Below are 115,343 nucleotides of genomic sequence, written 5' to 3'. Positions count from 1 at the left end.
AGCGTGCCTGAAGGTATAGAGTACAAAAAAATTAAGTGGGACGGCTCGCTGTGCGGTTTGCCGAAAAGATTAAAATTCAAATAACAATCAAAATTGGGACTGGTCTTCAGCCTGTCCCCATGAAGCCGAATAATCAAACAAAGCGAATAACCTCATGACAGAACAACAAAATCAACAACAGCAACGCTACGAGGACGAAATAGATCTCAAAGAGCTATTTATAGCATTGTGGAAAGGTAAATGGATAATCATCGCGGTTACGTTTGTATTTGCCGTTGGCTCCGTTATGTACGCAATCAACCAGCCTAATATTTATCGTTCTGAAGCCCTATTGGCTCCAGTTGAGGATAGTGGTGGTATGAATATTCCTGGTCAGCTTGGTGGGTTAGCTGCTTTGGCTGGGGTCAATCTTGGTGGTAGCGGTGGCGGGAAAGTAGCGCTTGCACTTGAAGTTTTAAAATCAAGGGAGTTTCTTGGTAGGTTTATCGAAAAGTACGACCTCAAAGCACCAATTATGGCAGCTGAAAATTGGAACCGTGGGAATAACACTCTTGTTTTTGATGGAGAAGTTTATAACCCAGAAACAAACGAATGGGTTCGTGAAGCTCCTGCTGGTAGACAAAAGGAACCTTCTTTAATCGAAGTCTATGAAGAGCTTTCAAAGTTATTATCGGTGAGTCAAGACACACAAACTGGAATGGTGAAAATTAGCATAGAGCACTATTCCCCTTACCTCGCTAAAAATTGGGTGGAGCTCTTGGTAAATGAAATAAATGAGGAAATGCGAAATCGTGAAATGACTGAGGCTTCGAATAGCATTCAATATTTGGAATCTCAACTTTCAGCAACGAATCTAGCTGAGGCTCAATCGATGCTTTTCTCATTGATTGAAGAGCAAACCAAAACATTGATGTTAGCTAATGTCCGTCCTGAGTACATTCTGAGAACACTCGATCCTGCTATTGTTCCGGAGTTGAAAGCTAAGCCTTCGCGAGCGTTTATCTGTATTTTAGGTATAATGCTCGGGGGCATGCTTTCCTGTTTGTATGTTCTCATTAGATATTTCCAGAAAAAAGATTAATAACCAATGAAAGTATTAAGTGTATTTGGTACGCGTCCCGAAGCGATTAAGATGGCACCTTTGGTAAAGGAACTTACCGCCGACTCACGCTTCGATGCTCGTGTATGTGTAACTGCGCAGCACCGAGAGATGTTAGATCAAGTTCTTGAGTTATTTGAGATAGAACCCGACTACGATTTAGATATCATGAGTCCTGGTCAGAACTTGACGCAGGTGACAACTAGAATTCTTGAAGGGCTCGATAAAGTCCTTGACGATTTTGCACCTGATGTAGTTCTTGTTCACGGGGACACTGCAACCACACTCTCTGCTTCTCTTGCCGCCTTTTATAAACAAGTAAAAGTAGGACATGTTGAGGCAGGACTAAGAACTGGAAACATATATAGCCCATGGCCGGAAGAGGGAAATCGTAAGCTGGCAGGAGCTTTGGCAAATTTTCATTTCGCGCCTACAGAAACATCCAAGAGGAACTTGCTTGATGAAAAGGTGCCAGAAGCCAACGTAGTCGTCACAGGCAACACTGTTATTGACGCTTTATTTCTTGTTAGAGATAAAATTGAGAAAGATTTAGACATTAAAGCTCAATTAACATCTACTTATTCGTTTTTGGATGATGCAAAAAAAACTATCCTTGTGACGGGCCACAGAAGAGAAAGCTTCGGTTGTGGCTTTGAGAGAATTTGTCAAGCATTACGAGAAATTGCAATTGAACACGACAATCTTCAAATTGTTTACCCAGTGCATTTAAACCCTAGAGTTCAGGAGCCAGTTAACAGACTCTTGAGTGGATTAGATAATGTGCACTTAATCGAGCCACAGGATTATCTCCCATTTATTTACCTTATGAACCGTGCGGACATTATTTTAACTGATTCAGGTGGGATACAAGAAGAAGCTCCCTCAGTAGGTAAGCCTGTTTTAGTCATGAGAGACTCTACTGAAAGGCCTGAAGCCGTTGAGGCTGGCACAGTTAAATTGGTAGGTACAAGCGTCGAGAAAATAACATTTGAAGTTAGAAGCCTTCTTTTATCAAAAGAGTCTTATGACAGAATGAGTCGAGCGCACAATCCATACGGGGATGGGAATGCCTGTTCTAGAATTTTAGATTTTTTAGCGAAGGCTAAGTAAAATATGAATTTTGAGAAAGTAAGTGTTATCGGGCTGGGATATATAGGTTTACCGACAGCGGCAGTGTTCGCTTCTCATGGACTGACCGTGGTAGGAATTGACGTAAACGAAAAGGCCGTAAACACGATTAATGAAGGAAAAATACACATTGTGGAGCCGGATTTAGATTCGGCAGTGTTTAATGCTGTAAAAAAAGGAACGCTTAAGGCGTCGCTTACCCCTGAGCCTGCGGATGCTTTTATCTTTGCAGTGCCCACCCCCTTTAAAGGCGGTAATCACCAACCTGATTTAAGTTATATTCAATCTGCAAGTGAAGCGATTGCACCTGTGCTTGAAAAAGGTAATCTCGTTATTTTAGAGTCGACGTCACCTGTGGGAGCCACCGAACAAATGGCCGAGTGGTTAGCGAAAGCTCGACCTGATCTGACTTTTCCACAATCACATGGCGAAGACTCCGATATTAGAATTGCACACTGTCCTGAACGCGTATTGCCTGGTCACGTGATGAGAGAATTAATTGAAAATGATCGAGTCGTAGGAGGTATGACCCCTAAATGCTCTCAATTCTCGGTCGCGCTATACAAAACCTTTGTGAAAGGTGAGTGTGTTGTAACAAATGCACGTACAGCGGAGATGGCAAAGCTTACTGAGAATAGCTTCAGAGACGTCAACATTGCATTTGCAAACGAACTATCAATTATTTGCGATGAACTGAGTATCGACGTTTGGGAGTTAATAGCGCTCGCTAATCGCCACCCTAGAGTAAACATATTGCAACCTGGTCCTGGTGTTGGTGGTCATTGTATCGCAGTAGACCCTTGGTTTATCGTGAGTAAGACGCCAGAGCGAGCTCGCTTAATTAGAACTGCTCGTGAAGTGAATGACAGCAAGCCTGATTGGGTAATCGAAAAAGTCAAAATTGCAATGACGGACTTTTTACAAGCCAACCCAGACAAAAACATTAAAGATGTAGTAATCGCTTGCTACGGAATTTCTTTCAAGCCTGACATTGATGATTTGAGAGAAAGTCCAGCCCTTAATATTTGTGAAAAGGTTTCTGAAGCTCATTCGGGGAGAGTTTTGATTGTGGAACCAAATATAACTGATCTTCCAAGCTCACTTGAGAAATGCGAGTTAGTTGATTATAGCGTTGCTCAATCAACAGCAAATATTCATCTATTATTGGTTGACCATAGGGAATTTAAGAGCAGTGAACAACCACATGAGGGGCTCGCTATTGATACAAAAGGTATTTGGGGTAAAGAATGAACAATGTACTGGAACTAATCGGTAGAGAATCCACTTTATTTGAGGAAGATATAGAGAGCAGTGAGCGTGAACTAACCCAAATCGTTGGCCAGTCATCGTTTCTGGTTCTTGGTGGTGCTGGTTCAATAGGTCAAGCAGTCACGAAAGAAATATTCAAACGTAACCCGCGTAAACTTCATGTTGTTGATATTAGCGAAAACAATATGGTGGAGCTTGTTAGGGATATTAGAAGTTCGCTTGGTTATATCAATGGGGACTTTAAAACATTTGCACTGGACATAGGATCTGTCGAATACGATGCGTTCATCAATGCTGACGGAAAATATGACTACGTATTAAACTTGTCTGCACTGAAGCATGTTCGGAGTGAAAAGGATCCGTTCACTTTAATGCGAATGATAGATGTGAATGTTTTTAATACTGACAAAACCATTGGGCAAGCAATTGAGAAAGGAACAAAAAAATATTTCTGCGTTTCAACTGATAAAGCTGCGAACCCAGTCAATATGATGGGAGCATCTAAGAGAATTATGGAAATGTTTCTTATGCGTAGAAGTGAGGAAATAGAGATATCTACTGCTCGTTTTGCGAATGTCGCATTTTCAGATGGTTCTCTTTTACATGGTTTTAATCAACGGATTCAGAAGCGCCAACCAATTGTCGCGCCGAACGATATCAAGCGCTATTTTGTCACTCCCCAGGAATCTGGTGAACTGTGTTTAATGTCATGCATATTCGGTGAGAACAGAGATATTTTCTTTCCTAAATTAAGCGAGGCCCTTCATCTGATTACCTTCGCTGAAATTGCTACAAAATACGTCCAGCAATTAGGATATGAACCATATCTTTGTACAGATGAAAATGAAGCTCGAGAACTAGTTAAAACTCTTCCAGAGGAAGGTAAATGGCCTTGTTTATTTACTTCCAGTGATACAACTGGTGAAAAGGACTTTGAGGAGTTTTTCACTGAAAAAGAGGTTCTTGATATGGTGCGCTTTAATAATCTCGGAGTGATCAAGAACGATGCCGTGTACGAATCTGAGCTTCTTGAGTTTTTTGAATGTGAAATCACTGAGTTGAAAATGCAGCGAGCATGGCTAAAAGACGATTTAGTGAAGCTATTTCACAGAATGATTCCGGAATTTGGTCACAAAGAAACGGGGAAATACCTTGATAGTAAGATGTAAGGTCTAACATGACGGAACGATTGATAGAATTCATACGCGATTTATACAAAACAAAAGAGTTCATTCCTCTTCATGCGCCCACGTTTGCTGGAAATGAAATGAGGTATGTGAGTGACACGATTGAAAGTACTTTTGTTTCTAGCGTTGGTAAGTATGTCGATGACTTCGAAAGAAAGATTGAATCTTTTACGGGCTCACCAAAAGCAGTCGCTATAGTTAACGGAACCGCAGCATTGCATACATCCCTATATATGGCGGGTGTTAAGTCTGGGGATTATGTTATTACACAAGCACTCACGTTTGTCGCTACATGCAATGCGCTTCATCATATGGGTGCGGAACCGATTTTTGTGGATGTTTCTAAAGTAAGCTTGTCACTATGTCCAAAAGCTCTGGATGAGTTTTTAACAGAGAATGCTATTCGCGATGAAGATGGTTGTTTTTTCAAGTCTGATCGCAGACGAATAAGCGCTGTTGTTCCAATGCACACCTTTGGTCACCCGGCAGAGTTAGATGAGCTTGTAGTAGTCTGTGATAAATGGAATATCACATTAGTGGAAGATGCAGCAGAGAGTCTGGGCTCTTTCTATAAAGGAAAGCACACGGGGACGATTGGAGATTTCGGTGCATTGTCATTCAATGGTAACAAGATTATTACTACCGGTGGCGGGGGTATGGTTCTTTGTAAGGACTTGGAGCAAGGAAAAAGAACAAAACATGTGACGACTACTGCTAAGGTTCCGCATCCATACGAGTTCCTCCATGACGAACCTGGATTTAATTATAGGTTGCCTAATTTGAATGCGGCACTAGGGTGCGCGCAGATGGAGAGATTAGAGTTATTTTTGGCTGAAAAAAGAGCACTTGCTCAACATTATAAAGAGTTCTTTGCAGACGGGAATTACCACTTCGTTGAAGAGCCAAGTTATGGAGTTTCAAATTATTGGCTGAATGCCATAGTTTGTGAGAGTGAAGAAGAACGTGATAATTTACTTCTCAATACCAACGAACAAGGGGTAATGACTCGTCCAATATGGAAGCTCATGCATCGACTTCCTATGTTCGCTAGTGCGCATACTGACGACCTGATTAACTCGCTATATTTTGAACAGAGACTAGTGAATTTGCCAAGCTCACCTAGAGGGTTTGTATGAGAAAAATAGCTGTTTTTACAGGAACCAGAGCTGAATATGGCCTGTTATACTGGATCATGAGAGAGATACAAGAATCTATTTCGTTAGAACTTCAACTGTATGTAGGGGGTATGCATCTGTCTCAAGAGTTTGGATATACAATCGACCAAATCAGACTGGATGGTTTTAGTATAACCGAAGAACTGAATTTTTTGTTATCGTCTGACACTCCAGTAGGTGTGGCTAAGTCCATGGCTCTGGCAACTATTAACGCGAGCGAAGTACTCGAACGGCACAAGCCGGATGTACTCGTTGTTTTAGGTGATAGATTTGAAGCCTTAGCTGTAGCTCAGGCGGCTATGCTGTCTCGTATTCCAATAGCACATATTCATGGTGGTGAAACCACTGAAGGGCTTATTGATGAAGCTGTTCGTCATTCTTTGACTAAAATGGCACATCTTCACTTTGCAGCAACTGAAACTTATCGAAAGCGAATAATTCAACTAGGGGAACAACCTAGGCGAGTATTTAATGTCGGTGCACCTGGAATCGATAACATTGTCAAGATGAACCTTTTGGATGTTGATGACTTATCCAGTTCATTAGATTTTGACTTGACAAAAGACTACTTTATGGTTACCTACCATCCGGTAACTCTAGCCGATGACGGAGAGTCCCAAGCTCTTGCTAATTTATTGGAATGCTTGACACTATTCCCCGATTATAAATGTGTGATTTCATACCCGAACGCTGATCCAAATGGTCGCCGCATTATTTCCATGCTTGAGAGGTTTCGGGATGAGAACTCCGATAGAGTCTATTTAGCGCGGTCGCTTGGGCAACTGAGATATTTGAGCTTGTTGAAAGGATGTAGTGCAGTAATTGGAAATTCATCTAGCGGATTAATTGAGGCTCCCACTTTTAACGTCCCCACGGTTGATATAGGGGAAAGGCAAGCAGGTCGGATTGCTGGTAAAACTGTGATCAAATGTGAAGAAGATAGAGAGTCAATTTCTACAGCTATAAAACTTGCACTTTCAAAGGAGTTTATTGAGGAGTGTAAGTTACAAAGCAACCCTTATGGGGGGGGAGGGAGTTCGAGTTCTATTGTCCATGTGCTTGCGAATGAGAATCTCGATGGGATTCTTCAAAAGAAATTCTATGATTTGGGGAATGATGCATGAAACAGGTTGGTTTCATAGGCTGTGTTGAATCTAGTTGGCTGGCACTTTCTACATTAATGGCGATGGACGGTATTGAAGTTGTTGCTGTCGTAACAAGAAGTAACTCCTCATTTAATGCAGATTTCAAAGATTTGACTCCTATTTGCCGGTCAAACAATATCCCTTTTATTTGTGTTGATGAAAGCGATCAATCTCCGGAGACCTTTTTGAAGCGATTTGAACTTGATTTGATTTATTGTATTGGGTGGAGTGAAATCTTAAGGTCTTCTATATTGAATCTTCCTAAGGATGGCGTTATCGGCTTTCATCCAGCGAAACTCCCAAGGAATCGTGGTCGCCACCCGATAATATGGGCATTAGCTCTTGGGCTTAAAGAAACCGCGTCGACTTTTTTTCTTATGGATGAAGGTGCTGACTCGGGGCCTATTATTAATCAAAGAAATATAGTAATAGAAGATAAGGACTGCGCTGGAAGCCTGTATAAAAAAATTCTTAACATCTCGCAACGACAGATAGCAGAACTTACAGAGGAATATCTGAACACTTCTCAGTTCTCTGTAATAAAGCAAGATTCATCGGTTGCAAACTATTGGCGTAAGCGTTCAAGGACAGATGGAATTATTGACTGGCGGATGCCAGCTAAAGCAATTCACGATCTGATAAGAGCGTTAGCAGCACCTTACCCGAATGCAGAATTTATTTTTAAAGAGACCTACGTAAAAGTTTCAAAAAGTTGGTTGGAGAATAAGCCTGCGCCAAGAAACATAGAGCCCGGTAAGGTGGTAGAACATAATAGCGATAGAATCCTTATAAAATGTGGTGGTGAATCCAGTATTTGGATAAGAGTTAATGAAGCCTCTCCAGTGCCGAAAGTTGGAGAATATTTATGAAAAAATTATTGGTCGTTGCTCCTCATGCCGATGATGAAACACTTGGCTGCGGAGGCACATTGCTTAAGTATGCCTCTATGGGGTATGAATTGCATTGGCTTATAGTCACTCAGGTAAAAGAAGAGTTTGGATTTTCGAAGGATAGGGTGAAGACCCGAAGAGATGAAATTAATAAGATATCGGTGCAGTATCCCTTTTCATCAGTGCATGAGCTAGGATATGAACCTGCAGGGCTAGATAAAGTGACTATGGGGCACCTAATTACCTCAATCTCAAATATAATAAAGGAACTAGAGCCCGAACAGGTGTTGACCGCATATCGAAATGATGCCCATAGTGATCATGAAATCGTATACGATGCGGTGATGTCGGCAACGAAGTCATTCCGATATCCTTTTGTGAAACGGATATTAGCTTATGAAACAATCTCGGAAACAGATTTTGGTATGAAACCAGAAGATGGTGGATTTAAACCGAATGTGTTTGTCGATATTAGTGAGCATATCAACAAGAAACTTGAGATTCTTACAATTTTTGAATCGGAGATAGCGGATTTTCCGTTTCCAAGAAGTTTGATTGCCTTAGAATCTCTTGCTCGCGTGCGAGGTGCGCAATCGAATAGCCTTGCGGCGGAAGCTTTCATGCTGATTAAGGAAATTATATGAAAACATTAATAATCGCTGAAGCGGGAGTAAACCATAACGGCCAAGAGGATCTTGCGTTTAGGCTCGTTGATAAAGCTTTTGAGGCGGGCGCTGACATAGTTAAGTTTCAAACATTTAAAGCTGCTAATATAGCTACCGCACAAGCCTCTCAGGCCAGTTATCAAACCGCGAATACAGGTAAGAAAGAGTCCCAGCTCGAAATGCTCAAGCGATTAGAATTGAGTTACGATGCTCATCATAAGTTGATCAAATATTGTAATGAATTGGGTATTGAATTCCTATCTACTGCATTTGACAGTGAGAGCCTTTCTTTTTTGGTAGATGTACTGGGCCTTAAACGCTTAAAAATACCTTCAGGTGAAATCACTAACGCTCCACTAGTTTTGGAACACGCGAGAACAGGTTGCGATTTAATTGTTTCAACTGGTATGGCTACTTTGGCTGACATTGAAGCCGTGCTTGGGGTTATAGCTTTCGGCTACACAGCCAAGAGGGACACTAACCCATCAATAGATGCTTTTCGAGCAGCTTATTTTTCCGATGAGGGTAAAGCAGCACTTAGACAAAAAGTTACCATATTACATTGTACCTCAGAATATCCAGCACCATTGAATGATATTAATCTTCGGGGGATGGATACTATCGGCGCCGCTTTTGGTTTGACGGTTGGTTACTCTGATCATAGTGAAGGTATCGTTGTTCCCCTAGCTGCAGTGGCTCGAGGAGCTAGATTAATTGAAAAGCACTTCACCGTGGATAAGAATCTAGAAGGACCAGACCATAGAGCGTCACTTGACCCTGAAGAACTCAAGTCGATGGTGCAAGGTGTTCGGGCTGTAGAGCTAGCTTTAGGTGATGGTATCAAAGGACCAAGGCCTTCAGAAATCATCAATATGAACTCCGTAAGAAAAAGTATTGTCGCGAGTCAGGATATACGTGCTGGTGAATTATTCTCTGCACAAAATATCTTGATAAAAAGGCCAGGTAACGGTATGAGCCCATATGACTACTGGACAATTCAGGAAAAGCAAGCTTCAACCGATTATAAGTCTGGGGAGTTGATTAGTGAGTAAACCTGTATTAGTGCTTGGAGCAGGGGGGCATGCTACCGTATTGATAGATATCCTTCGACAGCTTGATAAGACTATTTTGGGTGTAGTTGCAAGAGATAAACCTGAAGCAAAAACAGTATTTGAAGGTATCCCTTGCTACGAATCGGATGATGCAGTGCTTGGTTTTGATAAAGAACAAATCTACCTTGTTAATGCTATTGGTTCGATGCCAGGTAATTCGTTGAGAAAAAAAATACAGCAGCACTTTCGTCAGCATGGCTATCGGTTTCTAACGGTTGTATCTCCTAAAGCAATGGTATCTGAATTTGCTCGTCTTGAAGAGGGGGCGCAAGTCATACACGGTGCAATTGTAAATGCTCATAGTCTTATTGGTGAAGGTACGATTGTTAATTCCGGAGCGATCATCGAACATGATTGTATGATTGGTAGGTACAACCATATAGCTCCGGGTGCTGTATTATGTGGTGGTGTAGTATCTGGAAATAACGTACACATAGGAACTGGAGCAAGTGTTATTCAATCAACATTAATTGGTGAGAACGTTATGGTCGGAGCCGGGTCAACTGTTGTTTCGGACTTATCCGATAATTCAAAGCATTATGTTGCTAAGCCATTTATTTGTTGAGGCAATATTGTTATGAGTTATAACTGGAAAAATATTTTGGTAGCACCTGAGGCTACAGTGCGTGAAGCTATGGATGTTATGGATTCAGAGGCCTTACGTTTAGTGCTGGTGACAGACGATAATTTAAACCTTCTCGGTGTGATTACTGATGGAGATATTAGGCGCGGTATACTAAAGAATTTGTCCTTGGAAGAGCAAGTATCAACAGTAATGCACAGAAAGCCCTTAACCGTTGCTCCTGGTACAAGCCGTAGAGAAACTGTGAAGATGATGCAAGAGCACAGCATTCTCGCGATTCCTATTGTTGAACGAGGTAGAGTTATAGGTCTTGAGACATGGCAACATAGAAATCTTCAAACGCATTATCAAAATCCTGTTTTCTTGATGGCTGGTGGTTTTGGCACAAGGTTGAGGCCTTTAACAGACAACTGCCCGAAGCCCCTGCTCAAAGTCGGTGAAAAGCCTATACTTGAAATTGTATTAGAAAGCTTTATTAAAGCTGGTTTTATTAATTTCTATATTTCAACCCACTATATGCCAGAAAAAATAAGAGAGTACTTTCAGGATGGCAGTAAATGGCGTATCAACATAACCTATGTGCATGAAGACGAACCTCTTGGTACCGGCGGGGCGTTAGGCTTACTTCCAGACGATATAGTCGATTTGCCAATGATTCTCATGAACGGAGACGTCTTAACAAACGTCGATTTTGAGAAATTACTAGAATTTCATAATAGCCATAATTCCTGCGCGACAATGTGTGTTCGAGAGTATGAATATCAAGTGCCTTTTGGTGTTATTAGTGGAGAGGGTAATCAGGTTACGTCAATGATTGAGAAGCCGATCCAGCGCCACTTTGTAAATGCAGGAATCTATGTTGTCAGTCCAAAGTTGAGAAAATCTGTAAAGGAAAATCAGCGACTTGATATGCCAACTTTGCTTGAACAAGCTATAAAGAGAAATGACAAGGTATTAATGTTTCCGATTCATGAATATTGGTTGGATATTGGTCGTGTAGAAGATTATAAACGTGCGCAAATCGATATCTTGAGTTTAGATCTTTGAAAGCGTAATTTTTGTTAGCAAAAAATCAAATCGCTGGCTTTTGGAACTCATTTAACATGAAGATTATTGCAATCATACCTGCGAGAGCTGGTTCAAAGCGTTTACCAGGTAAGAATACAAAAGTATTGGCTGGCAAACCTCTTATCAACTGGACTATAGATGCTGCGCTAGAGAGCAAATGCTGCGAATCTATTATTGTTTCAACTGATGATGAGGGAATTGCAGATATCGCTAAGAAAGCAGGAGCCTCGGTACCTTTCTTGAGGCCTGCTAATCTAGCATCAGACACAGCGACAAGTGTTGATGTGGTGTTACATGCAGTTAAATATTATGAGTCTATAAATGGAACGGTAGATGGTGTAATGCTACTACAACCAACGTCACCTTTCAGAACGCCACATTCTATCTGTGCTGCTGTAAATCTTTTTGCTAAACATAAAGGTAAAAAATCGGTAATCAGTGTCAGTAAAGCTGCAAGCAACCCATCTTGGTGTTTTTATTGTGAAGAAGATACTATGGTTCCCCTGATGGGGTGGGAGCACATAAATAAACGGTCACAGGACTATAACCAAGCCTGGGAGTTAAACGGATCAATATATATTTTAGCGCCAGAGAGTTTAAAAAGAGACCGCGCGTTTGTGACTGAAAGTAGCATTCCATTTTTTCAGTTGAGAAGTTCTGAGGCGATTGATATCGACACAGCAGAGGACTGGGCGTTAGCTGAGTATTTTATATCTGGGTAAAGCTGTTTTCTATTTGAATACGGCTAGTTTTCAGTGTATCTAACATGTATCTGCATGCCTGTTGCGGTAGACGAAAGTCGAACACCACTTCAGGTTGCAGGTATTACCTCTAAAGCACAAGTGTTCAATGACAATAAAATAATATCGGGTGTAAAGTGAAAACGTCTAACTTGGGCGGCGAGCTCTGTATAGGAGCAATCTTATAGCTGCGCATAAAAATCTCATGCTATTAAAGAGCATGAGAAGTGCCGCGTAATTGAACGTAAAGTTCAGAGGCCTAACACAACAGGTTGTTGTCAGCATTAATTGTTGGCGTCAATAACGACTATGATCAGCGTTCGCGACTAAATTAGTTAGACGCATGACAATGCCTGCTTCGTATCAGAGGAAAATCCCTTGCAACTGGAAGTTTGGTTTTATTAGCTTATAAAAGTGAGAATCGAAAAGGCAACTTTTGAGACTAAATTCTATCGGGCATGAATTTAGAGGTTTAGAATCCGAGTGGATGCCAACGGTTAACTATCACGAGCTAAACTAAGCGATCTACTGCTAACGAATTCGAGCATTCTTACTTTTAAAAGTTCATAAGTAATCCGTGTGTTTTATTTTTCCAGCGTAAAGGTAGTGTATTTTGAATGTCTTCTTATTTTCAATCTTTAAGTATTTGGAAATAATAATTTTAGGATTATCTAATTTAATCCTTGCTGAAACTTTGGGGCCTGCTCAGTTAGGTCAATTAATGCCAGTAATAATATTTATAACCTATTCAAATTATACTGTTTTCGGGGCTCCACAGTTAATTTTGAAGTACTGGTCCAGAAAGAAATCACCTAAAACACAAGCTAGTTTGATGAGTGCTTCTGTTAAACTTTTAGTTTTTGGTTCAGTTGGAACATGGCTTCTCGCGTTAATAGTAATAGAAAGTAGTTACATCTTGAAAGTCACCTTAGTTAGTATCCTCACTTTTTTCGCCAGCTACTTATCTGCCAAGCTTCGGGTTGAATATAGGTTGTTACCAGTAAACTTAGCGCATGTACTTACCTCATTTACTTTGCTTTTGCTAATATACCTGTTTGTTACTGACATAGAATCATATCTCGTCAGCTTACTTGTAGCAAAAGCAGTCATGCTGCTTATTTACGTTTATTTCGATTTCTCATTTTTTATATCTTCGCTGAAGCAACTTTTCAAAAAGCTACATTTAAAATTATTTATGGCGTATCTAATTTCTGCTGTATTGATGACCCTAAATGGACTCATTATCTCCTTGATACTTGTTATGGACCGTTTGGTGATACAGTCTTGGCGGGTTTCGGAAGAAATCTTGGGTGTTTACCAACTAGCTGATACCATATCCATGTTTGGCTACTTACTGCTTACAACTGTATTCTTTTACTTTTATCCTTTTATTCTACAGAAGGTTAGAGAGAGTAAAGCGTTTAGAAGCAAATATCTGTGTATAGTTATTTTATTATCTTGCAGCCCTCTTTTCGTCTATTGGCCTTTAAATTGGGTGACCGGTTCTCTAGAAGGGCGATTATTTTCAACCTTTCAAGGTGTTTGGAGTGTAGCCTTGGCCGTATCACTGTTAAAAATATCTATATTCTCTTATTCTGTTCTCATGACTTTTTTTGTTGCGATTTCATCCAGATCTAAAATAATAGGTTGGTCATTGACAACTTTCATTGTACTTACTTGTATTGGTATTATATTCAATAAGGATTTGAGTAGTTCATATTTTTGGCTTCCCATTACATTTTGTTTTGCTATATCAACATTAACCGCGTCGGTAGCTTATTTTGAGTTTAGAAAAGAAAGTTTTATATATAGACTTTAAGAAAAAGTACATTAAAAATACAAACCTGGCTGTAGGAATGTATCAAAGGGAAAGTTGTGTAGATGTCAGCTCAATAAGCGTTTCCGAGGAGTTGGTGGTGGATTTTGATACTCACTTTTCTAATTGGGTTAAACATCAGGACAAAGAAATACAGTCAAAGCTTTTTGCATCAAAGAATCAATTTTACACATCAGTAGCCGAACCCCTCTTTAAATGGCTAAGTGCGATTGAGTTAGCTATTGAAAAGTTTGAACCTGATTTTATTGACTTTGGGGAAATATACTTTCATCAACTTATATTTACATACGAAGCGGAGGGGGAAGTTAATCGTAAATTTTTCTACAAGAGTAATTATTACTTACCCGTCATTTTACTAAATTACTTTAAATCCAAAAATATCAAGGCTGTAGTTACATTCACAAAGAAATCTTCATTTATGCCGTTCCTTTCCTTCTATATAAGAAATTTATCACTACTCGGATATGGTTTCTTTAAGGGCGTGGTTAGAAAATTGTATAGGAGCTCCGGTACTAATAAGTTCGGTTTGGATCTGCCTGATAAAAATAAAATAGGTTTGCTGGTAAGAAATAAAATACAAGTTCAATTTGCCCAAAAAATCTCAACTCTCAGGCCAGAAAGCTTTGAGTTTTTGTCTTATGAACAAATTGGGAGTCGTTCAAGTTGTTCGAATAATTTGCGAGAGCAGGAACTGATGCATGTGAATTTAAACAATCAATTGAGTATGTATGACTTGGCATCAGAATATATAAAAGGCTTGCTATCATTGTTTAGACCAAATGGCGTCAAAGATAACACGCATATATCTGTTATGAATGGATCATTAAAGTTTCCTATGTATTATGGCGCTAAAGAAATAATTGTGCGGGCGGTTGATATGGAATTGCTTTATAAGTCGCTTTCGTTATGTAGAGGAATGAAAATGGTCTCTTTTGATATGCTTACACCGCATGCGCATTATGTCAAAAAAGCATTAGGAGAGCGTAATATAACCCAAATACAGACCACTTTGATGCTTGGAAAGCCAGAGCCTGACTTTGTGGTAGGGAAGAATTTTCTGCTTACGGATAAGATATCGTATGAGGGCGTGAGTACATTTAACCAAAGGTTTTCTAGTAAGTTGCGTTATTTAGAAACCCCTAAACATTTGAACGTCTCAAAGAAAATTGAATTTAATGATAAAGTGCACCGTATCGTTTACTTTACTCAACCTATGGAGCAGGACGTTGAGAAATCTTTATTGAATTCTCTACAAAATATTTGTGAATCAAAAGGAATCGCGCTTATCATTAAAGTTCACCCAAGGCAATCCTCTGAATGTTACATGTCTTTTAATAAAGCCATAATTACAAGCGAATGTATTGACCTCAAAGATTTTGACTTAGCAATTACACGATGGTCATCGATTGCCATTGATTGCTGGTTGGCTAGGTTGCCGATCGTGTTTATTAGGAGTACAGGTTACTCACGGATTATCGAAGCAGATTTTCTACCCAAAGGGTACACAGGTGATCTCCGGTCTATTAACGCCTTAGAGGAGCATATATTAAATAGGTATACTAGTTTCGTGAAAGACTATATAAGGTTTCTTAAAGAGATTGAAAAGCCGATTGATAAAACGTATGCGTTTGAATTGATAGAGAAAAGCTTTTAATGGTTAGGAGGCTATATTTCAGGTTGTATCTGGCGTTAGTTCCTTTCCTTTCCGTAATTGGAATCCCACTCTCAGCCTTTAGGATAGTAGATGGCCTGGCTTTTCTTTCATATTTTTTAATGGCTAGCTTGTTGCTAGATATTGTTCTAGTTTTACTTTATTTAAAAAGAGTTTCGGTAAAGACTGTATACATTGCGGTTTTACTCTTAATCCCCCCCCTGATCATAGGGCTTTTATTCAATGATATATCTCGACGCCAATTAACAGACTTTTTATTACCCTTGCTGTTTTTTTTAAAAATTGTAATATTTCGGCACTACTTCTACACAAACAATATCAGCAAATTCTTAATAGATTATACAAGAATTACCGTAATAGGCGCTCTTTTTTTAGCTCCGCTAGTGTATATCATATTTAATCTATTCGGAGGCACTAGAATATCTATTTTAGCGCCTCTAGAGGTTGGTGCCGCTTTTTTCTTATTTCGAAACCCAGCTCTTTTCATTTTAATACTTGGGTTGGTAATTTTTTATGGTAAGCGTGCTCAGCTTGTCGCTATTTTGACTTCGGTTCTATTATCGATGAACCTCTTAAAAGGGCGTCAGCGGGCACTTTTATTTCTTTCCTTACCAATCGTTTTTAGCTTGGGTTTGACATTCGCTTTAACTAACCCAGACAACATCTCGGTTAAACGGATCACTAACTCAGTCGACTTAGTTGTTGAGGGCGACTATTCGAGATTAAGTTCAGGCAGGTTCGATGAAATTAATGCAATCATGGGCGAAATGAGTTTTTTAGATTATATCTTCGGAAAGGGAAATGGTTATGTATATGAGCTGCGAGATCCTCAAGGAGAAACTCTCAAAGTAGCAAACTCTCACTTCACACCCTTAGCTTTGTTGTCGAAATATGGTGTGTTTTTTACGGTCTTTTTCTATCTTTATATATTTAAAGCCATTACAGGGGTTAGAAAGGCAGCGAATAAACATCGAAAAATTTTATACGTTTCTACTCTCATTTTTATTTTTCAGTCATTTTTTTCATACGCAATTTTTGTTCTACCGATTATTCCAGTTTTAATAGGTGGTTTAGTTTCATATAAAGTTAATAGGGGTGTTTATTAATGTGCGGTATTGCGGGAGTAATAGCTAATTCTGAAGAGCGAGTTAGAGAGTTTCTTTCAGCATCAGAGAGAGCTCAATTGCATAGAGGACCGGATAGCCAAGGGAGTGTGGTGTTCTCAGCAAACACAAATTTTTTAGGATTAAATCACCAGAGGCTGTCAATTCTCGATCTATCTAAGGATGGAAATCAGCCAATGTACAACGCCAAGAAGGATGGTTGCATTGCATACAATGGTGAGGTTTATAATTATAAAGAGATAGCGTCAAGTCTGGATTCGTTTAAAGCTAAAACTCAAACTGATACAGAGATAATTTTAGAAGCTATAGGAAAGTGGGGAATTACCGCAGCCTTAAGTATGTTTAATGGTATGTGGGCATTTGCTTATTATGATCTTGAAAACAAGAAGCTATATCTTGCAAGAGATAGGATGGGAATAAAGCCTCTATATTACTTCTATGATGAGAGTACAAACAACTTATATTTCTCATCAGAGGTGAAAGCCATCACCAGTTCTGTTAAGAAAAAATTCACTTTAAATTACCAAGCAATCGGTGAATATTTGTCTCAATCTCTTCAAGATACTAACAATAATAGTTTTTTCAAAGAAATTATAGCTGTACCCGCAGGAAGCTACATTGAAGTGGACTTGAGCGATGGAAAATTTAACTTAAATGTAAAGAGCTATTGGGAATTGGATGAAGCCTGCGAAAGAGGCTCTAATATATCAGAGTCAGAAATACGTAGTCTCTTTCTGGACTCAGTAAGACTGAGGATGAGAAGTGACGTGCCCGTGGGAGTTACACTGTCAGGAGGAATTGATTCATCACTGATAGCATCTGCCATGAAAGAAGAACTAGGGCCTGATAGTAGCCAAAAGCTTAACATTCTGTCAGTGGTTTCTCCTAGTAGTTTGCAAGATGAGTCGTATTTTATAGATAAAATGGCGAGCTATCTTAATACCGATGTTCATAAAGTAGAATTGGACTGGGAAAAATACGACAAACTAGAGTTGATAAAAAAAGTCACCTGGCATAATGATTCGCCACTTGGCTCATTTTCGAACGTCGCTCATTATCTAATGATGGAGAAGGCTAATGAACTTGGTATTAAAGTAATCCTCAGTGGTCAAGGAGCGGACGAAATCCTGTGCGGATACAAGAAGTATTTAGCGTTTTATTTTCAATTTTTGATTAGAGAAAGGCACTACATTAAAGCTGCCCGTGTACTTTTATCTTTCTTGAGGAATAAAAGTATTATAAATCAATTCAATTTCCTTGAGAGTAAACGTTATCTTCCGAGCTTTTTTAGAAAGAAGGAGCGTAGTCTTCTAGGAACAGCTCTATTAGAGAATTATAAAGCGGTAGATTTAAGCCTTAAGGCGGATCAAAGTGTGAATAAAAGGCAAGTTGAAGACATTAAGAAATTCTCAGTGCCTTTTTTGACTCATTATGAAGATCGAATGTCGATGGCATTTTCAAGAGAAATTCGTTTGCCTTTTCTCGACTATAGACTCGTTGAGGTATTCGTTTCCATGGAGATATCCAAGAAGATTCGGGATGGATGGACAAAATACATACTGAGACGCACTTTTCAATCAATGTTGCCTTCGGCAATCGCGTGGCGTAAAGACAAACAGGGGTTTGTTAGCCCACAGGAGCGTTGGCTAAAAGAAGAGTTACGCTCAACTGTTCTTGATACTTTCTCTGAAAGCGCCCTTATATTTAAGTTAAAACTAGTCAATAGGAACGAATTACTTAATGCCTATGAGTCCTTTTGTAGTCAAAAGGCCGAGAAAGGTACTGTTTGGTACAGGGATGTCTTTGCTCCTTTTGCATTAGAGCTATGGTTGCAAATGAATGAAGAATCTATAAAGGTCGTTTAGATAATGTTTTTGCAAAAGCTTAGGGTTGTTCGCCTAATCGGAGTTGTGAGTGTTGTTCGTTTTGTTTTATACAGAGCTTTACTCAAATTAGGAGTGTTTAAGCTGCTCACTCCAATGAGGGAAACAAGTTTAAGAACAAGCTTAAAAATAGAAGCTATATCCGGTTGCCCTCGCTCTATTCCAAGTAATTCTAAGGTAATTGAAGTCGCAGAAGAGCTGACTAATGGTTTTTTTAGACAATTTGGCTGGAGAAAAATTAGAGTAAAAAAGGAGTCCGTTGAGCTCGCTGTAAACGGAAAAAACTATGAGAGACATTGGTCGGACGTTAATCTCAGTGAGCTTGAAGATGTTAAACTAGTCTGGGATATCTCTAGGTTTTCTTGGGTGCCAACCTTGTCCTCTGCTTACTTAATGACAGGGGATTTGAAGTATTTGCGGACAATGCAAAACTGGTTATCCGATTGGACAAAAAACAACCCGGTAAATGCTGGGTTAAATTGGGTTTGTGGGCAAGAAGTTTCCATAAGACTCCTGAATTATTTAACTGGGGTTACAGCGTTAACGCATTCTTTTTTCGATATAGAAGAAGTAGAGGAGTTCGTCTTAACCCACTGCAGAAGAGTAAGGCCTACTATCCTCTATTCGATTAGCCAAGACAATAATCATGCCGTGACCGAAGCTGCTGCTCTATTTATCGGTGGAGTTTGGTTGAGGCAATTCGGGCAGAATCGCAAAGTAAAAATTGAGGGTTGTAGACTTCAAGAGAAAGGAAGAAAGATACTTGAGGAAAGAATAAACAGATTAGTACTTTCTGACGGTGGCTTTGCCATGTACTCTGTTACTTATCATCGAGTTGTTTTAAATACACTGTCTCTGGTTGAAATATGGAGGAAACATTTTAGCTTAAATTCTTTTTCTCTCGGTTATCAGGAAAAATGTAAAGTCGCAACCAGATGGTTAGCGTGCGTTGTTGACAAAGAAAGCGGGGATGCTCCTAATCTTGGTGCAAATGATGGATCAAACCCTTTTGTTATTGAACAGTTAGAGTATAGAGACTTCAGGCCATCTATACGATTGGCTGGAATACTTTTTCTTAAGGAGAATCTCTTTCCATCGGCTATTGAAGGTGAAATTCTACTCGAACTATTCAAAATAAAAAATAGGTTGTCATCGGAATGCAGATTTTCACAGTATGCTGGAGATTTACCTGCTAGCGGATTGTTTGTAGCTCGAAAGGAATTAAAAGACTCAAAAATAGCTACATGTTTCTTGAAGTACCCTGTTTATGAATACAGACCTGCCCAATGTGACGCGCTTCACCTAGACTTCTGGGTTAATGGAGAGAATCTGCTGAGAGACGGGGGGACTTTTAGTTATAATGCCAAAGGAGATTTAGGACGAAAACTTGGAAGCGTTGAGTCTCACAACACTGCACAGTTCGATTATCATGATCAAATGCCCAGAATTAGCAAGTTTTTATTAGGGAACTGGCTAAGGTGTGGCGAGAAAAAGGTAGTTTCTACTAGCAATGGATTTGAGACATTTTCTGTCAGTTACCTCGATAGGTTCGGCTGTAAGCACCATCGGTGCGTAGAATTTAATGAAAGTCACCTAGTTATATCAGATCATCTAAGCGGTTTCTCGTCCAGAGCTGTATTACGCTTTAGACTACCTATGGGTAATTGGAGTTTAAGAGAAAATATTGTTAAAAATGATAAATTCAAATTTATATTTACCTCTAATGTTGAAATAACCAGAATTTCTCTTCTGGAAGATTTAGAATCTCGTTATTACTTCCAGATTGACAACATAATCGTGATTGAAGTGGAAATTAGAGAACAAGGGTTTGTTCGGACAAAGGTAGTGTTTGAGTTATGAGAGTTTTATATTTCCACCAACATTTTTCTACCCCGAAGGGGGCTGCGGGTATTCGCTCTTACCAGATGGCAAGGCGGTTAATTGATAGAGGCCATCAAGTGACTATGGTTTGTGGTAGTTACTCAGGAGGTCAGACAGGCCTGAGTTCGGACTTTGTCGGTGGCAAACGTTCGGGCAAAGTTGACGGTATTGACGTTATAGAATTTGACTTAGCATATGCAAATAGTGATGGTTTCGTAAAGCGGGCGGCTCTTTTTTTTAAGTTTGCTATGAAGAGTATAGGTATAGCATTAAGACACGACTATGACGTGTTATTCGCTACTTCTACACCTTTAACGGCTGGTATACCCGGTGTTTTTGCTCGTTGGCTTCGCGGTAAACCATTTGTGTTTGAAGTGCGTGATTTGTGGCCTGAGTTACCGAAAGCCATGGGGGTCATTACAAACCCAGTGGTGCTGTTTGCGATGTCGTGTTTAGAGTGGTTGTCTTATCGCTCCGCGCATCGTTGTATTGCCCTCGCTCCCGGTATCGCCAATGGTATCGCCAAGCGTGGCGTAAGCGAGATTAAAATTAGTACTATTCCAAATGGCTGCGATTTGTCGATCTTTGAAGATTATGGGCAATCATGGAGACCAAAGGGAGTTCGAAGCGACGATTTAATGGCGGTATTTGCAGGAACGCATGGTATCGCCAATGGGCTAGATGCTGCAATAGACGCAGCAGCTGAGTTAAAAAAGCGCGAACGTAATGATATCAAGCTCGTTTTAATAGGTCAGGGAAAATTAAAGTCTGCGTTACAGAAAAGGGCTAAGCGGCTGGAACTTGATAATGTGATCTTTCATAACTCCGTGCCCAAGAAAAAGTTAGCAGGTTTAATGGCAAGTACAGACTTGGGAATGCAGCTACTAGCTAATGTGCCCGCATTTTATGACGGAACCTCACCAAATAAATTCTTCGATTATATTGCGTCCGGGGTCCCGGTTTTAAATAACTATCCGGGTTGGTTGGCTGCATATATTAAAAATGAGCAATGCGGTTTTACTGTTGAACCGGGCAATCCGTCAGCTTTTGCAGATAGTCTGGAAGTTGCAGCAAATGACCGATTGCTTTTAAAGGAAATGGGAGGACGCGCCAAGCACCTCGCGAAAACTCAGTTTAATCGTGAAATATTGGCAGATGAGTGGGTGAGCTGGGTATTAGGAGTAAAAAAGTGAAAAGAGCTTTCGATATAATCATCGCGGTCATAGCTCTGATACTTCTAGCACCGGTCATACTATTAGTCGCGTTACTTATTCGGTTAAAATTGGGTTCACCAGTACTTTTCAAACAAACCCGCCCAGGTTTGAATGGTGAGCTCTTCAGAATGCTGAAGTTCCGTTCTATGCTTGATGCCAATGATAAAGCGGGTGTTCCTTTACCAGATAAGCAACGACTGACCGGTTTTGGTAACTTACTAAGGTCGACGAGCTTAGATGAACTTCCGGGGCTTATAAATGTTCTCAAGGGAGACATGAGTTTAGTGGGACCAAGGCCTTTATTAGTTGAATATTTGCCTTTATATACGCCGGAGCAATATAGTCGTCATGAGGTTAGACCGGGTATAACAGGCTGGGCGCAAGTCAACGGTAGAAACACCTTAAGTTGGGAAGAAAAATTCGAGTTGGATATTTGGTACGTAGAAAACCAAAGTTTTTGGCTTGATATCAAAATTTTGTTTCTAACTTTAAAAAAGGTCTTTTTGAGAGAGGGGGTTTCCGCCGAAGGTGAGGCGACTATGCCCAAGTTTAAAGGGTCTAAAAAGTGACTAAAAAATTGGCAATCGTTGGAGCAAGTGGTCATGGCAGAGTTATAGCGGATATTGCAGAAATTCTTGGTAATTGGAGTGACATCCTCTTTTACGACGATAAATTTGGAAGTCCAGATTTTAATTTCGAATACAAAGTTTCAGGTACATCCGCAAATTTAATTGACTTACTTAAGGAAGACCCCTCAAGTATGGAGGTCGCGTTAGGGATTGGTGATAACTCTACCAGAATTAAGTTCTATAGAACTTTTAAAAACCACGATGTGTCTATGCCGGTTCTTATGCATCCTCGCGCCGTTGTATCTAAAAAAGTTGTGCTGGGACAGGGTACAGTGGTGATGGCAGGGGCTATCATAAACCCCGGAACAACAGTGGGCGACGCATGCATTGTGAACTCTTGTGCTGTTGTAGAGCATGATTGCCAAATCGGTACTGGCGCGCACCTAAGCCCTAACGCGACTTTATGTGGCGGTGTGGCAATTGGCGAGGGCGCATGGATTGGTGCTAGTTCTGTCGTTATACAATGTACAAGTGTAGGAAGAAACGCAGTAATAGGCGCAGGCTCAACTGCTATCAAATGTGTAGAAGAGAATACCACTTTAGTGGGTTCTCCTGCTCGTATGGTCAAAGCTCGATAGATTTAATCTTTATAGTAGGAAGCAATGTTAAATACTTCATTTTCACCGTGGCCAAGTTTTTCCGAAGAAGAAGGGGATGCTGTAAAGCGTGTACTTTTGTCTAACAGAGTCAATTACTGGACGGGACAGGAATGTAGAGAATTTGAGAAAGAGTTTGCTCTTTGGTCGGGCGCTAAGCATGCTGTTGCTCTGGGCAACGGGACACTTGCTTTAGATCTTGCGCTGAGGGCTCTTCAAGTTTCTGAGGGTGATGAAGTGATTGTTACCCCACGCACGTTTTTGGCTTCTGTCTCTTCAGTAGTCACAGCAGGCGCTACACCAGTATTTGCAGACGTTGACTTAAATTCACAGAATATTGAAGCGCATACTATCGAAAAATGTATTACAAAAAAAACCAAAGCTGTCATTGTCGTCCACCTCGCAGGGATGCCTGCGGATATGGATCCGATCATGGAGTTATCGGAAAAACACGGTTTTTATGTGATAGAGGATTGTGCCCAAGCTCATGGTGCAAAGTATAAAGGTCGCTCGGTCGGCTCTATTGGACATGTGGGCGCCTGGAGTTTCTGCCAAGATAAAATTATGACCACCGGTGGTGAAGGTGGCATGGTAACAACTAACGACGAAGAGCTTTGGCGAAAAATGTGGTCGTACAAAGATCATGGCAAAAGTTACTCAGCTGTGTACGAAAAAGAGCACCCCCCGGGATTTCGTTGGTTGCATGAGAGCTTCGGAACTAATTGGCGCATGACAGAAATGCAAGCTGCTATCGGCCGTATTCAATTGAGACGAATGGCCGAGTGGACGCAGCAAAGACAAGCGAACGCCAAGCAACTAGAAAGCAAGTTAGCCGAATTTGATTTGGTAAGACGAGTAAAAGTTCAGGACTTTATTGAACATGCGGAGTACAAACATTACTTTTTTATTAAACCTGAGATGCTAGCTGACGGATGGTTCAGAGATCGAATTGTTGAAGAAATAGTTCAGCGTGGCGTGCCATGTTTCCAAGGAAGCTGTTCTGAAGTGTATTTAGAAAAGGCGTTCGACGATACAGGCTATCGGCCCGCTGAAAGATTAAAGAATGCTCGGGAGCTGGGAGAAACAAGTGTTATGATGTTAGTTCACCCAACTTTAACGCAAAGTGAAATGAAAAAAGCTTGTAATACTTTGGCAGAAGTTCTGTCATTAGCTCAACGTTAAATTGTTTAACACAACTGCCAAATCAGAATGAAATAGATGATTAAAGCTTTAACTACATTACCTCGAGAACTGAAAAGGATCGTTGCTGTGTCCATTGATATTTGGGCACTTACGTTCTCTTATGTGTTCGCTTTGAGTGTAAGGTATGAAACTTTCTATATCCCCTCGGGTAACGAACTTTATGCTCTGGGGTTAGCAATTCCGGTTTCGCTTTTGTTGTTTGTTAAGTTTGGATTATACAGAGCTATTGTTCGGTATTTGGCACTATCTGCCTTGCTAGTCATAACATTAGGAGTGCTTACTTCAGCGTTGGTATTGGAAGCTGCTATTTGGGTATTAGGCACAAACATACCATTTAGCGTTGTAATTAATTACGGGCTAATGTCGCTGGTTTTAGTCGGTGGATTGCGTTTATTGATGCGTGCGATGTATGAACAGCGAGTGAGCCGAGAAAAAGAGCCTGTCATTATCTATGGCGCGGGCTCTGCTGGCAGGCAGCTTGCTCAAGCATTGACTAACGGTTCTGAATTTCATCCCACATGTTTTGTCGACGACGACTCAACGCTCCATGGCTCTAGCATGATGGGCCTTAGAGTTCGTAATCCAGATAAAATGCAGCATTGGATAAACAGGTACAAAGCCAAACATGTACTTTTAGCTTGTCCAAGTGCCACACGTTCACGCAGAAAAGAAATTTTGGAGCAACTTGAATCATACCGTATCACTGTTCAGTCCATTCCTGGCATGTCTGAAATGGTTAACGGGCAAATGAAAATTGACGAACTTCAAGACGTTCGTATTGAAGACTTGCTAGGTAGAGACCCTGTTCCACCGAACAGAAAGTTATTAGACTTAGACATAAGAGACAAAGTAGTCATGGTAACAGGAGCCGGAGGTTCTATCGGCTCCGAACTATCCCGGCAAATTCTGCAAACACAGCCTAAGGTTCTTATTTTGTTTGAAATGGCAGAATTTAATCTTTATGCCATTGAGCGTGAGTTAGTAAGTATTAACTCTTGTGAAGAGCTGGGTGTTAAAATTGTACCCATGTTGGGCTCAGTTTGTAACCGAGAGCGGTTAACTAGCCTTATGACCAATTATCAGGTCGACACGGTTTATCATGCTGCCGCATACAAGCACGTTCCTCTGGTTGAGTTTAATGTAGAAGAAGGGGTTCGTAATAATATTTTAGGTACTCTATGTACCGCTGAAGCAGCGTTAAAGTCTGGAGTCAGTAACTTTGTGTTGATTTCTACGGACAAAGCCGTACGCCCTACAAACGTTATGGGCGCAACAAAACGTTTTGCTGAACTAGTATTGCAAGGGCTTGCTAAACGACAAGAAGCGGAAGGTACTCCGCGTATGCGTATTTCTATGGTTCGCTTCGGGAATGTGCTCGGTTCTTCAGGATCGGTTGTTCCGCTGTTCCGTAAACAAATAGAAGCGGGTGGGCCTGTTACCGTTACAGATCCTGAGATTACACGATATTTTATGACTATTCCTGAAGCTGCTCAGCTTGTGATCCAAGCGGGTGCTATGGGAAGCCTTCATGCTAAAAAGACAAATGATGCGGGTGGAAATGTGTACGTGCTCGATATGGGCGAGCCGGTTAAAATAGATCATTTAGCTCGGAAGTTAATAAGACTCATGGGACTAGAAGTGAAGAATCTGGAAAACCCCCATGGAGATATCGAGATTCATTACAGTGGTTTAAGGCCTGGCGAGAAGCTTTATGAAGAACTACTTATTGGAGATGAAGTAGTGCCGACAGATCATGAGAGAATTATGGGCGCCAAAGAGTTAGCTTTAAGTTGGCTCGAAGTTTCCAACTTTATAGAAGAATTACAAAGAAAACTCGTAGAACAAGACACTCAAGGAATTCACGAACTATTAGTTAGGGCCCCCCTAGCATTTGAGCCGGTTACAGGGGTTAGTGATTTGCTTTGGAACGTAAACGGCAATGACAACACAAGCATTGTCGAGAACATAAAGAAAAAGGGAGTAGATGCACGTGGTATTGCGTAAATTTATCACTTGGGGCGTAGCCTTAAGTATTAGCCTAGTAGGTCTGGGTATGTTGAGTCAGAATGCTGAAGCTCAGCAAATTACCCAAGCGCAAATAGAGCAGTTCCGCCAATTGCCGCGAGCTCAACAAGAGGCCTTAGCTCGCCAGTACGGCATCGACTTAAGTATGCTTGAGGGGCAAGCTGGTTCAAACACTGAAGCAAGACAAGATCCAGCGACAGTTGAGGCTAGAGAGCTTTCAGACACTCAGTCAGACTACGAAGGCGAACGTACTGGCTCTAGAACAGATAGAGAAAGGGAAACAGAAGCTGAAGTTAAGCCTTTTGGATATAACGTTTTTGCTGGACGCCCCACGACGTTTGCTCCCGTAAACAATGCCCCAGTGCCAGGTAGCTACAGGTTGGGGGTAGGTGACACGGTTATGGTGCAGCTTTACGGTCAAGAATCGATAAGCCACAGCCTTGTCGTGGATCGTGAAGGCCGTATCACAATCCCTCGTTTAGGTCCGCTTACGGTGGCTGGCTTAAGTTACAACGAACTTAAAGAGCTAGTGCGCAATCAAGTGAGTACGCGCATGATTGGTATGCAGGCTGCAGTTTCTATGGGCGAGCTTCGTTCAATGCAAATTTTTGTATTAGGTGAGGCATATCAACCGGGCGCATATACAGTAAGTTCGTTAACTACCATTAGCCAAGCTCTGTTTGCTAGTGGTGGTGTTACGGAAATTGCCTCGTTGCGTGATATTCGTTTAATGCGCGCTGGTGAGATGGTCACAGGGTTTGACTTGTATGATCTGCTCATTCGTGGCGATGCTTCAAAAGACAGGATTTTACAGCCTGGTGACGCTGTGTTTATACCTGCTCGAGGCCCAATGGTGAAAATCTCGGGTGAGGTTGTTCGCCCTGCTATTTATGAACTTACCGGAAATGAAAGCTTAGACGATGTCATTCAGCTGGCTGGTGGCCTTTTACCTTCTGCATATCCAGATGCTGTGCAGCTGCATAGAGCAGACAGAGGCCAGCGTTCTCTAAGAACCTTGGATGTCTCCTCGCAAAGCGCTTTGTCTTTAGCTATGCAAGGTGGCGATGAAATTCGTGTGCCAAGAATATCTGAAGTTATCGATAACTCTGTTTCTATTGTCGGCGCAGCAACAAGAACAGGAAGCTATGAGTGGCGTTCTGGCATAAAAATAAGTGATTTTGTGAAAAGTCCAACGCAGGACTTGCAAGCAGACGCGGATTTAAATTACGGCCTAGTCATTCGTGAAGATCAGCAAACTCGTGAAATGACCGTTTTGCAGTTCGACGTAGCATCTGCTTTACGTGGAGATATGGAGCACGACTTGAGATTGCAACCGCGTGACCAAGTGATGTTCTTCAGCCGATTTGAGAAAGAGTATCGTCGAGCTTTAGCAGGGTATGGTCAATACGCTTCTAATCCGGAGGAAGTACGTCCAGTAGAGGATGGTGAGGAAGCCGAACAAAGGCACGAACAGCAGTTTGAGCAAGACTCTGAAGCGCAACCTATACGCACCGTACGAGAATCAGAATACACACCAAATTCGCGGACACGATTACTTCGTTCAGTGCTTGCTAGACTTAGTTCACAAGAATCCTCAGACGCTAGTGCATTATTTGTTCGAATCAGTGGTGAAGCTCGTTTCCCAGGGAATTATCCGCTAGTAGAAAACGGAAGCGTCGCTGACCTAATTGCCGCCGCGGGCGGACTGAAAGAATCAGCTTATTTGGCGCGAGCGGAGATTACCCGAACACTGATTGATGGCGGTAATGCTATGACAGATTACCTTTCGTTTAACTTGCTAGATGCAATTACAGGTGTGGAAAGAGTCGATATTCGAGCGCGTGATCACTTAAGCGTATTTAGAATTCCAGAGTGGCAAGACACTGTGCAGGTAGAGCTTACTGGTGAAGTTATGTTCCCTGGCTCTTATTCGGTTCGTAGAGGCGAAACGCTTATTGACGTCGTTGAACGCGCGGGAGGCCTTACTCAACATGCTTACCCTCCGGGGGCTGTATTTACTCGTGAGGAAGTTAAAGAGCAAGAACGTCAACGAGTAGCTCAACTGGCAAGGAATTTGCGCCAAGAATTGGCTAGTATCTCGTTAACCGAAGGGAGTCGAGTCGGGAACTATGAAGAACTCAACAGCTTACTTTCTGACTTACAGGGCACTGAGCCTGTAGGGCGAATGGTTGTTAATTTAGAGAGTATTTTGGCGGGCGATAGAGCACAAGACCTGACACTTCGAGACGGTGACTCGCTTTATATTCCTAACCAACTTAATACGGTTTCGATTATTGGTGAAGTACAGATGCCCACCACATATCGTTACGAGCAACGTTATTCTGTGAGTGACTACTTAGCGCGTAGTGGCGGTACGAAGCGTAGAGCAGACGAAGAGCGTATGTTTATTATTCGCGCGAATGGTGAAATTGAACCTTATCATCAACAGCGGGGGTGGTTTGCTAGCTCTGGACGTATGCAATTAGAGCCAGGCGACACAATTGTAGTGCCTCTAGACTCGACTTATCGCGAGCCTACACAAGTATGGGCCACAAGTACTCAGATTATATACCAGTTAGCGGTGGCGGCAGCTGCGATAGCAAGGTTGTAAGCAAGGGTGCACTGTTCAACTCTAATAAGAACCCTAGTTTTCGTTCTGGCGCTTTTTTGCGCCAGGACAGTTTTCGCGTCTCCGTTTATCGAAGCAGGCGACACGCACTTAAGAAGTAGTATTCAGATGCTTGCCGACGGTGGTTACATTAAAGGACCTGTGAATTCATTTCCTTTAGGTTGGGCGTCTGTTGCGAGGGATATACGGTTAATCAAACCTTCTGAGTTGTCATCAGCACAATATGAGGCCTATTTAAGGGTCGTTTCTGCGCTTGAATACAACAAAGGTGCTGGTTATACAGCTGTTCGTATCCATGGGGAAACAGACTACGCCGAGGCTGTAGGCTACAGCGACGCGCGCTACGAGCAGGGGCAACTTTCGCTTATACGCGAAGTAAACCGTGGCGGTATTGTGGCTCGAGTGAACACTAACTTACGATTCGACCCCGAAAGCTCAGATGATAAATTAACCATGGATGGAAGTTATTTAGGTTACGTATTTGGCAACTGGGGGGTAACCGTGGATCAGTTACCTATGTGGTGGGGTCCTGGGCAAGATCAAGCGCTAGTATTTTCTTCTAATGCAAGACCTATTCAAGCCATTCGAGCTACGCGGTTAGATAATGCCCCTATTGACTTGCCGGTTCTGCGGAACTTAGGTTGGTGGCATACCACAGCATTTTTCGGCAATAGCCAAGAAACAGAAACGTTAGGGCGCTACAGCATTGCAGGTATTCGTATTTCAAATAGCCTATTTGACGGCTTTGAGATGGGCTTAGGATATACAGGTCAATGGGGCGGTAGAACAGGGCGGGATGAGTCAAGTTCTGATGCGTTTACTGATTTTCTCACATTTAAGAGCTCTAGTGCGGTACGTAATAGATTTGCAAGTATAGACTTCCGTTGGTCGCCATGGGGTTATGGTGGAGTTTATGGCGAGTACGTACTTTCACAGAAAGGGCGTAGAGACACAGGTCACTTAATTGGTTTTGATTTCAAATTCGCCGGCGGATCTCTTAGTAGCGGAGCAATGAGCGACGTGTTTTTTGAAATCTCAAATGTGGATGTGATTTACGACGACCCAGACGACCCTAATGGTCATACACGCTTCAACCGGAATTTGGGTGGAGCTATGGGGCAAGACGCGAAAGGATTCGTTTTTGGTTATAATCGGTATACTTCTACGGGCAATGGGATAGAAGTGCGGGTCCGTTTGTTCGAGTTGGGTAAGGATAACGAAGAAGTTCGAACTCATTACATAGAGCCTCAGGTAGGCAATGCTGCAAACCATAGCGAATTAGAAGTTGAGCGTGCAATGATTGATATTACCTATCAACACCCGTTTAAAGCTAGCTTGCTGCGTGTAGGCGTGCAAGGTTGGCAAGATACGCTATTAAACACGATGCCGTCTCAACGCAGCATAACGGATATTAATGTAGACTCAGGTATTTCTCTGCATGCTAGCTGGGAATGGCGTTGGTAGGTCAAGAATATAGGTTGGATTAATGAACCATCTTAAAGCATTAGAAAGCGAATCTATTCAAATATTCCGAGAAGTAGCGGCAGAGTTCGAGAATCCCGTAATGCTTTACTCTGTGGGTAAAGATTCCTCGGTACTACTTCATTTGGCGCGCAAAGCGTTTTATCCGGGTAAGATTCCATTTCCTTTAATGCATGTAAACACCACGTGGAAGTTCCGTGAAATGATCGAGTTTCGCGATCGCATGGCGGATGAAATGGGGTTTGAGCTATTAGAACATATAAACCCGGAAGGCTTGGAAGCCGGCATCGGCCCTTTTTCTCATGGTTCTGCCAAGCATACGGATGTAATGAAAACTCAAGCGCTAAAACAAGCATTGAATAAGTACAAGTTTGATGCGGCTTTTGGTGGTGCACGCCGAGACGAAGAAAAGTCTCGCGCGAAAGAGCGCGTGTATTCGTTTCGTGACCAAAATCACCGTTGGGATCCGAAAAATCAGCGCCCTGAGCTTTGGAATATCTATAACGGTAAGGTAGATAAAGGCGAAAGCATTCGCGTATTTCCACTCTCAAACTGGACGGAACTCGATATTTGGCAATACATCTACATGGAAAATATTCAAATTCCGGACCTGTACTTTGCTAAAGAGCGCCCTGTAGTTGAGCGTGACGGTACTTTAATCATGGTAGACGACGAGCGTATGCCGCTAGAGAAAGGTGAAAAGCCTGAAATGCGTATGGTGCGATTCCGTACCTTGGGCTGCTATCCATTAACAGGCGCGGTTGAGTCGGACGCGGCAACATTACCTGAAATCATACAAGAAATGCTTTTAACTAAAACATCTGAGCGCCAAGGGCGTGTAATCGACCGTGATAGTGCGGGTTCGATGGAAAAGAAAAAAATGGAGGGCTACTTTTAGTAGTATTTTGATATGAGTCATGCCTCTCCTTTAATTGAACAAGATATTTTAGCCTACTTAAAGCAACACGAAGAAAAGGAACTACTGCGCTTCATTACCTGCGGCTCAGTCGATGACGGGAAGAGTACACTTATCGGCCGTTTGCTACACGACAGCAAAATGATTTTTGAAGACCAGCTTGCGGCGATTACCGAAGACTCTAAAAAGTCGGGAACGCAAGGTGATGAAGTGGATCTGGCATTGTTAGTTGACGGATTACAGTCTGAGCGTGAACAGGGTATTACCATTGATGTCGCCTATCGCTACTTTTCTACCGACAAACGTAAGTTTATTATTGCCGATACTCCAGGCCATGAGCAGTACACGCGAAACATGGCAACAGGTGCTTCTACGTGTGACCTAGCGATTATTCTTGTAGACGCGCGTCATGGTGTGCAAGTTCAAACTCGTCGCCATAGCTTTATTTGCTCATTATTGGGTATAAAGCATGTGATTGTAGCCGTAAATAAAATGGATTTAGTCGATTTTTCCAAAGAACGGTATAAAGAAATTCAAGACGAGTACCTAAAGCTTGCCGGCTCACTTGAAATTCCAGATATTCGTTTTGCACCTATTTCTGCACTGAAAGGCGACAACGTCGTTAACAAGAGTGACCAGCTAAGCTGGTTCCGTGGTTCGACGCTTATGGAGTACCTCGAAAATATTGAAGTTACTTCTGACGCTGAAAACCATGATTTTCGTTTCCCAGTACAGTTAGTTTCTCGTCCGAACTCAGACTTCCGAGGTTTCCAAGGTACGATTGCCTCGGGGAGCATTGCTGTTGGCGATACCATTCGTGTATTACCTTCAGGAACTATTTCTACCGTGAAGTCGATCGTTACTTTTGATGGTGAGTTACAAGAAGCTCAAGCACCTATGGCGGTCACGTTAACGCTTAATGACGAAGTAGACGTTTCTCGCGGTAATATGATTGTGCGTAAAGACGAGCTTCCGCATGTGTCTTCACGTATGCGTGCGAAATTGGTTTGGATGCATGAAAAAGCGTTAGAGCCGCATCGTGAATATTATGTGAAGTTCACTTGTAAGTTAACTACCGGCAAGGTCGAAAAGCTTCATCATCGAATCGATGTGAATACGTTGGAAGAAGTCGAAGCAGGTAAACTTGAACTTAATGAGATCGGATTGGTTGACCTTCAAGTGACTGAGCCTGTTGCATTCGACGCATACCAAGCCAACAAGCAAACTGGCGCGTTTATTATTATCGACCGACTGTCCAATGTGACCGTGGGTGCTGGCATGATTGACTCAGCCTTAAAAGAGTCTGAAGCTGTTGACGCCAAGCATGAATACAGCGAGTTCGAAGTAGAGCTGAACCAACTCATCCGCAAACACTTCCCTCACTGGGGCGCTAAGGATTTGTTGTCGTAGCCAAATGGTTACGACAACGCGGGTCTGACCCCCTTTTGGAAGAAAGCTGATGATCTCGAATTCAATATCGAAGGATAGCAATGGAGACAAACAATGATTCTGCTTGTCTGCCTCATCCTAACCACAATAGCCCTACTGATTAAATATCAGCAAAAAGCCCCAGCTATTTTTGGTGGAGGAATGCTAGTCACGGTACTAGCTGGTTGGGTTTCACCTGAAACCATGCTGAAAAATGCAGCGAATCCCGGCTTAGCAACACTAGTGCTGTTAATTCTAATTTCCTTCGCTTTGGAAAAAACGAGCCTTTTAAGAAAAGTCTCGAGCTATCTGTTTAGTAAATCAACCACAGGCAGTATTTGGCGAACTATGGGTTTTTCGGCTTTAGCGTCGTCGGTTTTAAACAATACCGCAGTGGTTGCAGCTTTGCTAAATGCTGTTCGCTCTAACAAGTATGTGCCTTCTTCTAAGTTACTGATCCCTCTTTCTTATGCTGCCATCATGGGCGGTACAGTCACGTTAATTGGTACATCGACAAATCTTATCGTGAATTCGATGTACACCGACAAAGGGTATGCGGGCTTCGCGTTCTTTGATTTCACACTCGTTGGACTAGGCGTCACTGTGACGGGGTTAATTGCATTATTTGTGATGACCTATTTTTTACCTGATGAACACGAGAAGGAATCACCGGTGTCTTCTTATTTTGTAGAAGCTCGTGTGTCTCAAAACTCGCCTTTGATCGGTAAAACGGTTCAAGAAGCGGGTATACGTCATTTAGATGAATTATTTCTAGCGGAAATCATTCGAAAGCGAGAAATCATACGACCTGTTGCAAGGTACGACGTATTGCAAGCAGGCGACAAATTGATTTTTTCGGGAAATGTAACCAAGGTCATGGCGTTAAAACAATTCCCTGGACTTACGTTATTTGCAGAAGACAATGGTTTAACCACCCATCAATTAACTGAAGTAATTATTAAGGAAGACTCCGTATTGGTGGGGAAAACACTTAAGAGTACCGGTTTTCGCGCTCGATTTGACGCGGCGGTGGTAGCGGTTCGAAGAGACGGGGGGCGAGTTACAGGAAAGTTAGGTGAAACCTTTCTTCAGCCAGGTGACTTTTTGCTTCTCGCTACCGGCCCTGACTTTGCATCACGTCACAACATTTCCAAGAACTTTTTCGTATTAAGTGGGGTAAACCCTGACTCGATGCTTAGCGGCTGGCGCGAGCGTGTAACCCTTTGGGGCTTCGTCGCCATGATAGCCGGCACAGTTGTTACAGGCTCTTCTTTGTTCTTAGGTGCGTTATTGCTGCTTGCTGTACTTCTGTTTGCTGGATGCTTAAATAGCAACGAGATTAAACGGCGTTTTCCGGTTGAAATCTGGCTCATCGTAACTAGTGCGTTGTGTATAGCTTCAGCCATGCAATCAACAGGGCTTTCATTGGCGATAGGTGATTTTGCTAAAGATGTACTTTCGGGCCACGCACCTTTCGTGACCTTTGCGGGTGTGTTTTTAATGACTTACTTGCTTACAGAGCTAATCACGAATAACGCTGCCGCGGCACTCATGTTTCCCATTGCATACAGTTTGGCGCAGGGTTTAGGTATTGATCCTTTTCCGATGGTGATGGGTGTTGCATTTGCTGCATCCGCGAGCTTTTTAACGCCCTATGGTTATCAAACAAACTTGATGGTGTTCAACGCGAGCACATATCGCTTAAAGCACTTTTTACAAACAGGAACACCGGTTGCTTTAACTTATATTGGTAGCTGTTTAATTCTGATTCCGATGGTTTTTCCGTTGGATGTATCGTAGGGCCAGCGGATATAGGGGACTGTCTTCAGACCGTCCCCAAATGCTTGAAACAGCAAAGATTCAAAGAAAAGGGACAGGCTGAAGCCAGTCCCTGCGCTTAAAAGACCGCACAGCGGTCCGTACGAGTAGAGTAGATTCCGGATTGAAAGGAACAAAATGAAAGAAAACATAGTTTGGCACAACACCTCTGTTTCACATGACGACAGAGTTCAACTTAATGGCCACAGACCTGCTTTGCTCTGGTACACGGGCTTAAGCGGCTCTGGTAAGTCGACCATCGCGAACGCGGTTGACCGTAAGTTATTTGAAAAAGGTTGCCACACTTATCTTTTAGACGGCGATAATGTGCGCCATGGCTTGAATAAAGATTTGGGCTTTGACGACGATTCTCGTGTTGAAAATATTCGCCGTATTACCGAAGTAGCTAAGCTTTTTACCGATGCAGGTTTAATTGTAGGCACTGCTTTTATTTCTCCGTTTATTGCAGACAGAGAACAAGCTAGAGAAATAGCAGGTACTCACTTTGTTGAAGTGTTTGTGGACACACCGCTAGAAGTTTGTGAGCAGCGCGACCCGAAAGGTTTGTATAAAAAAGCTCGAGCTGGTGATATTCCACATTTCACGGGGATATCTTCTCCATATGAAGCGCCGGAGAATCCCGAAGTTCATTTAAAAACAGATGAAATGAGCGTGGAAGAAGCTGCCGATCAGGTTGTTTCTTATTTGGTCCAGAAAGGGATTATTGGCTAAAATGAACTACATAGACGTATTTAACGGCGATGCTGACGGAATTTGCTCCTTGTTGCAATTACGCAAGGTTAACCCTGTGCCGCGTGATCAACAAACGCTGATTACGGGTGTAAAACGCGACAATGCGCTGATTAAACAAATTTCTCCTGAACTGGCAAAAGGCTCAACGGTTCATGCGTTAGATATCTCTTTTGATAAAAACACAGGTGCGTTAAAAGCCATTTTAGACGATGTAGACACACTATTTTATTGTGACCACCACCGCGCAAATACGCTATTCGAACACGAGCGTATGATGAGTATCATCGATCCTGCACCTACCCAATGCACTGGTTTACTGATGAGCCATCACTTGGGTGGTATGGAGCATTTATGGGCTATTACAGCTGCATTTGGAGATAGCCTTGATGCTGTAGCTTATCGCGAAGCCGACGAATTTGGTTTGAACCGGGAAAATACAGAGCAGCTAAAAGAGCTAGGTGTGCTTTTGAATTACAACGGTTATGGCGCGACTTTAGAAGATCTCCACTATGCACCAGCAGATTTATATGAGCTTTTATATGCCTATGACTCTCCATTTGATGTAATTAATGACAGCGACTCGCCGTTTGCAAAACTAAAAGCAGGCTTTGCTGCAGATATGGTATTGGCAGACAGTGCGACCACACTTTCTAGTTCACCAGAGCTTATTGCGGTGCAGTTAGAGCAAGAAGCATGGTCGCGGCGTATCAGCGGAACCTTGGGTAATCAGTTGGCGCATGAAAAGCCAAACCGTGCTGTGGTTATTTTAACGCCAAATGCCGACGGGAAAACTTATACCGTGAGCTTGCGAGCACCGAAGAATAATCTACAAGGAGCCGGCGAAATATGCGCGCGCTATCCTTCTGGCGGCGGCCGTGCTGGTGCAGCAGGTATCAATGCACTTGAAAGCGACCTTGTGGAGTCTTTTTTACACTCCGTGGTTGAATATTACAGTTAGTCACAAACGTTGAGTTTGTGACAACGCGGGACAGAGCTAGCGAAGCTAACTCTGTCCCCTTACCAAGGCTAGCTAGATTAGCAAATAGATACAAAAAACTTGAAGTGCCTGGTTATTCCTAGCACACTTGTCTCCGATTAGAATTTATAAGAAAAAGAAGCTTCTTCATGATGAAACCTCGTTCCAAATTTCCAATAGTTAAAGCTGCAGTGGTAGGCGCTAGCGCGTTATTACTCGGAGCTTGTTCCTCGGTTTTTTACGATGCGAGAAAAACCATTGAGTATGCATTTGAGGAACGCCCAGACGTTTCCTTTACTCAAGAAGAACTTGAGCAAATGCCCTACACCGTTTTCTATGGTCAAATCGAGGGCCAACAGCGTACCGCAGTGATTCTTGGATTTGCTGATTGGACTAACGAAATTCCTCGTTTAAGTTGGGTTTCGGGAGGTCGTCAGTCACTTTCTACTGAATATGCTCGCATTATTAGCACTTCTGGCCTGGATCGCGATTTAGTCGCAATGTCGGACATTTCGGATGATCCATTACGTTGCTTAGTACGCGATTCTAATAACTGCACAACGCAGTGGATTCGCCAAATAGACATGGAAGGTGACGGTGACTCTCGTGGTGTTACTTCGGGAACAGAAACAATTATCTCAGACTTCACGGTGTATGGGCCAGAAACCTTGATGTTACCCATGGGAGAAGAGAAGCAAGTTTACCGTGTGGAAGAAGAAGGACGCTTTGTTTTTGCGCGTCAGGACTTTAACAATACGTTTTGGATTGAACCCGACGGTCATGTGGTGAAAAGTAAACAAGTAATGATGCCGAATACATTCGCAATTGAATTAACGCAAGTGAAGTGGGTAGGGCGTGATGGTAACTAAGATGATGGAAAAGATATTCGCCGTACTTTTAACTTGTGTTGCATTGACGTCTTATGCGCAAGAAAACGCTGATGAGTACACCACAGTCAAAGTGATTGTAAACGACAACATTACCATGGAGTTCAGCCGCGATGTTCGCTTAGATGTGGTTTTGAACACCGCATTAGACCAGTGGGAACGTGAGCTAGGATTAGAGCCGTTAGACATTTATTGGCCGAATGCTCGTTTATCGATGCTCGCTGGCGGACGAAGTGAACACACAGAGTTAGAAGCAAAAAGAGATGAAGTGTTAGCTGAACTAGGAACGCTTACCTCTTACTTCTTAGACAGAAATGACCGTGAACGTGCTGCGCAAGTAGCTTCGTTACGTGAGCAGTTAAGCTCGATGTTAGTTGCGTGGCAGCCTTTTGGCACGCCAGAGCTGGGTGCTAGTCGTTTGTTTATTGAAAACAACCCACGTTTAGCACCGGGTATTTATCACCTTACGCTACCAGAGCGTGAACCCTATTTTTATGTGTACGGATTAACGAAAAGTTACGGTAAGCAACGTATTTATTCACAGCAAACTGTGCGCGGTTATTTGTTCGGCCATGAAGAAAACGACGTGTTGTGGCCTGATGCTGATATGAGCTATGCCTACCATGTGCATCCTGCCGAACAGCCTAAAGAAGTTCCATGGGCGGTATATAACGCAGAAGCTGTGCACCTTATGCCGGGTGATATTCTCTTCTTAGGGTTTGAAGAGAGTAACTTGCCTTCTCGCTACGAGGGTATTAATGCGCAAATAGCCGAACTTTATAAACATTTTTGGCATGACCCTTCCGCACAGTTTATGGACAATCGCGTAGAAGCCACCGTGGAAGGTCGAATTCCGGACGTATTCCATTGGGAACGTTTAGATATGGAACCTACACGCTCTAACTATGGCGTGATTGGCCTTATGCAGACACCTACAGCACGTATGGCTGAGATGGGTGAAGCTGCGTTTAATTACACGGATATGGAAGAATACCGTCGATATAACTTTACTTTACAGGTGTTGCCTTGGTTGGAAGCCGGCGGCTTTTACACACAAATCCCCAACCGATTATATAGTGGTTCTGAAGGTTTTAGTGGACGAAATGTTCTTACGGATAAAGGCTTTAATGTTAAATTTCGCCTGTGGGAAGAAAGCGAATATATTCCTGAAATTTCGTTAGGAATGCGTGATTTTGCAGGAACAGGATTATTTAGTGATGAATATATTGCTGCAAGTAAGCGTTGGGGACCGTTAGACTTTACTTTGGGAATTGGCTTTGGTCGCTTGGGCACTAGCGACAACTTTATTAACCCTTTCTGTGAAGTTTCGGATAGTTACTGTGATAGAACATCTGGATTAAGCGGAAGTGGCGGTATCCCTGAACTTGATAGTTGGTTCACCGGCCCTGCGGCAATTTTCGGAGGTGTGGAGTATCAAACACCATTCCCGGGACTACGCGTAAAACTTGAGTATGAAGGTAATGACTATTCAAGAGATCGTTCAGGTGTAGACATGACACCGAGCTCTCCGGTGAATATCGGTCTGAATTACCGAGTCACTGATTACTTCGATATCCAGTTCGGCGTTGAGCGCGGAGATATTTTCTCGATTGGCTTTACGCTGAGAACCAACTTGAATACGTTGAGCCAGGTTAAAATTACTCCAGACAGGGTGGAAGCAATAGAATCACCCCGCGCCCGAAGCCTCGATGATGTCCGTTGGAATTACGTTTCTAGAATGACTGAAGCCCAATTTGCCTTCAGTGGTATGCGGGTCATGACAGACTCTGTAAACGGAGAAGAGATTGTTAGAGCTTATGTAAATCCGCTTCGCACACGAGATAGTGATGAGGCAGTCGAACGTGCTTCGAGAGTTTTCTTAAACGAATTACCAGAGTCAGTGGACACTTATGAGTTTGTTCAACAAGAGTCTTTGATGCCCGTTCTGACTACAAGGGTTCCCGTAGAGGATTTCCGCGCTTATGTTCAGAATGAGGTGCCCGACAGAAGCCCTAGTGATGTTTCTGAGGTCTTTGAGCGTGACGAGCCCGTTATGCGACCTGGAGATGATGACGAGCGTTGGGTTTATGGTGGCCCGTATAGCTTTAAGCCCACGTTCGGATTTGCTCCGTTCCTAGATCAAGATTTTGGCTCACCTGAAACATTCCAGTTTTACCAACTTGGTGTAAATGTTTTCGGAAGTACCTGGCTAGACGAGCAAACATTTGTTAATGGGCAGATAGGTATTAATGTGGTCAATAATTTCCACAAGTACAATTTTACGGTCGATGCCTTTGATGACCTGCCACTGCCGCGTGTAAGAACTTATGTTCGGGAATACATGCTGAATGATGTGTGGCTCAATTCCATGCAGATTACTCGTATGCATCAATTCAGCGAGTCTTTCTACGGCATGGCTTATGCTGGTATTTTTGAACGTATGTATGGTGGGGTTGGCGGTGAGGTTATGTGGCGCCCTCTCGATTCGCGTTTAGCCGTTGGTTTAGATGTTAACTGGGTGAAGCAAAGAGACTTTAATGGTGCCTTTGGCTTTAGAGATTACTCAACAACAACCGGCTTTTTGACGGGGTATTATCAAATGCCTTGGCTTGAAGACACTATGTTGCAAGTTGGTGCGGGGAGATTTTTGGCGGGTGATACAGGCGCAGCAATTCAACTTCAGAAAAGGTTCGATAGCGGTGTAATTGTTGGGGCTTTTGCGAACCTGACGAACGTTTCATCTGAAGAGTATGGTGAAGGTTCTTTCACTAAAGGTGTATTTATTAGTATACCTTTCGACCTTATTAGTGTTTTACCGTCTAGAGAGCGAGTGAATGCGAACTGGATACCGCTTTCCAGAGACGGAGGACAACAATTGCAGAGAAGTACAGCATTGTATCCGCTGACAGATATTCGCGCACCGTACTTTCAGCGTTAGTAAAGATTTTCCTTGATTTTTCAGTGGGAAAAGCCGATAGTAAAAGGTACTTGGTCAGGATAAACCGAGTATTGAGCTCAAGATAGCTTTAGCGGGCTATCACTTTAGATGTTTCGAAACTAAGGAATAATTTATGAAGAAATCAATTTTAGCGTTTGCTGTTGCTGCAACGATGGGCATGGCGCCTGCGTTCGGTCAATTAAGCACTCAGGGCACAATGGGCACATTTGAGGGTGTTCGAGTTGCTAGTGGACAAATCATTAGTAACCTTCCTCAATTATCTGGTTTGACGCTTACTGGTTTGGCTGCGTCTGCAACTGGCGTGTTTACCATTATGCTAGACAGTGCTGGTAACGCGCAGATTGTGAATCAAGAGTGTGAAGATCCTGAGTTGGAGTTTCCGGATTGCGATCCAGGCACAGACCCAACAACTACTACAACGGTTACAGCAACAACTCCTGTAACAGTTACAGTAACAGGCACAACTACAGTAACTACTACGGTAACTGTAACTAGTAACTAATTTGTTGTTTGTTCAGAAAGTTAAAAACCGCGCTACGGCGCGGTTTTTTTATGCTCGAATATAAACCAAATTTTTCTTGCTCTTTTTCTAAAAAGGCGCATATTTATGACTGCTCTTACTCAGTCAACAGGCCTGAGTATTGGGCTCAATCCTGTTTTAGCAGCCTGTCACATTATGTTTTGAGGCAAGGTGATTTTTATGAAGAAATTAATTTTAGGATTGGCTGTTGCTGCTACTGTGGGTACTTCTCCCTTGTTAGCTCAAACAGGAGGTCAGGGAACAATTGAAGGCACTATTTCTCGCGAAGGGACATTTTTTGATAATGTACGTTTTAATGCGGGTCAAATTATTAGTAACGTACCTAAACTGTCGGGATTAACCATTACAGGTATTGGTGCCGCGAGCACTGGTTTCTTCACCATTCTTTTAGACAGTGCCGGAAATGCATCAGTTTATACGCTAGAGGTTTGTGAAGACCCTCAGTACGAGTTTCCATTGTGCGAGCCGGGAACTGATCCTACGGTAACGACAACAACAACCGTGACAGTTTCGGTTACAAACACGATAACGGGTACTACTACGGTGACTACGACTAGTAATTAGTTTGTGCGCTTGAAAAGGCGAAGTGTTGGGGGGCTGACTTCAGTCTGACCCCATGTGTTTGAATTGGTGTTAGATGTTCGATATGTGGGGACGGGCTGAAGCCAGTCCCCTAACTCAAAACGAATCAACGAGAAACCTTAAACTGCCGTACAAGTTCTTGTAGCTTTTCAGCTAACGTTGCGAGCGATTCGCTAGCCTCTGAAGACTGGCTTACGGTTTCTGCGGTTTGGTTGGCTACGTCGGCTACGGCGTGAATGTTTTCCGTAATCTCTTTCGTTGCTGCGGTTTGTTCCTCTGTTGCGGTGGCAATTTGATGCACCATGTCGTTAATAACGGAAGCCGCTTCGTTAATTTTTCTTAATGATTCGCCGGCGCTGTTGGCTTTCTGGCTAGAGCCTTCCACTTTAACCTGACTTCTTTCCATGGCGTCTACCGAGCGCGTAGCTGCGCTTTGTAGTTTGTGGACCACGTCTTGAATTTGCTTGGTGCTGTCTTGTGTGCGGCTGGCTAACGTTCTTACCTCGTCAGCAACTACAGAGAAGCCACGGCCTGACTCACCGGCGCGTGCGGCTTCAATAGCTGCGTTCAGCGCAAGTAGGTTGGTTTGGTCGGCAATATTTTCGATAACGGTAAGTACTTCGCCGATTTGGTCGCTGTCGCGTTTAAGTTCATCGATGATTTCGCCGGTAGTTTTGATTTCACTATTTAAGTCTTGAACACTTTCAATGGTTTCGTCGACGGCTTTTTGTCCGGCGTTAGACTCTTCTGTGGCGTTGGTCGCGCCAGTTGCTGCTTCTTGGGCGTTGCGTGCAACTTCTTCTGCGGTGCTACTCATTTCGTTAACTGCGGTAGCTGCATAGTTGAGTTGGTCGTTCTGGCGTTGAATGCCGGCTTCTGTTGATTCGCTGATGCTGGAAAGCTCGGTAGCAGAAGAGGCAACCTGTTGTGAGTAGTTGCTTATGTCGGTAATAACTTGTCGTAGCTGAACTTGCATTTTGGCGATAGCGGCTAACAAGCTGTCTTCGGCAACGCCTCTTAAGTCGATGTCTTGGGTTAAGTCGCCGCTTGCGACTACGTTGACAATACGCCGCGCTTCGTTGGGGTCGCCACCGAGTACGCCGTTCACGTTGCGAGTAATGGCGAAACATATCGCGACACTAATACCACTTATGACTAAAACTAAGATGAGTAGGGTCCAGAACATTCGCGTTACAGGTGCTAGTGCTTCACTGTATGGTTTTTCAATCACCAACCCCCAGCCCAGCATGTCGATGTAGTTGTAAATACCGACTACTTTTTCGTCGGCTGCGTTTTGGTAAATGTCCATACCTGAGTTGCCGCGTGCTATGGCGTCGGCAGCCGTGGTTTGGAACGTCGCTTCTGCATTGCGTTCTGAACGCGACGGTGTGATGGCTTTACGGTCACCACCCATCAAGAAGATGTCTGGGTTTCCGACAACGCTGATTTGTTGTACTTGACGCGTGATGTTGTCGAGCATTACCGCAGCGCGGAACACGGCGACAATGCGGCCATTGTTACGAATGGGAATAGCGACGTTACTAATGCGGTTGCCGGTAGCGCGTGACACTAGCGGGTTAGAGAAAGTGTCATTTCCGCCCATCGCGCTTTGGAACCAGCTGCGGTCGGCTACTTGAAAGCTACTTGCCTGGTTTGGCGGAACATATACAGCACTGCCATTTTCGTATTTCACGCCAACAAGGCCTACGCCATCGGTGCTAATAATGTAAATACTGTCGTAAAACCCTTGGGCTTCCGCCAGTGATGTAAGTATGCCACCTAAGCTGTCGATATCTATGTTCCGAGTTTCTTCTAAACTTGCGAGCATGCGTACTTCGTCTTGCCGTGCTGTAAGCCATGTTACAAATGAATTCGTGGCAGTTTGGCCAGCGGATTCCAGTCGGTTTTCAATAGCACTGGTGGTGGCAGCCCTATACTGCACGTAAACCAGCGTAGATACGGCTAAAACCGACGCAATAACGAGTGCTAGTATCATGGTGGTTAGGCGGCCTTTGAAGCCAATGCTTTGCCAGAAGTTCTGCATGCGAGTATTCCTTAAAGGACAGGTTATGACACAAATATTATCGGTAGGTGCGCTTATAGTTTTAGTTCTAAATTCTAGGTTAGGCAAGTAGTTAGAGGCGTTAACATGCTATAGTAGCTGGGAGTTCTGGCGCTAGGTATTTAATATGTCGATGAAAAATTTGATAGAAACTAAACTAAAGGCACAGTTTGAGCCGGATTTTCTTAGTGTTGAAGACGAAAGTTACATGCATGCTTCCGGGCCTGATGCTGAGTCGCACTTTAAGGCCGTGATTGTAAGTACAGAATTTGAAGGAAAGCGACTTGTGGCCAGACACCAAGCTGTAAATACGGTTTTAGCCGATGAATTAGCTGGGTCTGTGCACGCGCTTGGGCTTCATACTTATACACCTGAAGAGTGGCGGGCTCGGCAAGAGTCTGCTCGGCAGTCGCCTAATTGTTTAGGTGGCGGTGCGAAAGGTTAGTACGTCATCTGATCTGTTTGTTGGGGCGTTCTCGGTTAGAATGCTTGCAATTTATAAAACTAAATAGCGAATAAGTAGGGAATTATGGTTATTAAGCCTCGCATACGTGGATTTATTTGTACTAACGCGCACCCAGTTGGATGTGCTGTAAATGTTCAAGAGCAAATTGATTTCGTGAAGAAGCAGCCACAAGTAGACATGCCGAAGCGTGTTTTAGTGATCGGTTGCTCTACGGGTTATGGCTTGGCCTCTCGAATAGTTGCTGGTTTTGGCGGCGGCGCACAAACTCTTGGTGTGTGCTTTGAAAAAGAGCCGACTGAACGCAAGACTGGTACTGCGGGTTGGTACAACACATCTGCTTTTCATGAGAAAGCTTCCGCAGCGGGTTTATATGCCGAGACACTTAACGGCGATGCGTTTTCTGATGAGCTAAAAGAAGAAACGATTGCCAAGATTAAAGCTGATTTAGGCCAGGTAGATTTGGTGGTATACAGCTTGGCATCTCCTAAGCGTAAAGACCCTGAGTCTGGTGAATTGTATAGCTCTACATTGAAGCCCGTAGGCGACACGTACACGACAAAAACCTATGACACCGACAAAGATTTAGTGCACGACGTAACGCTTGAGCCTGCGAACCAAGACGAAATCGACCAGACTGTGAAAGTGATGGGCGGTGAAGACTGGGAACGTTGGATTAAAGCTCTTTCGGAAGCTGGAGTGTTGGCGCAAAATTGTCAGACTACAGCTTACACCTACATTGGTAAGCAGTTGACCTGGCCGATTTATGGACATGCAACCATTGGCAAAGCGAAAGAAGACTTAGACCGCGCAGCAGCAGCGCTTCGTGCCGACTATCAAGAGCTTGGTTTAAACGCTTATGTTTCTTCGCTGAAAGCTGTGGTTACCCAAGCTAGCTCGGCAATTCCTGTGATGCCTTTATATATTTCATTGATGTACCGCGTGATGAAAGAAGCTGGTACTCATGAAGGTTGTATTGAGCAAGTGTATCGCTTATTTACCGAAGGGTTATATGTTGGCTCGCCTGAACTTGATGAAGCAGGGCGCTTGCGTATGGACGGTTTGGAAACCAACGACGAAACCCAAGCCGTAATTCAAGGTTTGTGGGACCAAGTTACGCAAGACAACTTCCATGAACTGGCTGACTACCAAGGCTACCACGCCGATTTTCTGCGCCTATTCGGCTTCGGCATCGACAGCGTTGACTATGATGCAGATGTAGACCCAGTTGCCAGCTGGTAAATCAGAATTAGGGTTTAAGGCAATAGATTAAAACGGGGTCAGAGCACCAAGTGCTCTGACCCCGTTTTGTTTTCACCGATAGTCCCATATGACAAGCGATTGCGCTTATTTGGGTAAATTTCTTACTTTTGTAGTTTTGCTGTGGTTTCGGGCTGTAAACCTTGTGTGGCTTAACGTTCGCTTAAATCAAAGATGGGGTCAGAGCACTTTGTGCTCTGACCCCATCTTTACAATTTCTAAACACGCTATAGACTGGTCTAATTCGCACACATAAGTGCGTGCAAAAACAAAAAGCTGAGTAACAACTTCCTCGTATTGTGGTTGAGATGAAGGTGAGACTCTCAAAACAATACAATTAGGAAGCTCCAATGAAATTCGCCCTTCGTGTTGCTACGGTTATTCTTCTCGTTAGTTCGTTTTTAAATCCATCTTTTGCTCAAAGCAGTGACGTCATTGGTGATCGGTATCTTGCTATTGAAAGTGGCTCGGTCATTCGTGACTTGGTTACGGGCCTTGAGTGGCAACGTTGTAGTTATAATCGAGTATGGGATGGAAGTACGTGCACAGGATTACCTTCAACGCACTCTTTTGCAGGTGCGGCAGGTTTAGTCGCTGATGGTGGCTTTGCGTTGCCGACTAAAGAGCAGTTAAGAACATTAGTTTACTGCTCAAACACTGGCGAGTACGATTCTAACGGTGACGACGCTGAATGTGGCGTATTTGGAACTTATCTTGAGCCAACCATTGATACGGTGGCTTTTCCCACAACCGCTTCTGACTTTTATTGGACCTCTAATGAGGGGGCATCAGCGACGGATGGGGTTTATGTTTACTTCAGCAACGGGCAAGTATCTGAAACAGAGAAGAGTACGGAACTCGCTGCACGCTTAGTTCGCCAGGGTACGTTTGTTCCAACAGAATTAACAGTAACTACAGACGGTGGTGGTACAGGAACGATTATGAGTAGCCCTGCTGGTATTAACTGTGGCTCTACTTGTAGTTACAACTTCAACCAATATTTAACGGTAACGCTTACGGCAACAGCTGATGCAGGTTCAGAGTTTGTCGGGTGGCTGGGGTGTGACAATACAACCGAAAACTCCTGTGAAGTAATGGTTTCAGATGCAACCACAGTAACCGCAACGTTTGATGTTGCTGCGGGCGGTGGTGATCCTAGTGACGGTGGTAGTGGCGACGGAACTATGAGCGACCGTTACATGGTTGTAGGTGATGGCAGCATAATTCGTGATACAGAAACTAACCTAGAATGGCAACGCTGTAGTGTGGGGCAAACTTGGAGTGGAAGCACGTGTACCGGAGAACCTTCCATTTATGTCTACGCAGACGCGTTGGATTTAACCGCGGATGGCGGGTTTGTGCTCCCAACACAGGCACAACTTAGAACACTTGTTTATTGCTCGAACACTGCTTCATTCGATTCGAATGGTACAAACGATCCATGCGGCGAGCCGGAAACATTTGTTTCGCCCGCCATCGACAGTGCAGCATTTCCAGCGATTGCTCTATTTAACTTCTACTGGACCGCTACACCGGGAGACTTTGAGGGTGAAGCTTATATCGTAGATTTCTCTTCGGGTCTTTCAGCACCTGACTTTGACTTTTTTGAGCAAGCAGTTCGTTTGGTTCGTGAGGCTGTAGCGCAAAGCTATACGCTGACCATCACTGAGCCACAGAACGGGACAGTTACGAGTTCGCCAGAAATTAACTGTGGCGAGGTTTGTGAGGCAACTTACCCAGAAGGAACTGAGGTTACGCTTACCGCGACTCCTGATGATGGCTATGTTTTTGATAGTTGGACTGGGTGCACATCTGAAACGACCAGATGTACTGTAATGATGGACGCTGCGAAGACCGTTGCAGCTAATTTTAGATTGTTCATACCAACTTCAGAAGGTTACATAATTGACGGGCGCTACGAAGTTCAGAGCGACCCAAGTCTTGTTTTGGACACCGTGACTAACCTTATTTGGAAGCGTTGTACTTATGGGCAGGAATGGGTAAATGGACGGTGCACAGAGGCGGCGACGAGTGTTAATGATTGGAATGACGCTATTCTTCTTCCCGATGATGATAGTGATTTCGGGTTGCCTACTCGAGATCAATTAAGAACGATTATCTATTGCTCGAATACGGGTGAATACAACTTGAATGGAACTGCCAATGGTTGTGATGATTTTTCTTCTACTTATGACCGACCGACTATCAATTTAACTGCGTTCCCCGGAACAGCAACAGATGTATATGGAGCTTATTGGACATCAAGCACGGCGTCTGCGGGTGACGTCTATGCCGTGTATTTCAATTTCGGCAATATAGCTCAAACATCAGTCGTGCACAGTGAGCCTGCATATGTCCGTTTGGTGCGCGAGGCTGTACCGCAAAGCTATACGCTGAACATCACTGAGCCACAGAACGGGACAGTTACGAGTTCGCCAGAAATTAACTGTGGCGAGGTTTGTGAGGCAACTTACCCAGAAGGAACTGAGGTTACGCTTACCGCGACTCCTGATGATGGCTATGTTTTTGATAGTTGGACTGGGTGCACATCTGAAACGACCAGCTGTACTGTAATGATGGACGCTGCTAAGACCGTTGCAGCTAATTTCGCTGTTGCTGCACCACAGTATACGCTGGACCTAAATATCATTGGTGAGGGTTCTGTAAGAATCATTCCTGGAGTTATTGTTTGTGACACTAGTTGCGAAGTGGAATTTGACGAAGCTATATGGGTCACTTTAATAGCAACTACCGGTGGTGAAAGTATTACAATCAAGGGGTGGAGCGGCTGTGACAATTCGGTTCAGGATAGTTGTTCGGTAAGGATTGATCAAGCGAGAACAGTTACTGTTGAGTTCGGTATGTTCGTTCCAGTTTTGCCTGATTCAGAAATAGACGACCGTTACGTGGTTCAGGACGATCCAAGTCTTGTGTTAGATACTGTCAATAATCTTATTTGGCAACGCTGCGCTGTGGGACAGGTATGGAACAATGCGGCTTGTGAGGGATCTGCTACTCTGTTTAGTTGGAGCGCTGCACAAACGCTGACAAGACCTGGGAACTTTCGCGCACCCACCATTGATGAATTACGTTCGATAGTATTCTGTTCTAATCGGGAAATTGGCAGCCAATATGAACAGAATGAAGACAAAAGAACTTGTGGAGCTACTGGCGAGTACGAGAGCCCTACAATTAATGGTCAAGCATTTCCAGATACGTTACCTAGAGCCTATTGGTCGTCTACACCATATTCTGGTAGGGCTGATGAAAGAGCTTGGGCTATTCATTTTGAAGCCGGTTTTGTTACTGACTATGATTATGCAGGTAGATCCGAACCCGTTAGATTAGTGAAAGTGATCGAGCCAACAACATATAACCTTTCCATTAATAAAAATGGGACAGGAACCGGTGTTATTTCTAGTAGTCCGGGCTCTATCATCTGTGGTCAGGTGTGTACTGAGGACTTTGTGGCGGGTACGACGGTATCGTTAACGGTTGGAGATGATCCTAGCATTGTTACTACTTGGACCGGCTGTGACTCGGTCTCTGCATTGGGTGTGTGTACAGTAACTGTGGATGAAGATAAATCGGTGGCGGCACAATTGGATATTAGGATGTTTACCGTTGAATTCTTGGACATTGACGGCAACCGAATTGGAGATATTCAAAGTGTTCCTTATGGGGGCGATGCAGTTCCACCGGACGCTCCTGAAGTTCAAGGGAAAGTTTTTGCTGGTTGGGTAGGCGGCTCTTTTGAAAATGTTACAGAGAGTGTGACGTTAACTGCTCGGTATGATGACTTGCCTCCGACAGGAGAAAATTTAGACTTCAGTAATGTTGACGGTGGTGAATCGTTGCTGATTGAGCCTGATATTGCCAATCGCACAGATACGACAACCTTGAAATTAATATCTGAACCTGGGCTAGGCACCTTAAGTGACAGTGCTAGAGGGTGGACCTATCAAGTTAATGGACGTGAAATGGGAACGGATAGTTTCACATACGCTGTAACTGATGGAGATTATCAGTCTGCAACTTATACGGTGGGTATTGAAGTAATTTGGGGAACTCGTAATCCTATAGCTGTCGCAGATACATATACACCACCCTACAGTGACACGAATCAATACGTCTTAAATGTCACAGAAAATGACTTTCATTCAGGGGCTGAAGTTAGTGTGAATGCAGTGGGAACTCCACAATATGTTACGCGCTCAGATTCCGGCTCTGCTTTTATTGCGACGGTTCCAGCCAACTTCTCTGGTCGGTTCGAGTTTGATTACAGACTCGTAGATGAAAATGGGGCCTCTGAAGAACCTGCAAAAGTTGTTGTGACTATTGAAAGTCCTCCAGAACCTCAAGGACCTGTATTTAGCGATTCATCATTGGAAAGAGTTAGAATTAACGCGACTGGACTCAATACCTCAATATCATCAATACCGGTTCCCGAGGCTTCGGATGCGCAAGGGAATTCTGTTGTTGTGTCTGGACCAACTGGAACTAGAGAGCCCGGGCTACACTACATTCAGTGGCGAGCTATCGACGATGAAGGTTTAGAGACAACAGCTACTCAGGAACTTTGGATTGATCCTATAATATCTATAAGCGCGCCGACGATTCGGTTCTATGGCAACGTTGCAAACGTTGGCGTTTCGCTTAATGGTACTTCACCTGATTACCCTTTAGTGGTTCCCTACACTTTATATGAAGGTGATCTTACTGCTGGACCGACTGATGAGGTGGTCATTGTAAATAATGGTCAGGTCACTCTAGAGGATGAACAAGAAGCTGGCGAAAGCGAGCAACAGGTGTCTCCACGAATCGGTGAATACACGGTAATTCTGGATAATGAGGCAGGTTTAAATATCTCTTCTTCCCATTCAGTTGCGAATTTAATTTACGAAACTGACTACTTGGATGTTCAACTCGAAGCTTACCAAAATAATCAGTTAATTACTGAAATAGATCCTGAGGGTGGTCTAGTTGAAATTAGAGTGATCATTCATGCATTTCCAGAATCTTTGGTGTATAGGGAAAAACACACTTTTAGAACTTATGGGCCTAATCTAATCGATGAATCTCCGAGATTTCTGAAAACTAATATTAGGGTGGATTTTAGCGATGAAGAGCGTATTTACAGGTTTGACCCTCGTGATTATAACCAAGGAACGAGATTCAAATTTAAGACAAGGCTTCGTTATATACGGCCTAACAAGACTTCTCCTGCAGCTAGTGACACGCTTGTACTTATCATGAGCGCGGGCAGCTCTGTAGGTGAGTCAATGTATTCTGCTGGGTCAGCCAATGGAGAACGTAACTCGAGAAATCTGAGCTCTGAGCGCAACACTTCATTTGATGTTGATACGGACAGGGACGGTATACCTGATAATATTGAGGGCGCTGGCGATAGTGACGGTGATTTCATTCCAGACTTCCTAGACAGTATTTCTCGAGTCAATCTATTACAAATGGAATTATTTAGTGAGCAATTACTACTTCTGGAAGCAGAGCCATGGGTAACCCTTAGTGTCGGTGAAACCGCGTTCACTGCAGTAGAAAATTATAGCGGTGCGATAGTCGACCAGGCCTTTGCTGAGACCATGATGGCTCAAGAGAACGAGTTCAGCTTTGTATCTCCCATAATTGATTTTGAAGCATCATCAGAGCTCGGTGAAAGTAATCTGAATATTGTTGTTCCGCAATTGAATTCTATTCCCGCGGAGGCTGTGTACAGATTGTATGTAAATGAAAGCTGGGTTTCGTTCTTACAAGATGAGAATAACAGTGTTGCATCAGCCTCAACTACAGTTGGTGTATGCCCTCCACCTAGAAGTGCTTTGTGGCAACCAGGTTTAAATGAAGGGCATGTTTGTATTCAAGTGACGCTTGAAGATGGAGGCCTTAATGACTCCGACGGCGAGTTTGATGGTGAGATAGCGATAACGGGAGCAGTAGCAGTACCAAACACGGGCAACAATGCACCAGAAGTTGAAGACATCGATGTGACTTTGAAATGGAACATTGGCCATGACATCGAGGTGCTTGATTATGCATCGGATGTGGACGGTGATGCGCTTTACATTATTGCAGCGAGTGCGCAGTTTGGTAGCGCGACGGTTGTAGATGGTCAGTTTATCCATTACGAGCCTCCTCAGAACTTTGGTGGCACTACAACGATTACTTACAGTGTGAGTGATGGTGCTGGTGGTGTCGGTACGGGTGTCATCAATGTAGTGGTGCGCTCGAACCTGTTACCTGAGGTGGCTGATGACGCGGTTGTGTCAGACGATAGAAGCGTGATTGATATCGACGTTCTAGCAAATGACTACGACCCAGAAAATGACGTATTAACTGTAGTTTCTGCTTCAGCGCAGCAAGGCACTGTTGAGATTATTGATGGTCAACTGATTCGTTATACGCCGGTAGTTGGCTTCGGCGGTACGGATGTTGTGAGTTACACAGTTGAAGACCCACAAGGTGGTTCCGCTTCTGGTGAAGTAAGTATTTCACTGAGTGTTGTGGAGACTATCGAGATTACGGGTAAATCTTCTGGAGGCTCGATGTCGCCGATGTTCTTGGCGTTGTTCGCGTTGCTTATGGTGTGGCGATTCACGTCGCTGCGCCATGTGCGAAATGCAGGGCGTTTTATGGGTGTTGCCGTTGTAGGTTTGCTTGTTTTGATGGCGCAACCGGTTGTTGCTCATGAGCATGGTGATTATCAAATTGAACTTGGGGCTGGCATCAGCGACGTTGATGTTAGCCGTTCAGGCATTGAGCAAGCATTACCTGCTGGCGCGACTATTCAGCGTTACCGTAGTCGGAACGATGCCGTTATGGTGGAGTTCACGCATAGCTTCGCTGATTCATGGCGCTTAGCGGTGGGTTATGTTGACTTGGGTAGTGCGCATTTAAACCTACGCGTAGACACCACAACGCCTTCTGAATCTTTTGCTGAGCTTGAAGGCTTATTGGCCATTCGTGGTGCTGGTTACACTGTGGGCGTGCAACACGATGTTCCAGTATTTGAACGCTTGAAGCTTGGTGTTGACGCCGGACTCTATGCTTGGGACGGAGAGCGCAGTAGCTTTTCTACTTGGGGCGACAGCGCGAATACATCCGTTTCAGGTTACGACCCATATTACGGTGTTTCCGCCGCGTACGCTTTTTCAGAGCAAACCGGTGTACGCCTCCGCTGGCGCAGTTATCAGCTAGAGGATGTCGTAGATACATTGACCTTTAGCATCTACTACCGGTTTTAAACCCTAAAATGGGGTCAGAGCACCTGGTGCTCTGACCCCCTCTTAATCTGGCGTTATGCCTATCTCACCTGGCTTTATGCCCAAAGCCCTTAATTTCTCCTGACAAATGGTGTCAGCGAAGAGCTCTTGGTACTTTTGCCTTCTTTCATTATCAACGTTGTCTAACTCTAAGTATTTTTGATGTGGCGTTATAAGTTTTGATTTAAAACCAAGTGCGTTGCTTTTATAACTTGTCCACTCATATTCTTCCGGCGTATTTACAATTCCTGCAGCAACGGGATTACGTTCGATATATCGGTATAAAGTAAGTAGGTAAAGATCTGAATATACGGGGAAAGATTTAAACCTTCCCTCCCAAAGAGTTCCTGTTCGCCCATATTTAGTATTGAAGTACCTGACATATCTTGTCCCTAGAAACTGCATCATTTTGCTTACAGCAGAGTTTTTCTGTGGCGTACATAGCAAGTGAACATGGTTATTCATCAGTGCCCATGCATGAATAGAAACATCATATTTTTCTTTGTATTTCCTCAACCAATTTATATAAGTCGCAAAATCCATACTTTCTAGGAAACATTTCGTTTTGTTGTTGCCGCGTTGAATTACATGTAACGGTATACCGATATCCGATTGGCGGGGCTTTCTGGCCATAGGTTCACCTCCTTGTAGCCAGATAAAAATAGCTGAAGTAAATAGAGCGTGAAGGGATGAAGAACCACTTCCGAAATAACCAACTAAAATGGGGTCAGAGCACTTAGTGCTCTGACCCCAAAGTGCTCTGACCCCATTTTGGGGTTTTGGCTAGACGCTCTGTGTAAAAAACTGCTAAACTATTGCCGCGTAAAGTACAGGGTTATTACTGTTGCGTAACGAATTTTGAGCTTTCAATCTTCCCTAAATTGAGTAGTGCAAACGCGTATGATTACGATAAAGAAAGGATTGGACATCCCTATTGCGGGTGCTCCACAGCAAATTATCGAGGATGGTGCTGCCATCAAGACCGTTGCCGTGCTAGGTGAAGAGTATGTGGGAATGCGCCCGACTATGCATGTCCAGGTTGAAGACCAGGTCAAAAAAGGTCAGGTTCTTTTTGAAGATAAGAAGAATCCGGGTGTTAAATTCACTGCTCCTGCCGCTGGTAAGGTCATCGAAGTTAACCGAGGCAAACGTCGTGTTTTGCAGTCAGTTGTTATTGAAATTAACGGTGACGAGCAAGTAACGTTTGAGAAGTACAGCGCAGACAAGCTTTTACAGCTTTCGCGTGAGAATGTTCAACAAAACCTAGTTGACTCAGGTTTGTGGACAGCATTCCGTACTCGCCCATATTCTCGCTCTCCAGAATTGGACAGCACTCCGAAAGCCATTTTCGTTAACGCGATGGACACCAATCCATTGGCGGGCGACCCAGTTCTGGCGATTAAAGAAAACGAAGAAGCATTCCAAAACGGTTTGAAAGTAATCAGCCGTTTAACGGAAGGTAAGCTTTACGTTTGTAGCACGCCAGAAGCTGACTTGAATTTCGATAGCGCGCCAGTAACGCACGAAACCTTCACGGGTGTACACCCAGCAGGTAACGTGGGTACACATATTCACTTCCTAGAAGGCGTGGATATGGGGTACAAGGTTTGGCACATCGGTGCTCAAGACGTTATTGCGGTTGGTGAATTGTTCACAACAGGTGAGCTATACACGAAACGCGTTATTGCGCTTGGTGGCCCTGCTACGAAAAACCCTCGTTTAGTTCGCACACAATTAGGCGCGAACCTGAACCAATTGCTTCAAGGCGAAATTAACGAAGGCAACGTTCGCGTTGTTTCGGGGTCTGTCTTGAACGGCCATAAAGCAAGTGGCCCGCACGCATACTTGGGACGTTTCCATAACCAAGTTTCAGTGCTAGACGAAGGTGACGAAAAATTACTCTTTGGTTGGATTTGGCCAGGTAAAGAAATGCACTCGGTAACGCGTGCTTATACCGGACACTTCCGCCCAAGCAAACTGTTCAACATGAACGCGTCGACGAACGGTTCAGAGCGTGCAATGGTTCCAATCGGGAACTACGAGCGCGTAATGCCTCTCGATATCTTGCCAACTATGTTGTTGCGCGACTTATGTGCCGGCGACCTAGAAAGCGCGCAAGCACTCGGTGCGTTGGAATTGGACGAAGAAGATTTGGCGTTGTGTACTTATGTATGCCCGGGTAAATATGACTTCGGACCACTGCTTCGCAATGTCTTGACCACCATCGAGAAAGAGGGCTGATGTCATGAGCTTAAAAAATTATCTTGAGCAGATTGAGCCGAACTTTGAGAAGGGCGGTAAACACGAGAAGTGGTATGCACTGTATGAAGCAGTAGCAACTATTCTTTATACGCCTGGTACTACAAACAAAGGCGCAACGCATGTTCGTGACAATGTCGACTTGAAGCGCATCATGATCCTTGTATGGATGATGACCTTTCCGGCAATGTTCTACGGCATGTACAACGTAGGTTATCAAGCATCACTTGCACTTGGTCCTGACTCTGCATACCAATTAGCAGACGTATGGCAAGTGAGTTTATTCCACCTGTTCGGCGGTGAATTCACGCCAGACGCAGGCTGGGGCACAATGCTTTGGTACGGTGCGTGTTTCTACTTACCTATTTACGCGGTAACGTTCGCGGTGGGTGGTTTCTGGGAAGTATTGTTTGCGTCAATTCGCAAGCACGAAGTGAACGAAGGTTTCTTCGTATCTTCAGTACTGTTCTCGTTGATTCTTCCTGCGACTATTCCGTTATGGCAAGTTGCCTTAGGTATCACTTTCGGTATCGTTATCGGTAAAGAAATATTTGGTGGTACTGGCCGTAACTTCTTGAACCCAGCACTAACAGGTCGTGCATTCTTGTACTTCTCTTTCCCTGCTGCAATTTCAGGTGACAAAGTATGGACTGCGGTAGACGGTCACTCTGGCGCAACAGCGTTGAGTGAAGCGTTTAACGGTGGTGCGAACTTCGCAGCTGAGTTTGGTCAGCAAGCGATTGGCGCATGGACTTGGATGGACGCATTTATCGGTCGTATTCCTGGTTCTGTAGGTGAAGTGTCTACCCTTGCTATCGCAATTGGTGGTTTGGCGCTTATCTATTTCCGGATCGCGTCTTGGAGAATTGTTGGTGGTGTACTGATTGGTATGATCGCGTTCTCAAGCCTATTGAACTGGATTGGTAGTGACACTAACCCAATGTTTGCGATGCAGTGGTACTGGCACCTAGTTGTTGGTGGTTTCGCATTCGGTATGTTCTTTATGGCAACCGACCCAGTGTCTGCTTCTTTCACAAATCGTGGTAAGTGGGCGTACGGTATTCTGATTGGTTTCATGACAGTGATGATTCGCGTAATAAACCCTGCATTCCCAGAGGGTATTATGCTTGCGATTCTATTTGCTAACGTATTCGCGCCACTGTTCGACCATTTTGTAGTTCAAGCGAATATTAAGCGGAGGGTTGCTCGTCATGGCTAAAAGTAACGACACTTTAAGCAAAACCTTCACAGTTGTTATCGCACTTTGCCTTGTGTGCTCGATCATCGTGTCGGGCGCCGCTGTTGGGCTAAAAAGCAAGCAAGAAGCTGAAGCTGCACTTGCGAAGCAAACCAACATTTTAAGCACTGCAGGCGTTTCAACTGAAGGCCAGTCTATTAATGATGTTTTCGCGTCACGCGTGAAAATTGCAACGTACAACCAAGAAACGGGCGAAGTAGTTGCATTTGACTCATTAACAGCAATGGACACGCATTTAGATGACGTGGCTATATTAGAGCAAAGCGAAGCGGCTTCTGCTGCTGGTGTTCGTGACTTACGTAACGAAATTCCAGTTTTTGCAGTAATGAGCGAGCAAGGCGATGTTCAAACTTATGTTATGGACATTCGCGGTGCGGGCTTATGGGGAACAATGTATGCGTTCCTAGCTGTAGAGCCTGACGGACAAACGATTCGCGACATTCTGTTCTACAAGCACCAAGAAACTCCTGGTTTGGGTGGCGAAATTCAAAACCCACGCTGGACAGCAAACTTTGAAGGCCTAACTGCAGTAACTGACTCCGGTGATGTTGCAGTAACCGTAGGTAAAGGTGCTGGTGCACAGCCTAACGGTGTAGACGCGCTTTCAGGTGCAACAATTACAAGTAATGGTGTGAACAGCACTTTAAACTTCTGGCTGAGCGAAAATGGCTATGGTCCATTGTTAGCGAAGCTTCGTGAAGAAGGAGCGATTCTCTAATGGCTAGCGCAAAAGAAATTAAGCAAACGCTGTTTGGGCCTATCTTTGCGAACAACCCAATCGCGTTGCAAATTCTAGGGGTTTGCTCTGCTTTGGCAGTAACCTCTTCAATGGATAAAACATTAGTAATGTGTATCGCACTAACCGCGGTAGTTGCATTTTCTAACTTGTTTATCTCGATTATTCGTAACCACATTCCATCGAGTGTTCGTATTATCGTGCAAATGACGATTATCGCGAGCTTGGTAATTGTGGTGGACCAAATTCTTCGAGCTTATGCTTACGATATCGCACAAGAGCTTTCGGTATTCGTTGGTTTGATTATTACCAACTGTATCGTAATGGGCCGTGCAGAAGCATTTGCGATGAAAGAGCCACCGTTGATGTCTTTCTTCGACGGTATTGGTAACGGTCTTGGCTATTCAGTAGTTCTACTTACTGTTGGCTTTATCCGTGAATTATTTGGTTCAGGTAGCTTGTTTGGTTATCAAATCTTGCCATTGGTAAGTGAAGGCGGCTGGTATACCCCAGTAGGTCTTCTAGTGATGCCTCCAAGCGCATTCTTTATTATCGGCGGTTTCATTTGGGTACTTCGTACATTCCGCACTGAACAAGTAGAAGCGAAGGAGAGTTAAGCATGGAACATTATATTAGTATGTTTGTTCGTGCTGTGTTCATTGAGAACCTCGCACTTTCATTCTTCTTGGGAATGTGTACGTTCCTAGCCGTTTCTAAGAAAGTTACAACCGCTATTGGTTTGGGTGTTGCCGTTGTTGTGGTATTGGGTCTTTCTGTACCAGCAAGTAACTTGGTTAACACGTTTGTTTTGGCACCAGGTGCGCTCGATTGGGCAGGTTTTCCTGATGCAGACCTTAGCTTCCTCCGTTTCTTAACCTTCATCGGCATTATTGCTGCCTTGGTTCAGATCCTTGAGATGGCTTTAGATAAGTTCTTACCGGCTCTATACAACGCGTTAGGCATCTTCCTACCGTTGATTACAGTAAACTGCGCAATTTTTGGTGGTGTACTGTTCATGGTTGAGCGCGACTACAACTTCGGTGAGTCAGTCGTTTACGGTATCGGCAGTGGTGTAGGTTGGGCGTTAGCTATCACTCTACTTGCTGCGGTTCGCGAAAAGCTGAAGTACGCGGACATTCCAGCTGGCCTTCGTGGTCTTGGAATTACATTTATCAGCACAGGTCTGATTGGTTTGGGCTTTATGTCGTTTTCCGGCGTATCCCTGTAATAACCCCTCGGTGTAAAGAAGTAGTGGGAATATAAGGAACGAGGCGATGCAAGAAATATATCTTGGCGTGGGCATGTTCACGGTAATCGTACTAGCGTTAGTGGTAATCATTATGGTTGCGCGCTCTAAGTTAGTACCTTCCGGTGATGTCCAAATCGTTATCAATGAAGACGAAGATAAAACCATCACAACTCAGCCTGGCACAAAGCTGTTAGGTGCGTTGGCGAATGCGGGTATTTTCGTATCGTCCGCTTGTGGTGGCGGTGGTTCATGTGGTCAGTGCATTGTGCACGTTAAAGAAGGTGGTGGAGACATTCTACCTACCGAGCGTGACCACATTTCTCGTGGTGAAGCACGCAAAGGCGCGCGCTTGTCATGTCAGGTGAACGTAAAACAGAACATGCAAATTGAACTTGAAGAAGAAGTCTTCGGGATCAAGAAGTGGGACTGTACTGTTCGCTCTAATGACAACGTTGCAACTTTCATCAAAGAATTGGTTCTTGAGATTCCAGATGGAGAGTCTGTACCGTTCCGTGCTGGTGGTTACATTCAAATTGAAGCTCCACCGTACCATGTACAATATAAAGACTTTGAAGTTGCGGAAGAATTCCGTGGTGACTGGGAGAAGTTTGGTATTTTCAACCTTGAAAGCAAGGTAGACGAAGAGACTATCCGTGCTTACTCAATGGCAAACTACCCAGAAGAAGAAGGCATGATCATGTTGAATGTGCGTATTGCTACGCCACCTCCAAGTGACATGAGCTTGCCACCAGGAAAAATGTCTTCTTACATCTTTAGCTTGAAGAAAGGTGATAAGGCTACAATTTCTGGTCCGTTTGGTGAATTCTTCGCGAAAGAAACTGACGCTGAAATGGTGTTTATCGGTGGTGGTGCTGGTATGGCGCCAATGCGTTCACACATTTTCGACCAGCTTCGTCGCTTGAAAACAGATCGTAAGATCAGCTTCTGGTACGGTGCGCGTTCTATGCGTGAAATGTTCTATGTTGAAGATTTCGACATGCTAGACGAAGAAAACGAAAACTTCGAATGGCACGTAGCGCTTTCAGATCCGCTTCCAGAAGATAACTGGGAAGGTTACACAGGATTTATTCATAACGTACTTTATGAAAACTACCTGAAAGACCACCCAGCACCAGAAGACTGTGAATTCTACATGTGTGGTCCGCCGGTGATGAACGCCGCAGTAATCAACATGTTGAAAGACTTAGGTGTCGAAGACGAAAACATTATGTTGGACGACTTCGGTGGCTAAGACAGCATTGAATCAATGGCTAGCTCCTTTGGGGCTAGCCTTTGTTTTTCTAAACCTGTTAACAGCATGCAACGACAGCCGTGAAGTTCGCATTGCTACAGGCCAAGTAAAAGAACTTTTGTTCCAAGTGAGTTACGTTCCTGCCCACCCGAACCAAACCGAATCTCGTATTCAGGGGCGAATTGAAGGGCTAGTCGCTCATTTAGAACAGCAGTTTTCAAGCCAATACCCTGACTCTCAAATATCTCGCCTCAATCAGTGGCAAAGTACGCAACCCGTAGTGCTTACCCGCGAACTAGAAGAACTATTACTTGCTGGGTTGAATGCCCATGCGCTTTCTGGTGGTGAAATGCCGATGTTCTTCCACACTTCGCCTTTAAATGAACCAGCTTCAGTGCGGGTGGTGAATCATCAGTTATTTAAATCTACAGAAGACGTTCAAGTAGATATGGAGTTAGTTCTACACGGCTTTATTGTGGACCGAGTAGCGCATCTTATGGAACTTATGAATGTTGAGAACTATCGTATCGACATTAATGGTCAAGTTCGGGCGCGAGGTTTCGACTTAGAACGGAAGCCTTGGAATATTGATGTGAGCAACGGCGAAACACTTCAACTTGCCGATGCGTCGGTAGGGCAAAGTCAGACCATTTCTGGGGCGCATATACTCGTGGTACACGAGTCGTCTGCGGCGGCAACTGCATTAAGTGCTTGGTTCGCTGCAATGGGTACCGATACTGCTTTAGAGAAAGCGTCAGCCCTAAGCATACCGTTAGAGATTCAATTAGATGAAAACGGTTCGCCAAAAAGTTATACTAGTCCTGCATTCCAAAGTGCATTTTCCGGTTAGTTAAATACTGGAACTGCACGTTTCAAGCACGGTGAGGTAGTCCATGCAAACATTAATATTGGCTTTTGTTCTTATGCTTATCGTTTTCGGCGGTATGGCCATTGGTGTCCTAGTACAACGTAAGTCTTTGGCTGGAAGTTGTGGCGGCATTGGTGCGTTGGGTATGGACAAAGCATGTGATTGCGACAAGCCTTGTGACAAGAAGCAAGCGAAGCTCGCCGAAGAAGCCCGCAAAGAGAAAGAAAAAGCGTGGCAAAACAACCGTATTCATTAAATTAAACATAGCTTTACGCAAAATGAATAGGGTTTTCACCCCCTTCGTTTAAAAAAACAACAATCTTTCAAACAAACAGTTCTTGAGAATTGTCTATAATTTACGCAGTTGGGAACGACCCGTAAATTAACGATTAAGGACTGTGTATGTTTCAACGTAAACTTTTTGCTGTAAGTGCTTTAACCGCATTACTTGCTTTTCCAGCATCTGCAGAAGTGCAGTGGAGTGGCTTTGCAAACATTGGTGCTGGCTTCACTTCTGGTAGTGATGAAGAGTTGCTAGGTTATAACGACGACTTAGGTTTCAAGCCTGACACGTTATTCGCGTTACAAGGTACTTCACAAATTTCTGATCGTTTAACTGCAACGGTTCAGGTAATGGGACGCGCAGAAAACGACTTTGATCTAGAATTGGAGTGGGGGTACTTACAATACCGCCTAAACGACAGCTGGACACTTAATGCAGGGCAATTACGTTTGCCTACCTATAGTTACTCTGACTCAATTGACGTCGGTTATACATATCATTGGGTTCGTCCACCTGCGAGTGTTTACCGTGTGCCATTCGACACCTACATGGGTGCAAGCTTAACCAATAGCACGTTCGTTGGGTCTGCTTCTGTAAACACACAATTCGTTGCGGGTCGTTTTAATGGTGACATCAACTTCGGCGGCTCTGAAGTTGAAGCAGACGTTAAAAACATTCTAGGCGCTAATGTTACGGCTTACATCGGTAACTTCACGGTACGTGGTGGTTACATGATGTCTGACTCTGTAACTTTAGCTACGCAAGACCCACAACTTCTTGGCTTAGTGCAAGTATTAGGTGCATACGGTGTTCCTGAAGTGGGTGATGCATTACTTCCAACCGACGACGAAGGTACATTCTTAGGCTTCGGCTTAATGTACGACAACTTTGATTGGTTTATTGGCGGTGAATTTACCCAGCTAGAAGTAAAAGATAGCTTGGTTTCTGAGCAACAATCTCAGTACATCACTGCGGGTAAGCGTTTTGGCAAAGTAACTTTGCATGTAACGTTCGAGCAAACACAAGACGACAGAGCAACGCCTGACGCGTTGTTGCCTGCAGCGTCTCCTGTTGCTCCACAAATCCCTGGTTTACCTTCATACGCAGCGCTTGCTCCAACTGTTGCTGCTGTTGCTGCTTCGCAGGTTAGCGAAATTGATTACACCACAGTGGGTATGCGTTACGACTTTGATACAGGCGTAGCTTTCAAGCTGGATGTAACCACAGCTGAAGACAACGTGTTAAACACAGACGCAACGCTTGTTACCTTCGCAATTCAAACCGTATTTTAAGGAGTACTGACATGAATATTCAGAAACTTATTATTGGCGGTTTAATGTCGCTTGCGTTGGTAGCAGGGTTTTCATTTGCGCCAAAAGCTATGGCTGAAGGCGCTGTGGTAACTCAAGCTGCTGTAGACGCTGAAATTGTTCGCCGTATTTATCTTGGTCAAACACGCCAGCTTATTGCTGCGAATTTGCCTGAGGGTAGCGATGCAAGAAACGCGTTTGAGAATAACTTTGTAGGCCGTTCTCCAGATCAGATGAAAGCACATTGGTCGCGCTTGATCTTTACTGGTCGTGCAGTGGAGTTGCGAGTTCTAGAGAGTGACGAAGAAGTTCTAGAGTTCGTTCGTGGTAACGCGAACACCGTAGGCTATATTAGCGATGCGAGTAAAGCCGGTGGCTTAACGGTTATCGCTACATTCTAATGACTTGGCCCTCAAGGCTGAGGGCATAGCAAGTATTGTCGTAGCCACAGTCAAAGGCTTGCACGCCTTGCGTGGCTGCGACGTTCCATTCCTCACCTTCATTGTGACTCACCCACAGTCCTTCCTGATTGCCCACGTAAATGCTTTCGTTGTTACCATATAAAATAGTAATGGCTTGTTCGGTGGGGGGAGTATTTATGGCAGTGAACTCACCGTTTGAGTAACGATAAAGTTCTGCGGTTTGTTCGTTACCTCCGGCTACAAGAATATTGTTACTGGAAAAAGGCCATACGGCATGAACGCCGGCACCTGAACCACCTGTCAGCGGCGTGTCCACAACTTCAAATCTTAGCTCATTACGATTTTTATATATGAGTCTGGCTTTAGGAGCGTGGTAAGTTCCGGCTGCCCAGGTGTCGTTTACAAAACGTGCGCATTGGTCACTATTGTTGCTTAGTTGCTCTCCGGGTTGCACGGGACCCGCAAAGCCGTTTCTTGAGTCAATCCAGTTGCGACCGTTGATTGACCTGATAATGTGCCAGTCACCATACCGCGTGTCCGCGAATATCCAGCCCTCGCCATCGGGAATGACTGCGAAGCAGCGCAGGGCTTCGTCTCCGGTACTGCGGTACAAACGTTGCCAACTGAAACCTTGGTTACGCGTGGTGTAGAATCGAGAGTCGCCTTCGCCGTCGTTACTAAGAATAAATGCTCGACGCTGATCAATGGCGTGAACCTGCCGTACGCGCAAGGGGGTTGTTTCACCGGTGGGAACGGATTTAGAAAAGCTTTCTCCGTTATTTTCTGTAATCCAAATAGTGCCAGTGTTGCTTCCTACCCACCATGTGTTTTCATTCACCACAGAAAGTGCAGTCCATTTCTGCTCTGAGGACAATTGAATCTGTGCTGACGCCAATGCTGAACTAAATATGGTCCACAACAGGAGGATAAATAGTAAGCAATTAAACCTGTAAAAACTCATAAAACGACGACCCTTTGATATGCCCCGTGACAGCCTGAAGCTGTATGGTATAGTCCATCATTATCATTAATTATGGCTTTTATACGTTGAGCAACCGCACATGGTTTTATTCAAACGTATGGACCCAGTGTAAACCTTTTAGGATAGACAAACGAATGAAGCAGTTCATTTTCTTATTGTTTGGATTCATATTTCTTTTTAGCGCTTCTCACCAGGCCATCGCCCAAGACGAGAATGAAGATATAAGAAGTATTCAAAAAGAGGAATTACTTGGTCTTCTAGCCAAGCGTTATTCGAACTTCCATCCGTTGTTTGAAAGCCCCGATATTGTCGGCAACTTTCCGCCGATTGTGCAAACCGGTAAATTGATTTCATTAGCAACAGGCGAGCGTGTCTTACTGCTTGAACAATCTTTTATAACTAATGTCACTGACCCTTTTCGTAGGCAGTTATTACGATTTATGATTCCGAGCCGAAGTGAGGGTATATTGCAGATTACATATCCACTACCGAGTTCTATCGAGTTTGAAGAAGAAAGCCTGAGCGATTTATCTGCTTTTGAGAGATTACCTGGCTGTGAAGTGAGGTGGCAAAAGGGAGCAGATGGTTTCGTAGGGAGCCGCACAGCTGAGCGTTGTTACTTTGTTGATGAGAGTGGTCAGCAAGTGCATCTGAGGTCTCAGTTTCAGGTGAATAGCGAACAGTTGGTTTTGGACGAAACAGTTTTAAATCAAGAAGGAGAACCTACTGCGGAAGACGAGGCACAAACTCTGTTATTAGAACCTATTCGCCTTCTTCAGCTAGAAGCCGCGTTATTGCCCGCAGGAGCTGAAATAGATGATGCAGATGCTTGGATGCCAGTACAGCTTGAAAACCAGCTTCACGATCATGGGCAACGTGTAAACTTGCGCTTGGGTGAGTTGGCCTCACCGTATCAAATCAGAGTAACGTTTGTTCCCGAGCAGCCTAACATGCTCGACATTACTTTGTTCTCTGTGGGTTACAGTCAGCCAATAGAACAGTGGTTGATAGAAAAGGAAAATGGAGCTTGGACACAAACCGAAGCTCCATTGCGTTTTGTTCTTCGAGAGCAAGACTAACGCGTTTATTTGCGCGGAGGTTGCGCGTCTACAGACTGGCCGGTTACACCAACACTTTCGTTTGCCATGAAGTATAGGTAAGTAGGCATAAGGTCTTCTGGAGTTCTTAACTTCTCTGCATTTTCTGCAGGGTATGCCTTAGCGCGCATTTTCGTGCGCGTTGCGCCTGGGTTAATGACATTCACACGCAAATGAGAGTTTTCGTATTCGTCGGCAATAACTTGCGCCATTCCTTCCGTCGCAAACTTGGAAACGGCATAAGGACCCCAATGCGCTCTACCCGTTCTGCCTACGCCTGATGATGTGAACACCACCGACGGAGACTCTGCTTTAAGCAATGCAGGCATAAGTGCTTTGGTCATTAGGAATTGCGCGGTTACGTTTACGTGCATAACGTCATTCCAAGTATCAGCTTGAATTTGGTCGAACGGTGAAAGCACGCCCAGTAAGCTTGCGTTATGAAGAATGCCGTCCAAGTGACCAAACTGGTCGATAATGGTGGCGCACATATCTTGGTAGTGGCGTTCGGTGGCGCCTTTCATGTCTAACGGAATAATTGCTGGCTCGGCACTACCTTGCGCGATAATTTCGTCGTAAACACTTTCTAGTTTTTTTACCGTGCGACCCAGTAAAATAACAGTGGCACCGTGCTTCGCGTAAGTTAGAGCCGCTACACGACCAATGCCGTCTCCTGCGCCGGTTACCAGAATAACTTTATTTTGTAATGCGTCTGCAGACGCTTGGAAACTTTGTGTATTCAACATAATTTATACTTTAATAGTTGTACTTGTGCATTCGAGTGCTTCATATTGTACAGTAGATACATACAGAATCTTAGTCAGCTTTGCGCCAAGGTTAAGAAAAACCTTTAATCTTTGTGCTTAGCGGTGTATAAAACTCGTAAACGATTACCCAAAGTGGGCCCGTACTCATGCCCAGAATGGGCTTAGAATTAGAACAACAAGGATTGGGGAAACCTCATGAAAAAACTGCTTCTGTCTTTGTCAGTCGCGTCAGCTCTAGGCTTGACCGGTTGTTTGTCAGACGGCACTGATGCGCCGGTGACCGATGAAGAAATTAATTCTGCTGCTGTCCGTGTCGTATTCGACCCGGGTTTAAGTAAGATCAGCTTACCAAACGATATTTTGTTAGGGGGCACTACAGACGGCACTTTAAACATTCCTGTAGACGACCCAACAGATTACGCTGACCCACAGGTTGCCTTGGGTACACTAGATGGCTGGTCAACAGCTATGCCACAAGAGTTCGGTTTCGACTTGGCGACCGACGAATTTGGCGAAACAATTACAGTAGACAGCAGTAGTGTAACTGCCGCTGGCGGTATTCGTGTGTTCCAAGCTGTCATGGGTGGCGACACTAGCGTAGAAGAGTGTACAAGCGTTCCTCAGGGTGCGGTTTGTACTATCGTAGCGGAATTAACACACGGTGAAGACTTCACAGTAGCATGGAGCAACGGTCGTGCATCGGTAGTTCCTCTTGTACCGTTCTTACCTAAAACGGGCTATGTTGTAGCGCTTACAGACTCAATCGTAGACTCGTTAGGTCGTTCGATTAAGCCGTCTACAACTTACTTCACTTTAAGCAAGCCTCTTTCAACCGACCCAATCGGCGGTGCGCAAGAGCAAGCTTTACAAGGTATTATCAATAGTCAGCGCGGTGCATTAGCAAGCGCGGGTGTAGACGTTGAAACTATCGTTCATACCAAGTCGTACACGACGCAGTCAGTAGGAGACGTACTGGGCGTAGTGAAGCAACTTATGTTGCAACCTGCACTAGCTCCACAACTTACTGCTGGTCCTACGGGTATGACTGTTGCTGACGCGTTAATTGGCGCTGGTCAGTTACCAAACGACCCTACAAACCCTAACGTAGCTATTGCGAGTTCTGCTGATTTATACGCAGGTACAGTAACGCTACCTTACTTCAGTGCAATTCCAACTGCTGAAAACCCTGGTGCACCTTTAACGGGTCGCTGGCAGGCAACTGCAGTTAGCCCTGCAGCTATTCAGATTGGTTTGAACTCTGGTGCGATTACGCAAGAAGAGTTAGCAGCAACTCTAGTGGGCTTAGGTTTAGACCCTGCAGTTGTATTGGCAAACCCAGCTAACTTAGCAGGTGCTATTCCTTACGAAGCAGCGCCTGTGGCTCTATACAACCCAGACTACGATGCAACAGACCCAGACTCTGTTCGTGGCTTGGACCAAGAGCGCTTGTTAACTAAGTACAACCCAATTCCACGTCCTTCAACGGTGCAAACAGTTCCACTGAGAATGTCTGTTCCTAATGTAGCTGTGGTAAATGCTGTGCGTGCTCAGCAGGGCTTAGACCCAATTGCTGAACCAGCAGGCGGTTGGCCGGTTGTTATTTTCCAACACGGTATCACGGGTTCAAAAGAGAACTTCCTAGCAATTGCAGGTACTTTGGCTGTATTCGGTCAAGCTGCTGTAGCTATCGACCATCCGTTACACGGTGAGCGTGGTTTCCCAGGCGGAATTAACGCAACTTCAGGTCAAGGCTCTCCGACCAACTACTTGAACCTTGCTAGCTTGCTTACAGCGCGTGACAATCTACGCCAGTCTGTTTCTGACTTGCTTGGTTTACGTTTAAGCTTAAGCAACGGTGCAGCTAATTTTGGCGGCGCGAACATCAACGGTATGGACGTTAGCTTTGTAGGTCACTCGCTAGGTGCGATTACAGGTCACAACTTTGTTGCGCTAGCGAACACTGGCATGACAGGCGACGCTGCTGCTGCAGACCCACTTTACAGTGTTGAAGCTGCTGCATTAGGTATGCCTGGCGGCGGTATTGCACCATTCCTAGTTGAGTCTCAGTCTTTCGGTAATCTGATTGGTGGCTTACTAGCGTTCCAAAGCTTTGACGGGTTCCAAGCGTATGCACTAGAAGAAGCGACTAACTCAGGTATCGTACCTGGCTTAGACAACCCGCAGTTCCTAGGTGCAGTTGCTCAGTACTATGCAATGTACTACGGCGGTATTGCGACAGACGCAGAAATTGCAGCGCGTGACTCTCTGTTAGCTCAGTTCCAATTCGCGGCTCAGTCTATCGTTGATCCGGGCGACCCAATCAACTACGCACGAGCGCTTGTTGCGACTGAAACGCCAACTTTCTTAATCGAAGCTATTGGTGATGCAACTATTCCGAACTCAACTGCGCATCCATTAGGTGGTACAGAGCCTCTTATCCGCTTGCTAGGCCTGCAAAACATTACTACGGCCATCGTTTCACAAGACGGTGAACCGTTGTCTGGTGCTGCGCGCTACATCAATGGTGGTCACGGTGGTTTGTTAGACCCATCTGACGATGCGGCGACTACAGCAAACCAACAGCAAGCGATTGGTGTTTGGTTGCAAAGTAACCAGCTAATGCTGCCTGTTGACCCGAGCTTAGTACCTCAATAAGCATAGGTGCCTCAGTAAACAGTAATTAAGCTAAAAATTTAAAGGGCAGGTTCACGAAAGTGACCTGCCCTTTATTTTTGCTGCTGTTAAACCTGTCAGGTATGATGTTGCGATTCAATTTTAAGAAGAGATAGACAAGCAATGATGGATATTTTAGCGGCTCTGTGGAGCGATTATGGCGTTTTCCTGCTGAAAACCCTTACCTTGGTATTCGCCGTGGTGTTTGTGATTGGCATGATTGTGAATGCTGCACAACGTCAAAAGGGCGGTGAGGGCGAGCTGCACGTTGATAATTTAACCGATGACTTGAAAAGTAGCAGTAATGATCTGCGCTTAAGTTTAGCTTCGGGTAAAGCCAAGAAGCAGCTTGAGAAAACGTTTAAGAAAGAGAAGTCTTCTAATGACGACACTAGAAACCGATTGTTTGTCGTTGAATTCAAAGGCTCCATGGACGCAAAAGAAGTGGAGAGCTTGCGCCGGGAAGTAACGGCTATTTTAGGCGTAATTGAGGAAAATGATGAAGTATTAGTGAAGCTTGAAAGCCCTGGTGGAGTGGTACATGGCTACGGTTTAGCTGCTGCGCAGTTAAAACGACTGCGTGATAAGGGCGTGAAGCTTACTATTTCTGTAGACAAAGTAGCTGCAAGCGGTGGCTATATGATGGCTTGTGTGGGGCAAGAAATTGTAGCTGCTCCTTTTGCTGTGGTGGGTTCTATTGGTGTACTTGCTCAGATTCCTAACTTTCATAAAGTATTGAAGAAAAACGACATCGACTTTGAGCAGATTACTGCAGGCGAGTATAAACGCACGTTAACGATTTTCGGCGAGAACACCGAGAAAGGCCGCTCTAAGTTTAAAGAAGAAATTGAAGGTATTCACGCAATGTTTAAGCGTTTCGTGAAAGAAAACCGTGAAAGTTTAGACATCGACGCGGTGGCAACAGGCGAAGTATGGTACGGACAAGAAGCTGTAGATAAGGGCTTAGTTGACCGTATTGGCACTAGTGACGACTTGCTTCTTGAAGCGGTAAAAGACAAAGACGTGATTCGTGTTCGCTACAAGCAAAAGCAGAAAATAGGCGACAAGCTTGCCCAGCAAGCTAGCACGGCAATAGAGCGTTCATTAATGCGCTGGTATCAAAACAGTCGTTTTTACTGATCGTGACTAGAAACAAGTCTTAATAGAGCATTTAGCAAAAGGCAGCTTGAAAAAGCTGCCTTTTATTTTTGGGTGTCTATTAAGAGTTAAGGAAGCATGAGCTCTAACAAGCTACACATTTCCTGTTGAGAGAAGTAACGAGGCACCGCATAAGTGAACCTAGCTTCTTGGCGGGCTGCTTTTGCAATAGCAGGAATGTCTTCTCGTTTAAGTTGCTCTATTTTCAAAGGAATGTTGAACGTGTGATTGAGCTCTGAAATATGGTCGATAAACGCAAGTCCGGCTTTCATGTCGTCTTTATCATCGCTGACACCACAGGTACGTGCTAGCTCTGCTAGGCGTTTTGAGCAGTGGCTTATAGATGCACTGAGCACATAAGGCATAACCATAGCGTTCGCGAGTCCATGAGGAATATGGTAACGCGCACCCAAGTTATGGGCGATAGCGTGAACATAGCCAACCCCCGCAATGGTAAACGCTTTACCTGCAAACATTGAAGCTTCTGCCATAGCCTGGCGCGCTTCAGTGTCTTTTCCGTTTTCAAATGCTGCCGGTAAGTTACTCAGTATTGCTTGCGCTGCAGTAAGTGACTGCTCACTTGTGGTCGAGGTAGCGTTACGAGATATGTAAGCTTCCACTGCATGGGTGAGCGCATCCATGCCAGTCGCCGCTGTAATCGCAGGCGGCAAGCCAAGCATAATGTTGGCATCGAGCGCCATTGCACTGGGCATAAGGCGATGGTCGATAACGGCTAACTTTCTTTGTGCTTGTGTGTCGGAAACCACCGCGGCTATGGTTACCTCTGAACCTGTGCCTGCTGTTGTAGGAATTACATATAGTGGCAGTGTTCCTTTGGTTACTTTGAACAATCCAGTCATTTTCTGGACTGGCTTGGTGTTCAGTGCTCGAGCTGCAATTAGCTTTGCAGCGTCGATGACTGAACCGCCGCCGACGGCGAGCACCGCTACAGCACCGAATTCATGTAATGTGTTTACGCCATGCTCTATTTGCTGCATGGGTGGGTCGGGTGTAATTTCACTAAACAACTTAGTTTCGCAGCCCAGTTCTTGTAATTTCGTTTGAATCGGCTGTACTACGCCAACATCTAATAGGTTCTGATCGCTCACCAACAAAACCTTTGGATTACCGCTACTAACGATGTGCTGCAGTAGTTGTTCTGTTGAACCTGTGCCTCTAAACTCTTTCGGCCAATTAATAGGTAAAGCAGCTGTTACTGCTTTAAAAATTTGCATATAAACGCGCAAAAGTGGCGTGCTAATCGGTTGTGTCATGGTTTTCCCTTTTATTCAGTGTCGGCTCAAATTTGCTTTTAAGATTTGCCGAACTGTGTCGTTTTGCATTCGCTGGCGCATAGTTACAGCATAAAAGTGTTCGAACGTATGTGGAAGTAGTTGATACACTTTTAATAAACCATTTTGAATTTCGTCCTGCACCACCACGGGTGGGAGCATCGATAGGCAGCCACTGTCACGTGCCAAGAGGCGCAACATAGCCATATCGTCAGCTTCGGCTTTAATGGTTGGGGTATATTCAAATGTGGAGCAGTATGCGTCGAAAGTTTTGCGAAGCTCCGTCGATTTATTCGGTACGACCCAATTCACATTTTCGTAATGGTCCGGAAAAGTGCTGTAAGTTTCTCTTAAGTCCGGTGGGCCAATAATGGCTAATTGTTGTCGAGATACTAACTGGCACTGCCATTGTGAATCTGTAGAAAAATCGCTCGGCACCATATTGGTGAGGGCTAGATCTATTTCATGATTACGAAGCTTTGGTAGAAGTTGTTCGGCAGCGATGGTATGCAGTGAAATCTTTAAGTTGTCTTGGCTGAGTAACGGGCGAATGAAGTGCTCAATAAAATTCCGAGATAGATTAGTGAGCACGCCAATTTGAATATGTTTTTGTGTTTCTTTAAAACCACTTTTTAATAAGGTTTCTAACGACTCTCCTGTGCTGAAAATGACTTCTGCATACTCAAGTACCTGTTTTCCTGCTTCGGTAAGCACAAGCGACTTTTTCTCTCTTTTAAAAAGCTGATGCCCAGTAGCCTCTTCTAAATTCTTAATTTGCATCGACAAAGCCGACTGCGACACATGAAGTTGATGCGCCGCCTCTGTTAGGTTTCCGGTACTTGCCACTTTCCAAAAGTAATGTAAGTGCTTGTAATTTAGTCGATTCATAAATCCTCAGAAGATTCTGCATTGCATATTCAAATATCTTACTTAAGATTTTCTTAAGTGTTTTATAAGTTTAATCTATTTTACTTGCGTTTGCGATGTTGAAAGAATCCTGTCACTACAGGAGGGGATATGGCAGAACTATTTGTTTTCACACCGTTTAGAGTCACTATGTTGCTGATGATTCTAGTTGTGGCCTTTGCGGTTATTAACTTCTCGAAGGTTGCGTTGCAGGAAGAGCCTCGGAAGTCGGTGTACTGGCGGTACTTGTTTGGTACGTTGGGTTCTGTTTTTATCGTGATCGTAAGTAACCACTTACTGATTTTGTGGCTTGCTTGGGTTTGTATCAGTTTATGCGTTCATAACCTTCTACTGTTTTATCCTGAACGTCCGCGCGCACTCCTTGCTGCTCATAAGAAGTTTATCATTGCACGTATTGCCGAGATCTCACTGCTCGGTGGGTTTCTTCTCTACGGTTTTCATGTCGATAGCTTCTACCTTTCTGATTTACTAAGCCGTGCCCCAGAACTAGACATGAGCGCACCTGCAATAGTAGCAGGCTCGACGCTTATTGCTGTTGCAGTACTACTCAAATGTGCACAACTTCCCGCGCACGGATGGCTTATTCAAGTTGTTGAAAGCCCCACACCTGTTTCCGCTCTTCTTCACGCTGGTGTCGTAAACCTGGGTGGCTTCTTGCTCATTGTTCTTGCGCCAATCGTGCTTGCGGTAGACGCGGCAAGATGGGTGATTCTTGTTGTTGCAGGGCTGGGCAGTATTGTTGCGGCACTTATTATGACCACTCGAATAAGCTATAAGGTTCGCCTTGCATGGTCGACGAGTGCGCAAATGGGACTCATGTTGGTTGAGATTGCACTTGGTATGTACGAACTCGCTGTTGTGCATATTGTTGCGCATTCGTTCTATAAAGCTTACGCCTTTCTAAGCTCTGGCAGTGCCGTGAATGAAACGGGTGTACGTCGCCTTGCCGTTGCAGGGCGTGTAAATGTTTGGGACTGGTTGATCGCAGGGCTTTTTACAGTGTTGATGATTATTACCATGCAACAGTTTGTGTCTAGTGTGCTAGTGGAGCAATTCCGAGTACATAAGCAAGAGTCACTAGCAATGCTCTTGCTGCTGGCGGTTGCGGTGACCATGTTTATTGCGCAGCGCCACTCTGTTTTGCACAAAGGCGCATTAGTGCCTTACCTGTTTGCCGCCTTGGGCATCGTGGCATTGTATTTCAGTCTGAAGTTTCTCGCTTCATGGGTTGTTCCGAGACACGTCAATACTCCGGCGGTTTTCCTTTCTCTTGCAGATATCTGGATAAGCACTCTGGTTCTTGTTTTAGCCTTTCTGAGTTTGCTACTTCATCAATTTCCACATACGCAATGGGCTCAGAAACTTTCTATGGTTCTTTTCGCAGGCCTTTACATCGACGAGTGGGCGACACGACTAACACTAACCTTATGGCCGATTCATCAAGAGCGCGTTAAAGGCGTTGTCGTGGAGCAAAGCAATGGAGGTAGCCAATAATGTTAAATGTTCAAACCAATGTTACTTGGTCTGACACACAAGAGAGTGCTGTGCTACAAGCCTGCTCACGCATTGCTCCTACGTGGCCTTTAGACAAGAGTATCGCGGTAAACCCGTGGTGGAATTTTAAAGACAACTCTTATGTGGAAACAGCTGAGAAGCTACATAGGCTTGCCGGTGTGCGCGGTTATATGGGGGCTGAAAAATATATACATGCGTTGGCCTCTGGCGCCATCGATAAAGATTGCGTGAAGCAAGCGATAGTGAGTACCGAGTTCGAGGGGAGTTTTGAAGATTGGCAGGCATGTTTGAGTCAACCTGAACCTGCGCGCATACAACCATTATTCTCTGCTCATGTAGACGCAGTTAGAGATCGCCACTACATGAAGTGGGAAGAGGAGATTACACACCAAATTAGCCAATTCTGCGCTGCTCACTTTCAGTCTCTGCGCGCCATGCTGAAAAAGCCTAAAGTCGAGCAGAAAATGTCGCTGTACCAACACTGGTTAGAGGTGACACGTGTCGATTACGGACTTTCTATCGTGTTGTCCGCACCGAATGTACGGCAATATTTAGAACTATTGCCAACCGATGCCGAAGAAGCTTTGGGTATGATGGTCTCAGAATTAGAGATTTCTGACGATGCCCTTGAAGACTTTGCTTTGGCTTGTTTATACGACATTCATGGTTGGGCCTCTTGGGTGGCCTATCGGCAATGGCATGAGCAACACCCCACTGGTGATACTTCGCACGCCAGTTTTGTGCAACCGAACGAGCTTAAAGAGCTACTCACTATTCGTTTGGCATGGGAGTGGATTGTTTTTAAATACATGCAGCGCCACGAGGCGCTGATGTTTGACGATTGCCTAGCGCGTTGGCAAGAGCAGTCAGAATTGAGTATGAGTGACTTAGCGGTACATAAACGCTATTTCCAAGCCTTGGAAGTAGGAGCTCTAGCCCTTGAGTTCAGTTACCAGCAACACCTGGCGACAACATTAAGTAAAAGCGAACCAGTAGAAACGGGAGAAGAGAAGAAGCAGCTACAAGCCGTATTTTGTATTGATGTGCGTTCCGAAGCGATGCGAAGAGCTCTTGAGCAGCAGGGCAAGGGTATCGAAACTTTCGGTTTTGCCGGCTTTTTTGGGATGCCAATTTCTTATCGACCACTAGGCAGTAATCTTAGCCGACCTCAACTCCCTGGCTTATTGAGTCCGGCTGTTAATGTTTCTGAGTCGTTATCGAACCAGCAACTGAATAGTCGTAAAAAGAAATTGAACTGGAAAGCACGCGTGAAAACGTGGTCAAGCGCTGCCGCATCTTCATTTTCCATGGTAGAAAGTTTAGGAATTAGCTATGGCTTGAAATTGCTGAAAGGTAAAACCCAGCCCAATAAGCTGAACGATTTGAGCAAAGTGAGTCAGTGGAGACTGTATCAAGGTGAAAACGATGTGCCCTTGGATGCGCAGACGGATATTGCTTACGGTGCTTTGAAGGGTATAGGTATCTATTCGTTTGCACCTACGGTTCTACTTGTTGGGCATGAAAGTCAAAATCAGAATAACTTGCACGCAGCATCTTTAGACTGTGGTGCCTGTTGCGGGCAAAGTGGTGCGATTAATACTCAAGTGCTGTGCCAAATATTGAACAACACAGAAGTTCGCTCACAGCTGGCGCAGCGTGGTTTAAGTATTCCTGCAGATACTCAATTTATCCCTGCTATCCACAACACCACGACCGACCAGATTTCTGCTGCAGAACAGTGTTCTACGAACTTACAAGAGACACTCGAGCGTGCTTCGCTGCTTTGTAGGAAGTTACGGTTTGCCGCACAACAGCCTGATCAAATTCAGAACGAAGGGTTAGAAAGCGACAAGGCAATAAAGCGCACATTGGAAAAGCGTGCGACCCGATGGTCTGAACAACGCCCTGAGCGAGGGCTGGCAGACAACGCCGCCTTTGTTATTGCGCCTCGCGCTAAAACTGAACATCTCGACTTTGGCGGCAGGGCGTTTATGCATGGTTACGAGAAGGATTCCGACCCTGATAATAGCATTCTAGAGCTACTCATGACCGCGCCAATGGTGGTCGCCCACTGGATAAACATGCAATACAACTTGTCTGTTTGTGAGCCATTTAAATTCGGGAGTGGCAATAAACTGCTGCATAACGCTGTGGGTGGTGGAATAGGCGTTTTTGAGGGGAATGGAGGTGATTTGCGTATTGGCCTGTCTCGCCAGTCGGTACATGACGGAAGTAAGTGGTTGCACACGCCGCAACGTCTCTCAGTGGTGATTGCTGCAGAGCAAAAAGATATAGAGAGCGTGTTAAATAAACATCCAGATCTCCAAAACTTGGTGAGCAATCACTGGCTGCATATTTTGCAATGGCAAGACAGCGGTAGCTTACTTCGCTTTAACGGTGACACTTGGCTACAAGTCGCAGGGCAGTAGAGGAATAGTTATGGCATTCGCAGTTTTAATGACTAAGCATGACAAGGGAAAAGTAGTTGCGCCGGTACTTCGCAATGTGGGTCTTCGTGTTGTTGAGAATCCTTATTGGGACACTGACCAATTAGGTACGTTTAGTGGCGAAAAGGCGAGAAAGAATTCTGCGCAAGAATGTGCGTTAATTAAGGCTAAAAAAGCGGTTGAAGTGACAGGGATGGACATTGGACTAGGAAGTGAGGGTACGTTTGGCGGAGGTCCTATGCCAGGCATTATGAACTGGGATGAAGAAATACTTTGCTACTACCAAAAAAGCACTGACCGAGTCATTTACGCGCACGCCTCGGGACCTTTCAATGGCAAAACGATAACACTGAGAAGCCACAGTGAAGCGATGGATTTTGTGAACCAAGCAGAAAAGGAGCAGGCGTTAAATTTAACGGTGAAAGATGAATTTCTAAAAGGTGTCTTTCCAGAACAATTCAGAGCTCTTTTGGTGAATTCCGCAGAGCATTTAACTTGGCCGTTAATCGTTGAGCCTGACCTGCGGGCGATGAATTGTCCACAACGTCGAGAAATTATTCAAAAGGCAGCGGAAGACTTAGCTGTGAGACTGTGTTCTATGTGCCCAGAGTGTGAAGCACCTAACTACGTGGTGAAAACCCGAGAAGCTGGTTTACCCTGTGAGCAATGTACGTTGCCAACTCAGCTTCCGCTATATGAAGTACTTGCTTGTGATGAGTGCGGACACGAAGAGAAGAAAGCGGTTGAGAGCTCGCAGGCAAGCTCTCAGCATTGTGCTTTGTGTAACCCTTGAACTCTTCGCTATGAACTATGAGCTTTCTGTGGTGGTGCCGAATAACTTTTCTAAATGAAGCAACAATTGAATTAAAGCACCGCCCAGAATAAACGTAATCACCGCGATAAGCAGATAGCTTTCTGTATGTACTTCGGCATACTGCGCGGGCGTGACCAAGTTCCCCTCGACTTGCCACGGCCAAATACGTAGTAACGCACCGAGCACTATTCCTGAGAGCACGGCTAGCATTGCGTCGTGCACACGGTGCAATGCCCAATTGAGTACCCGTGAGAATACCAATAGACCGGAGATACAGCCCAAAGCAAAAACTGCTAATACGGTGATTTCAAGATTACTCACTGCTGCTGTGATGGGCGCGTACATTCCCATAATCAGTAACAGGAAACTGCCTGAAATACCAGGTAGCATCATGGCGGAAATGGCAATAAAACCGGCACCAAAAAATAATACTAACGACGGGTCGTTATGCATGGGGGTTAGTGCGGTGACGAGCACGGCAAATACTGCTCCCACGACAAAGAGCAATGCTCGCAAAGCGCTCCACTGCACCTTTTTGAGCAACATAGGCAGTGAGGCAATAATAAGCCCACAGAAAAAGCTCCACACTGGCACAGGGTGAGTTTCCAGTAAAAAGCTAATCAAGTTGGCGAGGCTAAATATAGCGGTAAGAATGCCTAGAAAAACACACAGAAGGAATGTGCCGTCTACGTGTTGCCAAAGTTTCTTGATTTGACCTTTAAGTAAAAGCTGCACTGCGCTTACATCAAAAGAGGTTAAAGCAGCAATGAATCGTTCATAAATTCCCAGAATAAAGGCAAGCGTTCCACCGGAAACTCCCGGCACAATGTCCGCCATACCCATGCTGGCGCCTTTTATAAACCACTGTATGTATTCTTTCATGACTATATAAGTTGTTTTAATTATGGGGCTAGTTTACCTGAGGAAGGAAACGAAGTAATCCTTTTACCGTAAGTTATAAGGTGCGATGTAACGCTAAATTCTGCTAATATAACGGCAAATTATTGAACCGCTTGCGCCAACCTTATTGATGGCCCGCGACAGACAAACAGAAGCTTGGGATAGAAGTTACATGGCAAGTGTCGACTTAAAAAAACACATTGATCAACGCAGAACTTTTGCAATTATTTCTCACCCGGATGCGGGTAAAACCACAATTACCGAGAAAGTGCTTCTACACGGTCAGAAGTTACAGAAAGCGGGAACGGTAAAAGGGAAGAAGTCTGGGCAGCATGCCAAGTCGGACTGGATGGAAATGGAGAAAGAGCGTGGTATCTCGGTAACTACGTCGGTAATGCAGTTTCCTTATCACGACGGACTTATTAATTTACTCGACACCCCTGGCCACGAAGACTTCTCTGAAGATACATACCGCACACTAACGGCGGTGGATTCGTGCTTGATGGTGATTGACGCTGCCAAAGGTGTTGAGGACAGAACCATTAAGTTGATGGAAGTTACACGGTTACGCGACACGCCAATTCTTACCTTTATGAATAAGCTAGACCGCGACATACGTGATCCGCTAGAGCTTCTAGACGAAGTTGAAAGTGTTTTGAATATCATGTGTGCTCCTATTACTTGGCCTATTGGGCAGGGTAAACAGTTTAAAGGCGTATACCATTTAATGCGTGACGAAACGATTTTTTATAAAACGGGTCAAGGTCATCGCATTCAAGATTTAGACGTGATCAAGGGCCTAGACAACCCTGAGTTAGATGAGCGAATTGGTGTTTACGCTGAAGAGCTACGCGAACAAATTGAGTTGGTTAAAGGTGCTTCTCATGAATTCGACAAAGAGCTTTTCCTAGAGGGTGAGCTTACCCCTGTGTTTTTTGGTACGGCATTAGGTAACTTTGGTGTAGACCACATGCTCGACGGTTTATTGGAGTGGGCACCTAAACCGCAACCGCGTGCAACAGAGCAAGGCGAATTAGTTGCCGCCGACGGGGACAAGTTTTCGGGCTTTGTCTTTAAAATCCAAGCGAATATGGACCCAAAACACCGAGACCGGGTGGCGTTCTTGCGTATTGTTTCGGGTGTATATGAGAAAGGCATGAAAATGAAACATGCCAGAACGGGTAAAGACGTTCGTATAGCTGATGCGTTGACGTTTGTGGCAGGAGACCGTGAAGCTGTTGAGAAGGCATACCCTGGTGACATTATCGGTTTGCATAACCATGGGACCATTCAAATTGGTGACACCTTTACTTGGGGAGACAACTTCAAGTTCTCGGGTATTCCTAATTTTGCTCCTGAATTATTTAGACGTATTCGATTAAAAGACCCATTGAAACAAAAGCAACTGTTGAAGGGGTTGGTGCAACTTGCTGAAGAAGGTGCGGTTCAGGTATTCAGACCAATGATTTCGAACGACTTAATTGTTGGCGCTGTGGGCGTGCTGCAGTTTGACGTGGTTGTACACCGCTTGAAGTCTGAATATGGTGTAGATGCATTGTATGAGAATATTCAGGTCGCTACGGCGCGCTGGGTAAGTTCAAGCGATGCCAAGAAATTGGATGAATTCCAACGAAAAGCGCAAGCTAACCTAGCGTTAGACGGCGGTGATAACTTAACCTATATTGCTCCTACAATGGCGAACTTGTCGTTAACACAAGAACGCTACCCAGATATTGAGTTCCACAGAACGCGAGAAGTGTAATTGCAAGACTAACCATAAGGAATAACGGTATGAATGTACGTGGATGGACAAGTTATTTGGCAACCTGTACGTTGCTGAGCGCAGCCTTGATAGGCTGCTCTGAGAGACCTGCGCCGCTTGAAGAGCGCATTGCGCAGCCGGAAGCGGAATTTCAGGCGACCGAACATTATCGCGTGCCGACACCTACCGAAGACCTTCATAGTTTTGCGAATACCGACGAGGTACGAGCGCCCCATTTACATTTAAACTTAAACGTAGACTTTGAAACCGAGACGCTTTCAGGCTACGCGCAATATGATTTAGAGTATGTGAAGCCAGAAGCCGACATGATGGTTTTAGACTCTAAGTTTATTACGATAGAGCGGGCAGAAGCATGGGTTGACGAGGCATGGGTAGCCACTACGTTTGTGTTAGGAAGTTCAGACCCTGTGTTGGGCACACCGGTGTACGTAGATTTACCTAATCAAACGCCGAAAATTCGCATTCACTACACGACCTCACCTGAAGCGACAGGTCTTGATTGGGTTGCACCTGAAGGAACAGCGGGTAAAGAGCATCCGTTTTTATACAGTCAGTCGCAACCGCATTATGCGAGAACATGGATTCCGATTCAGGATACACCTGCACAGCGACTCACCTTCACTGCAGAGTTAACTACGCCTCCACATTTACTGGGTCTAATGGGTGCTCACAACACGCCAAACCCAGAAATTACTGGACACTATGAATTTGAATCTGAGCAGCCTATTCCTTCTTATTTAATGGCTATTGCTGTGGGTAACCTAGAGTTTCAAGCGTTAGATGACCGTATGGCTATTTATGCCGAGCCGGAAGTGATAGACGCCGCTGTTGCCGAGTTTGGTTACACCACAGATATGATGGTTGCCACTGAGCAGATGTTTGGCCCGTTTGAATGGGACCGCTATGACCAAATCGTATTACCGCCTAGCTTTCCTATGGGTGGTATGGAAAACCCGCAACTCGCGTTCTTAACTCCTACAGTCATTGCAGGAGACCAAAGCCTTGTTAATTTGATAGCACACGAGCTAGCACATAGTTGGTCGGGTAACTTAGTGACGAATGCAACATGGCGTGACTTGTGGTTAAACGAAGGCTTTACCTCGTATGTTGAAAACCGAATCATGGAAGCTGTGTATGGGGAAGAGCGAGCTAAAATGGAGCGCATGTTAGACGGTCAATCGCTACGTAGCTCGCTAGAAACGTTGCCAGAACGCGAGCAAGTGTTGCACTTAACTTTGGAGCAACGAGACCCTGATACAGTATTTACGAGCATTCCTTATATTAAAGGGCAGCAGTTCTTATTTTTCTTAGAAGAGCGGTTTGGTCGGGAGTACTTCGATGCCTTTGTGCGTGGTTACTTTGAACACTTTAGCTTTGAGAGTTTAGACACTGAGTCTTTTGAAGTTTACTTAACCGAGAACTTGCTGGAGAAATACCCTGGCGTGGTGAGTGTAGAAGAGGTTAAAACTTGGTTGTATGAACCGGGACTGCCAGAAACAGCAACTGTGCCTGTGGTGCAAGCATTTGAACGCGTGAATGAGATTCAAACAGTATGGCTTGCTGGACAGTCTATTGAAGCGTTAGTGGACGTAAACCAGTGGTCTATTCATGAGCGTTTGTATTTCTTGAACACGTTGCCAGAAGACTTATCGCCGGAGCAAATGGCGAGATTAGATCGTGAGTTTAATTTGACGCAAACTCAAAACAACGAAGTACTTGCTACTTGGTTGCCGATAGCTATACATAACCAATATGAACCGGCAATGCCTCGAGTTCGTCAAATGCTGACCAGTATGGGGCGCATGAAGTTTCTACGTCCTGTTTACCAAGCATTGTTGGAAACAGAAGAGGGCAGAGCGAGAGCTATGGCCATTTATGAGGAAGCTAAGCCTGGTTACCACCTATTAACGCGAGCGGGCGTTGAGGCTATCTTAGAACAAGAATAATATTCGATACTGGTGTGATACTGTATTCAAAATAATAATGACAAAGAGGTTTTTATGAGCATGAAAAAGCTCGGACTTACGGGAAGAATTCTTATCGGCATGATCGCCGGTGGTATTTTAGGTTTTGTTCTCAATCCTTTTAATGTTGACGGCAGCTGGGTCAATTTTTTCCTGATTGACGGCGTATTCCGTGTGGTTGGTGAATTCTTTGTCACCAGTTTAATGATGCTGGTTGTACCGTTGGTGTTCTTCTCGTTAGTTGTGGGTACTTGCTCGCTTTCTGATCCTTCCAGTCTTGGAAGACTCGGTGGAAAGGCCATCGGCCTATATTTGTTTACAACCGCCATCGCTATTTCCATTGCCTTAAGTGTTGCTGCACTTATCGTGAAGCCTGGTAATAACGTAGGTTTAGAGAGACCGGGCACGGGCTCTTTCGACGCGAGTGAAGCACCAAGTTTTGTGGATGTATTGGTAGACATGGTTCCACGAAACCCTATCGATGCGATGGCTGAAGGCAATATGCTGCAAATTATTGTGTTTGCATTGTTGTTCGGTATTGCGATGGCGTTAGCGGGCAAGCCGGGTGAACGCCTGAAGAGCGTTTTCGATGACGTCAATGAAATTATCATGAAGCTGGTTATGCTGCTGATGCATGTTGCACCTTATGGTGTATTTGCATTGATGGCACGCGTTTTTGGCGACTTGGCGGGCGGCGAACTATTACAAGGGCTTGCAAAGTATTTTGTAACTGTATTGGGCCTTCTGTTATTCCATGGCTTTATTGTTTACCCCACTTTGCTGTCATTGATGGCACGCATGAACCCTTTTACCTTCATTCGCAAAATGGGCGGTAATCAGGTTTTCGCATTTAGTATTTCAAGCTCGAACGCCACTATTCCTGTAACACTAAAAACAGTGAAACAGCGGCTCGGCGTAGACAATTCTGTAGCATCGTTCACAGTTCCCCTAGGGGCGACTATTAATATGGACGGCACTGCCATTATGCAGGGTGTTGCTACCGTATTTATTGCTCAAATTTATGGTATTCCATTAGAGTTCACTGACTACCTTATGGTGGTGGCTACCGCTACTCTAGCGTCTGTTGGAACCGCAGGTGTTCCTGGTGTGGGCCTAATCATGCTGGCCATGGTATTGAACCAAGTAGGCTTACCGGTTGAAGGTATCGCGTTGATCATTGGCGTGGATCGCTTGTTAGATATGACCCGTACCGCAGTGAATATTACTGGTGACGCGATGGTGACTACGGTAATTGGCAAGAGCGAAGGTAAGCTCGACGAAACGGTATATAACGACCCTGAAGCAGGCTTAAACGTGCAGAGCTCTAACAATTCATAATGGCGAAGTCTAAACAAAAGACCGGTTATGTCTGCACCGAATGTGGTGCAGACTATCCTCGTTGGATAGGTCAGTGTTCAGAATGTGGAAGTTGGAACACGATTAGTGAAGTACGACTTGGTGCTACTCCTGCAAGACAGCATGTACGTTCAGGTTTCGCTGGTTCAACCCAAGCCAAAGTGCAGCGACTAAGTGAAGTCGACCTAGAACAAGTGCCAAGATTTTCCAGTGGCTTTAGTGAGTTCGACCGCGTGCTAGGCGGAGGTATTGTACCGGGCTCTGCCATTCTTATTGGTGGTTCACCTGGCGCAGGGAAAAGTACCTTGCTTCTTCAAACCATGTGTTTGCTTGCCGAGCAGATGAACGCGTTGTATGTGACGGGTGAAGAGTCTTTGCAGCAAGTAGCCATGCGTGCACAACGCCTAGGTTTACCCACTGAAAAACTCAACATGTTGGCGGAAACCTCAGTAGAAACCATTTGCCATTTGGCTGACGAAGAAAAGCCAAAGGTTATGGTTATAGACTCGATTCAAGTGATGCACTTGAGCGATATTCAGTCGGCGCCGGGCAGTGTTTCACAGGTTCGAGAAGCTGCAGCCTATTTAACGCGTTACGCTAAACAAAACCAAGTGGCGATTATCATGGTTGGCCATGTCACAAAAGACGGTTCTTTAGCTGGCCCGAAAGTACTCGAGCACTGCATAGACTGCTCGGTGATGTTAGACGGTGACGCCGATGGCAGATACCGAACATTGCGCGGTACTAAGAACCGTTTTGGTGCGGTCAATGAATTAGGTGTATTCGCTATGACCGGCGCAGGTTTGAAGGAAGTGAAAAACCCCTCTGCGATATTCCTTTCTAGAGGCGATGACCATGGTACTGGCTCGGTGGTTATGGTGGTGTGGGAAGGTACACGTCCATTATTGGTAGAAATTCAGGCGTTGGTTGACCACTCCCAGTTGTCTAACCCTCGACGTGTAGCGGTAGGTACTGAACAAAATAGGCTTGCGCTATTGCTAGCTGTGTTACACCGACATGGTGGTTTGGCATTAGGGGACCAAGATGTGTTTGTGAATGTAGTGGGTGGTGTCAAAATTACCGAAACTAGCGCAGATTTGGCCTTGTTACTCGCTATTGTTTCAAGCTTTAAAGATCAACAACTTCCGCGCGACTTGATTGTGTTTGGTGAGGTCGGTCTTTCCGGGGAAATCCGCCCGGTTCCGAATGGCTCTGAACGTATTAATGAAGCTGCGAAGCACGGCTTTAAAAGAGCCATTGTGCCGATAGCCAATAAGCCTAAACAAGCTCCAGAAGGAATGGAAGTTCAAGCCGTAACGACCATAGCGGAAGCATTGGAGTTCATTTAACAATAGTGGAACGGGCAACTGTGCTTTAGACTATTGAAATTAAGCCGAAAACAATAATTACACGAGTGACATTATTTCAGGTAGCTAGCTTAGGACGTTATGCATGGACAATTCCGCGCGCGAACAATTGATTGAACAGCTAAAGCCGGTTGTGAACGAACCGGAGTTTGATCAAATCTTTGCCATGTTAACGGCCGACCTCAGTGGCCCTGAACGCTTCCGACTCAAGTCTGAATTACGCCGTTTAGCTGCGGCGTGTAATGCTCAAATTGATCTGCGTAAACGTGTTGTTGGCGATGTTCGAGCTTATACACATAAAGGCCAAGTGCATTACATGGACCCTGTTGCCATTGCGATTTTCGAAGATGGTTTAGAGCGGTACCAAGGTGTTTTTACGCAAGATACTTACGATCGAATTTATGCGGCAGAGAACAACCTTCGCGTTATAGCCGAGAAAGAGAAGCAGCAACGACTTGAAGCGAAACGTAGAGGCGAAAGTTTAACGCCAGGCCAATCTCACGCCGAGCAAGTGCATCAAAATATTGCCGACTTAAAACACGAACAGTCGATTGAAGTGCCTTTCTTCACATTCGGCAAATATACCCATCGAAATGAAGAGCGTATGAACTACGCTGCTGCAGTCACCCTGAAGTGGCGAAATGCCGAAATACCTGCGGTTACTGCGGATGTTTCGGTGAGTGGTATTCGCGTGAAATTGAAGGTGCCTAGTGAACACCTAGAGCGTTATCCTATTAAGACCGAAGATAGTGTAGATGTTTCGTTCACAGGATTCTCGAGCGAATTCACACTAAACATTAAAGGTGGAGTACCTTATTCAGTGATTGCCGTAGAGCAAAAAGACAATGGGACATATTTGCGCTTAAAGCGAGACACTGAGATGCATTTCGATGACTTTGACAGCTTCTTGTCGAAGTTTATAGACGGTTATAAACGCCGTTATAAGGTGAACGTGGATAATGTCGTTGATGCGTTGACAAGCAAGGCGCATGAGCAATTGTATTTGCCACGCATGGTGGGTGTTCCGCTTTTCTTTAAGCGTGTTGAAAAGAGAATGTTCCCTCAAGTTGCTCTAGAAACTAAGTTTAATGCAGAAGTACTCGACAGCTGGACAGATGAAAATAACAACTGCGTGGTGGGCGGACTGTTTTCGGGTAAGCGATTAGCAAAGCTTTTGAAGCAGCTGAAAGATAATCCGAAAGGCATGACCGACGTTATTATTTATACGTTTCAGGTGCTTCGAAAAGGTAGTGTTTATTTTTACTCCGCAACCCAAGACGAGCTGAAAAGTGAAGAATTAAGGCATACCTTTTTAGGCTATGCGTGCCGTAAAAACCATTTCAAAGTGTATCGTTTTAGCTTAACGCGCTTAGACCTAGGTAAAGCATGGATTCCTTCAACACTACCTAAAGATGTTGCTGAAAAGGAGGGCATGATTCAGCGTCCTCCTACGCCTGTGGTGATGAAAGAGCTTGAAGGGCTAACCCATGTTGGGGTGTTAACGGATATCACTCCGTCACCTAAAAGCTATGCTGATTATGTGCCGAACAAAGACAAGCTACACCTGCTAAACGACTTTGTTCATCCAAGACGCGGTTTAGCTCCGTTAAAGCGCGCATCTTTTGACTTTATTAATGTTCGCAAAGAAAGCCGATTCAATTACCGATCGCAAGTGAGGGTGGTTTTTGAGGGAGAGTCTCAGATAGGTATGACTCGAGACTTCTCGACCCACGGATTGCAAATTGAGGTAGAGCGTCCAATCGACCTTCATGAAGGTGACATTGTTCATATCGACTTTCCTGTATTAGGAAAGCACTTCCCCGAGTACGAGCTTAAAAAGCTACCGTACCGGGTTATGAATTTAAGTCCTGACCTCACTATTATTCATATGGCTATTGTTGAAGAGCTAGACGAGCACGTTGGCAGACAGTTTTTCGACTTTATGATCCGTGCGAACCGTAAGAGTTTAAAAGCCCATCAACAGTCTGGCACGGTACATGGCTTGCAGCTGTGTTTGCGGAATTTGTATTGCAACGCGTTAATGTCGTTACCTCTTTTCCTGAAAAAGCCGAAGGGACAGAAGTTCTCGATGCATCGGGCGGGTGTTTCTCCACTGAAAGAGCCATTGAAGTTGAGCTGCAAGGAGTTGTCGGAAGGCTACAACTTGAATTTACAGCCGCTGTTGTCTGAGTCTTTTATTCAAAAGTATTTGGCACCGACTTGGCTAGGCATGGAAGAAAATAGTGCGCCATGGACATGTACCACCTTAGTTCGCCGTTCTATCGAAGACGGAGAGTTGAGAACGCGAAGACTTATGCTTAGCGCGCAAATTGATAGCGAAAAGGTATGCGAATTTATCCAAAAAGGTTTGGATGAGGGGGAAATATATGCCTTGCGATACACCTTAGTGCATACAGGGCAACCCGACACCGAGTTTATTGCTAACGAGTTTCGTTACCTTTACCAATACTCGCCGCATAGAGCTGACGCGCTAGAAGAAGAAATGTGGAGTGTAGTGGGCTTGGTGGATGTTACCCCGGTTACAGGTGAAATTCTGATGCGCTATGGATTTAGTGAGCAAATCGGTTAACCAGAGCTGTTCGACACCTACCCTTATGTTACAATTCCCGCAATTTTAAGAAGCACTCAAAGGAATTCTGTTCTATGGCGCAATATATTTACAGCATGCTTGGCGTAAGCAAAGTTGTACCGCCGAAACGTACCATTTTGAAAGACATCTCGTTAAGCTTTTTCCCAGGCGCGAAAATAGGTGTGCTGGGTTTGAACGGTGCGGGTAAATCAACCCTGCTTCGTATTATGGCAGGCGTTGATAACGAGTTTGAAGGTGAAGCAAGACCGCAGCCTGGTATTAATATTGGTTACTTGCCGCAGGAGCCGCAGCTAGACACACAAAAGACAGTTCGTGAAGTTGTAGAAGAAGCTGTTTCTGATGTGAAAAACGCATTAGCAGAGTTAGACGAAGTGTATGCGGGTTATGCCGATGAAAATGCTGATTTTGACGCGTTAGCAAAGCGCCAAGGTGAACTTGAAGCTATTTTACAGGCAAAAGACGGCCATAATTTAGAAAATGCACTAGAACGGGCGGCAGATGCGCTTCGCTTGCCACCATGGGACGCAAAAATAGAGCATCTTTCGGGTGGTGAGCGCAGACGTGTTGCGATTTGTCGATTATTACTAGAGAAGCCAGATATGTTGCTTCTCGACGAACCAACTAACCACTTAGATGCCGAATCTGTTGCATGGCTTGAGCGCTTCTTGCACGACTACGAAGGTACTGTTGTGGCGATTACCCACGACCGTTACTTCCTTGATAATGTTGCGGGTTGGATTCTTGAGCTTGACCGCGGCCACGGTATTCCTTGGGAAGGAAACTATTCGAGCTGGCTTGAGCAAAAAGATGCACGCTTGAAACAAGAAGAGCGTACAGAAGCTGCGCGCCAGAAGTCGATTCAAAAAGAATTGGAGTGGGTACGCCAGAACCCGAAAGGGCGTCAGGCGAAGAGTAAAGCGCGTTTGGCTCGCTTTGAAGAGTTGCAAAGCTCAGATCATCAAGCGCGTAACGAAACCAATGAGTTATTTATTCCACCAGGACCTCGCTTGGGTGACAAGGTACTAGACGTTAATGGATTAACCAAGAAATTTGGCGAACGCGTACTGATTGATAACTTAAGCTTCAGCATGCCGAAAGGCGCCATTGTAGGTATTATTGGACCGAACGGTGCTGGTAAATCAACATTGTTTAAGATGATTTCCGGCACAGAGCAACCAGACGCAGGTAGCATTGATTTAGGGGAAACTGTAGAGCTGGCTTCGGTCGATCAGTTCCGCGACAAAATGGACGATTCTAAAACCGTTTGGGAACAAGTTTCAGATGGTTTAGATATTCTGAAAATTGGCAACTTCGAAATTCCAAGCCGTGCGTATGTAGGTCGATTTAACTTCCGAGGTAACGACCAACAAAAACGTATTGGCGAACTTTCAGGTGGTGAAAGAAACCGTGTTCACTTAGCAGAGCTTTTGAAAGCTGGCGGTAACTTGCTACTTCTGGATGAGCCAACCAACGACCTCGACGTCGAAACTCTGCGAGCACTTGAAGAAGCGTTGTTGGAGTTTCCGGGGGCCGCAATGGTTATCTCGCACGACCGTTGGTTCTTAGACAGAATTGCCACACATATACTTGATTATCGTGACGAGGGTCAGGTTACGTTCTACGAAGGTAACTACACCGAGTACGAAGCGTACATGAAAGCCACATACGGTGCTGACGCGATGGAGCCACATCGTATTAAGTATAAGAGAATTGGTTAACGTGCAGCGTGTGAGCTATTAAAGTTAGAAGAAAAGCGAGTTTCCGAAAGGAGCTCGCTTTTTTATTTGTTACCAACCTATCGTTTTATTCACCATAAGCAGTAAGCGTGTATCTCCATAGGTGTCTAGATCGGTGCTGTGTATGCCCAACGATATGTCGAAGTGTTGGAGTGAGTAGTGCGCTGTGGCGTGGTAATGAACATAGGCGGCATTTCCTGCCTCCCATTCAAAGTTGTTGTCATCTAGGCTTGCCGAGCGGTCGATGCCTAGCTCGAAGGAGAGCTGGTCGGTGTATGGAATGGTATGCGTGGCCATAATTATGTAGTGACCTGCATTGGTGCCAAAATAGTCCCAGGCGTACCAAGCTCTTATTTCGGTGTTACCAAAACCGTAAGCACCATAAACTTCTGCATAATTCCCTTCGTCGCTGAAGTCGCCACCATGGTATGTGTATTGTGCAAAACCAAAATCTAGATATTGGTTGTCATTGAGTTCCTGCCAAAGGCCTAGGTATAAATCTACTTCTAAGTTGGTGTCGTCACCAAAATCGACGTTTGAAGCCCACGCCCCAGCATACCACCCAGACTTACCTTCCCAGTCGATACTCGCTTGTAATGCCGGAGACTCGTCTGTTTGCGATACACCATTGAACAAATAATCGCTCGCTAGAGTAAATGTTGAAGACCATTCAGCACTCGCTGGGAGGCTGAAGCTAAGCAGGCATGCAGACAAAGCTAGGATACGCTTCATGATTTAATCCTCATAAATAAGATGACTTCAGTTTAGTCTAATTCTCAATAATATAAGGTCTTTAGTGAGTGAAAATACAAATTTCTTTGCTGTGCTTATACGGGATTGGTCAGCCTTGATTGAAATTACCTTGATAGGTTTCCCCAAAGGGCATGAGTCGCTATAATGCGTACACTTTTTGAGTCTGTACTTGTGTGCGACATTTAACCTGCTGGGAGTAGACATGTTAAGCCGTGATATGAAAATTGCCGATTTTGATCCTGAATTGTGGAAAGCGATGGAAGCTGAGCGCGAGCGCCAACAGCATCATATCGAACTAATTGCTTCGGAAAATTACACCAGCCCACGCGTACTTGAAGCGCAAGGTTCAGAACTGACCAACAAATATGCGGAAGGTTATCCGGGCAAACGTTATTACGGTGGTTGCGAGTATGTAGATATCGCTGAGAACCTAGCGATTGAACGTGCTAAAGAATTGTTTGGTGCAAAATACGCAAACGTGCAGCCTCACGCAGGCTCTCAGGCTAACGCTGCAGCTTTTATGGCGCTTGTAAATGCGGGTGACACTGTATTAGGCATGAGCTTGGCGCATGGTGGACACCTTACCCATGGCTCTGGCGTAAACTTCTCAGGTAAAACATACAATGCTGTGCAATACGGTTTACACCCAGAAACTGGTGATATTCACTATGAAGAAGTTGCTGAGCTGGCGCGAAAGCATAAGCCGAAAATGATTATTGCAGGTTTTTCTGCGTTCTCAGGTGTTGTTGATTGGGCAAAGTTCCGTGAAATTGCCGACGAAGTAGGTGCTTACCTTTTAGTGGATATGGCGCACGTAGCAGGATTGGTTGCTGCTGGCTTGTACCCTAACCCAGTACCATTTGCTGACGTAGTAACGACTACAACGCACAAGACTCTAGCTGGTCCTCGTAGTGGTCTGATTCTTTCAGGTAAGGACGACGAAGACTTACACAAGAAGCTTAACAGTGCAGTGTTCCCAGGCAACCAAGGTGGCCCTTTAATGCACGTGATCGCTGCTAAAGCTGTGGCGTTTAAAGAAGCGTTACAGCCAGAGTTTAAAGCTTACCAAAAGCAAGTGTTAGACAATGCCAAGGCGATGGTTAAAGTGATGCAAGAGCGTGGCTACAAGATTGTGTCTAACGGTACAGAAAACCACTTATTCTTGGTCGACCTCATCGATAAAGACATTACGGGCAAAGACGCAGACGCTGCTCTAGGCCGTGCATATATTACCGTGAATAAAAACTCTGTACCGAATGATCCGCGCTCTCCTTTTGTAACGTCTGGTCTTCGTTTAGGTACACCGGCGATTACACGTCGTGGATTCAAAGTTGCAGAAGCAGAGCAGGTTGCTAACTGGATTTGTGACGTACTCGACAACTTAGGCGACGAAAGTGTAGAAGCTCGTGTTCGTGAAGAGGTGAAAGCGCTTGGCGAGAAACTTCCTGTATATAAAGATTAAACCAAGTTGAGGAGCTCACTTGCATTGTCCGTTTTGTAATACCCAAGAAACAAAGGTTATCGACTCGCGGTTGGTTGCAGACGGTATGTCTGTGCGCAGACGCCGCGAGTGCAATGCTTGCCGGGAACGTTTCACCACGTTTGAAACAGCAGAATTGGTGATGCCTCGGGTGATTAAAACGAACGGCGCTCGCGAGCCTTTTAATGAAGACAAGTTGCGTGCTGGTTTGCAGCGCGCACTTGAGAAGCGCCCTGTAAGTGTTGAAGCGGTTGAAAAGCTTGTTCATCGAGTTAAGTCTGAACTACGAGCAACTGGTGAACGTGAAGTGACGAGTAAGTTTCTTGGAAACTTGCTGATTGAAAACCTTAAGCAGCTCGACAAGGTGGCTTATATTCGTTTCGCTTCCGTGTACCGTTCTTTTGAAGATATTCGCGAATTTGGTGAAGAAATTGCGCGACTCGATGACTGATATCTCTACCGACGATTACTACATGAGTCGTGCGATTGAACTTGCACGCAAAGGTCGATTTACAACTCACCCTAACCCCAATGTAGGCTGCGTCATTGTAAATGGCGACGGGAATATTGTGGGTGAGGGCTGGCATGAAAAAGCGGGAGAAGCTCACGCGGAAGTTCATGCTTTAGCTATGGCTGGAAATCAGGCAAAGAATGCAACGGTGTTTGTAACCTTGGAGCCGTGTAGTCATCAAGGAAAAACCGGACCTTGTGCTGATGCGTTAATTAAAGCTGAAGTTGCTCGAGTTGTGGTGGCTATGGAAGACCCTTTTGAGCAAGTTTCTGGACGAGGCATTAATAAACTTCGGGAAGCAGGTATTGAAGTAGATGTCGGCGTGAAATACGAAGAAGCGCGACAACTGAATCTAGGCTTTCTTTCACTATGTGAGCGAAAAAAGCCAAGAATACAACTGAAGTTAGCTATGAGCCTAGATGGGCGAACTGCGCTTTCGAATGGTAAAAGTAAGTGGGTTACCGGCAAGTCTGCGCGACAGGATGTACATGAGGGCAGGGCTTGCGCTGGTGCTATCTTAACAGGCGCGGACACTGTTCTTGCTGATAACCCACAGCTCAACGTGAGAGCAGAAACAGAGGAGTTAAAGGCGCTAGAAAATTTACGCCAGCCTGTTCGCGTAATTATTGATACACAATGCCGTTTAATTCCGGCGCTACAGGTCTTTCAAGACGGTGTTCCTGTCTTTTTAGTAAGAACCAAAGCAAGTGAACAAGAATTACCTGAGCATGTTACCGAGTGGGTTGTGCCTGAGCAAAATGAGAAGGCCGATTTAACCGCAGTAGTCAGTAAAATTGCCGAGCTAGGCATACATTCGGTTTGGGCCGAGTGCGGTGCCCAGCTTGCCGGCGCGTTAGTTACACAGGACCTTGTTGATGAGTTACTGGTTTACATTGCTCCTAAGCTCATGGGCAATATGGCTAAGCCTTTAGTTCATTTGCCAGACTTTGCGGTTATGCGCGACATCGTTGAATTGAAATTGTCTTCCATGGATAAAATTGGCGAAGATATTAAACTTATTTATCAAATTGCTGAGCATTCTCAGTAAAGGAGCTTTCGTAGTATGAGTAGCCTCAATAGCACTGCAGAGATTATTGAAGACATCAAAGCCGGTAAAATGGTGATTTTGATGGACGATGAAGATCGCGAAAACGAAGGCGACCTTATCATGGCTGCAGAATGTGTTACGCCTGATGCAATTAACTTCATGGCGAAATACGGTAGAGGACTTATTTGTCTCACGCTTACTGAAGACCGTTGCCAGCAACTTCGCTTGCCACTTATGGTTGACCAAAACAATACGCCTTATGCGACTAACTTTACGGTTTCAATTGAAGCTGCAGAGGGTGTAACTACCGGTATTTCAGCGGCTGATCGTGCAAAAACGGTATTAGCAGCGGTAGCAAAAGAAGCAAAGCCGACAGACTTGGTGATGCCAGGTCACATTTTCCCGTTAAAGGCACGCCAAGGTGGTGTTCTGAATCGCGCGGGTCATACTGAAGCTGGCTGTGACTTGGCTCGGTTAGCGGGCTTTACACCGGCGTCTGTAATCGTTGAGATTCTTAATGAAGACGGAACTATGGCTCGCCGTCCAGACCTTGAAGTTTTTGCGAAGCAACACGGTATTAAGATTGGAACGATAGCTGATTTAATTGAGTACCGTTCTGTGACAGAACACACTGTTGAGCGTGTAGGGCATTGTAAACTACCTACGGCTTACGGTGAGTTTGACTGCATAACTTTCCAAGATACAGTAGACGGTCAAGTGCATTTCGCATTGGTTTCTGGTGAGGTAAATAAGGACACACCAGCGCTAGTAAGAGTGCATTTACAAGACACCTTTAACGATGTGCTAGCGACCGATCGAGCAGAGCGCAGAAGCTGGCCTGTTTACCGCGCTATGCGAAAAATTGCGGCAGAGGGTGGTGTTTTTGTCATGTTAGGACGCCAACAATCACCACAAGACTTGATTGCACAAGTGCATCACTTTGAGTTAGAAGACAAGGGTGAGTCTACGCCGACTGCAACGCAGTCTAACCAGTCTCGGAATGTGGGTGTTGGCTCGCAAATACTGTCGGACGTGGGCGTAGGTAAAATGCGGTTGTTGAGTTCACCGAAAAAGTACTCTGCGCTTTCAGGGTTTGGCCTTGAAGTCGTTGAGTTTATTGAGGATCAAAAAGACTAAAGCCTTTTAATGCTGTTAAATAGCTCTTGATTGAAAGGGGTAGGAATGTTGTGTTCCTGCCCTTTTTTTATGACATAACCGTTCAGGAAGTCTATTTCGGTTGCACGATTATTGTTGATGTCTTGCAGCATTGAATTAGCGTTTTCTTGCGTATGTTCAATGGTTTTATAGACCGAAGCGACTAACGCTTCTGAATTCAAATCCGACTGTGGCAGCTCTACGGCAATAACTTGTGCAATTTCGGAGCAAACACCTTCAATCATAGGTTTGTACTTAGGGTTCAACAACGCTCCGTTCAAGAGCTTTTCTCCTGCTGCTAGCGGATTAATGGCACAATTCATAGCGAGCTTCTGCCAGCGGCGCATTTGAATATTAGGATCCCAATGAAAAGGCGGGAGAGCCTGCTGTAATGTACTTACGAACTCAGGTTGTTGCTGGTTGGCGTTACGCGGACCAATCCAGCTTTCTCCACAACCTGAATGTTTAACTGAGGATTCTTGTCGAAATGCACCATGCGTGGTGACCCAGTCGTAAAGTGGGATGTCTCCTAGGGTTGCTATCGCTTCTTCACCGGCGCCAAGTCCATTATGGCTAAATATAATGGCGTCGGCATCGCGAAGGCTTTGCTGGTGCTCATGTATAGCTTCAGAAAGTTGCCAAGCTTTTAAAGGCAGAACCCAAATTTGACGTGCCGTTATAGGGGATGAAGCATGCTGATAGGTTTCTATTTCCCCGTTGAAGTCGGTATGCCCGTTTACAGATAATTGCACCGACTTCTTGGCAACAACAGAGCGAAGCACGAAACGTACGTGTTGTTGCTCTTTGGCTAGGCGGCTAGCGAGTATGCTAGCTAAGTTACCATGCCCGACAATATTCCACTCGTAGCTACTCATGCTTTAAGCGCCTGTATTGGATTTGGCACGGTGCTTTTGCTCGATAGCTTGTATGGGTTTGCGAATACTATACAAGAACAACAGACCAGGAATAACCATAAGCGTAGTGAGTAAGAAAAATAGCGCCCAGTTTCCTCCTAACCAGTCGACTAAAGCGCCACTAGTGCTGCCAATTACGGTTCTTCCCATGGTTGCGATTGAAGCCATAAGCGCATATTGGGACGCTGTAAAAGCTCTGTTGGCGAGTAAACTTATTAGGCCAACAAAAGCCACCGTAGACCATGCGGCAGTGAAGCCGTCAATGATCACAGCAGCTACGAGCATGGGAACAGAAGGACCGGTGAGCGCAATTGCGGCAAAGAATAGGTTACTTAGGGCCATTGCTGTTCCACCGATAAATAGCCCCTTTAGAATACCTGCGCGCATGGTGATGTAACTACCAATAAGTGAGAAGGCGATTGTTACTCCCCAGTTGAGTAGTTTGGAGTAAGTGCCAATTTGCGAGTTGGTGAAGCCTATCTCTTGATAGAACACAATAGACATGCGTCCAAGGAAAGCCTCGCCGAGCTTAAAGAGCAGAACGAATAGCAAAATAGATAAGGCGAAGCGTGTGCCGTTGCGTTTGAAAAAATCTGCCAGCGGTTCGATAAGCGTAACAATAAGCCAGGCGATGATCTTATGGCTAGTTTTAATAGTGAGTTGGACTTGGTGGGAGGCATGAACACCGTGCGAGTTTCTGTGAAGCCCGATTAATGTGCGTACGATAAGTATAAACAGAGCCGTTTGAGCTAAAGCCCAAATTATCCAGGTTTTATACGTTACGCTTGTGAGGCCCGCAAATCCTAAAATAGCCCAGCCTAACAATGTCATCATGGTAATCGCTGCAAAGGGAAGAATTGCAGCAGCACCTGGGTGACTGGCGACGTCTCGACGAAACTTCTGCTCGGCCTCTTGTTGCTGTATAGCCCGATCTGTTTTTGGCTCTCTGGCGAATAACCCCAGTAAAGCTATTGCAAGTACAATGACGGCTAGCAGAACATATATGGATGACCAATTCCATGCATCGCTGTCACTGAGGAAGAATGGAATGGCTCCTAATCCAGCATAGCCTGTCCACCAACCGGAAGTTGCCATTCCTGCGCCGGCAGACTGAACTTCTGCTTCGTTTTCGGCAATAGAATCTATGCGATAGCCGTCGATGGCAATGTCTTGAGTTGCAGAGAAAAGCGCTATAGAGAGAGCGATAAGACCCGCAGTGTGTAGGCTGCCATTGACGAGGTCTGCTTGTGACAGTAACAAACAACTTGCTGCTATACCGAGTTGGCAAAATAGAATCCAGCCTCTGCGGTGTCCAAGCGCATTGCTGAGTACAGGTATTTTTATGCGATCAACTAGGGGCGACCACAAAAAGTTGATGGAGTACATGGCAAATACGACGCCAAAATACCCGATAGCTGATCGAGATATACCTGACTCGTTGAGCCAGGCAGACATTGCCGAGCCAATAAGAACCCATGGGTAGCCACTGGCGATGCCGAAAACGAATATAACGAGTAATCGGCGTTGGAAGTAAAACTTCAAGACTTCGCCAAACTTGGACAGCGGTGGAACTTGCATCAATTAAAACTCAGCCGGAATAATTTCAACACGCTCGAGTATCAGAGGCTGAATGGGAACATTTTCATAACCATAAGCTTCGTGAACACCAACAGGTACCGCTGCTAATTCGTCTAATAACGGCATATTTGAAACGACTTCCCCGAACACTGTGTATCCCCATCTGCGTGTGCTTGGATTTAGTGTGTCGTTGTCGCTGACGTTAAAATAGAATTGCCTTGTGGCGCTATGTGGGTCACTTTGTCTTGCCATAGCAATGGTGCCGTAGCGATTAGTGAGACCGTTTCCTGATTCATTGAATATAGGGTCTCGCGTTGGAAGTTCATTCCATTCGGTGTCAAATCCTCCGCCTTGTACTACAAAGTCGACCACCACACGATGAAAGAGGGTATTGTTATAGCTACCGTCGGCTACATAGCCGAGAAAGTTATTGGCGGCAATGGGAGCGCGCATACGATTAAGTTCCACAACGAGCTCGCCATGGCTTGTGACAAATTTCACACGAGGGAATAGGTTGTTCGGCTGTATTTCTTCACCCGATTGTTGGGAAGACGCTGTAAACGAAAGTGCGAGCAGTAAAACGCTAATAAACGTACGAAACATGAAATTGTCCTGTTAATGCTGTGTTTATAATTTATCTAATCGTTTTAATTCGAAGTAGCGAGTTCTGAATTTTCATAGCTATTTAACCATTGCCTCATTCCAGAGTCTTGCAAAGACGAGTTGAGTGTACTGGAAAATAGGGCAGAAAGGTCGTTTTCAAGATCTTTGAAATCGACTTGTAGACTGCCTTCTCTGGTTCTGCGACGAGAGAAGGTTTTCGTAAGTACGCCACGCGGGTCTTCACTTGCGGCAATAATTACAACCTCGCAAATAGCACGATGGCTGCTTAGTGACTGCTCAACTGTACAGAGCGCTTTGTCGACGGTGACAGTTAGGGTTTGGATAGACTCGTTTGAAGTGGTTATGGCTTGGCGAAGCGCGGCACTCATCAGACTAGCCAAAGGACGCTCAGTCGTGGCAAACTCTGCAGGTTGATTTCCTCGGTGTAGTCTTACCACATGGTTTTGAGGCCTATGGTCGACAACACTGAGTTGAACAGGCGGAAGCGAGCGCTGTTGTTCGACATCAAATTCAAGGTTTAGCGCTGACTCTGGGGTACTCTTACAACCCGACAATAAAAGCAGCGAGCCAAGCATAATCATTGTAAGTTTAAAATAACAACGACAACGAACCACGAGCGATATCCTCTCTAAATTTGAGTTATGGATATAAAGGTATACGATTAAAATTATTGAGTCACGCGTTTGCGTGAAAGTAGTAAAGGGGAACCTACAACATGAAATACGCTGAAATCACAGGATGGGGAAAATGCGTACCGCCGGCGGTTTTAACCAACGACGATTTGGCAACGTTCTTAGATACCTCCGACGAGTGGATTCGTAGTCGAACGGGAATTGAAGAGCGTCGAGTAAGTGCCGTAGGAACCTCTGCGTTGGCTACTGTGGCCGCGAAAAATGCGTTGGCGGCAGCAGATTTAGAGCCAGAAGCAATCGACCTGATTATTGTGGGAACCTGCACCGCAGACGAAATTATTCCCAACGTAGCTTCCAAAGTGCAAAAAGACTTGGGTGCAAAAAATGCGGCTGCTTTCGACTTGAATGCTGCATGCAGTAGCTTCCTCTATGCCATGCACTTTGCTACGTCTACTATTCGAATGGGCATGCATAAAAACGTTCTTATTATTGGCGCTGAGCGTTTAACTCGAATTTTAGACTGGACTAAGCGCGAGAGTGCAGTGCTTTTCGGCGATGGTGCTGGCGCAATGGTATTGCAGGAAACAGACAAAGAAGTAGGCTTATTGGCATCTAAGGTAAGTTGTGACGCAGATGCTCGTGATGTGTTGTCACTTGATTTCGGAATGAGTTTCGACCGTTATGACTTCGACGGAGTAATGGAGTTTAACTTCGAAGGCCAAGAAATATTTAAGCGTGCCGTTAAAGGTATGAGTGCAGCTGTAGAAGCCGTGTTTCAAGAAACCGGTAAAAGTATTGACGACGTAGACGCATTGATTCCTCATCAAGCCAATAAACGCCTTATCGATTTCCTTGCCAAAATGTGTAAGGTTCCTGACGGTAAAACTATGGTAAACATTCAGAAGTACGGGAATACCTCTTCTGCGACTTTACCGATCGCTTTTTGCGAAGCGTTAGAAACAGGCATGGTAAAGCCTGGTGACACGATTGTTTCAGCCGTATTTGGCGGTGGCTTAACATGCGGTGCCGGAATGATTAAATGGGGCGAGCGCGTTACGCCTTTACGAGATAATCAGCTATCTTTGGAAAACAATGGACAAACAGCGTTAGACTTGATTGTTCCGTTGTTCGAAGGGGCAAAGGCAGCTTGGGCAAAACGTGAGGAATAGTAATGAAGATTAATGACGATATTCACAATTATTATGAGAGCCTTGTGGTTGATCAACTGCAAGCACAAGGTTTGCATGAAAAGTATGACGATGAGTTTTTGGCTGACCTAATTTGTTTGGTATTGAACCAGTTGCCGCCAAGATATATTCGTTATGAAGTGGATATGGCATTTTTTCTTTCAGCTGCTAAGCGCATGGAAATGGATATGCAGGTACAGGAAGCTGTCGAAAAGGGCGTTAAGTTCTTGGAAAAAAGGAAAGCTTCGGAGCAGGAGTAGTGGTGAACCCCACAAGCCACACCTCGGCACACACTACCCCAACTACGGCTGCTCCCTTCCGGGCCTGACCGGGTTCGCTGGTTCGCGTTGCGAGGGGACCCGTGGGGCCACCGCGGCGCATTATCCATGATTGAATTATGATTCTCAACCTTTCTTTTATTCCCCCCTTTGACCACTGGTTAATCATTAGTCAATTAATCCTCTTAAACCGATTTTTCGCGTAGAGTTCTGGTCGGACGAGTGGTAAGGTGAATTCATTCTTATCGACAGAGGACAATTCGATGACAGATTGGGTTCAAGTATCTAAAGCCGACGGCATTGTGAATGTGCACCTGAACCGTCCAGAAAAGAAAAATGCGTTAACGCAAGATATGTATGCCGAGATGACGCGTGCATTGAGAGAGGCGGACGCAGACACCAAAGGCACTGCGGCAGTTGTTTTTTCGGGTGAGGGTAACGTGTTCTGTTCGGGCAATGACCTAGCCGACTTCCTTCGGCACGGCGATTTGACGCAAGATTCGCCGGTATTCCAATTTTTAGACACGATTTCTTCGGTTACTGTCCCTGTGGTTGCGAAGGTGCAAGGACCAGCTGTGGGCATTGGTACCACGCTGTTGCTTCATTGTGATTTGGTGTATGCAGCTGAAGAGGCCGTTTTTGTGATGCCTTTCGTGGACATGGGGTTAGTTCCTGAAGCGGGTTCAAGTCAGTTGTTACCGTTGTTGTGTGGTCATGTGAAGGCATCGGAGCTATTACTGCTTGGTGAAACTATAGACGCGCAAAAAGCCGAGAAGTTTAATATTGTGAATAAAGTTGTATCGTCGAATGAGCTAGATGATGTGGTTGCTAAAATAAGCGCAAGCTTAGCGAGCAAACCAAGAGAGAGCTTGCGTTTGTCTAAGAAGCTTTTGAAAGCGCCGATGGAAACTGTGCAGGAAAGAATTCAAACTGAATTAAAAGACTTCTTACGAGTGCTGGCAAGTGAAGACACGCAAAAGATTATTGCAGCAAAGGCTCAGCGTAAGTCGAAGAGTTAATACGGAGTTGTAGTTGCGAGTATGAGCGGGGTTTCGTACTATCGCCGCAAATGAATGGAAGGCGAGAAATATGAAACGTAAACCTGATCCTGTTTATTACAGCGAGTATTTACAGCTCAATAAATTGCTTGATGCACAAGCGCCAGTAAGCCCTAAGTACGGGGAAGAAGCCCATGACGAGATGTTGTTTATCGTTGTGCATCAAGCGTATGAACTCTGGTTTAAACAGATGTTGCATGAATTGCACTCTGTATATGCGTTATTTAACCAGGACTCTATTCCTGACGAAAAGCTCATGACCGTAGTACACCGGTTAAATAGGGTGGTGTCGATTCAAGAACTCATTAACCAACAAATTAAGGTGTTAGAAACCATGACACCGCAAGACTTTCTTGAGTTTAGAGACTACCTAGTACCAGCAAGCGGCTTTCAAAGTATTCAATTCAAAGAGTTAGAAATTACTTTAGGTGTGAAAAGGGATACACGTATTGCCTTTGACCAAGCGTCGTTTTATAACCGGATCAACGACAAAGACAGAGCGTATTTGGAAAAGCTTGAGAAGCAGCCTGACTTATTCTCGTTAGTGGACGATTGGTTGTCGCGTATGCCATTTTTAGAAACGAAAGAGTTTTCGTTTTGGAAGCATTACCAACAAGCCATTACACAACAACTTGATAGTGACGCTGAGATTATTCACGGCAATCCGTTGTTGAGTGAAGAAGAGCGCGAACAAGAACTGAAAGGTCTAGAAGCTACAAAAGACAATTTTGCAGCGCTGTTCGATACGGAGAAGTATACCGAAATTCAAAATGCTGGGCGCGTGCGGCTGTCTCAGAAGGCCATGCAAGCTGCGTTGTTTATATACATGTATCGGGAAGAGCCCGTGTTTAACTTGCCGTGGCAGGTGTTAAGTAGTTTGGTTGATATAGACGAGCAGATCACGTTGTGGCGCTTCAGGCACGTAATGATGGTACAACGGATGTTAGGAAGTAAAATTGGCACCGGTGGTTCTTCCGGCCATGAATACCTGCGCAAAACGACTGAGAAAAACCGTATCTTCGCGGATTTTATGAATCTTTCGACTTATCTACTACCCAAGTCTGCTTTACCTCCACTTCCAGAAGGGTTGCAAGAGCAGTTACGACGAGGGAATGCATAGTCAATCAATGTCTGGTGTGAGAGCCTTCTCACACCAGTAAATTTTCTTCTCAATGTCTACAATGGCTCTTTGGCAACGAAGAAGCCTTTGCTGTGCCTTTAGCACAAGTTCTTGTTGGTTTTTATCGTTACTCTGTTGCGCAAGCCTTAGTTGGTCTTCCAATCGCTGTTCGTAGCCCTTGTACTGAGTTAAAGTCGAATACAATTTTTTTAATGTCTCTGGATTCGTGCTTGTAACCTTGGTTTGTGTTTTTGCACTGTATGCCTGACGAATCTCGGAGGCCGACTCCGAAATGGGTGGCTTGGTGCGGTATAAAGCTCGGGTTAGCGCTTCAAGCTGCTGGGTGACTCGCTCCGATAAGTATGCGGCTTGAACCTCAAATTCAGGCTCTGATCTTGATTGGATATTTGACAAAATTTTGAGATTGTTTTCTGCCTCATCGATATAGTCACTGATATGTGTGGATTGCGTATGAAACACTGAACTATGTAACCAGGGCCGGAGTAGCTCACCACTCAATTCATGCGCCTTGCCACGCAGGGTATTGAATAAGGTTGTGAATGAATCGTCTTGGCGCATTGGTTCGTTTATCCATACAAGTTTTCACGATAAGCCAAGGCATTGTGCCAGAGGGCGAAGCGGAAGTCAGTGTGAAAATATTGCCAGATCGTCATTTTAGTTGAAGAATCTTTATAAATAGCCCTTGCTAACGCTATGCGGTTTGCTATAGTCGGTTGCGTAAACAACTAATTTTCAGTGATTCAGAAGACTGTTAAATATTTATTACGAGTTTTGTGCTTGTATTTACTTGTTTTTAAGTAACTGAAAGTTAAGGGTTTATTTGCGAGCATTGTGGTTGTGTAAAAAGCCTTAGCACGAGGTTTAACGAGAAAACAATGCTTTAGCTTGTAAAAAATTGTGTCAAACCTTGTAACACAAGTGTTGCCACTATGTTTTTTTTTGATTAGTATCAGATTCGATTGGTTAGCAAATTTGCTGATCGAAGCTTAGACCAAGGGGTAAAACCTGAGGTTATATAAACCTAAAAATCACAATAAGTGATCCAGGGAGAACTTACATGCACACCAATAGTAAATTAGCGAAGTCTATTCGTTTAGCACTGATGTTCGGTGCTACTGCGACTGCGATGACTGGCGTTGCCAATGCGCAGGACCAAAACGAAGACGAAGAAGCAGAAGAAGAGCGCGTTGAGCGTATCCAAGTAACTGGTTCTCGTATCCAGCGTACTGATATGGAAGGCGCTTTGCCTGTAACAGTTATCGATCGTGAAGCAATCGAGTTGTCTGGTGACATCTCAGCTGCTGAACTTATTCGTAACACAACTTTCAACTCAACTGGTTCATTCCGTCCACAGTCTGGTTCATCAGCACAGGGCGTGAGCATGGTTGACTTGCGTGGTATCGGCTCAAGCCGTTCACTAGTTCTTGTTGACGGTCGTCGTTTAACGATGTCTCCTTCTACAGGTTCTTCGCAAGATTTGAACTCAATTCCAATGGCAGCTATCGAGCGTATCGAAATCTTGTCTGACGGTGCGTCAGCGGTTTACGGTTCAGACGCAATCGGTGGTGTAATCAACGTTATCACTCGTCGTGACTTCAACGGCGCTGAGTTAACTGTTGGTGAAGGTGGCGTAAGCGTACCTTCAGAAGGTGGTGACCGTGAAAATGGTTCACTAGTATTCGGTTCTTCAAGCGACACAACTAGCGTAATTGGTGGTGTTTCTTGGAACAAACGTGAAATCGTATTCGAAAATGCTTACCCATGGAACACTCCGGGTGCATCTACATACGGTAACAACTTCATCAACTGGCAAGATGGTCGCTTAACTGCGATTCCTGGTTCTTGTACTACAGAGAACTTCTACATCGCGCCTAACGGACGTTGCTTATATAACTTCAACGCGACTAACGCGAACGAAGCTTCTTCATCAAACGAATCACTATTCGTTAAGCTACGTCACGATATCAACGACGACTGGACTCTATACTCAAATGCAAGTGTTGCACAAACACGTTCATTTGGTCGTTATGCACCAGTTCCAGATATCAACCACCCAGTATTCTATGATGGATTGTTGACTCCTGAAGATTCATACAACAACCCAACTAACCCGAATGCTTGGTTCTACGATCCAAACAACCCTAACGCGGTAGTTTACGATCCAAACGTTGTTGGTCCTCAGGCTCAAGTAGCTATCTATCACCGCTTCGCGGCGATGGGTAACCGTGACAACGAAGTGAACAACGAAAACCTAGACTTCTTAGTAGGTGCTGAAGGCCGTGCTTTCGGTATCGATTGGGACTTCGGTGTTCGTAGCGTTCGTAACAAAACTTACGAGTTGGGTGATGGCTACCTAGCTGCACGTACAGCTTGGGGTAACGTGAACAACTTTAACCCAGGTTACTGTGCAGACGGTTCATTCGACCCAGATTCGTGCCGCGTTGGTTATAACATCAACCGTCCTCTAGATAACCCAGATCAGGTTCTATCTGCAGGTGTTGTTACAACTTCACGTATTTCTCAATTCAACATTGACGAAATGTATGTTTCTGGTGCGTTCGACGTATTCGAAATCGGCGGTGGCATGGTTCAAGGTTTCTTGGGCTTTGAAACTCGTGACGAATTCTTCGATGACCAATACGATTCTCAGTCAGAAGCTGGCCTAGTTGGTGGTTCTTCTGGTAACTCTGCAGGTGGTGGCCGTTCAGTTGACGCTGCTTACTTCGAGTTCCTAGTACCAGTAACTTATGACCTAGAGCTTTCTATTGCTGGTCGTCAGGATGACTACTCTGACTACGGTAGCGATTTCTCACCTAAAGTGAGCTTCCGCTGGCAGCCAATGAGCAACTTGTTGCTTCGTGGTTCTTACGGTGAAGGTTTCCGTGCTCCAACATTGGACATCCTAACTCAGAAGCGTTCATTCTCTGCTGACTCAGTAACTGATGAAATCACCTGTCAAGCACTATCTGGTGGTACTTCAAACAACTGTCAGATCAACGCATTCATCATTGCTAACCCAGAGCTTGAGTCTGAGTCATCAACTCAATACTCTTTCGGTGCTGCTTACCAAGCGACTGATTGGTTGAACTTCGCGGTTGATTACTACTCAATCGAGATTGAAAACCGTATCCGTAGCATCAGCTCTGACGCATTGATTAACTCATACCGCGCTGGTGACCCACTACCTGCAGGTACTGAAGTAAACGTTAACGCTCGTGACGAAGTTACTAGTGTTGTACGTGGTTTCGTGAACGAAGGTACACTGGAAACTTCTGGTGTTGACCTCAACGCTCGCGTTAACTTCGACTTCGGTGGTTTAGGTGCTGTGTCTTCAAACTTCCAAGTGTCACACATGCTTGACTACTCTTTGGATGGCGGACGTGACCTAGTTCTTGACCCAGGTGTACCAGAGCAACGTGTTAACCTTCAAACTCAGTGGAGCCTTAACGACTTTACTGTAGCGTGGAACATGAACCTTATCGGTACTCAGTACACTACTGTTGAAGGCCGCGATGCTGACGGTAACTTCGACGACTGTAACGATCCAGGCGCTGGTGTAGACGTAGCTCGCTGTGGTAACTGGGGTACTTATGTAACTCACGATCTACAACTTAGCTATAACACTCCGTGGAACGGCCGTATCACTGTAGGTGCTCAGAACTTGTTCGAGAAGCTACCTAAGATCGGTACTGCTAACCGCGCTGGTGGTGAGTACGCATTCGGTGGTCGTAACTACAACTTCAACCTTTACAACGCGAACGGACGTTTCACTTACGTACGTTACACGCAAACTTTCTAATCTAGTTACCTAGTAACGTTTTAGAAAATTTGTAAAGGAAAGAAAGTAAGCCGGTCCTCTTTGAGGGCCGGCTTTTTTTTGTGCATGTTGACCGAAATTTAGACGTTTTTATGTCATTTTTATGATCTTTTTGTGAGCGCTACTATGCTTTACATATGGGTGACATTTTAAGCCTAACTGTCTGGTTGACATGCTTGCGCACTTCGTGGGAGTATTCTGGCAATGCCATTTTTTAAGAATGGCGTATTTTGGTGTTAATAACTTTTTTCATCACTCACACAACTGGAGCTTACACGGTTAGCCAAACTTCATTTTTTCGAGTTGGATAACGTTGTAAGTAAAGTTAAGTCAAATTGGTTGGGAACTATGACCACAGTTATCAAACGAAGCAAAATCGCCGCTGCCATGGTTGGTGTGATGGCGCTTGCAGGAAGCGGACTGGCAACAGCATCTGCACAAGACCTGCAACAGCTACAGTCTGAACAGTCTCAGACACATCGTAATCAAGCAGCATCGCAAGAGCGTATTGATTCGCTGTTCGATCAAAGCCGTGACTTACTGGCGGACTACCGTGCAGTAGTAGCGGAATACGAAGCGTTGAAAGTGTACAACGATCACGTACAAACGCTTGTAGATGATCAGAACGCAACGCTAGCATCTTTGCAGCGTCAAATTGATGGTATCGAAGAAACACGTCAAGGTGTTGTTCCTTTGATGTACAAAATGATTGACGCTCTAGATGAATTCGTACAATTGGATATTCCAATTCACAGCGACTCGCGTACAGCACGTGTTCAGCGTCTACGTGACGTAATGACACGTTCAGATGTAACTGAATCTGAGAAATTCCGCTTAATTGTTGAAGCGTATCAAATTGAAATGGATTACGGCATCGGTCCTAATTCATACAGTGGCAACTTGAACATCGACGGCCAGGAAATTGCAGTAGACTTTTTCCACATGGGTCGTGTTGTCATGATGGCGCAAACACTTGACGGTAAACAAGCATGGTTGTGGGACAACTCTGCTCGTGACTGGATTGAAGCTGACGACAGCTTCCTTAGCCCGCTAAATGAAGCGATTAAAATGTCACGTCGTCAAACTGCGTTCGATATCGTACGTCTTCCAGTATTTGCCGCGGAGAATGCAGAATGAAACAATTAATGAAAACATTAGTAAGCGCCGCAGCAGTTTTCACAATTGCAGCTGGAGCTTCGGTTACAGCTTCTGCTCAAGAAGCGCAAACTTTGGAACAGTTACTTGAACAGGTTCAACAGAGCCGTCAAGAAAACCGTCAAATCGACCAGGCGCGTGAGCGTGCGTTCCGTCAGGACCGTGCAGACAAACAAGCTCTACTTCGCGAAGCTCAGCAACAGCTAGCAAACGAAGAAGCTCGTTCTCAGCGTTTGCAAGAAGAATACGCACAAAACGAAATTAACATCGGCAACAAAGAAACCGAACTAGACAACATGATCGGTACTTTGGGTGAAATCTTCGGTGTTATCCGTGGTGCAGCTTCTGACACTATCGGTCGTATCTCAACTTCAATCGTAAGTGCACAGTACCCTGATCGTCACCAAGTACTTGAGTCACTTGCTGAAGCTCGTGAGCTACCAAACATTTCTGAGCTAGAAGAGCTATGGTTAGCGCTTCTTACTGAAATGACTGAGTCTGGTAACGTTTCTCGCTTCCAAGGTGAAGTGTCGTTGCTTGAAGGTGGTACAGAGACTCGTGACGTTATCCGCCTTGGTTCTTTCAACCTTATTTCAGACGGTGAATACCTAACTTACAACGACTCTACAGGCCAGATGCAGCCAATCGCTCGTCAACCTGCAGGTCACGTATTGTCAGCGGTATCTAACTTCGAAGAGCTAGAGTCTGGTTCAGCTGGTGTATTCCTTGACCCGTCTCGTGGCCAAATCTTGAGCTTGCTTACTCAGAAAGCGACACTTATGGAGCACTACCACAATGGTGACACCGTAGGTTACGCAATCACTGTATTGCTAGCACTTGGTTTCCTTATCGCAATCTACAAGCTTGTTACACTAACAGCGGTAGGCGGTAAGATTCGTTCACAGTTGAAGAACACTGAGAACCCTTCAGATAACAACCCGCTAGGTCGTATCTTGAAGGTTTATCACGACAACCGTTCAGCTGACGTTGAAAACCTAGAATTGAAACTCGACGAAGCTATTCTACGTGAAACACCGCGTATCGAATCAGGCGTAAGCATGATTAAGATTCTTGCGGCAATCGCTCCGTTGATGGGTCTATTAGGTACGGTAATCGGTATGATTGGTACGTTCCAATCAATCACATTATTCGGTACTGGTGACCCAAGAATTATGGCTGGTGATATCTCAATGGCACTTGTAACAACTGCCTTGGGTCTAATTGCTGCATTGCCATTGATTATTGTGCACAGCATCGTTGCTGCACGTGCGAAGTCAATTCTTCATGTAATTGACGAGCAAGCTGCAGGTATCGTTGCAGAGCACGCTGAAAAATCTAACGCAACAGCGGCTAAAGGGGAATAAGCCATGGAATTGTACCTGATAGGACTATGGGAATCTGTCAGGGATTTTATTGGCACCGGTGGTAATGTTTTATTCCTGGTGGCGATAGCGCTCCTTATTATGTGGATTTGCCTCATAGAGCGCTATTGGTACCTTTTGGGTGTGTTCCCGCGCGAGCGAGACCAGATCATCCAAAAATGGCATGACCGGGATGACACCACCTCTTGGTACGCACATAGAATCCGTGATGCATGGATTTCCAAAGCGTCGGATAATTTATCAGCGCGAATGCTGCTACTTAAGACCACGATTGCCATTTGTCCGCTTATCGGACTTTTGGGAACCGTAACCGGTATGATTACTGTATTTGAAATCATGTCGGTACAGGGTACAGGTAACCCACGTCTTATGGCTGGCGGTATTTCAATGGCGACAATCCCGACCATGTCGGGAATGGTGGCAGCACTGTCAGGAATGTTCTTCGCTCAGCGACTTGATTCAAGAATCAACCGCGAGAAGTCGAACTTAATTGACAGCATGCCTCATCACTAAGAGAGTAGAATTATGGCACGTAAACGTATACGCGAAGAGGAAGAGGCAACACTAGACATGACTCCGATGTTGGACATCGTATTCATCATGTTGATCTTCTTCATCGTAACAACTTCGTTCGTGAAAGAAGCAGGGATTGACGTAAATCGTCCTGAAGCTTCACAGGCTACCAGTAAGCCTTCGGCAAACATCTTTATCGCGGTTCGTGAGAATGGCGAAGTATGGATGGACCGTCGTCAGGTGGACGTGGAGCGTGTAGCAGCAAACCTTGAGCGCTTGTTAGCGGAACAACCTACTGACATGGTAGTTATTCAAGCTGACGACCAAGCGCGTCACGGCATAGTTGTGAAGGTCATGGACCAAATTAAAGAAGCGGGTATTGCCCAAATTTCAATAGCAGCAGAGGACGATTAATTATGGTGCGCGTATTAGTATCGATATTACTAGGCGCTGCTGTCACTTTCGCTCTGTTTGTCTTAATGGCATACCTGATCAGTGGCGGGGAGACACGGCATGAGCCGCCTGAAGCTCCGACCACGATCGAAATCGTTCAAACACAGGCGGATCAAGATATCGCGAGTCGAGATCGTACTCCGCCTCCACCACCAGAGCCGCCTGAGCAGCCGCCTGAGAGTCCTCCACAGGAACCTCAGCAGTCTGACGATGCGGTAGGTTTTAACCTTAACGTAGGTGAAATCGATATTGGTGGTGCAGACACTGGGTTATCTGGACCGAGTGCTGGTATGACGCGAGATGGTGACGCTCAGCCGTTAGTGCGAGTAGAACCAAGTTATCCGCCAGCAGCAGCTCGTGACGGTATTAATGGTTGGGTGCGTTTGCGCTTCACTATTAACGAAACCGGTGGTGTTGAAGATATCGAGATTATTGAGGCAGAGCCACGCCGAGTATTTGACCGAGCAGCTCGTCAAGCTCTACGTCGGTGGAGATATGCACCGAAAGTAGTAAATGGCACGCCGCAGCGTCAAGAAGGCATGACAGTGCAACTTGACTTCAACATAGAAGGAACCTAACTCATGATGCGTATGAAAACATTATTCGCAGCAGCTACATTGTTAGGCGCAAGTTTCCTTCCAGTGCACGCGCAAGGTACTGATGTTGGTTTTACTATTCCAACTCAGGAAGAAGTGGAAGCCTTTAAAGAAGCACGCAGAACGCATGCTTTGGGTGACCGTTTGGCGCGTGCTGTAGTTGAGGCATTCGAGCTTTATGAAGCTGAAGACATTCCAGGAGCAATTACTGTTCTTGAGGAAGTTGAACCACGTACAGACTACGAAAGAGCGTATGTAAACCGTTTCTTAGGTACGATGTATGCGGCTCTTCCTGAAGAGCAAGCTCAGCCTGAAAAGGCACTGGAGATGCTACAGGAAGCTGTGGGTTACGATATGTTGAGTTTTGCGGACCAAAGCGCTTCATTGCAATTGCTAGGTAACTTGCAATTGCAAGAAGAGCGTTATGAAGATTCGCTACAAACGATGCAAACGTATCTTCAGTTTACCGGCGAGTGGGATGCGGACATTTTATTCCGCATGGCCGCAGCGCACATGGAGCTGAAAAACTTTGACTCTGTAGTAGCATTTGCTCGCAAAGCGAATGAGCATTATGCCGAACCTAACCGTAACCCTTATGTGTTAATGGTTGGTGCGTACTACGAGCAAAACGATATTCCAAACGCAATTGGAGTGCTTGAAGACGGCATTAACGCGATTCCTTCAGAGACGCGTTGGTGGAGCCAATTAGGTGCATTTTATGCACTTAATGAGCAAAACGACAAAGCACTACAAACTTTGGCTATTGCTTATGACGCAGGCTATTTAGAGCGTTCATCTGATTTCCGTTATTTGGTACAGATGTTCTCTAATGCTCGTATCCCATATCATGCGGCGACTGTAATGACTCGCCATCTTGAGAGTGGTGATATCGATGAGAGCCAGTCTAACTGGGCGTCTGCAGCACGTAGTTACTACACAGCTCGTGAATTTGAGCAAGCTGCTGAAACCTACAGCAAGGCAATTGAACTTGCTGAAGACACTCAGGATCGTGTGGGTTACTACCGTGCGCAAGGCGATGCTTATGCACTTGCTGAAGAATACCGCAATGCGGCGCGTTCTTTCCAAGCGGCATTAGATTTAGGCCCTGAAGACGATAGTACGACAGGCCGAATTTACATGTCATTGGCTGAAGCGCACTTCTATAGCCGTCAATATCGTCAGGCATTGAATGCTATGGAGAACGCTACGCGTTATTCAGCAACACGTCGTAACGCGGAAAGCTGGATTGGATTTATTCGCCAAACAGCAAGTAACCGTGGCGTAGACTTGTAAAGTAACAGCTCGTTATTTTGTAATAGAAACCCGTACCGGTATCCGGTGCGGGTTTTTTGTATTTGAACCGTAACTTTCAAATATTCTCCTTTTCCTGTAAAATTCGCCGCGGTTGAGAGGTGCAATATTCCTAGCGTTTCTCAAGTTGTTGATATTTAAGAAATTGAGGTTCAAATGTCAGAGAATACTGAATTCAAAGAGTCGGCGAGTAAACGTCATTTAGCTATGGCTGTAGTTGCTTTTATTTGTATTGCTTCACTAACACCAGTACTTCGTTTGGTGCAACTTTTTGGCGCAGCTTAACTTGCCTATAAAGGCGGAGTTAAAGCGAAACATGGACGCATGATGAGTAAGCAAATTTTATTAGTGGAAGATAATGCCAAAACGCGTGAGCAGCTCTCGTTGTTCTTAGCACAGGCGGGTTATCAATTCATTACAGCTGTTGACGGCTTAGACGGCCTCAATAAAGCGTTGAATCAGGAGTTCTCCCTGATAATTACTGATCATAAAATGCCTCTCATGGACGGTTTTGCATTAGCACGCAACTTGCGTGACAATGCAACTTATGAAGATACGCCAATAGTTCTGCTTACCACCGACGATTTTCAAAATGTCGAACAAAAAGCATTAAAACTCGGCGTTAATTTAGTTTTACCGAAGCCAGTTTCTTTCGAAGAACTTGGAAATGTTTTAGACGAATACGAAGAGCGAGATATTGCCTAAATGACCCATTATGTGTGTGCTGACCTAAGAAGTGATTATATTCAACGCGCTATTACTAACGTAGCGGACTTCCCTACAAAGGGGGTGGTTTTTAGAGACATCACGACAGCACTAGCAGATCCTAAGGCTCTTCGTTACAGCATCGACCTTTTTCACGAGCGTTATGAAAATTACGGCCTCACCCAAATTGTTGCGGTAGAAGCGCGTGGATTTATATTTGCTGCGGCTCTGGCAGACCGTTTAGGTATTGGCCTAACTTTGATTCGCAAGGCGGGTAAACTTCCTCGTGAATGCCACCGCGAAGACTACGAGCTTGAATACGGTACAGACGCATTGGAGCTCCATGTAGACGGTCTAACAAAACGCGATCGCGTAGTTGTGATGGACGATATGTTAGCAACCGGTGGAACAATTGGGGCCGCCATAGACCTCTTGAAGAAAACACCTGCAACCATTGTAGAAGCTGCATTCTTGGCTGAACTTCTATACCTTCCTGGACGAAAAGCGCTCACAAACAAAGGTATCTCGAGCTACGCCATTGTTGCGTACGACGACTTGAAGTAGGATAGAAACCTCTAAGTTATACTCCGTCTTCAATATGCGTCGAGAGAGGTTTGCATGAGTTACCAGGTGTTAGCGAGACAGTGGCGTCCGAAGTCTTTCTCGGAAGTTGTTGGGCAACAACATGTTTTACAAGCCTTAACTAATGCGCTGACTCACCAACGCTTACATCATGCATATTTACTCTCTGGAACACGTGGTGTAGGTAAAACCACGATCGCGCGGATTCTTGCCCGAAGCTTAAATTGTGTTGAAGGCGTTACTGCGACACCATGCGGTCAATGTGAAATTTGTCAGCAAATTGACCAAGGTCGCTTCGTCGACTTATTAGAAATAGATGCGGCTTCACGTACTAAAGTTGAAGACACACGCGAAATTCTTGAAAACGTGCAGTATCGTCCTACGCAAGGGCGCTACAAAGTATATTTGATAGATGAAGTGCACATGCTTTCTCGCCATAGTTTCAATGCGCTTCTCAAAACATTAGAAGAACCTCCTGAGCATGCTATTTTCTTACTGGCGACCACAGACCCAGATAAGCTGCCTGTTACCGTGCTTTCACGCTGCTTGCAATTTCAGCTGCGTGCATTAACCAAAGACGAAATAGCGCAGCAGCTAAACAAGATCCTCTCCGCAGAAAACTTACAGTTTGACGACAGTGCATTGCAGCTTATTGCGCGTGCTGCACGCGGAAGTATGCGGGATGCCTTAAGTTTAACTGACCAAGCTATTGCACAGGGAAACCAAGCCGTTAGTGAAGAGGTAGTAGCGTTGATGCTTGGGTCTTTGAACCCAAACGACAACATTAAGCTACTTAAACTTGTCGCTAGTGGTCACGGTAAAGAAGCGCTTAATTACTTGCGAGAGCTACCAAACCGCATGACGGATATCGCTGATTTGTTGGCAGAACTTCAAAATGTATTGCATCAAATTGCTTTAGCCCAGCTCGCCCCAGAGTTTGTTGATTCAGGCCTTGCTGAAGCCAAAGAGGGTTTACAGGAGCTTGCGCAAAACATCCCTGCAGAACAAGTGCAGGTTTGGTATCGATTAGTACTGGAAGGTAGAAAAGAGCTGCCTTATTCGGCTGACACGTTTTCTTCTGTGGAGATGACCGTATTACGGATGCTTAATTTTCGGTTAGGAGATGGCTCGGTAAGTATTGAACAGTCTCGATCCGAAGTTGCTCCGCAACCGAAAGCAGCGCCTACTGTAGCAACGCCAGCGACTCCTGAGTCTGTACCAGAAGCACCAGTAATAGAACCTAAAGCTGAAGTTAGTGTGGAGGCAGAACCAGAGCCTTCCGTGCCAACACAACAAGTTTCGGAGCCTGAAGAGAGGCATGAGCACAATGCTCAACAAGGCGCACCAGTAAACGACGAGCTGAATGACTTGCTAGCTACAAGAAGCGACATAATGCAGTCGATTCGTTCTAGCTCAGACAAGCCGGAGTCTACTAGCCCCCCAAAGCCGGAAATTAAGGAAGCACCTGCTACGGAGCAAACCGAGCAGGTGTCAGAGCCTATTCAGATCACGAAACAAGCTGAAACTTTGGATTTAACTCCAAATATAAGATCAGCAGCGGACATAGATCCTTGGTCGGCTTCGGTGGACGGTTTGAATACCGTCGGTATTACTCGGCAAATTTTGTTACATACCAAGCTAGAGCAGTTGGATAATGGCTATCGGTTACTTATAGACGATAACCAACGAGCGCTATTTAGCGACGATATGGAAGAGCAGCTTCGCTCAGTTTTATCAAAGCTTATAATGGATGAGCCTTTGGATATAGGGTTTGCGAGCTTGTCGGGAACACCGTTTATTATTCAACAAGAAATTAATCGCTTTCAGCTAGGACTAGCTGAGCAAAAACTGAACGACCACAGTGAAGTACAAAAAATAGCGTCTGAATTAGACGCACAAGTTGTAGCTGGAAGTATTCAACCTAGAGTGTGAGGTTGATAGAATAACCGCACATTAAGAAATGTATTTAGTTCATTGAATAAAGAGAGAGTAAGCATGTTTAAAGGCGGAATGGGTAACATGATGAAGCAGGCGCAGCAAATGCAAGAGCGCATGCAAAAAATGCAAGAAGAAGTAGCAAGCATGGAAGTTACCGGTGAAGCAGGTGCTGGTATGGTTAAAGTAACCATGTACGGTAACCATAATGTTAAGCGCGTTGAAATTGACCCAAGTGTATTTGGCGACGACGATGACCGTGAAATGCTGGAAGACCTTATTGCTGCAGCAACAAATGACGCTGTTCGCCGCGTAGAAGAAGCTTCAAAGGAAAAAATGGCGAGTGTTACCGGAGGAATGGGCTTACCTCCTGGATTTAAAATGCCGTTTTAAGGTAATTAAAGATGAGCCAATTTTCCCCAGCTATAGCGTCACTTATTCAAGCCCTGCGCGTTCTACCTGGCGTAGGTCAAAAAAGTGCGCAACGAATGGTGTTTCAATTATTGGAACGCGAAAGACAAGGTGCGGAAAAATTGGCTCAAGCTATTACCAACGCTTTAGAAAGAGTTGGGCGTTGTGAAAAGTGCAGAACTTTGTCAGAAACGACGATATGCCATATTTGCAGTAACCCTACGCGTGAAGAAACTGGCGCACTGTGTATCGTCGAATCTCCTGCAGATGTTATAGCTGTAGAACAAACAGAGTCTTTCGAAGGCCAGTACTTTGTTTTAATGGGACATTTATCTCCATTAGACGGAATTGGCCCACGAGACATTGGTCTTGATGTTTTAGAGCAGCGCTTCTCGGCAGGCGGTGTAACAGAAGTTATCTTGGCAACCAATCCCACAGCGGAAGGCGACGCAACAGCGCATTACATTGCGGAGTCGGCTACAAAATATAAAATACCTACCACTCGAATTGCTCACGGCATCCCCGTGGGTGGTGAACTTGAATATGTCGACCATCGAACGTTAGGCCATGCGTTTTCTGGCCGTAAGGCGTTTGAGTAATTTCTAAGAAATCCCTTTAAAAAGCAGACAGCGTCCCCATATCTTTACCAGAACATATTGGTAACCTAGATCAGGAGATTGTCAGCCATGGCTGAGACGCAAAATGTAGAAAAACACGGTTTTCAAACGGAAGTAAAACAGCTTTTGAATCTAATGATTCATTCGCTTTACTCGAATAAGGAAATATTTCTACGAGAGCTTATCTCAAATGCATCTGACGCAGCGGACAAGTTGCGTTTCAAAGCTTTGCAAAACAATTCACTTTTTGAAGACAATGCTGAACTTTTTGTTCGAGTAAGCGTAAACCCAGACGCAAAAACCATTACCATCAGCGACAACGGTATTGGTATGACTCGCGATGAAGTTATGAATAATTTGGGGACTATCGCGAAGTCGGGAACAAAAGAATTCTTCAGTCAATTGTCTGGCGACCAAGCTAAGGATTCTCAATTAATCGGCCAGTTTGGTGTGGGTTTTTATTCAGCATTTATTGTCGCTGACCGAGTAACAGTTCAAACGCGAGGCGCAGGTATCGAACCAAGTGAGGGCGTTGAGTGGCAATCTCAAGGTGATGGCGAATATACGCTGTCTCAAGTCAACAAGCCTCAACGTGGTACTGACATTATTTTGCACCTTCGTGAGGATTCTGAAGAGTTCTTAGATGCGTGGAAATTGAAAGGTATTATCAAAACTTACTCTGATCACTTAAGCATGCCGGTACAAATGTGGAAAGAGCCAGAGGAAGAGCGCGAAGGCCCAGACGGTGAAAAAATTGAAGCGAAGCCAGGTGAATGGGAAACCGTTAATGCCGGTAAAGCACTTTGGTTACGTGAAAAGTCAGATGTCTCTGATGAAGAATATAAAGACTTCTATAAGTCGATCGCACATGACTTTGACGACCCTCTATTGTGGAGCCACAACAAAGTAGAGGGTAAGCACGAGTACACCAGCCTTTTATATATTCCAAAGCGAGCGCCATTCGATTTATGGAATCGTGAAAGCCAGAAGGGTATTAAGCTATACGTTCAACGCGTTTTCATTATGGACGACGCTGAACAGTTTATGCCGACATACCTGCGCTTTGTCCGCGGGTTAATTGACTCTAATGATCTACCGTTGAATGTGTCTCGTGAAATATTGCAGGACAATAAAGTAACCCGCGCAATGCGTTCTGCGAGCACCAAAAAAGTTTTGAGTATGCTGAGTAAGTTCGCTCGTAACGATGAAGCTGGCTATGGGGAGTTCTGGGATAACTTCGGTAATGTTTTAAAAGAAGGCCCGGCAGACGATCCTTCAAATGTAGAAAAGGTCGCTGAATTATTACGATTCGCGTCGACTCATGAAGACACTGCTGAGCAACGTGTATCATTAGATGCATATATTGAGCGTATGAAGGAAGGGCAGGACAAGATCTATTATATCGTTGCAGATAGTTATGAAGCTGCACGTAACAACCCTGCATTAGAGATCTTCCAGAAAAAGGGAATAGAAGTCCTATTGCTCTCAGATCGTATTGATGAATGGTTAATGAGTCACTTGACCGAATTTAAAGAGAAATCTTTCCAGTCAGTGACGCGCGGAGACTTAGATCTTGGTGATCTAGACGATAAAGAAGCGAAAGAAGAGAAAGAAGCAACAGAGGAGAAGTTCAAACCTGTTGTGGATAGATTCAAAGAAGCCTTAGGAGATAAAGTTAAAAATGTGCGTTTAACGCATCGTTTAACAGATTCTCCTGCGTGTATCGTGACGGATGAAAACGACATGAGCACGCAAATGGCGAAGCTTATGGAAGCTGCGGGGCAAAGTGTGCCGGAAACTAAGTATATTTTCGAGCTTAACCCTTCGCATCCATTGGTTGAGAAAATAGCAGAAGAACAAGACGAATCTAGATTTGGTTCTTGGGCGGAACTGCTACTTGACCAAGCAACATTAGCTGAAAGAGGTTCTCTGAAAGATCCTGGTAGCTATGTGCGTAAGCTAAACAAAATGATGTTGGAGCTTTCTCAACGTTAATTTGGACTGTTTTTTGCTCGTAATGATGGAATTATGAGCAGTTGAAAATAAAGTTCAAAAAAGATCTTGATCGTTGTTCAATGATCTTTATAATGCGCCGCCGTTGTCACCGAATAAGTGGCAACGGCGGAGTCACTTTAAGAAGCTTACAAAAACCTTCGAAAAGCACTTGACTTCAGCGCTCGGAAGCGTAAAATTCGCTTCCCTGCTTCGGAATGAAGCAACGTTCTTTAACAATATATCAAGCCAAGCAATCTGTGTGGGCACTTACAGGATAAGCATCGAACTATAGCCATTAATTTGGCAAAAACGCGAAGCTTAGAATGAA

The 115,343-nt window shown here is 44.7% G+C and carries 93 protein-coding genes and 1 other RNA gene; 80 read left to right on the top strand and 14 right to left on the bottom strand.

Annotation, left to right across the window (positions count from 1 at the left end; all coding sequences use genetic code 11):
* Positions 1-154 precede the first annotated feature (154 nt).
* The 33 genes from DQX04_RS05755 (at position 155) to DQX04_RS05595 (ending at position 41,078) form a co-directional block, all read left to right on the top strand.
* A complete protein-coding gene (locus DQX04_RS05755; RefSeq protein WP_111914954.1) occupies positions 155-1,081 on the top strand; it encodes a Wzz/FepE/Etk N-terminal domain-containing protein in 927 nt (308 codons plus the stop codon).
* A gap of 6 nt (positions 1,082-1,087) precedes the next feature.
* Positions 1,088-2,209: a non-hydrolyzing UDP-N-acetylglucosamine 2-epimerase gene (wecB, locus tag DQX04_RS05750; RefSeq protein WP_111914953.1), complete on the top strand. Its 1,122-nt coding sequence runs from the start codon at positions 1,088-1,090 to the stop codon at positions 2,207-2,209.
* 3 nt (positions 2,210-2,212) lie between these two features.
* Complete coding sequence (gene wecC, locus DQX04_RS05745) at positions 2,213-3,478, top strand: UDP-N-acetyl-D-mannosamine dehydrogenase (protein WP_111914952.1); 1,266 nt, start codon at positions 2,213-2,215, stop codon at positions 3,476-3,478.
* Entirely contained in the window at positions 3,475-4,665 is a 1,191-nt protein-coding gene (locus DQX04_RS05740; protein WP_111914951.1) for a UDP-N-acetylglucosamine 4,6-dehydratase, read from the top strand. Before wecC ends, DQX04_RS05740 begins: the two co-directional genes overlap by 4 nt.
* Positions 4,666-4,673: 8 nt before the next feature.
* Positions 4,674-5,819 (top strand): LegC family aminotransferase, encoded by a 1,146-nt coding sequence (locus DQX04_RS05735; RefSeq protein WP_111914950.1) that lies wholly within the window; start codon positions 4,674-4,676, stop codon positions 5,817-5,819.
* Positions 5,816-6,982 carry a UDP-N-acetylglucosamine 2-epimerase gene (gene neuC, locus DQX04_RS05730; RefSeq protein WP_111914949.1) on the top strand — a complete coding sequence of 389 codons (1,167 nt, stop codon included), beginning with the start codon at positions 5,816-5,818 and terminating at the stop codon, positions 6,980-6,982. Before DQX04_RS05735 ends, neuC begins: the two co-directional genes overlap by 4 nt.
* Positions 6,979-7,872 carry a formyltransferase family protein gene (locus DQX04_RS05725; protein WP_111914948.1) on the top strand — a complete coding sequence of 298 codons (894 nt, stop codon included), beginning with the start codon at positions 6,979-6,981 and terminating at the stop codon, positions 7,870-7,872. Before neuC ends, DQX04_RS05725 begins: the two co-directional genes overlap by 4 nt.
* On the top strand, positions 7,869-8,537 hold the full coding sequence (locus tag DQX04_RS05720) for a PIG-L deacetylase family protein (protein ID WP_111914947.1): 669 nt from the start codon (positions 7,869-7,871) through the stop codon (positions 8,535-8,537). The genes DQX04_RS05725 and DQX04_RS05720 overlap by 4 nt, the downstream gene beginning before the upstream one ends.
* Positions 8,534-9,610 carry an N-acetylneuraminate synthase gene (gene neuB / locus DQX04_RS05715; protein ID WP_111914946.1) on the top strand — a complete coding sequence of 359 codons (1,077 nt, stop codon included), beginning with the start codon at positions 8,534-8,536 and terminating at the stop codon, positions 9,608-9,610. The genes DQX04_RS05720 and neuB overlap by 4 nt, the downstream gene beginning before the upstream one ends.
* A complete protein-coding gene (locus DQX04_RS05710) occupies positions 9,603-10,235 on the top strand; it encodes an acetyltransferase (RefSeq protein WP_207801089.1) in 633 nt (210 codons plus the stop codon). Before neuB ends, DQX04_RS05710 begins: the two co-directional genes overlap by 8 nt.
* A gap of 12 nt (positions 10,236-10,247) precedes the next feature.
* A complete protein-coding gene (locus tag DQX04_RS05705; RefSeq protein ID WP_111914945.1) occupies positions 10,248-11,300 on the top strand; it encodes a nucleotidyltransferase family protein in 1,053 nt (350 codons plus the stop codon).
* A gap of 56 nt (positions 11,301-11,356) precedes the next feature.
* Positions 11,357-12,043 carry a cytidylyltransferase domain-containing protein gene (locus tag DQX04_RS05700; RefSeq protein WP_111915647.1) on the top strand — a complete coding sequence of 229 codons (687 nt, stop codon included), beginning with the start codon at positions 11,357-11,359 and terminating at the stop codon, positions 12,041-12,043.
* 631 nt (positions 12,044-12,674) lie between these two features.
* Positions 12,675-13,880, top strand: a complete 1,206-nt coding sequence (locus tag DQX04_RS05695; RefSeq protein ID WP_111914944.1) for a hypothetical protein — start codon at positions 12,675-12,677, stop codon at positions 13,878-13,880.
* Positions 13,843-15,552 (top strand): hypothetical protein, encoded by a 1,710-nt coding sequence (locus DQX04_RS05690; RefSeq protein ID WP_111914943.1) that lies wholly within the window; start codon positions 13,843-13,845, stop codon positions 15,550-15,552. The genes DQX04_RS05695 and DQX04_RS05690 overlap by 38 nt, the downstream gene beginning before the upstream one ends.
* Positions 15,553-15,575: 23 nt before the next feature.
* On the top strand, positions 15,576-16,676 hold the full coding sequence (locus DQX04_RS05685; protein WP_126266342.1) for a hypothetical protein: 1,101 nt from the start codon (positions 15,576-15,578) through the stop codon (positions 16,674-16,676).
* Positions 16,676-18,559 (top strand): asparagine synthase (glutamine-hydrolyzing), encoded by a 1,884-nt coding sequence (gene asnB, locus DQX04_RS05680; protein ID WP_111914941.1) that lies wholly within the window; start codon positions 16,676-16,678, stop codon positions 18,557-18,559. Before DQX04_RS05685 ends, asnB begins: the two co-directional genes overlap by 1 nt.
* A gap of 3 nt (positions 18,560-18,562) precedes the next feature.
* Positions 18,563-20,437 carry a heparinase II/III family protein gene (locus tag DQX04_RS05675; RefSeq protein ID WP_111914940.1) on the top strand — a complete coding sequence of 625 codons (1,875 nt, stop codon included), beginning with the start codon at positions 18,563-18,565 and terminating at the stop codon, positions 20,435-20,437.
* A complete protein-coding gene (locus DQX04_RS05670) occupies positions 20,434-21,651 on the top strand; it encodes a glycosyltransferase family 4 protein (protein ID WP_111914939.1) in 1,218 nt (405 codons plus the stop codon). The genes DQX04_RS05675 and DQX04_RS05670 overlap by 4 nt, the downstream gene beginning before the upstream one ends.
* Positions 21,648-22,241, top strand: coding sequence for a sugar transferase (locus tag DQX04_RS05665; protein WP_305764672.1), 594 nt, complete (start codon positions 21,648-21,650; stop codon positions 22,239-22,241). The genes DQX04_RS05670 and DQX04_RS05665 overlap by 4 nt, the downstream gene beginning before the upstream one ends.
* Positions 22,238-22,879 carry an acetyltransferase gene (locus DQX04_RS05660; RefSeq protein ID WP_111914938.1) on the top strand — a complete coding sequence of 214 codons (642 nt, stop codon included), beginning with the start codon at positions 22,238-22,240 and terminating at the stop codon, positions 22,877-22,879. Before DQX04_RS05665 ends, DQX04_RS05660 begins: the two co-directional genes overlap by 4 nt.
* A 24-nt stretch (positions 22,880-22,903) precedes the next feature.
* A complete protein-coding gene (locus DQX04_RS05655; protein ID WP_111914937.1) occupies positions 22,904-24,079 on the top strand; it encodes a DegT/DnrJ/EryC1/StrS aminotransferase family protein in 1,176 nt (391 codons plus the stop codon).
* Positions 24,080-24,166: 87 nt separating this feature from the next.
* The gene (locus DQX04_RS05650; protein ID WP_243618915.1) at positions 24,167-26,104 is read left to right on the top strand and encodes a nucleoside-diphosphate sugar epimerase/dehydratase; all 1,938 of its coding nucleotides are present in this window, start codon (positions 24,167-24,169) and stop codon (positions 26,102-26,104) included.
* On the top strand, positions 26,085-28,736 hold the full coding sequence (locus tag DQX04_RS05645) for an SLBB domain-containing protein (RefSeq protein ID WP_111914935.1): 2,652 nt from the start codon (positions 26,085-26,087) through the stop codon (positions 28,734-28,736). Before DQX04_RS05650 ends, DQX04_RS05645 begins: the two co-directional genes overlap by 20 nt.
* 126 nt (positions 28,737-28,862) lie before the next feature.
* Positions 28,863-30,218: a capsule assembly Wzi family protein gene (locus tag DQX04_RS05640; RefSeq protein ID WP_111914934.1), complete on the top strand. Its 1,356-nt coding sequence runs from the start codon at positions 28,863-28,865 to the stop codon at positions 30,216-30,218.
* 22 nt (positions 30,219-30,240) lie between these two features.
* Positions 30,241-31,134, top strand: coding sequence for a sulfate adenylyltransferase subunit CysD (gene cysD, locus DQX04_RS05635; RefSeq protein ID WP_111914933.1), 894 nt, complete (start codon positions 30,241-30,243; stop codon positions 31,132-31,134).
* Between the two features lie 12 nt (positions 31,135-31,146).
* Entirely contained in the window at positions 31,147-32,562 is a 1,416-nt protein-coding gene (gene cysN / locus DQX04_RS05630; protein WP_111914932.1) for a sulfate adenylyltransferase subunit CysN, read from the top strand.
* A gap of 93 nt (positions 32,563-32,655) precedes the next feature.
* Positions 32,656-34,380: an SLC13 family permease gene (locus DQX04_RS05625; protein ID WP_111914931.1), complete on the top strand. Its 1,725-nt coding sequence runs from the start codon at positions 32,656-32,658 to the stop codon at positions 34,378-34,380.
* Positions 34,381-34,536: 156 nt separating this feature from the next.
* On the top strand, positions 34,537-35,130 hold the full coding sequence (gene cysC, locus DQX04_RS05620; protein WP_111914930.1) for an adenylyl-sulfate kinase: 594 nt from the start codon (positions 34,537-34,539) through the stop codon (positions 35,128-35,130).
* A gap of 1 nt (position 35,131) precedes the next feature.
* Positions 35,132-36,109, top strand: coding sequence for a DHH family phosphoesterase (locus tag DQX04_RS05615; protein WP_111914929.1), 978 nt, complete (start codon positions 35,132-35,134; stop codon positions 36,107-36,109).
* A gap of 167 nt (positions 36,110-36,276) precedes the next feature.
* On the top strand, positions 36,277-36,996 hold the full coding sequence (locus DQX04_RS05610; RefSeq protein WP_111914928.1) for a YjbF family lipoprotein: 720 nt from the start codon (positions 36,277-36,279) through the stop codon (positions 36,994-36,996).
* A 1-nt stretch (position 36,997) separates the two neighbouring features.
* Positions 36,998-39,952, top strand: a complete 2,955-nt coding sequence (locus DQX04_RS05605; protein ID WP_165831949.1) for a YjbH domain-containing protein — start codon at positions 36,998-37,000, stop codon at positions 39,950-39,952.
* Between the two features lie 133 nt (positions 39,953-40,085).
* Positions 40,086-40,475, top strand: coding sequence for a hypothetical protein (locus DQX04_RS05600; RefSeq protein WP_111914926.1), 390 nt, complete (start codon positions 40,086-40,088; stop codon positions 40,473-40,475).
* Positions 40,476-40,673: 198 nt separating this feature from the next.
* Complete coding sequence (locus DQX04_RS05595) at positions 40,674-41,078, top strand: hypothetical protein (protein WP_111914925.1); 405 nt, start codon at positions 40,674-40,676, stop codon at positions 41,076-41,078.
* A 124-nt stretch (positions 41,079-41,202) separates the two neighbouring features.
* Here the strand turns inward: DQX04_RS05595 and DQX04_RS05590 are convergent, their stop codons facing one another.
* Positions 41,203-43,140: a methyl-accepting chemotaxis protein gene (locus DQX04_RS05590; RefSeq protein WP_111914924.1), complete on the bottom strand. Its 1,938-nt coding sequence runs from the start codon at positions 43,138-43,140 to the stop codon at positions 41,203-41,205.
* 145 nt (positions 43,141-43,285) lie between these two features.
* On the opposite strand from DQX04_RS05590, the gene DQX04_RS05585 reads away from it, so the two are divergent.
* From DQX04_RS05585 to DQX04_RS05575, 3 genes are all read left to right on the top strand, one after another.
* Positions 43,286-43,603 carry a BolA family transcriptional regulator gene (locus DQX04_RS05585; protein ID WP_111914923.1) on the top strand — a complete coding sequence of 106 codons (318 nt, stop codon included), beginning with the start codon at positions 43,286-43,288 and terminating at the stop codon, positions 43,601-43,603.
* An 84-nt stretch (positions 43,604-43,687) separates the two neighbouring features.
* Positions 43,688-44,863, top strand: coding sequence for an enoyl-ACP reductase FabV (gene fabV / locus DQX04_RS05580; protein WP_111914922.1), 1,176 nt, complete (start codon positions 43,688-43,690; stop codon positions 44,861-44,863).
* Between the two features lie 368 nt (positions 44,864-45,231).
* Entirely contained in the window at positions 45,232-52,140 is a 6,909-nt protein-coding gene (locus DQX04_RS05575; protein WP_111914921.1) for a DUF1566 domain-containing protein, read from the top strand.
* 42 nt (positions 52,141-52,182) lie between these two features.
* Here DQX04_RS05575 and DQX04_RS05570 read toward each other — a convergent pair whose 3' ends face one another.
* Positions 52,183-52,791 carry a transposase gene (locus DQX04_RS05570; RefSeq protein WP_207916239.1) on the bottom strand — a complete coding sequence of 203 codons (609 nt, stop codon included), beginning with the start codon at positions 52,789-52,791 and terminating at the stop codon, positions 52,183-52,185.
* A 267-nt stretch (positions 52,792-53,058) separates the two neighbouring features.
* On the opposite strand from DQX04_RS05570, the gene DQX04_RS05565 reads away from it, so the two are divergent.
* The 10 genes from DQX04_RS05565 to DQX04_RS05520 all read left to right on the top strand — a co-directional run bounded on the left by DQX04_RS05565 (position 53,059) and on the right by DQX04_RS05520 (position 61,774).
* A complete protein-coding gene (locus tag DQX04_RS05565; protein WP_111914920.1) occupies positions 53,059-54,399 on the top strand; it encodes a Na(+)-translocating NADH-quinone reductase subunit A in 1,341 nt (446 codons plus the stop codon).
* 4 nt (positions 54,400-54,403) lie between these two features.
* A complete protein-coding gene (locus tag DQX04_RS05560) occupies positions 54,404-55,636 on the top strand; it encodes an NADH:ubiquinone reductase (Na(+)-transporting) subunit B (RefSeq protein ID WP_111914919.1) in 1,233 nt (410 codons plus the stop codon).
* Positions 55,629-56,393: a Na(+)-translocating NADH-quinone reductase subunit C gene (locus DQX04_RS05555; RefSeq protein ID WP_111914918.1), complete on the top strand. Its 765-nt coding sequence runs from the start codon at positions 55,629-55,631 to the stop codon at positions 56,391-56,393. The genes DQX04_RS05560 and DQX04_RS05555 overlap by 8 nt, the downstream gene beginning before the upstream one ends.
* Entirely contained in the window at positions 56,393-57,028 is a 636-nt protein-coding gene (locus DQX04_RS05550; protein ID WP_111914917.1) for an NADH:ubiquinone reductase (Na(+)-transporting) subunit D, read from the top strand. Before DQX04_RS05555 ends, DQX04_RS05550 begins: the two co-directional genes overlap by 1 nt.
* 2 nt (positions 57,029-57,030) lie before the next feature.
* Positions 57,031-57,639, top strand: coding sequence for an NADH:ubiquinone reductase (Na(+)-transporting) subunit E (gene nqrE, locus DQX04_RS05545; protein ID WP_111914916.1), 609 nt, complete (start codon positions 57,031-57,033; stop codon positions 57,637-57,639).
* A gap of 46 nt (positions 57,640-57,685) precedes the next feature.
* Positions 57,686-58,912, top strand: a complete 1,227-nt coding sequence (gene nqrF, locus DQX04_RS05540; RefSeq protein ID WP_111914915.1) for an NADH:ubiquinone reductase (Na(+)-transporting) subunit F — start codon at positions 57,686-57,688, stop codon at positions 58,910-58,912.
* Positions 58,905-59,762 carry an FAD:protein FMN transferase gene (locus DQX04_RS05535; protein WP_165831948.1) on the top strand — a complete coding sequence of 286 codons (858 nt, stop codon included), beginning with the start codon at positions 58,905-58,907 and terminating at the stop codon, positions 59,760-59,762. The genes nqrF and DQX04_RS05535 overlap by 8 nt, the downstream gene beginning before the upstream one ends.
* 43 nt (positions 59,763-59,805) lie before the next feature.
* Positions 59,806-60,036, top strand: a complete 231-nt coding sequence (gene nqrM / locus DQX04_RS05530) for a (Na+)-NQR maturation NqrM (RefSeq protein WP_111914913.1) — start codon at positions 59,806-59,808, stop codon at positions 60,034-60,036.
* Positions 60,037-60,182: 146 nt separating this feature from the next.
* Entirely contained in the window at positions 60,183-61,355 is a 1,173-nt protein-coding gene (locus DQX04_RS05525; RefSeq protein WP_111914912.1) for a hypothetical protein, read from the top strand.
* Between the two features lie 11 nt (positions 61,356-61,366).
* A complete protein-coding gene (locus tag DQX04_RS05520; RefSeq protein ID WP_111914911.1) occupies positions 61,367-61,774 on the top strand; it encodes a hypothetical protein in 408 nt (135 codons plus the stop codon).
* Here DQX04_RS05520 and DQX04_RS05515 read toward each other — a convergent pair.
* Complete coding sequence (locus tag DQX04_RS05515) at positions 61,764-62,756, bottom strand: hypothetical protein (protein WP_111914910.1); 993 nt, start codon at positions 62,754-62,756, stop codon at positions 61,764-61,766. The two genes, DQX04_RS05520 and DQX04_RS05515, sit on opposite strands and share 11 nt — an antisense overlap.
* Before the next feature lie 155 nt (positions 62,757-62,911).
* On the opposite strand from DQX04_RS05515, the gene DQX04_RS05510 reads away from it, so the two are divergent.
* Positions 62,912-63,856, top strand: a complete 945-nt coding sequence (locus DQX04_RS05510; RefSeq protein ID WP_111914909.1) for a CpcT/CpeT family chromophore lyase — start codon at positions 62,912-62,914, stop codon at positions 63,854-63,856.
* Positions 63,857-63,861: 5 nt separating this feature from the next.
* On the opposite strand, the gene DQX04_RS05505 is transcribed toward DQX04_RS05510, so the two are convergent.
* Entirely contained in the window at positions 63,862-64,620 is a 759-nt protein-coding gene (locus DQX04_RS05505; RefSeq protein WP_111914908.1) for a YciK family oxidoreductase, read from the bottom strand.
* A 216-nt stretch (positions 64,621-64,836) separates the two neighbouring features.
* Between DQX04_RS05505 and DQX04_RS05500 the strand changes: the two genes are divergently transcribed.
* Entirely contained in the window at positions 64,837-67,296 is a 2,460-nt protein-coding gene (locus tag DQX04_RS05500; protein ID WP_111914907.1) for a VolA/Pla-1 family phospholipase, read from the top strand.
* A 141-nt stretch (positions 67,297-67,437) separates the two neighbouring features.
* A complete protein-coding gene (gene sohB, locus DQX04_RS05495) occupies positions 67,438-68,454 on the top strand; it encodes a protease SohB (protein WP_243699867.1) in 1,017 nt (338 codons plus the stop codon).
* A gap of 86 nt (positions 68,455-68,540) precedes the next feature.
* Here the strand turns inward: sohB and DQX04_RS05490 are convergent, their stop codons facing one another.
* Both DQX04_RS05490 and DQX04_RS05485 read right to left on the bottom strand, forming a co-directional pair.
* Complete coding sequence (locus tag DQX04_RS05490; protein ID WP_207916238.1) at positions 68,541-69,746, bottom strand: iron-containing alcohol dehydrogenase; 1,206 nt, start codon at positions 69,744-69,746, stop codon at positions 68,541-68,543.
* A 15-nt stretch (positions 69,747-69,761) separates the two neighbouring features.
* Positions 69,762-70,652 (bottom strand): LysR family transcriptional regulator, encoded by an 891-nt coding sequence (locus DQX04_RS05485; protein WP_111914906.1) that lies wholly within the window; start codon positions 70,650-70,652, stop codon positions 69,762-69,764.
* A gap of 129 nt (positions 70,653-70,781) precedes the next feature.
* Between DQX04_RS05485 and DQX04_RS05480 the strand changes: the two genes are divergently transcribed.
* From DQX04_RS05480 to DQX04_RS05470, 3 genes are read left to right on the top strand one after another with little or no spacing between them, the layout of a single operon-like run.
* Positions 70,782-72,185, top strand: a complete 1,404-nt coding sequence (locus tag DQX04_RS05480; protein ID WP_111914905.1) for an NADH-quinone oxidoreductase subunit L — start codon at positions 70,782-70,784, stop codon at positions 72,183-72,185.
* Positions 72,185-74,635 (top strand): DUF2309 domain-containing protein, encoded by a 2,451-nt coding sequence (locus DQX04_RS05475; protein ID WP_111914904.1) that lies wholly within the window; start codon positions 72,185-72,187, stop codon positions 74,633-74,635. The genes DQX04_RS05480 and DQX04_RS05475 overlap by 1 nt, the downstream gene beginning before the upstream one ends.
* A 10-nt stretch (positions 74,636-74,645) precedes the next feature.
* The gene (locus DQX04_RS05470) at positions 74,646-75,446 is read left to right on the top strand and encodes a DUF6671 family protein (RefSeq protein WP_111914903.1); all 801 of its coding nucleotides are present in this window, start codon (positions 74,646-74,648) and stop codon (positions 75,444-75,446) included.
* Between the two features lie 15 nt (positions 75,447-75,461).
* On the opposite strand, the gene DQX04_RS05465 is transcribed toward DQX04_RS05470, so the two are convergent.
* Positions 75,462-76,349, bottom strand: coding sequence for a DUF368 domain-containing protein (locus DQX04_RS05465; RefSeq protein WP_111914902.1), 888 nt, complete (start codon positions 76,347-76,349; stop codon positions 75,462-75,464).
* A 190-nt stretch (positions 76,350-76,539) separates the two neighbouring features.
* On the opposite strand from DQX04_RS05465, the gene prfC reads away from it, so the two are divergent.
* The 6 genes from prfC (at position 76,540) to ettA (ending at position 87,166) form a co-directional block, all read left to right on the top strand.
* Complete coding sequence (gene prfC / locus DQX04_RS05460) at positions 76,540-78,129, top strand: peptide chain release factor 3 (RefSeq protein ID WP_111914901.1); 1,590 nt, start codon at positions 76,540-76,542, stop codon at positions 78,127-78,129.
* Positions 78,130-78,158: 29 nt separating this feature from the next.
* Positions 78,159-80,096 (top strand): M1 family metallopeptidase, encoded by a 1,938-nt coding sequence (locus DQX04_RS05455; RefSeq protein ID WP_111914900.1) that lies wholly within the window; start codon positions 78,159-78,161, stop codon positions 80,094-80,096.
* Positions 80,097-80,156: 60 nt separating this feature from the next.
* Positions 80,157-81,452 carry a dicarboxylate/amino acid:cation symporter gene (locus DQX04_RS05450; protein ID WP_207801098.1) on the top strand — a complete coding sequence of 432 codons (1,296 nt, stop codon included), beginning with the start codon at positions 80,157-80,159 and terminating at the stop codon, positions 81,450-81,452.
* Positions 81,452-82,819, top strand: coding sequence for a DNA repair protein RadA (gene radA / locus DQX04_RS05445; RefSeq protein ID WP_111914898.1), 1,368 nt, complete (start codon positions 81,452-81,454; stop codon positions 82,817-82,819). The genes DQX04_RS05450 and radA overlap by 1 nt, the downstream gene beginning before the upstream one ends.
* 103 nt (positions 82,820-82,922) lie before the next feature.
* Entirely contained in the window at positions 82,923-85,427 is a 2,505-nt protein-coding gene (locus DQX04_RS05440; protein ID WP_111914897.1) for a PilZ domain-containing protein, read from the top strand.
* A 74-nt stretch (positions 85,428-85,501) separates the two neighbouring features.
* Positions 85,502-87,166, top strand: coding sequence for an energy-dependent translational throttle protein EttA (ettA, locus tag DQX04_RS05435; RefSeq protein WP_111914896.1), 1,665 nt, complete (start codon positions 85,502-85,504; stop codon positions 87,164-87,166).
* A gap of 69 nt (positions 87,167-87,235) precedes the next feature.
* On the opposite strand, the gene DQX04_RS05430 is transcribed toward ettA, so the two are convergent.
* The gene (locus tag DQX04_RS05430) at positions 87,236-87,916 is read right to left on the bottom strand and encodes a TorF family putative porin (RefSeq protein ID WP_111914895.1); all 681 of its coding nucleotides are present in this window, start codon (positions 87,914-87,916) and stop codon (positions 87,236-87,238) included.
* Between the two features lie 223 nt (positions 87,917-88,139).
* Here DQX04_RS05430 and glyA point away from each other — a divergent pair, with 223 nt between their 5' ends.
* Genes glyA through ribBA form a run of 4 tightly spaced genes read left to right on the top strand, consistent with a single transcriptional unit; the run spans position 88,140 to position 92,113 of the window.
* Complete coding sequence (gene glyA / locus DQX04_RS05425; RefSeq protein ID WP_111914894.1) at positions 88,140-89,399, top strand: serine hydroxymethyltransferase; 1,260 nt, start codon at positions 88,140-88,142, stop codon at positions 89,397-89,399.
* A 19-nt stretch (positions 89,400-89,418) separates the two neighbouring features.
* Positions 89,419-89,868 carry a transcriptional regulator NrdR gene (nrdR, locus tag DQX04_RS05420; protein ID WP_111914893.1) on the top strand — a complete coding sequence of 150 codons (450 nt, stop codon included), beginning with the start codon at positions 89,419-89,421 and terminating at the stop codon, positions 89,866-89,868.
* Positions 89,861-90,976 carry a bifunctional diaminohydroxyphosphoribosylaminopyrimidine deaminase/5-amino-6-(5-phosphoribosylamino)uracil reductase RibD gene (gene ribD / locus DQX04_RS05415; protein WP_111914892.1) on the top strand — a complete coding sequence of 372 codons (1,116 nt, stop codon included), beginning with the start codon at positions 89,861-89,863 and terminating at the stop codon, positions 90,974-90,976. Before nrdR ends, ribD begins: the two co-directional genes overlap by 8 nt.
* Positions 90,977-90,991: 15 nt before the next feature.
* A complete protein-coding gene (ribBA, locus tag DQX04_RS05410) occupies positions 90,992-92,113 on the top strand; it encodes a bifunctional 3,4-dihydroxy-2-butanone-4-phosphate synthase/GTP cyclohydrolase II (protein ID WP_111914891.1) in 1,122 nt (373 codons plus the stop codon).
* On the opposite strand, the gene DQX04_RS05405 is transcribed toward ribBA, so the two are convergent.
* The 4 genes from DQX04_RS05405 to DQX04_RS05390 are packed head-to-tail and all read right to left on the bottom strand — an operon-like array spanning position 92,110 to position 95,861.
* Positions 92,110-93,006 carry a ketopantoate reductase family protein gene (locus tag DQX04_RS05405; RefSeq protein ID WP_111914890.1) on the bottom strand — a complete coding sequence of 299 codons (897 nt, stop codon included), beginning with the start codon at positions 93,004-93,006 and terminating at the stop codon, positions 92,110-92,112. The two genes, ribBA and DQX04_RS05405, sit on opposite strands and share 4 nt — an antisense overlap.
* Positions 93,007-93,009: 3 nt before the next feature.
* Positions 93,010-94,623 carry an MFS transporter permease gene (locus tag DQX04_RS05400; RefSeq protein WP_111914889.1) on the bottom strand — a complete coding sequence of 538 codons (1,614 nt, stop codon included), beginning with the start codon at positions 94,621-94,623 and terminating at the stop codon, positions 93,010-93,012.
* A 3-nt stretch (positions 94,624-94,626) separates the two neighbouring features.
* Positions 94,627-95,226 (bottom strand): peptidylprolyl isomerase, encoded by a 600-nt coding sequence (locus DQX04_RS05395; protein WP_111914888.1) that lies wholly within the window; start codon positions 95,224-95,226, stop codon positions 94,627-94,629.
* 44 nt (positions 95,227-95,270) lie between these two features.
* Complete coding sequence (locus tag DQX04_RS05390) at positions 95,271-95,861, bottom strand: YajG family lipoprotein (RefSeq protein WP_111914887.1); 591 nt, start codon at positions 95,859-95,861, stop codon at positions 95,271-95,273.
* Between the two features lie 101 nt (positions 95,862-95,962).
* Here DQX04_RS05390 and DQX04_RS05385 point away from each other — a divergent pair, with 101 nt between their 5' ends.
* Complete coding sequence (locus tag DQX04_RS05385) at positions 95,963-97,048, top strand: ketoacyl-ACP synthase III (protein WP_111914886.1); 1,086 nt, start codon at positions 95,963-95,965, stop codon at positions 97,046-97,048.
* 2 nt (positions 97,049-97,050) lie between these two features.
* Entirely contained in the window at positions 97,051-97,326 is a 276-nt protein-coding gene (locus tag DQX04_RS05380; protein WP_111914885.1) for a late competence development ComFB family protein, read from the top strand.
* Positions 97,327-97,333: 7 nt separating this feature from the next.
* On the opposite strand, the gene ffs is transcribed toward DQX04_RS05380, so the two are convergent.
* An RNA gene (gene ffs / locus DQX04_RS05375) (signal recognition particle sRNA small type) lies at positions 97,334-97,430 on the bottom strand.
* Positions 97,431-97,607: 177 nt separating this feature from the next.
* On the opposite strand from ffs, the gene DQX04_RS05370 reads away from it, so the two are divergent.
* Together DQX04_RS05370 and DQX04_RS05365 are read left to right on the top strand one after the other, a co-directional pair.
* Complete coding sequence (locus tag DQX04_RS05370) at positions 97,608-98,363, top strand: enoyl-CoA hydratase (protein WP_111914884.1); 756 nt, start codon at positions 97,608-97,610, stop codon at positions 98,361-98,363.
* Positions 98,364-98,433: 70 nt separating this feature from the next.
* Positions 98,434-99,522, top strand: coding sequence for a tryptophan 2,3-dioxygenase family protein (locus tag DQX04_RS05365; protein ID WP_111914883.1), 1,089 nt, complete (start codon positions 98,434-98,436; stop codon positions 99,520-99,522).
* Here DQX04_RS05365 and priC read toward each other — a convergent pair whose 3' ends face one another.
* Positions 99,523-100,101 (bottom strand): primosomal replication protein PriC, encoded by a 579-nt coding sequence (gene priC / locus DQX04_RS05360; protein WP_111914882.1) that lies wholly within the window; start codon positions 100,099-100,101, stop codon positions 99,523-99,525.
* Positions 100,102-100,600: 499 nt separating this feature from the next.
* Here priC and DQX04_RS05355 point away from each other — a divergent pair, with 499 nt between their 5' ends.
* The 14 genes from DQX04_RS05355 (at position 100,601) to htpG (ending at position 115,015) form a co-directional block, all read left to right on the top strand.
* Positions 100,601-103,342 (top strand): TonB-dependent siderophore receptor, encoded by a 2,742-nt coding sequence (locus DQX04_RS05355; RefSeq protein ID WP_111914881.1) that lies wholly within the window; start codon positions 100,601-100,603, stop codon positions 103,340-103,342.
* 366 nt (positions 103,343-103,708) lie between these two features.
* Positions 103,709-104,497, top strand: a complete 789-nt coding sequence (locus tag DQX04_RS05350; protein ID WP_111914880.1) for a DUF3450 domain-containing protein — start codon at positions 103,709-103,711, stop codon at positions 104,495-104,497.
* Entirely contained in the window at positions 104,494-105,879 is a 1,386-nt protein-coding gene (locus tag DQX04_RS05345; protein WP_111914879.1) for a MotA/TolQ/ExbB proton channel family protein, read from the top strand. Before DQX04_RS05350 ends, DQX04_RS05345 begins: the two co-directional genes overlap by 4 nt.
* 3 nt (positions 105,880-105,882) lie before the next feature.
* Positions 105,883-106,410 (top strand): MotA/TolQ/ExbB proton channel family protein, encoded by a 528-nt coding sequence (locus tag DQX04_RS05340; RefSeq protein ID WP_111914878.1) that lies wholly within the window; start codon positions 105,883-105,885, stop codon positions 106,408-106,410.
* A 12-nt stretch (positions 106,411-106,422) separates the two neighbouring features.
* A complete protein-coding gene (locus DQX04_RS05335; RefSeq protein WP_111914877.1) occupies positions 106,423-106,824 on the top strand; it encodes a biopolymer transporter ExbD in 402 nt (133 codons plus the stop codon).
* A 2-nt stretch (positions 106,825-106,826) separates the two neighbouring features.
* Complete coding sequence (locus DQX04_RS05330) at positions 106,827-107,441, top strand: TonB family protein (protein ID WP_111914876.1); 615 nt, start codon at positions 106,827-106,829, stop codon at positions 107,439-107,441.
* A gap of 3 nt (positions 107,442-107,444) precedes the next feature.
* Entirely contained in the window at positions 107,445-108,752 is a 1,308-nt protein-coding gene (locus DQX04_RS05325; protein WP_111914875.1) for a tetratricopeptide repeat protein, read from the top strand.
* 174 nt (positions 108,753-108,926) lie between these two features.
* Positions 108,927-109,055 (top strand): hypothetical protein, encoded by a 129-nt coding sequence (locus tag DQX04_RS12555; RefSeq protein ID WP_256371950.1) that lies wholly within the window; start codon positions 108,927-108,929, stop codon positions 109,053-109,055.
* Between the two features lie 42 nt (positions 109,056-109,097).
* Positions 109,098-109,475, top strand: a complete 378-nt coding sequence (locus DQX04_RS05320; RefSeq protein ID WP_165831947.1) for a response regulator — start codon at positions 109,098-109,100, stop codon at positions 109,473-109,475.
* Entirely contained in the window at positions 109,476-110,039 is a 564-nt protein-coding gene (locus DQX04_RS05315; RefSeq protein ID WP_111914873.1) for an adenine phosphoribosyltransferase, read from the top strand.
* 54 nt (positions 110,040-110,093) lie between these two features.
* Positions 110,094-111,989 carry a DNA polymerase III subunit gamma/tau gene (gene dnaX / locus DQX04_RS05310; protein ID WP_111914872.1) on the top strand — a complete coding sequence of 632 codons (1,896 nt, stop codon included), beginning with the start codon at positions 110,094-110,096 and terminating at the stop codon, positions 111,987-111,989.
* A gap of 63 nt (positions 111,990-112,052) precedes the next feature.
* Positions 112,053-112,385, top strand: coding sequence for a YbaB/EbfC family nucleoid-associated protein (locus DQX04_RS05305; protein WP_111914871.1), 333 nt, complete (start codon positions 112,053-112,055; stop codon positions 112,383-112,385).
* Between the two features lie 11 nt (positions 112,386-112,396).
* Positions 112,397-113,002, top strand: a complete 606-nt coding sequence (gene recR / locus DQX04_RS05300) for a recombination mediator RecR (protein ID WP_111914870.1) — start codon at positions 112,397-112,399, stop codon at positions 113,000-113,002.
* Positions 113,003-113,089: 87 nt separating this feature from the next.
* Complete coding sequence (gene htpG / locus DQX04_RS05295) at positions 113,090-115,015, top strand: molecular chaperone HtpG (protein WP_111914869.1); 1,926 nt, start codon at positions 113,090-113,092, stop codon at positions 115,013-115,015.
* Positions 115,016-115,343: the final 328 nt, after the last annotated feature.

Origin of the sequence: Aliidiomarina sp. B3213, assembly GCF_003290085.1 — a bacterium.
GTDB lineage: Bacteria > Pseudomonadota > Gammaproteobacteria > Enterobacterales > Alteromonadaceae > Aliidiomarina.
Note: the sequence above shows the minus strand (reverse complement) of the source record. Positions and strands in the feature narration are given on the sequence as shown.

Coding starts and splice junctions, on each gene's coding strand:
- DQX04_RS05675 (WP_111914940.1), top strand. CDS start 18,563: ATGTTTTTGCAAAAGCTTAGGGTTGTTCGCCTAATCGGAGTTGTGAGT.
- DQX04_RS05480 (WP_111914905.1), top strand. CDS start 70,782: ATGGCAGAACTATTTGTTTTCACACCGTTTAGAGTCACTATGTTGCTG.
- DQX04_RS05485 (WP_111914906.1), bottom strand. CDS start 70,652: ATGAATCGACTAAATTACAAGCACTTACATTACTTTTGGAAAGTGGCA.
- DQX04_RS05470 (WP_111914903.1), top strand. CDS start 74,646: ATGGCATTCGCAGTTTTAATGACTAAGCATGACAAGGGAAAAGTAGTT.
- prfC (WP_111914901.1), top strand. CDS start 76,540: ATGGCAAGTGTCGACTTAAAAAAACACATTGATCAACGCAGAACTTTT.
- DQX04_RS05740 (WP_111914951.1), top strand. CDS start 3,475: ATGAACAATGTACTGGAACTAATCGGTAGAGAATCCACTTTATTTGAG.
- DQX04_RS05395 (WP_111914888.1), bottom strand. CDS start 95,226: ATGTTTCGTACGTTTATTAGCGTTTTACTGCTCGCACTTTCGTTTACA.
- DQX04_RS05455 (WP_111914900.1), top strand. CDS start 78,159: ATGAATGTACGTGGATGGACAAGTTATTTGGCAACCTGTACGTTGCTG.
- wecC (WP_111914952.1), top strand. CDS start 2,213: ATGAATTTTGAGAAAGTAAGTGTTATCGGGCTGGGATATATAGGTTTA.
- DQX04_RS05385 (WP_111914886.1), top strand. CDS start 95,963: ATGAAATACGCTGAAATCACAGGATGGGGAAAATGCGTACCGCCGGCG.
- DQX04_RS05325 (WP_111914875.1), top strand. CDS start 107,445: ATGATGCGTATGAAAACATTATTCGCAGCAGCTACATTGTTAGGCGCA.
- DQX04_RS05585 (WP_111914923.1), top strand. CDS start 43,286: ATGTCGATGAAAAATTTGATAGAAACTAAACTAAAGGCACAGTTTGAG.
- radA (WP_111914898.1), top strand. CDS start 81,452: ATGGCGAAGTCTAAACAAAAGACCGGTTATGTCTGCACCGAATGTGGT.
- DQX04_RS05365 (WP_111914883.1), top strand. CDS start 98,434: ATGAAACGTAAACCTGATCCTGTTTATTACAGCGAGTATTTACAGCTC.
- sohB (WP_243699867.1), top strand. CDS start 67,438: ATGATGGATATTTTAGCGGCTCTGTGGAGCGATTATGGCGTTTTCCTG.
- DQX04_RS05520 (WP_111914911.1), top strand. CDS start 61,367: ATGAATATTCAGAAACTTATTATTGGCGGTTTAATGTCGCTTGCGTTG.
- DQX04_RS05355 (WP_111914881.1), top strand. CDS start 100,601: ATGCACACCAATAGTAAATTAGCGAAGTCTATTCGTTTAGCACTGATG.
- DQX04_RS05755 (WP_111914954.1), top strand. CDS start 155: ATGACAGAACAACAAAATCAACAACAGCAACGCTACGAGGACGAAATA.
- DQX04_RS05615 (WP_111914929.1), top strand. CDS start 35,132: ATGAACTACATAGACGTATTTAACGGCGATGCTGACGGAATTTGCTCC.
- DQX04_RS05305 (WP_111914871.1), top strand. CDS start 112,053: ATGTTTAAAGGCGGAATGGGTAACATGATGAAGCAGGCGCAGCAAATG.
- ribD (WP_111914892.1), top strand. CDS start 89,861: ATGACTGATATCTCTACCGACGATTACTACATGAGTCGTGCGATTGAA.
- cysD (WP_111914933.1), top strand. CDS start 30,241: ATGAACCATCTTAAAGCATTAGAAAGCGAATCTATTCAAATATTCCGA.
- nqrM (WP_111914913.1), top strand. CDS start 59,806: ATGCAAACATTAATATTGGCTTTTGTTCTTATGCTTATCGTTTTCGGC.
- DQX04_RS05720 (WP_111914947.1), top strand. CDS start 7,869: ATGAAAAAATTATTGGTCGTTGCTCCTCATGCCGATGATGAAACACTT.
- DQX04_RS05335 (WP_111914877.1), top strand. CDS start 106,423: ATGGCACGTAAACGTATACGCGAAGAGGAAGAGGCAACACTAGACATG.
- ettA (WP_111914896.1), top strand. CDS start 85,502: ATGGCGCAATATATTTACAGCATGCTTGGCGTAAGCAAAGTTGTACCG.
- DQX04_RS05465 (WP_111914902.1), bottom strand. CDS start 76,349: ATGAAAGAATACATACAGTGGTTTATAAAAGGCGCCAGCATGGGTATG.
- DQX04_RS05500 (WP_111914907.1), top strand. CDS start 64,837: ATGAAAAAACTGCTTCTGTCTTTGTCAGTCGCGTCAGCTCTAGGCTTG.
- cysN (WP_111914932.1), top strand. CDS start 31,147: ATGAGTCATGCCTCTCCTTTAATTGAACAAGATATTTTAGCCTACTTA.
- DQX04_RS05380 (WP_111914885.1), top strand. CDS start 97,051: ATGAAGATTAATGACGATATTCACAATTATTATGAGAGCCTTGTGGTT.
- DQX04_RS05590 (WP_111914924.1), bottom strand. CDS start 43,140: ATGCAGAACTTCTGGCAAAGCATTGGCTTCAAAGGCCGCCTAACCACC.
- neuB (WP_111914946.1), top strand. CDS start 8,534: ATGAAAACATTAATAATCGCTGAAGCGGGAGTAAACCATAACGGCCAA.
- DQX04_RS05440 (WP_111914897.1), top strand. CDS start 82,923: ATGGACAATTCCGCGCGCGAACAATTGATTGAACAGCTAAAGCCGGTT.
- DQX04_RS05450 (WP_207801098.1), top strand. CDS start 80,157: ATGAAAAAGCTCGGACTTACGGGAAGAATTCTTATCGGCATGATCGCC.
- DQX04_RS05510 (WP_111914909.1), top strand. CDS start 62,912: ATGAAGCAGTTCATTTTCTTATTGTTTGGATTCATATTTCTTTTTAGC.
- DQX04_RS05430 (WP_111914895.1), bottom strand. CDS start 87,916: ATGAAGCGTATCCTAGCTTTGTCTGCATGCCTGCTTAGCTTCAGCCTC.
- DQX04_RS05570 (WP_207916239.1), bottom strand. CDS start 52,791: ATGGCCAGAAAGCCCCGCCAATCGGATATCGGTATACCGTTACATGTA.
- fabV (WP_111914922.1), top strand. CDS start 43,688: ATGGTTATTAAGCCTCGCATACGTGGATTTATTTGTACTAACGCGCAC.
- DQX04_RS05525 (WP_111914912.1), top strand. CDS start 60,183: ATGTTTCAACGTAAACTTTTTGCTGTAAGTGCTTTAACCGCATTACTT.
- DQX04_RS05340 (WP_111914878.1), top strand. CDS start 105,883: ATGGAATTGTACCTGATAGGACTATGGGAATCTGTCAGGGATTTTATT.
- DQX04_RS05490 (WP_207916238.1), bottom strand. CDS start 69,746: ATGACACAACCGATTAGCACGCCACTTTTGCGCGTTTATATGCAAATT.
- cysC (WP_111914930.1), top strand. CDS start 34,537: ATGAAAGAAAACATAGTTTGGCACAACACCTCTGTTTCACATGACGAC.
- DQX04_RS05640 (WP_111914934.1), top strand. CDS start 28,863: ATGCTTGCCGACGGTGGTTACATTAAAGGACCTGTGAATTCATTTCCT.
- DQX04_RS05405 (WP_111914890.1), bottom strand. CDS start 93,006: ATGAGTAGCTACGAGTGGAATATTGTCGGGCATGGTAACTTAGCTAGC.
- DQX04_RS05370 (WP_111914884.1), top strand. CDS start 97,608: ATGACAGATTGGGTTCAAGTATCTAAAGCCGACGGCATTGTGAATGTG.
- DQX04_RS05645 (WP_111914935.1), top strand. CDS start 26,085: ATGCACGTGGTATTGCGTAAATTTATCACTTGGGGCGTAGCCTTAAGT.
- DQX04_RS05320 (WP_165831947.1), top strand. CDS start 109,098: ATGAGTAAGCAAATTTTATTAGTGGAAGATAATGCCAAAACGCGTGAG.
- DQX04_RS05350 (WP_111914880.1), top strand. CDS start 103,709: ATGACCACAGTTATCAAACGAAGCAAAATCGCCGCTGCCATGGTTGGT.
- DQX04_RS12555 (WP_256371950.1), top strand. CDS start 108,927: ATGTCAGAGAATACTGAATTCAAAGAGTCGGCGAGTAAACGTCATTTA.
- wecB (WP_111914953.1), top strand. CDS start 1,088: ATGAAAGTATTAAGTGTATTTGGTACGCGTCCCGAAGCGATTAAGATG.
- neuC (WP_111914949.1), top strand. CDS start 5,816: ATGAGAAAAATAGCTGTTTTTACAGGAACCAGAGCTGAATATGGCCTG.
- DQX04_RS05565 (WP_111914920.1), top strand. CDS start 53,059: ATGATTACGATAAAGAAAGGATTGGACATCCCTATTGCGGGTGCTCCA.
- DQX04_RS05555 (WP_111914918.1), top strand. CDS start 55,629: ATGGCTAAAAGTAACGACACTTTAAGCAAAACCTTCACAGTTGTTATC.
- asnB (WP_111914941.1), top strand. CDS start 16,676: ATGTGCGGTATTGCGGGAGTAATAGCTAATTCTGAAGAGCGAGTTAGA.
- DQX04_RS05655 (WP_111914937.1), top strand. CDS start 22,904: ATGTTAAATACTTCATTTTCACCGTGGCCAAGTTTTTCCGAAGAAGAA.
- priC (WP_111914882.1), bottom strand. CDS start 100,101: ATGCGCCAAGACGATTCATTCACAACCTTATTCAATACCCTGCGTGGC.
- DQX04_RS05330 (WP_111914876.1), top strand. CDS start 106,827: ATGGTGCGCGTATTAGTATCGATATTACTAGGCGCTGCTGTCACTTTC.
- DQX04_RS05345 (WP_111914879.1), top strand. CDS start 104,494: ATGAAACAATTAATGAAAACATTAGTAAGCGCCGCAGCAGTTTTCACA.
- ribBA (WP_111914891.1), top strand. CDS start 90,992: ATGAGTAGCCTCAATAGCACTGCAGAGATTATTGAAGACATCAAAGCC.
- nqrF (WP_111914915.1), top strand. CDS start 57,686: ATGCAAGAAATATATCTTGGCGTGGGCATGTTCACGGTAATCGTACTA.
- nqrE (WP_111914916.1), top strand. CDS start 57,031: ATGGAACATTATATTAGTATGTTTGTTCGTGCTGTGTTCATTGAGAAC.
- DQX04_RS05735 (WP_111914950.1), top strand. CDS start 4,674: ATGACGGAACGATTGATAGAATTCATACGCGATTTATACAAAACAAAA.
- DQX04_RS05595 (WP_111914925.1), top strand. CDS start 40,674: ATGAAGAAATTAATTTTAGGATTGGCTGTTGCTGCTACTGTGGGTACT.
- DQX04_RS05700 (WP_111915647.1), top strand. CDS start 11,357: ATGAAGATTATTGCAATCATACCTGCGAGAGCTGGTTCAAAGCGTTTA.
- DQX04_RS05625 (WP_111914931.1), top strand. CDS start 32,656: ATGATTCTGCTTGTCTGCCTCATCCTAACCACAATAGCCCTACTGATT.
- DQX04_RS05575 (WP_111914921.1), top strand. CDS start 45,232: ATGAAATTCGCCCTTCGTGTTGCTACGGTTATTCTTCTCGTTAGTTCG.
- DQX04_RS05505 (WP_111914908.1), bottom strand. CDS start 64,620: ATGTTGAATACACAAAGTTTCCAAGCGTCTGCAGACGCATTACAAAAT.
- DQX04_RS05475 (WP_111914904.1), top strand. CDS start 72,185: ATGTTAAATGTTCAAACCAATGTTACTTGGTCTGACACACAAGAGAGT.
- DQX04_RS05605 (WP_165831949.1), top strand. CDS start 36,998: ATGATGGAAAAGATATTCGCCGTACTTTTAACTTGTGTTGCATTGACG.
- DQX04_RS05670 (WP_111914939.1), top strand. CDS start 20,434: ATGAGAGTTTTATATTTCCACCAACATTTTTCTACCCCGAAGGGGGCT.
- DQX04_RS05725 (WP_111914948.1), top strand. CDS start 6,979: ATGAAACAGGTTGGTTTCATAGGCTGTGTTGAATCTAGTTGGCTGGCA.
- dnaX (WP_111914872.1), top strand. CDS start 110,094: ATGAGTTACCAGGTGTTAGCGAGACAGTGGCGTCCGAAGTCTTTCTCG.
- htpG (WP_111914869.1), top strand. CDS start 113,090: ATGGCTGAGACGCAAAATGTAGAAAAACACGGTTTTCAAACGGAAGTA.
- glyA (WP_111914894.1), top strand. CDS start 88,140: ATGTTAAGCCGTGATATGAAAATTGCCGATTTTGATCCTGAATTGTGG.
- DQX04_RS05560 (WP_111914919.1), top strand. CDS start 54,404: ATGAGCTTAAAAAATTATCTTGAGCAGATTGAGCCGAACTTTGAGAAG.
- recR (WP_111914870.1), top strand. CDS start 112,397: ATGAGCCAATTTTCCCCAGCTATAGCGTCACTTATTCAAGCCCTGCGC.
- DQX04_RS05550 (WP_111914917.1), top strand. CDS start 56,393: ATGGCTAGCGCAAAAGAAATTAAGCAAACGCTGTTTGGGCCTATCTTT.
- DQX04_RS05515 (WP_111914910.1), bottom strand. CDS start 62,756: ATGAGTTTTTACAGGTTTAATTGCTTACTATTTATCCTCCTGTTGTGG.
- DQX04_RS05600 (WP_111914926.1), top strand. CDS start 40,086: ATGAAGAAATCAATTTTAGCGTTTGCTGTTGCTGCAACGATGGGCATG.
- DQX04_RS05610 (WP_111914928.1), top strand. CDS start 36,277: ATGATGAAACCTCGTTCCAAATTTCCAATAGTTAAAGCTGCAGTGGTA.
- DQX04_RS05315 (WP_111914873.1), top strand. CDS start 109,476: ATGACCCATTATGTGTGTGCTGACCTAAGAAGTGATTATATTCAACGC.
- DQX04_RS05400 (WP_111914889.1), bottom strand. CDS start 94,623: ATGCAAGTTCCACCGCTGTCCAAGTTTGGCGAAGTCTTGAAGTTTTAC.
- DQX04_RS05705 (WP_111914945.1), top strand. CDS start 10,248: ATGAGTTATAACTGGAAAAATATTTTGGTAGCACCTGAGGCTACAGTG.